The following is a 115,343-nucleotide window of genomic DNA, read 5'->3' as shown; positions in this document are numbered from 1 at the left end:
CGCCTTTTGTGATTGGTGCGAAGTCACCAATGTTTGAAATTGCAAAAAAATTAAAACTTAAGTCAATCGACCGGTTTACACCCGCAGGAATCACCTTGAAACGTACGGATCACTGGGAAAACCGTGAGCAAGCCTATGCTTCAATGCGGCATAATTCATTATTTAAACATTTTGATGAAAGGTGTTTCCAGGATTTTTTAGCCTGTGGTTTGCAACAGGATGTTAAACGTGGGGGAGTGACGTTGGCTGTGCCTAAAATAGTTGAAGCGGAAATTTTTAGAACAGTGCCTGCATGGTGGTGGCGTACCCCAAGAAAAGCCCCAGCTGTGCCTGTACATTTAATGAGTGCGCAGAATAGCCCCTTTTACAAGCAAGGTTTTCCGCAAGCGATGCAAAAGATTTATCGGATTAATTATAGTTTAATGCAAGGCGGACATATGTTTCCATTGGAACAGCCCGAAAAAACAGCTGAACTGGTTAAATCCATTATTGCTCAGCAGAAAAGCATTTAAACAATATTTAAGGATTTAATGAATTAGGGGTAAGTCCTTAAATATTTAAGCATCATCGAATTTGTGCTACATCCAGATGACGTGCACCTTCTAAAATCATGCGAATCATAATCATGGTTTGTTCTGCAATTTCTTTGCGTTCAGTCATGGGCATATCAATTACTGTCGCACCCATATTGAATACCAATTGAGTAATGGCTTTGGCCACAATGTCAGGATGAAATAATTTACTGTGATTAAGACGTTCCAAACGAATCAGATCATCTTTTAATTCTTGTTGAAAATAATTTAACTGGCGCTCGACTGCCAATTTATAGGAAGCAGAACCGGTATAGGCTTCACGAAGTAATAAGCTTAAATTTCCTTCATCTGCATCTAACTGTTCAATGAAGACTTCTACTGAACTGCGAATAATACTGCTTTGTTTGGACGCTTTTAGGCGTGCCTGATGCAAAATTTGACGTAATACATTCCCTGAACGATCAATCAATTCAATTGCAAGTTCATCTATATCTTTGAAATGTCTGTAAAAGCTGTTAGGTGCAATTCCCGCTTCACGGGCAACTTCACGCAGGCTTAAGGATGAAATACTTTTTTGAGGACCAATTAAATTAAGTGCAGCTTGAAACAGTTCTTCTTTAGTAATTGTTGCTTTTCGACCAACCGTACGGACTATAACTAGCTCATGAGCAAGACCTTGTGTAGCAGTTATGACATCAACATTTTTTTTGATTGAAGACTGATTCATATTTTTCAAAGGATTAGAGATACTCAGCCATTATAGCGGTTGCTAGCTCACTTGGGAAATGAATAGAAACAATACGAATATATATACAAATATATATACATGTGTATAATAATTAAAATTCAATCGCGTGGTGCTTACTGTGCATGTGTTAGAAAAAACCAAATCTCCCTTGGTTTCTCTTGCTGAAACGGTTATTGATCAGCATGCAGCAAACTTTTGGCTGCAAAAATTTAACTCGCTTTGGTCAGTTAACCAGGCGTTAGGCAAAATTGTTCAAAAAGAAAATTCTGCTCAAAATATGGTGAGTCTCACCATTCAGTTCAATCGTCATTTTGAGGTTGGACAAGCTGGGCAGCATCATCCGATCTTTGTAGAAGTTGATGGCATTCGCTATGAACGCAGCTATAGTTTGACGCAACTTGATTCACAACGTGTTTTGTTGACGGTGAAAAAAGTCGATCAAGGTAAAGTCAGCTCTTGGTTGGTTGAACAGTCGAAAGTCGGCGATATCCTTGAATTTGGACAGCCTTATGGCGATATGCTGTTATCTGAACAGGCTCAAGCGATAGTCTTGCTTGCTGCGGGTAGTGGTATTACACCAATGCTAAGTTTACTCGAAGCACTGTCTAAAACAGATCGCATAATTCAAGCACCTATTCAGTTGTTGTATTGGGTTAGAGAATATGCAGATGTCGCTTTCAAAGCACGTTTTGAACAGCTTGCTGCACAATATCCAAATTTCTCATTTCAGGTTTTTTATACCCAAGAAGCCGATGCCGGTGAGCGTCTAAATCAGGCGCATGCTGCATTAGTAGAAAATATTGAAAATAGCGTGGTGTATGCGTGTGGTCCATCTGGATTTGTCGCGCAGGCTGAACAGTTATTTGCACATGCGCAAAGTTTTAAAAGTGAAGCTTTCAGCATGACACCTGTCGAAAATTCTGAAACTGGCTTTGTGAATGTAACCTTATTGAAGTCGAAAAAAGTGCTTGCTATTCCAAAGGGCCAGTCAATTTTAGCCAGCCTTGAACAGCAGAACATAAAACCTGCCCATGGTTGCCGTATGGGGATCTGTAATAAATGTGTCTGCAATAAAGTTGAAGGTTCAACCAAGAACTTGGTGAATGGCGGACAAAATTCAGAACCCGGTAATGTATTAAAAATTTGTATCAATTCAGCACAGTCTGATCTTGTTATTGATTTATAAGTGAGTCAAATATAATGAATATGCCCGTAAAAATAGAATATTTTAAAAATCCTAAAAATGGTGAACTTACTCAATCTCAGTTAGATGGACTGGCACGTGAGTTGGATGCCATTAAACAAGAAGTGTTAAATGATATTGGTGAAAAGGACGCGAAATATATTCGCCGTGTTTATTCAACCATTCGTTATTCATCAATCGCGGGTCGTGCCTGTTTGTTTGCAGGTTGGTTTCCGCCAGCCTGGCTTTTAGGTACAGCTTTACTTGGTTTTTCTAAAATTATGGAAAACATGGAACTCGGTCATAATGTCATGCATGGTCAATATGACTGGATGAATGATCCAAAATTCCATGGTCCAAGTTATGAGTGGGATATTGTTGGTACAGCGGATAACTGGCGTCAAACCCATAACTATAAACATCATACCTATACCAATATTAAGGGTATGGATGATGATATCGGTTATGGATTGCTTCGACTTTTCCCGGAACAACGTTGGAAATCCGGCTATCTTTTACAACCGATTTATGCAATTCCATTTTGCTTATTGTTTCAATGGGGCGTAGCGATTCAAAATCTTGAAATTGGTAAAGTCTTGAAAGGGCGCAAAACAAAAGAACAATTGAAACAAGAATGGCGTCCGATGCAGCGCAAAATCACTAAACAATTGTTTAAAGATTATGTGTTCTTTCCACTTATTGCTGGTCCGGCAGCTTTACCTGTTTTAGCTGGTAACCTGGTAGCGAATGGTATGCGTAATATTTGGACTTTTAGTATTATTTTCTGTGGTCACTTCACTAAAGATGTCGAAGTCTTCCCGAAATCTGTACTTCAAAATGAAAGTCGCGGGCATTGGTATATGCGTCAGATCCGTGGTTCATCGAATTTAACCGGTTCAGAAGCCTTTCATATTTTAACCGGCCACTTGAGTCATCAAATCGAACATCATTTATATCCTGATGTCCCGGCACGTCGTTATCGTAAAATGGCGCCGAAAGTGCAAGCGGTATGTGAAAAATATGGCTTAAATTATAATAATGCCAGCCTTATCAAGCAGTATGGCAGCGTAATTAAACGTATTGCTAAATACGCTTTTCCATTCAAGAAATAAATAAAAGCGGATATAAAAAACCACTTCAATTGAAGTGGTTTTTTAATGATGGATATGTGCACGTAAGGTTTTAATTAAATTCATGTAATTACCTTTTTTTGCAGTCCTTAGCACATTCTCAATTTCTTGCTCACTCCACTGCTGTTTGCTGGCATGTCCGGTAAACAAGGCTAACAAGGCCATTGGATTTTCGCCAAAGCGTATCTGTAGGCCATTTAATAATTTTGGTGGGTTAAATAAATTCATGAAATAAATACCCTGATTTATGAATTATCATTTGTTTATAAGAATAAATTATCTTAAAAAAATCAGAGTTGTTATTTTGTTAAACTATGTTTTATATTGCAAAAACATTGCTTTAGTTTTACTTTTTATTAAATTTTCTTCATCTTATTGACTCGCAAGATAATCTACATGAGTTAAAAAATTTATATTTTTTAAATTGCAATTTGAATATTTGTAGGTAATTGAGGGAGGGTTTTATCTACGCCGACCATATAGCGATGATCAGCTAGCTCCAACATTTCTCTATCTTCAATGCTATTTCCATAGGCATAAATTACAGAATAGTAGTGTAAAGAATACTTCTCTAAAATACGCTGCCTTTTTTGTTCCGAACTACAATCTGGAGTCGTGTATTTTCCAGTATATGTATTATTTATTTGTTCAGTCTGGGTGCAAATTAAATTAATACTCAATAAGCTACAAATAGGTTGCAGATAAACATCAACTGATGCAGAAACCAGTACAACTTCATCGCCTAAAGCTTGGTGCTGTTTAAGTTGTTTCAGCAAGGACGGATTTAACTGGGATAATAAATTATTGGCATATTCTTGAGCAATTTGCTGTAATTCTAAAGCATCTGCATTGCTGAACATTGCGCGAAATAATTTAGATCGCATGGCATGTGCGGGGTAAGCATTTAAATAATAGGCCTGAATCCAAGGCAGGATTTTAATGCCTTGTTTAATGATATGGCGTCTAGATAAAGCATAGAAGATAAACCCCGTGAAACTGTCTTTTTTACACAGGGTTCCATCAAAATCGAAGAGCGCTAAATTTTTATTCTTTTTGCTCGTTGCATACATGATTGATATCTTCCATTTACGCGTGTGGCAAACCAGTTGGTATTATATTCACGGCTTAGTTTAGGACCAGAAATGACTACTTCAGGCATAATCGCATACATAGGATCTTTGCCTGTTTTTTCATGGTAAAGCTTGGTTACAGCACGATAGGTCGCAGTATCTTCAAAACTTTTATTTTTCTCTTTTTTCAAGTCAGAACGAATTTGTCGTGGTGTGACTAATATATTGTTGGCTGCAAAAACACTGGTCAATTCGCGTTCAGACTGGCTAGCAGCAGAACGGATTGAACCCTCTTTAGTGTAAAGCAATAAGTCACCATCCAAGTCTAGCTCAGCTACTGTTAAATCATTCAGCATGCTTTGAAAGGCTGCATTGCGACTTGAATACATGCCCGAGTTATAATCTGCAAAACGATATATGGCTTTGTCGTAATCGGCAGGATACATCATTAAACGGTGAATCCCGTAATACAAACCACCATATTGACTATATAAGTCGGTACGTAATTCGGCACTATTGCCACCTTGACGTTTATGATCTTTAGCATAACCAATATGAACTTGCATTGAGCCCAATGTCGTAATTGGATTTAATTTTTCACTAATATCCTGTCCAACTAGTTTAGCAGCACCTGTTAGTGCGCTGACATGATAATGCTTTGACATATAGGAAAAAATTTCACGATATAATTCATCTAATTCTCGTTCGGTTTTTACCCGACGCATTTGGCTTAAATAGTTATCTTCAGGGCTTGGCTGATTTTTTAAGACTTCCTGGAAATAGCCTGCAACTGTTCCGCCAATCGCATCACCTAATTTATCTTTAAATTTTTCATCTAAACGGTCTTGAACTTCTTTGACTGCTTTTTGACCTAAACCGGGAACTTGCGGATCTGCGACAAAGTTAGACTCTTGATCGACGACCGCCACAATACTGCAAATATTTTCCTTGGTTTGAGGAATGTCGAGCTGGTCTGTAATACTGTAAATATCTTTGGCCCATGAACTGCGATCATTGACACGTGTTGGAATAAGACGCTTGATTTGATCTTCTTCTAAAGTTGGTTCGTTATTTTTTGACCACCAGGAATTATCTCCACATGCCACTAAACTAAGAGACAAAGCCAGGATACTCAAGGATTTAACAGGAGAAGAAAGAAAATGAGTTTTTTTCATAATGATGAAAACATATTCCAAAAGGATGAGCCAATACAGCAGATGCAGTATACTATGCCGGTCGAAAAAGTGATGAATTTATATGTATATTGGTCCATATCAGCTGTCAAATAATTTAATTGTTGCTCCGATGGCAGGTGTTACGGATCGTCCATTTCGGACGTTATGTAAGTATTTTGGCGCAGGACATGCCGTTAGTGAAATGATGACCTCAGACCAGACCTTACGCATGAGTAAGAAAAGTTTGTACCGTGCCAATTTTGATGGTGAACTTGCGCCGATATCTGCACAAATTGCAGGTTCCGACCCATTCGATCTTGCCGAAGCGGCACGTTATCAAGTCGCGAATGGCGCACAGATTGTTGATATCAATATGGGCTGTCCCGCTAAAAAAGTCTGTAATAAACTGGCAGGCTCTGCATTATTAAAAGATGAAGATCTGGTTGCACGTATATTAGATACGGTGGTGGCTGCTGTGGATGTACCAGTGACTTTAAAAACCCGTTTAGGTTACTTAAATGGTCATGAAAATATTATGCGGGTTGCCAAACGTGCCGAAGAAGCGGGTATAGCCGCATTGGCATTGCATGGTCGGACCCGCGAAGATATGTATTTGAATACTGCACGCTATAGTTTGATCAAAGAAGTCAAACAGATGTTGAATATTCCCGTGATTGCCAATGGTGATATCGATAGTCCTGAAAAAGCCAAATATGTACTCGATTACACGGGTGCAGATGCCTTGATGATTGGACGTGCTGCACAAGGTCGTCCCTGGATTTTCCGTGAAATTTCCCACTATTTAGCCACTGGAAAACATTTAGCTGCACCGAATATTCAGGAAGTGAAAGAGGTACTGTTAGGACATTTATCTGAACTGTATGAGTTTTATGGAGAATATTCGGGTTGCCGGATTTCACGTAAACATATTGCTTGGTATACCAAAGGCTTGCGTTCAAGTAATGAGTTTCGTCAGAACATGTATAAAGTTGAAAGTACGGCTGAACAGTTCAATGTAGTTGAAGACTATTTTAATCAGTTACTCGCTCAAGGTGAAATTATGAGTGATGTACAAATTGAACAGGTCAATCTGCTGCAACCCTGATGTAATCAATACTGATAGAAAAAAATCAAGGTATTGTTGTGAAGACAGTACCTTTTTTTCTTTTGTGTCATGTTCTCTCAACATATCGGTTACATGAAATATCTTCTTATACATAGCACAGCACTTTATTCACTGAAACTGGACAGGACTTGAACATTATTTACCTAAACTTTCTCTATGCTAAAACACTACATAGCAAGATGTAATTCCTATCTTGTCCAAGTAATTTTGTTTAAGCAGTTTTTTCAAATAACAAATAAGATCGAGGGAGAGGAAGAATGACCAATACCAATCGACCAGTTTCAGATATTAGTCCTGCAGCTTCAACAGAACGGTCTTCAGAACGCAGTGATTCACTCAATAATGATTTAATAAAATCGAGTCCATCTACCGATGCGAGTGCGCGTCCTGACTTGAATTCACCAGCGACTGAAAGCCATCGCGTACCAGATATGGCAGAAGCGGGTGATCATTTGGCTGCAACCAGTGCAGGTACTGTAGGTGGCGCAGCTCTCGGGGCGACACTAGGTATGGTCGGTGGCCCCCCAGGTGCAGTGGTTGGCGGTCTTGTTGGAGGTATTGTTGGTGGACTTGCTGGTAATGACATCGCACAAAAGGCTAATCCTGAAGAGGAAGATACTTACTGGCGTGAGCAACATAAAGACAGACCTTATTTTCATGAAACACGTACCATACATCACGATTTAGATTATGATCGGGATTATCGTGGCGCATATGAGGTCGGATATAAAAATCGTCCTCTATTTGATAGCGATACCCATTTTGAACAGGTAGAGCCAGAGTTACAAAGTCAATGGGAAGGTAGTAAAGGTCAATCCCGTCTGAATTGGGAACAGGCAAAATTTGCCGCTAAGGATGCATGGCTACGTGCTCATCGCTAATCTTTTGCTCATACCTTGCTAAATTAAAAACCTCTCTTTTTGAGAGGTTTTTTTATGACTTTTTAATAAGTTTAGGGTAGAGGTCTAGTGTTGGATCATCTCTAAAACCAGCTGATTAATTAAATCGGCAGCTTCAATTTCTCGAATTTGTGCCACATTGGTTCCTGCCCAAAATGCACCAAAACCATATTCGCCTTGTGCTGTTGCTGCGGCATTCAGTTGTTTACCTAGATCATAGCAGTAGGGATAGGTCGCAACAGCAGGTCGTTCAGGACGATCTACTTGAGTATGCCAGTGATTAATTAAACCACGGGCAGGACGACCTGAAATACTTGCGCTGATTTGGGTGATCGGTTTACTAAACAGGGCTTTTCGATATGTAGCATTCGCATTGGAACTTTTACATTGTACAAAGGCTGTGCCTAGCTGAACGGCTGCTGCACCTAATTTCATTAATAACTGGGCTTGTTGTCCATTCATAATGCCACCCGCTGCGACAATAGGCAGGCTACAGTATTGTTTAAGTAGTTGAACCAAATCTGGTGTTTTAACCGCACTGTCAAATGTATCGTTGAAGATACCGCGATGTCCACCTGCCTCAATGCCTTGAGCAATAATGATATCAATACCTGCAGCTTCAATTTTCAAGGCTTCAGCCAGATTGGTGGCAGAAACCATAGTGATAATACCGGCAGCTTTTAAAGCCTGAATCTGATGAGGATGTGGAATACCAAAATGAAAACTGACCGCTTTAGGCTTGGTTTCCAAAACCAGGTTTAAATAGTCGTCATTATCTAAAAAGCTGGGATAAATACATTTTAATTCTGTTGGGGGAGCAGCATGATACTTTTCAAATTGAGGCGCTAAATATTCAACCCATTGCTGTGCAATCTCGTGGTCTAATTCTAAACTTTGATGGCAGAAAAAATTTACCTGAAAAGGTTGATGGGTCAATGCTTGAGTTTCTAAAATTTGTTGACGTGCGGCTTCAACAGAACTTGCCCCCAAACCGAGTGAACCCAAAGCTCCCTGATTAGAGACTTCTGCAGCCAATTTTGGGGTAGAAACACCCGCCATCGGGGCAAGGAAAATAGGATGTTTAATCTCGAGTTGTTGTAATAAAGTCATATTCGGTTCCTCCTCATCCGTATTACTTTGCCCAAGCCCTGAAAATTAAGCAAATAATATTCGTTATTTCCTGGTGAAATAAACAAGGATTCTTAGTTCCTGAATTAAAAATAAAACGTCATCCCTTGTCGCATCCAAGATCAGTGAACAACTCGTTATAAAATTTAAATTTATAATGTGTTTTTATCGTCAAATGTTGCCTGCTCATGTCTGAACGTATCCGTGAAAAACTGCAAATTTTAGCCGATGCTGCCAAGTATGATGTGTCGTGTTCTTCAAGTGGCAGTAATCGTAAAAACAAAGATAAAGGTTTGGGTAATACCGGTTCCGGAATTTGTCATAGCTATACCGAAGATGGTCGTTGTGTATCCTTACTAAAAATTTTATTTTCCAATGTCTGTATTTTTGACTGCTCTTATTGTGTATCGCGGCGCTCTAACGATGTAAAACGAGCCGCATTTACCGTACAGGAAGTGGTCGATTTGACCATGAATTTTTATCGCCGCAATTATATTGAAGGCTTGTTTTTAAGTTCCGGTATTTTTAAATCAGCAGATTACACTATGGAACGTATGCTGCAGGTGGTGAAAAAATTACGCCTGGAAGAGAATTTTAACGGTTATATCCACTTAAAAACCATTCCCGGCGCATCACAGGAAATCATTACCGAAGCGGGTCTGTATGTAGACCGGATGAGTATTAATCTTGAGATGCCGACTGAAGCAGGCTTGCAAAAGTTTGCTCCCGAGAAAAACCATGCAGAAGTACAAAAAGATTTAGCTATTGTGCGCGACCGTTTAATTCAATTGAAAGATGAACGCAAGCTTATACGCTCCGTTCCCAAGTTTGTTCCAGCAGGGCAAACTACACAAATGGTTGTGGGAGCATATAGTGAAACGGATCAGGATATTATTTTAATGGCAGATCGTCATTACAAGGAATTTAATCTGAAACGTGTGTATTACTCCGGTTATATCCCGATTAATGAACAGGAAAAATCTTTGCCGGCGATTGGTTCTGCACCGCCTTTACTCAGAGAAAACCGTTTATACCAAAGTGACTGGTTAATGCGTTTTTATGGTTTTGATGCGACAGAACTGGTCGATGAAAAGCATCCGAATCTGGATTTAGATGTTGATCCCAAGCTGAGTTGGGCCTTGCGTCATCCGGAGCAATTCCCGGTCGATTTGAACAGCGCGGATTATCGAATGATTTTACGTGTACCGGGTATTGGAGTGCGTTCTGCTAAAAAAGTTGTACAGGCGCGTCGCTTTGGTAAAATTCATATTGATCAACTCAAACGTATTGGGGTGGCATATAACCGGGCGCAACATTTTATTCGTTGTGCAGATACCCCTAAATTTATTAAAGAACAATTACCGAGCCAGATTCGTCATCAGATTTTACAGTCGGGACAGTCAAAATATACTCAACAACTCTCCTCACAATTAGGCTTTGGTTTCTGATGGCGACCTATGGCTTCGATGGCAGTATGACTGGCTTGCTCAGTTGTGTATTTCGCGCATTTCAATTTAAAGATTTTCAAGTCAGGATCACCAGCGACGAGCATGCCCAGAATGGACTATTTAATGATTTTATTCAGGTCGCTTCAAATGATGAGCAGGCGCAGCGTGTCTGGCAAGGATTAAAGAAAAAAATATCGACTCAGAGTCAGCGCAATTTTTACTATACTTTTCTATCCGAAAATCAAACTGCTTATCAGCACTTATTTAATTATTGCCTGTATATCTTTCAGCATAAATATAAGGTCGATGAAAATTATGGACATCCTGATGTTTTGGCCTTATCACAGTGGACCAAACAGGTCGGGCGTGAAAAGCATCGTATGGAAGCCTTTGTGCGTTTTAAGAAATGTCAGGATGGTTTGTTTTTAAGTCTGGTTCGACCAGATTTTAACGTTCTGCCATTGATTGAACGACATTTTAAAGCGCGTTATCAGGATCAGACCTGGCTAATTTATGATGAAAAGCGTAAGTATGGGATTTATTATGATTTGCAGCAGGTGCATCAAGTTGAAATGAATGCCAATCAAGTCGATTCCAAGCTCGCCACTGGTTTTAGTCAATCCTTTACCGTAGAACTGGATGAGCAAGAATGGCTGTATGACCAGCTGTGGAAAGACTATTTTCATAGTGTGAACATCCAAGCACGACAAAATATGAAATTGCATATTCAATATGTACCGAAACGGTATTGGCGCTATATGAATGAAAAGTCAATTTAACTGGATATTTCAGGCATAATGTTGTGTTGTATAATGCGACTACTGGGCAAGTAATGATGAAGCCGTTAATTCTTACGATATTGATTTCAACTATATTACTTTCAGCTTGTTCAAGCTCTGAACAGTATAAAACACAGATTGATCCTCAACAATACAAAGTTCAAGATGCGGCAAGCTTGCAGCAGCGCTTTGAGACTTTAAATCAACAGTTATCTAAGAATTATCAGGCATTTAAAAAAACCAATAATATTGCCTTTTCAGATCAGTCGGTATTGGATGCTAATCAACTCAAGACATTAGATCAGAATGCAGTGAGCCGAACTTCATTAAAACCAGTTAAACAAGCCTATTGTGAAATGATGAATGGATATTTTGCAGAGATGTATCATTTGGGCAATCAAAACCTGAGTTTAATTGGGCAAGTCCAATTACCTAATATGCAAGCTAAAGACTTGGAAAAAAGTTTTGCAAATGCCGACCAGTTTTATGATTTTATTTTAAATCGTTATACCACATATCGTCAGGCTCAGGAAATTATGGGCTATGGTTGTAATTTGAAAGCAGCTTTAAACTAAATCCTAAAAAAATAGAATGTATTAAAAAGCCCATCACTTGATGGGCTTTTTAATTTCAGCATTTTAAAATTAACAACCGGTTAGTTTTTCAGGTTGTGGACGTTCACTGGGAAAGAAAATTGGGCGAAGTTTGACGCCAATGCTGTTACCGATAAAGGCGAAAATCAGCCATAACCAGCCATGTAAACTGCCGGATGCAATACCACTGAAGTAAGCCCCAATGTTACAGCCATAGGCCAAACGTGCCCCATAGCCTAATAGTAAACCGCCAACTACAGCAGCAATCAGTGAGCGTTTTGGAATGTTCAAATTAGGCGCGAATTTACCGGCCAGACTGGCTGCCAATAATGCTCCTAGCATAATGCCGAAGTTCATCATGGAGGTAATATCGAACCATAATGATTCCGACAAAGCTTTGGCATTACCCGGTTGTTGCCAATAGGCCCAAGAAGCCACATCTACACCAATTAAACTTGCAGATTTAGCTGCCCAAACTGCAAGGGCAGAAGTGACACCCCAAGGACGACCGGCTAAAGCTAAGGTAGCAAAGTTGAGCAAGGTTAAAATAATCCCACCCCAGACCAACGGCCATGGACCACGTAGGAAACGTTTGAAACCTTGAGTTTCAGTAATCGGTTCGACTTCAAGTGAACCATGACGTTTTTTCTCAAAATACATGGTGGCAAATGCAATCACAGCAAACAGGATAAAACTGACGATTAGCGCAGGAATAACGCCCAAGCTTGAAACTATAGAAATGGGTTCAAGGTGAGGCAGGTTAAACCACCAATCCAAATGTGTCGTTGCAATTAAAGACCCGAGGCAGAAGAAAATCAGCGTTACGATCATGCGGGCACTACCGCCACCCACCGTATACAGCGTACCGGAAGCACAGCCACCACCCAATTGCATGCCTATACCAAAGATAAATGCACCAATCATTACGGACATGGAAACCGGGCTGATATTACCTTTAACCGGATTGCCAAACAGTTCACCTGCGCCCAAGGCCGGGAAAAACAGCAATACCGCAAGACCTAACATGATCATTTGGGCACGCAAGCCGCGACCACGACGTTCTTTAATAAAAACACGCCAGCTAGAAGTAAAACCAAAGGATGCATGATATAGCGTCATGCCCAAAGCCCCACCAACGAGGAACAACAAGGCTTGATTCAGCCCGACTACTTGATAGGCACCGAGTGTACCCACCAGCAATAGAAAAAGAGCAACCCAAATCGATAAATTTGATCGATTGGATTTTGCAGCGATAACAGACATGGGAGAATAAAAACTGACTAAATTAATCAGGATATTTTAATTGATTCTTCACCCTTAATATTATGAAAAAGGATAGATTATGGGATATTTAATTGAGAATAACTGATTTTATATATCAGTAAAACAAATTGATTAAACGGGTTGCCCATTAAAGAGTGAGCCAAAACAGACAGCGAAAACTGTAGCAATAATTCCCCAAATTGTGATAAGCAAACTTCCCTTAACTTTAGATGAATTTGCAAAATGAACGGATAATGTTTCTAATGTAGTCAAGGATAATAATACCCCCAATCATTAGTACTGTAGACACATAATGTTCCGGGCTAATCAAGATTGATAACATCGGGAATAATGCACCGAGTGAAAAAGCTAGGGCAGAGGAACCCGCAGCTTATAAAGGATTTGTAGCTGTATTTGCATGAATGCCGATTTCATCTCGAGCATGGGTCTGCAAAGCGTCTTGTGCTGTTAATTGTCAGGCAGTTTCATAAGCAAGTTCAGGCTTTAAGCCTCATAATATAGATTTAGGTCAGTTCTTTTAGTGATGAGAATATGACATGTCACATGCTCTTAAAAGTATTGGTACTTCAACCCGATAAGAAGTAGAAAGTTAAAAGTAAGATTGTTAAAAAATAAAAAAGCTCCTAAAAAGGAGCTTTTTTATTCACTCAATTAAATTATTGTTGGGCTTTTTCTTTAACGTGAGCAGCACCATCTTCTACAGCACCGGCAGTTGCTGCAGTCGCATCTTTTGCAGCTTCTTTGGCATTTTCTGCAGCATTTTCGGCACGGTTAGCAGCAGTATTTGCGGCTTCTGCAGTGGCATCAGCTGCATTATCCATCGCTGTTGCAGTATCATTCGCTGCTTCAGAGGCCGTATTAGAAATATCATGCCCTGCTTGATTAGCAGCACCTTCTAAATGTTCACCAGTCGTTGCACCTGTTTCAGGTGCCTTGTCTTTGTTACAACCAACTAAAGCAACAGTAGCAGCAAGACCTAAAGCAACAAGTAATTTATTCATTTTCATCTGTCCTTCTAATTGTTTTACCCATAAGAAAAGATGGGATAAAGCGAATATAATCGAAAAATCTTTTAAATAACGCTCGAAAATTGTTAATTAAATGTAACGTTTGGTGAAAAAAAATGAGTGAAAAAAAAGGCTTATATTTATGAATAGATATAAGCCCATGTTCATTTTATACAGATTTAATCATTGGGATTAAGCCATTATTGTCCTGAACGGATAATGTAATCAAAAGCAGACAGGGATGCTTTGGCGCCTTCACCCGTTGCAATGATGATCTGCTTGTACGGTACTGTAGTACAGTCACCGGCAGCAAAGACACCCTTCACGTTGGTTTCGTTACGATCGTTAATCATGATCTCGCCACGATTGCTCAGCTCAACTTTTGACGCTTTCAGGAAATCCGTATTCGGCAACAAACCGATCTGCACAAAGATCCCGGCCAACTCTACCGTGTGTTCAACATCGGTGGCACGGTCTTTGTATTTCAGTGCAGTCACCTGTGAACCGTCACCGACCACTTCAGTCGACAAGGCATTCTTGATCACGGTGGTATTTGGCAAGCTGTTGAGCTTGTCCTGCAATACCTGATCGGCACGCAGTTTGGTATCGAACTCAACCAGTGTTACATGCTCGACAATCCCGGCCAGGTCAATCGCCGCTTCCACACCCGAGTTGCCCCCACCAATCACCGCAACACGTTTGCCTTTGAATAATGGACCGTCACAGTGCGGACAATACGCTACACCGCGGGTTTTATATTCCTGCTCACCTGGAACATTCATCTCTCTCCAGCGGGCACCGGTCGACAGGATGATGGTTTTCGATTCCAGCTTGGCACCATTTTCCAGCGTCACTTCAACCAGACCGTTGGCGGTTTCATCAGCACCTTTAATAGCTGCTACTTTTTGCAGGTTCATGATGTCGACATCATAAGCACGTACATGCGCTTCCATTTCAGCGGCAAACTTCGGACCTTGGGTTTTCTGTACCGAGGTATAGTTTTCAATGTCCATGGTATCCATCACCTGACCACCAAAACGTTCCGCCACGATCCCGGTCTGGATGCCTTTACGGGCTGCATAGATTGCAGCAGTGTTGCCCGCAGGTCCGCCGCCAATCACCAACACATCAAAGGCGCCTTTGGCATTGAGTTTTTCTGCATCTTTGGCTGATGAACCCGAATCCAGTTTGGCCACGATTTCTTCCAGGGTCATACGACCCTGACCAATATGCTCGCCATTCTGGAACAGCATCGGAACGGCCATGATTTTGCGCTGTTCCACTTCTTCCTGGAAGAAAGCTCCGTCAATCATGGTTGCTGTTGCGCCCGGATTGTAAATCGCAATCAGGTTCAGGGCTTGCACCACGTCCGGACAGTTATGGCAGCTTAAGGAAACAAATACGTCAAAATCATCAGTTAAATTTAAACCCTTGATCTGTGCCAGTACGTCATCCGATACTTTCGGAGCATAACCTGACACTTGCAGCAAAGCTAAAATTAAAGAGGTAAATTCATGTCCCATCGGTAAGCCGGCAAAATTGACCCGTGGCTGTTCACCGACTTTGGCAATCCCGAAGCTTGGTGCACGTGAGTTTGTACCATCAAAACGGGCGGTAACCTGATCAGACAGCGCCGCAACTTCCGTGACCAGTTCTTTAATTTTGTCTGACTTGTCAGAACCGTTCAAAGTAGCCACAATTTCAATCGGGCTTTCCAGACGTTGAAGAAGTGTTTTTAACTGAGCTGAAGTATTTTGGTCTAACATGGCTAACGTCTCCAAGGGAGTAAATGTTTATTTAATAAGGCTATACTAAAACAAATGATGAAATAGGTAAAACGATTCATTTTGATATTTATGATCGGATAAATAGATTTTAGATTCGTTTAGATGGATAAGTATTCGATGTTAAGGATGGGGGTTAATTAGAATATTCACATATTTATTTGGTATTTAAAGGAAAGAATTAAATTTGTGTCAGATCAATAGGAATTTTGATTATGATAAGGATGATTTTTTTAATAGGTAAGGGTAGATGAAGCTTAAATCTGGAATTTATCAACATTATAAAGGCAATTTATATCAGGTTTTTCATGTGGTAACGCATAGTGAAACACATGAAAAGCTTGTAGTCTATCAATGCTTATATGACGATTATTCTATGTGGGTGCGTCCTTTAGAGATGTTTCAGGAAACAGTCACTCTCGCTAACGGTGAAGTGTTGCCCAGATTTAAATTGATTCAAGAAACTGCTTAGATATAGATTTTTGTCATAGATCAGTTAGACTCAAAATAACTGTAATGGATAGGGACATCTGATATGAGCATGGATTTGGCTTTTCAAACACGGATGCATGAGTTGTATCAAGGTTTTATCAAATTTGATGCCTTACAACATGACCGTATTCAGCGTTATAGAAATATTGAACCTGATTCTGCATTATTTTTAGCGATGCAGATTCGTATCCAGCAATCGAAATCAATTCTAGAAATCGGAACCTCTACAGGTTATTCGACTTTATGGTTGGCAAATGCAGCGCAAACTACACAAGGTCATGTAACCACACTTGAAATAGATCTATCACGCACTGCTCAGGCGCAACAATATGCGCAAGAATTAGCCTTGGATCAGGTAATTGATTTTTGGGTAGGAGATGCGCAAAAGTTTCTTGAAAAATGTACCCATCAATATGATTTCATTCTGTTAGATGCTGAGCGCGATGCGTATGTCGATTACTGGGCTTATCTGCAAAATATGATTCATCCGCAAGGCGGCGTTCTAATTGTCGACAATGTTATCTCTCATGCAGCAGAAGTGAAAACTTTTATCGAACTGGTTAAAAATGATGGACGTTTCCTCACCCTGACCCTATCAAAAGGAGCGGGTTTGTTTATAATTTGCTATAAATAAAATAATAATACAAAACTGGTTAAATCATAAATCAGGGAAATTGCCCTGATTTATCGTATTTGATTTATTGAATTGAAATACGGGTAAAATGCACATCGTATTCCAAGTATTTATGTACAAAAGCGGTTTTATCATTACAGCGCAGTAAATTATTATAAATGAATTCCGGCACAGGATGATAAAGCTCTCCAGATCCATTGCTATAAAAAATTTTTAAATAGCGTGAAGATGCATTGTATTTATAAGAAGTGACGACAAGCATTGTTCCCATAAGCGCCCCTCATTTTGTAGGGATATAAAGTAGCACGCATTGACTACATCCTTTGAAACTATGATAAAAAGAACAAGGCATGTATAGCAGAATTGTAATATTTCTAATCATTGAATACGGTTATATCAATACTCGGGATGCTTGGAATCTATTGTTACGCAATTTTAATTGAGCTGTAGAATTGAATACTGAATGTTTCATATAATCCATAAAAAACCACGCTAAAAAGCGTGGTTTTTTGAATCAGTTTAATCTAATAAAAATTAGATTTTACCTACTAGGTCGATTGAAGGAGCTAAAGTAGCATCGCCTTCTTTCCATTTAGCTGGGCAAACTTCGCCTGGGTGAGCGTGAACGTATTGAGCTGCTTTAACTTTACGAAGAAGTTCTGAAGCATCACGGCCAACACCACCAGCATTGATTTCAACGATTTGGATTTTACCTTCTGGATCGATAACGAAAGTACCACGATCTGCAAGGCCGTCAGCTTCGATTAATACGTCGAAGTTTTTAGCAAGTGTCCAGTTCGCATCACCTACCATTACATATTGGATTTTTTTGATTTCTTCTGAAGAATCATGCCAAGCTTTGTGAGTAAAGTGAGTGTCAGTAGAAACTGAATAGATTTCAACACCTAATTTTTGGAATTCAGCATAGTTGTCTGCAAGGTCGCCAAGTTCAGTTGGGCAAACAAAAGTGAAGTCAGCTGGGTAGAAGAATACTACAGACCATTTGCCTTTAAGATCAGCTTCAGTTACTTCAATAAATTGACCATTTTGGAATGCAGTTGCTTTAAATGGTTTAACTTCTGTATTAATTAAGCTCATCATTGTCTCCATGATTGAGGTTTATATTTGATATCCAAAAGAATAGCGAATTTTTTGTTATTGATGAAACAGTATTTTTATATAATTGAAATCGGAAAAACCGAATTAACAAAGATAAGGCTCACTATTTCACCAAATCTGATTTATCCATCTATTCAGTCCTATAAACATGAGGACTAAATGACAAAAGATCAGTTTTTCAGCTTGCCTAAGAAGATGAAGGTGCAAGGACTAAAATTCAAGGGCAAATTTTTTTTAATTCAACTTATTTTTCTGGAATAAATTATTGGCGTGCTAAGTTATCATCATAAAATGAAGTATTTGAATATCTTTAAAGAATATAAACAGTCGATTTAGCTTTACTTGTAATCTATTTTCCATAGTTTTGAATATTCTTTACATCAAACATTATGAATAAACATTTGCTTGTCTTTCTCTCGAGAGCGTTACAGCGTAAAATATTCAGTTCAATTTTTCGTTTTGGGATAGATTATCTGTGTTAAGTCATTTAAATGTAGATCAATGGGTCATGGCACGTGACCGTCATCGTTTAAATCGGCTACGCAAAGGTAAAGATGCCAGTGAGGCGCAATATCAAGAATTATTAGAAAAATCGAATCATAAAGTTCGTGAGCGCCTGTCCCGTGTACCGAACATCAAACTGAATCAAGACCTGCCGGTTACCCAATATAAAGACAAGTTGATTAAAGCAATTCAACAGCATCAAGTGATTATTGTGGCAGGTGAAACTGGTTCGGGTAAAACTACCCAGTTACCGCAAATTGCCATGCTTGCCGGGCGTGGTTTAACCGGCATGATAGGGCATACCCAACCTCGTCGACTGGCTGCGCGTAGCGTGTCGCAGCGTATTGCTGAAGAAGTCAGTGAAAAACTGGGTGAATCAATCGGGTTTAAAATTCGTTTTAATGAACAGGGTTCACAAGACTCCATTGTCCGTTTAATGACCGATGGTATTTTGCTGGCTGAATTGTCCAATGACCGATTCCTCACCAAATACGACACGATTATTATTGATGAAGCGCATGAACGTTCACTCAATATCGACTTTATCATGGGTTATCTCAAACAGCTTTTGCCTAAGCGTCGTGATTTAAAAGTCATCATTACTTCAGCAACCCTAGATGTGAACCGCTTTAGCAGTTATTTTTTTGATGCCCCGGTTTTTGAAGTTGAAGGACGTAGTTTCCCGGTAGAGCTGCGTTATCGTCCGATTTCAGAAATGACGATTGGCGGCAGTGATGACGATGAGTTTGATGACTTTGAAGAGAACCTGCCACGTGCAGTGGTTCAGGCGGTCAACGAGTGTTTTCAGGATGCTCAGGATAAAGGTCATCCCGAACATGCCGATATCCTGATTTTTGCCAGTACCGAACAGGAAATTCGCGAACTGCAAGAAACTTTGCAAAAGCATGGTCCGCGTCATACCGAAATTTTACCTTTATATGCACGCTTGGCTTTAGCTGAACAGCAAAGGATTTTTAATCCGGGCGGCAGTGGGCGACGCATTATCATTGCCACCAACGTGGCCGAAACTGCCTTAACGGTTCCCAATATCCGCTATGTGATTGATAGCGGTTTTGCCCGTATTTCACGCTACAGTTATCGTTCTCGTGTACAGCGTTTACCGATTGAAGCTGTGTCGCAAGCGGCAGCGAATCAGCGTAAAGGGCGTTGTGGCCGTATTGCGCCGGGTGTGTGCATTCGACTGTATTCTGAAGAAGATTTTCTCAGCCGTCCTGAATTTACCGAACCTGAAATCAAGCGTACCAATTTAGCCTCTGTGATTTTACAGATGCAGAGTCTGAATCTGGGCGAGCTGGAAAGTTTCGATTTTATTGAGCCGCCAGATCATCGCTTGGTGAATGATGGCCGCAAGCTGCTGATTGAGCTTGGGGCAATGCATGAGAAAAACTCTCCTAAAGCTGAGGAAGAAAAATTATCCTCAAAATCTAGTACTTCTAAAAAATTGGGAACACAAGGCGGATTAACCAAAATCGGTCAGCAAATGGCGAAGATGCCGATTGACCCGCGTTTGGCCCGCATGATTTTGGGTGGCGCGCATTTTGGTGTGCTGAATGAAGTGCTGATTATTGTGGCTGCGCTGGCAGTACAAGACCCACGTGAACGTCCGGCCGATAAACAGACCCAAGCCGACCAGAAACATGCCTTATTCAAGGAGGCTGATTCTGACTTCCTGTTCTACATCAAGTTATGGGAAACCTTGCAAAATAATCGTGCGTCTATGAACGAAAATAAACGTCGTAATTTTGCACGTCAGCACTTTTTAAGCTGGTTGCGTTTGCGTGAGTGGAAAAAAACTCATGAACAATTGACTGAATTGGCTCAAGGGTTAAAGCTTTCCTTTAATGATAAAAAAGCCAGTTATGAAAATCTGCACCGTGCTTTGTTGACCGGTTTGCTTTCGTTTATTGCTAACAAAACCGATGAACGTAATGTGTTTATGGCAGTGCGCCAACAAAAAGCCCGTATTTTTCCCGCTTCGACCTTGCATAAGAGCAATACGCCTTGGGTCATGGCCTTTGAGATGGTAGAAACCTCTCAGGTGTATTTGCGTACGCTCGCCAAAATTGAACCTGAATGGATTCTGCTTGCAGCGCCCGATTTGCTCAAGCATCACTATTTTGAGCCACACTGGTCGAAAAAAGCCGGCATCGTCAATTGTTATGACCAGATTTCATTGTTTGGTTTGATTATTGAGCCTAAACGTTTGATGGATTATGAAAAAGTCGATCAGCCGGCAGCGCACGAAATTTTTCTGCGAGATGCCTTAACTACGGGGCATTTAGGTATTACACCACCATTCTTGAAGCATAACTTGCTTAAGCTTGAAGAAGTCGAACGGGTGGAAGATAAACTGCGTCGTCGGGATCTGGTGGTGGACGAAGAAACCATCTATCAGTTCTATGCGTCCAAAGTCCCTGAAGAGGTCGCCAGCCGTCGAACCTTTGAAGACTGGCGTGCCACGGTTGAACCGCAAAATCCACGCTATTTATTTGTCGATAATGATGCGTTGTGGATGAATGATCGTCCCACCACGCAGCAATTTCCTGACTATCTGCACAACGGTTCTTTACGTCTGGCTGCGAGCTATCGCTTTGACCCGAGCCATGATGAAGATGGTGCAACGGTTAAAATTCCGGTACAGGCCTTGCCGCAGGTGGATGAAAATATCTGGTCATGGGGGATTCCGGGCTGGCGTCAGGATTTGATTGAAGCATTGTTAAAATCACTGCCTAAAGATAAGCGTCGTAACCTGGTTCCGATTCCGGATACTGCGCGTAAGCTAATGAGCGGGATAGATGCGGTACATTTACGTGAGCACATTTTCAATTATTTGGCTTTTCAGTTACGTGGTGAACAAATCACCGCAAAAGATTTCTCCTTTGATCGGGTTGATCAGTATTTGATGCCGTTCATTAAAGTCATTGACGAAAAAGGCCGGGTGCTTGAAAAAGGCCGCGATCTGGCTGAACTTAAAGCACGTTGTCGTACCGAAACGCATAGTCCAGTGAAGCAACTTAAAGGTGAGTTTAAAACCTTCCCGGACAATTTTACTTTTGAAGCATCGCAAAAAGTGACAGGGGTGATTGTTAAGCAATATCAAGCCTTGGTTCCGACCAAAGCATTTGCAGAACTGGATGCAAAAGATGAATCTGGTGTGGTCATTCAAACCTTTAATGATCAGGCTGAAGCTATTCGCCAGCATCGTGAAGGGGTGATTCGCCTGGTTTACATGCAGTTGGGTGATTTGGTTCGTCAACTGAAAAAACAGATTTCAAAACCACTGGCTTTGGCCTATTCACCACTCGGTGACAAAGCTCAATTAGAACAAATGTTAGTGTATGCGACACTTCAGATGACAATAAGTGAACTTCCTGTCAATGCTGAAGAGTTTCAAAACTTGCTTTTAAATGTAAAAAAATCTTTCCTAACGAATGGACAAGAGGCATTATTAGTACTAAGTGATATTTATATCCAGTGGCAGGATATTCGTCGGAAATTGTTGGTTTTAGACGATTCTCTTTTTGGGAAAAATATCGATGACATTGAAGATCAGCTTGATTTAATGAATCTTTCCAACTGTGTGTATGTGAAATCTGCGGACATCTGGCAGGAATTTCCCCGTTATTTGAAGGCATTAGTTTTGCGTTTGGAGCGCTTGCCCAATAACTTACAAAGGGACAATTCTGCCATCGATCAAGTTGATCCATGGATGGAAAGATTATTTAAGTTTAAAAATGATGCTCGCCTGAAAGAACTGTACTTCATGATTGAAGAATTTCGCATTTCTTTGTTCTCCCAGCCAATGAAAACAAAGATGCCGATTTCTCCAACCCGATTGCAAAAAGTATGGAATCAATTAGGCATCAGTTAACATAGCGGGATATTAGCAGGAGTTTTACATGGGCATTCGTATTACAGGTACTGGCCTTTATCACCCAGAAGAAGCTATTAGTAATGAAGAATTGGTTGCAAGTTTAAATGCTTATGTGGAACAGTTTAACCACGACAATGCTGAAAAAATCGCAGCGGGTGAAATTGAAGAACGTCTTGGTTCAAATGCTGAATTTATTGAAAAAGCATCGGGTGTTAAAAGTCGTTATGTGGCTGAAAAGTCAGGTATCCTAGATCCAAAACGTCTATATCCACGTTTACGTGAACGCAGCAACGATGAACTTTCCATTCAGGCAGAATGGGGCGTTACAGCAGCCAAACAGGCGATGGAAAATGCCGGTGTTACAGCCGAAGATATCGATGTTGTGATTCTTTCATGTTCTAACATTCAGCGTGCTTATCCTGCTGTAGCCATTGAAATTCAAACGGCTTTAGGCATTGAAGGTTATGCCTATGACATGAATGTCGCCTGTTCTGCTGCGACATTTGGACTAAAACAGGCGGCTGATGCCATCAAATGTGGCGCACGCCGTGTACTGCTGGTGAATGTAGAAATTACTTCCGGTCATACTGATTTCCGATCACGTGACTGCCACTTCATTTTTGGTGATGTCGCAACAGCCTCTATTATTGAAGAAACTACCACTAAAACCGGTTTTGAAATTCTAGATACGCATTTATTCACCCAATTTTCAAACAACATTCGCAATAATTTTGGTTACTTGAACCGTAGTGAAGATGCAGTTGTAGATGACAAACTTTTTCAGCAAGATGGTCGTAAAGTCTTTAAAGAAGTTTGTCCACTGGTTGCGAAAATCATTACCAAGCAACTTGAGAACAATCAGATTGCACCGACCAATGTGAAGCGTTTCTGGTTACACCAAGCTAATGCCAGCATGAATGATCTGATCTTGAAATACGTGGTTGGTAAAGATGCTGACCGTGCACTTGTGCCTATTATTCTTGATGAATTTGCCAATACGTCTTCTGCAGGTGTAATTATTGCGTTACACCGTACTGCACATGAAGTAAATGACGGCGAATACGGTGTACTTTGCTCATTCGGTGCAGGTTATTCTGTCGGTTCAATTCTAGTACAAAAACACGTTGTTGCATAAGGAACACTATATTGCAGGTTGAGCATAATGCAAAATGGATCAAATGCCTAAGTGCATTGTCCAAACAGTATTTTACACCCAGCTTCTTCGGTGCTGAACATATTGATGCATCCAAACCTGCAATGTATGTCGGTAATCACACCCTGTATGGAATATTTGATTCACCCATCCTGATTGATTACCTCTATAACAAGCATAAGGTGGCTGTGGTCAGTATTGCTGATCATGGTCATTTTTATTTGCCAGGTTGGCGCACCCTGTTTAAAAAATTTGGTGCGGTCGATGGTAAAAAAGAATATATCCGTGCTGCGATGCAACAGGGTTATTCAATTCTGGTCTTTCCTGGCGGAGGGCGAGAAGTCCTAAAAAGAAAAGGTGAGGCTTATCAGCTGATCTGGAAGCAGCGTTATGGTTTCTTAAAACTGGCGCAAGAGTTTAACTACGAGATTGTTCCATTTGCAGCTTTGGGTGGGGATGAAGTTTTTGAACTCGGTTTTGATGCTAATTTGATTATTGAAAGTCAATGGTTTCAAAAGCTTTTGAAAGTACCTCAACTGGATAAATTACTCCGACATGGCGATGTGATTCCTTCCTTGCCTAAAAATATTATCCCGAAACGATTACCTTTTTATTTTCAATTTATGCCGCGACAAAATTTAATGCATATTAAAGATACTGAACAATTGAAAGATTTTCGCGATCAGATTCAGCAACAAATTTATGCCGGTTTAGAACATTTAAAACAACAACGTGAAGTTAAGAAAGTTTGATTAAACTCTTAAGTCAGCATAGAGAGTAGCTTTACTATATTATTAGGTACATCTCAGGATGGTTGTTTAATTTGAGGCGAGTATGAAACAGGATCGTTTAGTACCGCAGTATCCATTGATTGCGAAACAGTTACTCAGAATTTCTAAAAGTCTAAATGAAATTTTTCAAGATCAGCTCAATATTGTCGGTGATCTGAATGTGCAAAATATGTTTCGTATTGATCAAGAGCGGCATGTCGTAAAAATAGCCAATGGTTTGTTTCAACTCGAATTTCATTCGCCCGCCTCAGATCTGAAAAAAATCTTGCAGTGTGATTTTACTTATTTGGGGCAACATGCAGAATTAGTTGAAGAATTTATTCTGCATGATCTATATTTTTTAACGGGTGATTTAAAGCTCCAACATTCATTATTTTTACGCCAAAAAGCCCAGCAACTTCGGCAACTGTTACTCGATCAGGCTTATTTATGGGTCAATGGAGCAGAACGGGTCAGTGCCTATTTAAAATGTCTGTGTGTAGATGAAGCTGAAATTATCGATCAGCTGATGATGAATGCAAAGATTTATCACTCGAAAGTGCTGACCAATTATGTCATGAAAAAAATGGCTTTGCCTGAAACTGTTGTACAAATGCTGCAACAGGTTTGCTCGATTCAAATTGTATGTGGTGAGGAGTTTTTACCGATCCAGCCCTTGATGGAATGTCTGGATGAATTCTGTTTTAGTGCGCAGCAGTTTTTACCTGCCGCCATGTATCGAATTATGGCATTGTCATTTGAAGAGCGCTTTAATTTAAATGAGTTGATGGAACATCAAGATGATATCCAGCTGTTATATCGTCATGCACAAGAAAAAGCACACTTATTAGGCTTCGTACGGTTAATGCGCCGTGAACTTTGGCAGCGTGATGATTTATTGTCAAAGCATAATTTTCTTTATGCGACCTCTACAGTTTGGCAAAAGAAAGTCGCAAAACAGCCAATATTTGACTATCCTCGTGCGGTGAACTGGTTGTTTAAACAATCGGGTGAGGTGGTGGATTGGCTCAGTCGCCATATTCAACACAGCAGTGTCAGGGTAGCGGTGACAGCTTTAAGTTTTGTGGATACCAGTCAAGTTCATCCGCAGGTCATTTTAGCTACCTTGCAGTATTTTCAGCATTCTTCAGCACGTATGTTCATTTATAGCTGTCACTATTTTGCGATGCAAGAAGCTTGGTTTGAGCATAAAAACAATCTTACTCTAATGCTTAAAGGTCAGAGACAAGCCTTGGATGATCATCGTATTGCAATCAGTCCTTCTATTTTGTACTTGGATGAATGGATGGAGCTCATGCGTAATGTTGTGAGAGGGAACCAGCAAATCGTAAAAAGGGTCTATTTACGTTTAAGTTGGGTAATACAAGCTTATATGTTGTATCTACAGAAAATAACGCACGCCTTACCTGAAGACTTAATGTTATATATCCGCCCTGAGACCCATCAAAATCGTGATTTTTATATAGTATTACAACGCTATAAAATGCAGCCGGATAAGTTTCGGCAAATCTTTTATTTACGTGAGCGACATGTAAAAGTGTCAGTTTTTGATTCCTATGTGCGGGATTATTTGGTTGATTATTTTAGCGACAATAAAATGGTGCTCAAAAGTACCACATGGATGGGGCTGTTTCATCAAGCGATTCATTGGCATGATCACATCCAGAAACAGGAAATTATTGCGCAGTTAAAGAAAAGTTATGTCGAAGTTGTATGGCAACCGCTGATGGTTGAGAAAAAGATTCAGTTCGCAGGTTGGAGTTTTGAAGAGTTGGCAGACTTAGATCGAATTATTGAAGAATCAACATGGTGTCATCACTGCCTAGCTGTCAGCTATGCACAGCGAATTATTGATGGAGAATATGTGGCTTTTCATATGACATCTGAAACAGGTATGCATCATATGACTTTAGGTTGTCACTTACAGGGCGGGCAATTGGTCTATGACCAGTTGGAATATTCACATAATCGAAAAGCTGAATATTTTTTTGTGAATGTCGCTTTACAATTTATCTCCTGGTTAAATACACAGTTAATATCGTTTAAGTGACAGTTACTGTCGTTAAACTTTTTTCTGTGCTTAACTTTTAGGGAAAAAATCGTTAGGCTATAGCCGTTAATTTACGGTTATAGGTCTTATGAAACAAGAAACTGCACTCAAGCTTTTAAAAGCGGGCGAAAATGTCTTTTTAACAGGTTCGGCTGGTGCAGGGAAAACCTATACTCTCAATCAGTACATCAATTATTTAAAAGTCCGTAAAGTACCGGTGGCCATTACTGCATCGACTGGTATTGCTGCAACACATATGAACGGCATGACTATTCATACCTGGGCCGGGATTGGGATCAAGGATTTTTTATCCGATGCCGATCTAAAGAACATGAAAGAGCGTAAATATTTAAAAGAGCATTTAGAAAATGCCCAAGTGCTGATTATTGATGAAATTTCAATGTTGCATGCCAAGCAGTTGAATCTGGTCAATCAAGTTCTCAAATATTTTAAAGAAAGTGATGAAGCCTTTGGTGGCATTCAGGTCATTGTCGCAGGTGACTTCTTTCAGTTGCCGCCAGTGGGTAAAAATGATGAACGTAATCGTGATAAATTCTGCTTTATGTCAGATGCCTGGGTTGAAGCAAAATTTCGGGTCTGTTATTTAACAGAGCAACATCGTCAAGGCAATGATTATTTAAATGACATTTTAAATGCAATTCGTAGTCAAAGCATTACATCTGACCATTTAAAAGCTTTAGAACAAACCCACCAGCAGGATATTGGTGAAACCTATACCCGTTTGTATACCCATAATATGGATGTAGATGCGATCAACTTTAAGCATTTAAATGCCATTGAAGCGGATGAGCGACAGTTTGAAGCGGTATGTGATGGTAATGACAAACTGATTGAAACTTTAAAGTCATCCGTGCGTGCACCTGAAAATCTCACCTTAAAGAAAAATGCCAAAGTGATGTTTGTGAAGAACAACTTTGACATGGGCTATATCAACGGCAGTTTGGGCGAAGTGATTGGCTTTGAAGAAGATGATGATCATGGCATTTTACCTAAAGTAAAACTCACCGATGGCACAGTGCTGATTGTTGCACCTGAAACCTGGTCGGTAGATAACGATGCCGGTAAAACCATTGCCAGTTTTCAGCAAATTCCACTGCGTTTGGCTTGGGCCATTACCATTCATAAGTCTCAGGGCATGACCTTAGAAGCGGCTGAAATCAATCTGGCGCATACTTTTGAGAAAGGTCAGGGCTATGTCGCGATATCACGGTTAAAAGCTTTAAGTGGCTTAAAATTGCTCGGAATTAATGAGCAGGCTCTGGAGCTGGATAGTTTGGCGATTAAAGCTGATCGACGTTTTCAGGAGTTATCCAGTGAAGCAGAAAATCACTTTGAGTCGATTGATTTGGCACCGCAACATAAAGCCTTTATTCGTCATTGTGGCGGAACATTAAATGAAACTGAAATTCAGCGCAATGAAAAGAAAATTGCAAAAAGTGGCGGTAAAACCAATTATGCCACTGCTACCCTAGATGAAACGCGTGAGCTGTTTGTTGAAGGTTATGAAATTCAGAATATTGCGGTTGAACGTGGATTAACCCCGGCTACGATTATTAATCATTTGGCTAAATTGCATAAAGAGCAGGGTCTGGATATTTCTGTGGCTCATCCCGGTGAAGAGGTTGTTGAACAAGTGCGGAAAATTTATAAACGTTTAATGAAACGTCAAAGTCCTGAACATTTTAGTGAAGATGGTGTCATTAAGCTGCGTCCAATTGTGGAGGCAACTACACCGCGTATGGGGTATGATCAGGTACGCTTGGCATTACTTTTTGTTGAATAATTTTCAATGCTTTAATAAGAAAAGGACATCATTTGATGTCCTTTTTATTTAAATCAGTGCTGCTATATAAATGTTTATGACTTTATAAAGATTTAGATTTTGGCTCAGCGGTCATCATGCCCATACCTGCAATCCATTCCTGAATCGGTTCATAATAATGCACCTCCGAATCATATTCACCACTTGCAGCAAGTGCAGCAAAAGCAGCAATCCAGGCACGAATTTCCTGACCACCCCGTCCGCCATCGTGACGAATTTCTTCATTGCTCATATTGGCTAAATAATCAAAATCTGCATTTTTAAAGCGCTGCAACAAGTCTTTATCCCATTCCGGATTCAGTGGTAGCGCGGCTGATAAGTCACCATCTGCCAGACGTTGTCCGACTGCAATGACTTTGGATTGGCGATTATCACGTGCTTCTGGGGTTGGATTGCGGCCCGCAATTAAGAATTCCTGAACTTCCGGGGGGGCTGTGCTAATTTGAGGTGTTGGTGGATCATGTGATAAACCACCGGAACCAATAATTAAAATGCGCTCATCTAAAGTTTTAAGATATTCACCGATTACTTTACCCAGTTGGATTACACGTTTGGTCCGTGGCATCGGTGCAGCAGCGCCATTAATAAATACTGGAATGACGGGATAACGATCGAGCTGACCTTCACAGAGTAAATCTAACGGTTGGGTAAAACCATGATCGGCTTGCATGCGGTATGAATAGGAAACATCAACATCATGTTCTAAACAGTGTTCAATTAAACCTAAGGCTTTATCTTCTGGAACATTTAATGGGGCAGGTCCGTAATTCCAGTCACCCGCCGCAGTTGCACGTACACCGACACAGAAACTTGGCATCAGGTCATAAAAAAAGCCATTAAAATGGTCTGGACCAAAGACCACAATCAACGTGGGATCATAAGCTTTAACTTGTTCAGCCAGTTTTTGAAATGTTTGACGTGCAGCTGCTTCTATTGCTGGGGGAGGAGATGCAAAATCTAGTAAAGGCGTGTGCGAGACACAAATGAGTTTTATGGGCATTATTTTCGCTCAAATCTGCATTGATCAATGATTTGAGCTTAAATATAAACGGATAAGTAAATACAATATTTATCTTTGATCAAGCCATAGTAAAAATATTCAGAATAAACAGAGGTAGTTAGATCATTTATTTTAAAATATTGAAATATATTGTTTTATTTTATTGGTGATGAGCTTTGGAGAAAGGGTATTGAAAAGATCATAGTCAGTTTAGTTTTAATTCTCAAATCGCTAAGACCAAAGTTCTAAAAATGTCCAGCTTCCAAAGCTCGTATGAGTAAGATTATTTAACATTAAATTTAAGGCATTATAAAAGTAATACTTTGAGTTGGAAAAAGAATTTGCTATGTTGTTTCTGAATAAGAACAATTTGAATAGGTTTTAAAATAGAAGACCGGATGATTTTTTAAATTATTCAAGAAAATTAAAAAAATAAAAAGGAAGAATTTATGAAACAGTATCAGAGAGCAGCCTTAGCTTTAGTAGTGGCAAAACTAGAGTTTGGCAACACTAAATCCAATATTTATGATTATAACGAAAGCCTATATCCTCAAATTAGCGGAAATGTTAACGCACAGGAAGCTAAACTTTTTGATTATCAGAGATCGGTAATTTTTGAAGGACGACATACCGGCCGAGAGTTTAATTTATATGATTATGGTCATAGTGAATTTATCAGTTTAAAAAAGAAAGGAATAAAAAAGTACGAAGGTTATCATTATGGAAATTCAAGTTATTTCGAGATTACGATTTCGGGTTCTACCATAAATTTTTATGACTTTAGTACTGCACAATATTATCGCTTTTCTTAACAGATAATTTATTTTATTTCATATAAAAATAACCCCTAAAAAGGGGCTATCTTTGCTGTGAAATAGTTACCTGCAATTAATTAAGCAGCTTCAGTCAACTCTTCATGAACTTCTTTCGCTATTTTCATGCATGCAGCCATGCTGTTTTTGTTTCAGTTCACTTAAGTGTTTTTAAACCAAAGTCTGGATTACCTATAAGCGTTCAGCAGGGATGGTTTATAAAGTTTCATTAATCACTAAGTATGTTGTCGAACTTTGAATATCAGAGATACTCAGGACTAATCGCATTTACATAGCTCCTGTTCATGGCAGACTTTAAGAAGCGGTAGACCAGAATGTGAGGTTTCAAGGGGGACGATATCTGTATCCATAGTTGTGATTTATGACAAGTGGTCTTGAATGTCTCAGTAAAGTAAGTTTTTGCTTAGGCAGAAAATTCGACTTGAGTAAATGCATCTTTCCAGTAATTTTTCATGAGCAAATTTAAATTTATGTTTTACTTCAATATGTAGATAGCCAAGAATGTGACAAAGCAAGACTCATGATTTTTTCCTACACAGAAATTATTTTGGTTAAAACACCATCGAATAAAAGTTAACATGAAGAAAAATAATTAATTTTAAGGTATGATGAATTATATTCATTATTTCTTGGATTTTATCTGAGTGTTTGTGGTTAAGCAAAATTATTTTTATAAGTTTTCTGCACGTATATTAAAGCTAGTCTATCTTGCACTCGGATAAGTTTCATTTTTTATATTCATAATATTTTCAATAGAGTTGAAAATATTATGAATATCGTTTTTATAGGTTCGTCTGATTCTTGCCACTCGAAGCATAGCATCCCGTGTTGCATTCAGGCAGTGCTTACTTTCTTTATTGTCCTTCGCACTTCCAGCATAGCTGTAAGTCTTGCGCAAGGGCAAAACGATGTTTTGCTGGATCCTTGCTCATGTTAGAAATTCGTCATTTAAAAACTTTAACTGCCTTACGTGAGCATGGCTCATTGGTGGCTGCAGCCAATGATTTGTGTTTAACACCGTCAGCAATTTCTCATCAACTTAAAGAACTAGATCATTGGTATGGGGTAGAAGTGGTAAATCGCCGCAGTCGTCCAGTGACTTTTTCTAATGTTGGACAGCGTTTGCTGAAATTGGCGGATGATGTATTGCCACAAATTCAAATTGCCCAAACAGACATTACTCGTATTGTACATGGTCAGACCGGGCGTATTATTTTCTCATCTGAATGTCATAGTTGTTTTGACTGGTTAATGCCTTTACTTAATCAGTACCGTCATTTATATCCAGATGTAGACCTGGATTTTGCTTCAGGTTTTGAAGCCAATCCGCATGAGCTTTTGCAAAATGCAGAATTTGATCTATTAATTACCGCTGACCCGATTGCGTTAAAAGGGATTGAATATTTCCCGATTTTTGAATATGAATCACGTCTGGTTTTATCCAATACTCATCCACTCGTACGTGCAGAACGTATCACTGTGCAAGAATTGGCTGAGGAAACACTGATTACTTATCCGGTAGACAAGCATCGTTTAGATATCATGGCGAAACTGTTTATTCCTGCAAATATTCAACCGAAACAGATACGGACTACAGATTTGACCCAGATGTTGATTCAATTGGTGGCCAGTGGTCGTGGGATTGCTGCATTACCAGATTGGGTTGTAAATGAATATGAACAAAAGGGCTGGGTCTCATCACGCCGTTTAGATTGTGTCTCTGCTAGTGGTTTGCGCCGTACTTTATATGCAGGCTATAGGACCGAAGAAAAAGAGAAAAGTTATTTTGAAGGTTTCTTAAAGCAATTGGCTAAATTTTCTCAAAAACGGAATCAGTATTATATGAATTGATCTGTACTTGAATACTTTAGCTGGGCATATTCAATACGTTTGTATATTGCGTATGCCTTAAATTGATTATTTACGGCTCAATACATCTGCAATCAGATTGGTGCGCGTAAGAATAAAGATAAATATCGAGAGAAAGATTGCCATAATGGCTAAATATCGAGTCCATGAATATTTGGAACCTTTTCCTTCCCAAACTTGTAACTGCACGCTTTGAAACTGAAAGTTGCTGCGCTCGGTAATTTCAGCATGGGTGGCAAAACTTGAGTCTGATGTATCTTGTGTAGCATCAACAGAAAATGGATCCGAAGCCAGTACCAGTAAGACAGGCTCGTTGGCTTTATAATTATGAGTATCATCTTCACGGAAAGCTTCTGGGTGATAGCCATTTCCGCTCATTCTTTCAGTTCCTCCAATAAAGCGTAATTCTACTTCACCATCTGCAATAGCATAGCCACGTGCTACCATAACAAAACGGTAAGGGTTATTGGCTGCTGTTGCTTCATAGCCGATTGAGAGTTTGGGGCGTTTATCTATATCGGGTTTAGGCATTGTGGTGTTGTTGAGTGCCTCAATTTCTTCAAGGGTGAGGTCATAGCTACCTATGAGTTGTTGTCCATACTCACCAGGTTTAGGTTCATGAGAAACTTTAGCGCAAGCAGTAAGAACCAGTATTAATCCCCCAAACAATAAGACCTGCGTTTTTTGTAAAATATTTATATTTTTTAAGAGTTCCATAATTATTCCTTTTATTAGTGCATATTAGGTTTAAAAAATAACAAGCGAGTCATGCTGTTTGAAGAATAGACGCAATGCTGCACTTTGTTGTTGTAGTGTTGGACGACTTAACATCACCTCAAGACTACGTATAATGACGTCACAGCTTTTTGGATTTTCCCCAGCAATATCATGCAATAACCAAATATCATCACCAAACTCAGAACGAAGGTCTCTAGAAATTTCGGACCATTGGCTTTTAGCGAAATTTTCATCATAAGGCACAGATGCTTGTTTGTGCTTCAGTACTGCTGTGATTGCCAGTATGGTTTTTTGCTGTGTGGATTCAGAAATGGCATTCTGAACTTGAGCAATATCTTTATTATGGCCAGGTGAGGTAATTAGAGCACATGCTTTATTGCGCCGGGCATCACGCAGTTGCTGAACATAAGCTTCAGACCATTGCACAAGTACAGTATCGGGTAGTTTAAAAGGAATCAGAGGATCGATATTGTGATGTAAGATTGAAGAAACAAGAGACTTAAAGTTTTGATCATCCATGCTATTGTTAGGTAGTTTAATTAATTCACTGTAAGCAACCGAATCACCAGTTTCAAAAGCCCGCAGGATTTTGAACTGTTGTAATATTTCTTGTCTGTGCTGAATTGGACTATCACTGTATTGATATTTATTTTGTTCCTGTTTGGCTTGATATTGATTGATTCCCCAAAACAATAGGCAAAAGCCAATAACGGTCATAGTGATGAATTTCATAATGATTATAAGTGTGCTGTTTTTATAAGTGAATAATATAATATTGTTTGAAATTTAAACACATGTTTTATAGGAAATTTTCGCTTAATTCATTATATTATTCACTATGCAAAGCACAGATCGATCAGACCATAGAGCTATCCTTTCTTCATATTTTGGCAATCAGAAAATAGAAAAATTAATCACGTGCCTTAAAACAGCTAAAACCAGTACCCTGACACGGAGTTAGCCTATCCAGTTTCTTCTAAAATTATTAGCACTTTTTCTTTAAATCTCCTGCATTTTTTTTTGGTCGCTTATGTCTAAATCTAAAAGACCTTCGCAAGAACTGATGTCAGTCATTTAGCCACAAATGGCTATTTTGAAGCTTGGACTTGATCTGAATGCAGTTATGACATTGGTGGCTGAGCAAGCTCAAAGCATTACCCAAGCCAAAGGAGACTGTGGTTAAGTTGGCTGAAGACGGGGTATGGTGTGCTATGCTGTATCGGGTGGTGCTTCACAGTTTCCGGGCTTGCAGCGGAAACTGCAAAATAGTTTATCTGACTTATGGATTGCGCAAAATGTAACCTTTTATTGTCAAGATAGTGAGGTAGAGATGCTTTTAAAGTCGGTGAGTTACAGATTTTAAGCTTGATCTTAGAGTTGATCGCAGCTGCGATGTAGCATGTAACACAGTTTGGTGCGCAGGAACTTTATAAACTGGCGACTCAAGATAATCTCACTGATTCAGCTAATCAGGCTCACTTTTTCAAGAATGTCCAATAAACAGGGTCAATATACCGGCGGCAATTAAAGGACCTACAGGAACACCACGCAATACAGCAACACCTGCAACCGTACCAATCAGTAAACCTGCAACTACATCAGGTTGATTGCTCATCAGCTTAACCCCGCGCCCACCTAACCAGGCCACTAAAACACCAATCGCAATAGCCAATAATGATTTCCAGCTCATAAAGGATTTTAAAATCGCCTCTCCCGGAATTTTTCCACTAGCAATAGGCGTTAAAACACCAATGGTTAAAATAATAATGCCAATATTTAAACCGTGTTGTTGCAAATAAGGAAAAAATTCACTCAGCGGGGTAATGCGAAAAACAATTAAAACACCGGCAGCAATCGTGACTGCACTATTATGACTAAAGATACCGCAAGCCAATAAAGCCAGAAGGACGATCAGATTTAAATCTAAATTGGACATTACTTTCAGGGAGATTGAAAAAAATAAGCTCTATTGTATCGGGTTTTGCGCTTAGATTTACTTTAAAGCCTAGGAACAATAAAATTAGTCTGTAATTCAGTATAGAATGCGCTTTTTATGTTAGTGAAAAGGTTAGGTTTATGTTTTTGGAAAAGATGTTGCAATCGCAAGGTTTTGGTTCGCGTAAACATTGCCAGCAGCTCATTAAAAATGGAGCGATTGCCGTCCAAGGTGAAGTTATCACCAATGCAAAACATAAACTGAATTTAAAGAATTTAAGTTTTTCCGTCTATGGCGAAAGCTTTGATTATCGTGAAAAGGTTTATATCGCTTTAAATAAACCTCAAAATTACGAATGTTCACATCAGGCCACTCATCATTTTAGTGTGTTTGATCTTTTTGATGATGCTTTGATAAACCGTGGTTTGCAATGTGTAGGACGTTTAGATCAAGATACCAGTGGGCTTTTATTGCTCACGGATGATGGACAATTTTTACAAGCACTAACCCATCCAAAAAAACATGTAGCTAAAATCTATCGAATGCAAACCGCCGATCCTGTGACAGAGCAACAAATTCAGCAATTACGGCAAGGTGTGGAATTACGTAAAGAATCAGGTGTTTTTGCAGCGACAGAGGTGATTCAACATGCAGAAAATGAATTACAGTTGACTATTCATCAAGGTGTTTATCATCAGGTGAAACGGATGTTGGCAGCGGTGGGAAATAAAGTTGAACGACTGCATCGTCAGCAGATTGGTGCTTTGGCACTTCCTGAATTAGAACAAGGGAAGTGGATTTATTTAACTGATCAGCAAGTAGAGCTGGCCAAAACACGTATGTCTATTTAAGGAAGCAATGATAAGTTTGAAATTCATCATCTTTCACAAAACCCATTTTTTCATATAGTTGATGTGATTGGTAATTGGTTTTTTGCGTTTCTAAGCTAATGCGTAGTGCATTTTCATGACGTGCAAATAAAATGGCTGTATCAATCAGTTGTTTGGCAGAGCCCTGACGTCGAAAGGTCGGGGTCACATAAACATCATCTAAAATATAATAGATGGAACACGCTACTGAAGAAAAACCTAAGTAAAGTAAAACGAAACCTGTAAAGACATCGTCTTTAATGTGAATAAAAATCACACTTTCCTGATTTTCAAAGCGTTGTTTTAAGAATTGATAAGATAAGTTTAGGTTGGAAGAAGCACCATAAAATTGGCGATATTCATCGAATAAAACTGAAAGTGGATGTAAATCTTCTAGAGTTGCACGTCTTACGATCATTCTATACTCCATGCTTTGATTGCTTTGCATGAAGCATAACTAATTTTTTATATTCGTTTTTTTAAAATTTGTTTGTAAATGCGACAGTGTTAAGTTTTGTCACTTTCACCCAATATGGCATTTAGTTCTTCAAACAGGTCTAAATGGTCATCATCTAAAATAATTTCTTCGTCAGCCTCCACGGATTGGTTTGCTTCACCGTCTAACGTACTTTCTTGCTTTAATTTACGGATTTTATACAGTTGTTCAATGTTAATATTTTGATTTTCAATAGAAAATGGAATTGATTTGGTTATCACGACTTGTTTAAAAAATAGTCGAATTGCTTGTGCTGGCGTAATCCCCAATTGTTTAAACACTGCAAAAGCATGTTTTTTTTCTTGGGAGTCAAGTCTTATTTGATAAACTTCTGTTTTTCTCATGATTTTTAAATACATCTAATTACTTAACTTTTCAGCATTTATTTTAATCAAATCTAGTGCGATTTCAATATTCATACACTATATTTACGAAAATAATTTGTAATGACAAGAATATTACAATGCCAATTCAAATTTAGATGAAAATTCCATCTCTTGATTCGTGATTGGGTCATTGAAGCGAATATGTTTGGCTAAAAGCTGGAGTGGGGTTGAAAAATCATTCTCTCTTTTGTGCTGTACCGCAGGATAAAAGGGATCATTTTTTATCGCAATGCCCAAACTGCTTAAGTGAACACGTAATTGATGTTGCTTACCGGTGATCGGTTTAAGTTCATATTTCGCCCATGCAGAATCATGTTCGATTAAATCAATTTCCGTTTCGCTATTTATTGTACCTTCAACCACTTGCATGGTGTAAAAGGGTTCGCCTTTTTCCATTCGATAACGGGTATAGCAGGGAAATGTTATATCGGCGTGAAAAGGTGCAATCGCATGGTAGGTTTTTTTAACTTGGCGTTGTGCAAACATATCTTGATAGATTGCTCGAGTAGACACCTGTTTAGAGAATAAAACTACACCAGCAGTTTCACGATCGAGCCGATGAATAGGGGTTAAAAATTCATTACCCGTTTGTTTTTTTAACCGCACTAACAGGGTTTCTTGAACATATTGTCCGGTGGGACTAATGGTTAAAAAATGCGGTTTATCGATAACTAGTAAATTTTCATTTTCAAATAAAATTTCATGTTCAAAAGGTACATGTATTTCATGGGCTAAAAAACGATAATAAAACACGTGGCTATTTTCAATATAGGGTGCATTACAGGTTAAGACATTACCCGAAGCATCATAAATTAATCCGTCAGCAAAACGTTGTTCCCATTCAGATCCATCAATATGTGGAAACTGTTGACATAAATATTCAGACACACTATTGGGTGTTAGAGCCGTTTTGGGAAGGAACACTTTACTTGCGCTTACACCCGCAATCATAGGCGGAATAAATTCAGTGTGAGTCATATGATTTGTCGTGGATTAATCAGTCGTGTATAGAAATCAAAGCTATCTACAATGAAATGTAGGAAAAGTTACACATTTAGAAGTGCGAGCATGGGCAATAAAGCAGTGCGATGCTATCATAATTGTTCTTTGGAATCATGTCGTGAGTAATATGCAGTATTCATTTAATTTGGCCTTAAACAATGAAGACGATACCCAAAATCTAGCACAGGTTTTGGCGCAGCATTTTAGCATGGGCGTGGTTTATTTAATTGGTGATTTAGGCGCAGGAAAAACGACACTAACACGTTATTTTTTGCATAGTTTAGGGCATCAAGGTGCGGTAAAAAGTCCGACCTATACCTTGGTTGAACCCTATAATATTAATGGTAAAGACATTTTCCATTTCGATTTATACCGTTTAAATGATCCTTATGAACTGGAACTGATGGGTATTCGCGATTATCTGGAAACACCGAATGCGCTATTTTTATTTGAATGGCCTTCAAAAGGTGGCGATGAAATTCCACCCGCTGACCTGATTATTAATATTGAAAAGTCTGAAGACGAGCTGACGCGTACAGCAAGTTTAAGTTTTGGATCAGCAGCATTAAACCAAGCATTAGAGAGCCATTTTAACAATGCGTAATGATTTAAGCGAACGTCGTATTCATACCCTTAATCCTGCACTGGCGAATCAAATTGCGGCAGGCGAGGTGATTGAACGTCCAGCGTCGGTAGTGAAAGAATTATTAGAAAATTCAATTGATGCGGGTGCGACTGAACTTATTGTTCGTGTCGAACAAGGGGGTAGTACCCTAATTGAAATCATTGACAATGGCCATGGGGTTCATCCAGATGATTTAGCCTTGGCCATCATGCGTCATGCCACCAGTAAAATTCAAACGGCGGATGATTTACAAGCCATTGTCAGTTTGGGTTTCCGCGGTGAAGCACTGGCCTCTATTGCTGCCGTTTCCCGTTTAACCCTGACCAGCAGCCAGAATGATAAAGGTATCGGTTATCAGGTGGAAGTAAATGGTACCGCTTTTGATCATCAGGAAATTCAGGCGGTAGCGACTCAAAAAGGCACCCATATCCGGATACAGGATCTGTTTTTTAATGTGCCAGCTCGTCGCAAGTTCTTAAAAAAACAGGGGACTGAATTTGGGCATATTGAAGAAATTGTCCGCCGTCTAGCGTTAACCCATTTTGATATCCGTTTTGTTCTGGAGCATAACAATAATATTCGTTTGAACTTGCCGGTTGCAGATAGTGGCAAACTCCGTTTTCAGCGTGTTCAGCAGTTATTAGGTCGCCAATTTACTGAAAATGCCTATTGGATGGATGCAGATAGCATCAGCATGCGTCTATCTGGCTGGCTCGGGCATCCATCCGATGCACGTTCACAAGCAGATTTGCAGTATGTCTACGTGAATGGACGTATTGTGAAAGATAAAACCATTTCACATGCCTTGCGTATGGCTTACGACGGGATTTTACATGGTCATCAACATGCGGCATATTTATTGTTTCTAGAAATTGATCCTGAAAATGTTGATGTCAATGTACATCCAACCAAACATGAAATTCGCTTTCTAAATCAACGTGAAGTGCATGAATTTGTGCGTCATTTTGCCAAAGAAACCCTGTCTCAGTTTCAAACGGCAAGTGCTGACTTAGCGCAGGCCATGAAAACGCAGGATGAAACTACTCAGAATCCTCCAACGCAACATCCGCGTTATCAGGAACAGTTTCAATTACATCGCGCTATGAAGACTCTGCAACCTGCCATGTCAGTTGAGTCATCTACTGAATTATTAACTGATTTTAACGCTAGCAGTCCACAAACTGTTCAATATTCATCTCAGTCTTCACAAAGTCGCTATGCGGGATCACAGCAACTGAATAATGCCTTGCAAAGCTATTTAGCTCCATTACGTGAATCAACATCATCAACTGCCAATGCAGAGTTAAATCACTTTGAACAAAGTACAGCAGTTCATGTGGATGAGCATCCGTTGGGTATTGCGATTGCACAATTGCATGGGATTTATATTCTTGCGCAGAACACTGAAGGCTTAATTATTGTAGATATGCATGCCGCACATGAGCGGATTGTATTGCAACAAATGAAAGCCGCTTGGGATAAACCCGAATTCTGGACTTCACAGCAATTACTGATTCCCAAAGTCATTAGTATCAGTCGTATGCAAGCCATGCGGGTGGATGATCTGAAAGATCAGCTCGCACGTTTAGGTCTGGAAATTGACCAATATGGCGATGAACAGGTGATTGTACGTGGGGTGCCTGCCATTTTGCATAAGGCCGATTTTGAATCTTTAGTACCTGAATTGCTAAATGATTTAGATCCAAGTGATAAAGCCCAAGGCTTGTTGCAAAAGCGTGATCAAATTTTGGCGGGAATGGCGTGTCATGGTGCAGTTCGTGCGCATCGTATACTCAGTCTTTCTGAAATGAATGCTTTACTGCGTCAAATGGAACAAACTGAATTTGCCAGTCAGTGTAATCATGGACGTCCAACCTGGCGTACATTTCCACTTTCACAATTAGATAAACTTTTTGCTCGAGGAGAGTAGGTGTACATGTCAAATCAATTGCCGGTCATCAATTTAATGGGACCAACTGCAAGTGGTAAAACCGCTTTGGCATGTGAACTTTATGAGCAAGGCCGTTTTGAGCTGATCTCCGTCGATTCTGCGCTGGTTTATAAAGATATGGATATTGGGACAGCCAAACCGACCAAAGAGGAACAGGCACGCTATCCGCATCATCTGATTGATATTATTACCCCTTTGGAAGTGTATTCGGCAGCTAATTTTGTCGAAGATGCCTATGCATTGATTGATGATATTCATGCGCGTGGTAAAACCCCGATCTTGGTGGGTGGAACCATGCTTTACTTTAAGGCATTGCTAGAAGGCTTATCTAGCAATTTACCCAGTGCAGATCACACTATTCGAGCTGAAATCCAAGCGCAAGCAGAGCAGCAGGGCTGGGAGGCAGTTTACGCAGAATTGTGTGGAGTAGATCCATTGGCTGGCCAGAAATTTAAAAGCAGTGATAAGCAAAGAATCATTCGTGCATTAGAAGTATTTAAGCTCACGGGACAGCCGATTACAAAACTACAAGCTGAACAACCTAAAAATGTACCATATCGTTACACTTTTCATAATCATGCTTTGTTGCCTGATCGTGTAGAATTGCATAAACGTATAGAGATGCGACTTAAAACTATGTGGGATATCGGATTTTTACATGAAGTAAAAGGTCTGATTGGAAAATACGATTTAAATGATAATTTACCCTCAATGCGCTCTGTCGGTTATCGTCAAACTTTAGAATTCCTGCAAAAAAGTGATCAAAGTAACGAAAAACGGCAAGAAATGGAGGATAAGTCTTTGTTTGCGACACGACAACTTGCAAAACGTCAATATACTTGGTTAAGATCTTTGCAAGAGTCGCATAATTTTAAAACATATTTGACGATAACGCAGGCTCAAGAAGACTTGCGAAACTGTTACGGATAAAGCAAAATTTAGTAACTATCTTTTTATAATTTTTATTGAAAAATAGAGATAGTTTTTTGCGCTGATTTTTAAATTTTTTTGGAGTTATAACATGTCTAAAGGTCAAACTTTACAAGATCCATTCTTGAACTCTCTCCGTAAGGAACGCATTCCTGTTTCTATCTTCCTTGTTAACGGTATTAAATTACAAGGTCATATTGAATCTTTTGACCAATATGTCGTTTTATTAAAAAATACTGTAAGCCAAATGGTTTACAAACATGCGATTTCTACAGTGGTTCCTGCGCGTAATCCACGTCCTGCAGGTGCTCCTGCAGGTGCTCAAGGTGCTCCAGGTAGTTTTGGTGCTCAAGGCGGTCAAGGTGGCTTCGGCGGTCAAACTGGCGGTTTCGGTGGTCAAAGTGGTGGCTTTGGTGCTCAAGGTGGCTTCGGTGGTCAAGGTGGTGGCTTCGGTGGTCAAGGTGGCTTCGGTGGTCAAACTGGCGGCTTCGGTGGTCAAGGTGGCTTCGGCGGTCAAGGTGGCTTCGGTGGTCAAGGCGGCTTCGGTGGTCAATCAAACCCTGGGTTTGAAGGCGAAACAAAATTTGAAGATTCTCAAGATGACGAAAATAATAATCGTTAATTGTTAATTCTTAAAAACCTCTCCTCGTGAGAGGTTTTTTTTATTTAAATATTTATGGTTTTAAAGTTAATTTGTGCATATATGCTTGTGTAAAATTCAATCGGTAAAATAATATTTGAGTAATTTGTTTTTAGAAAGATTTTCTTAACTTTATGGCTAAATCCCACTCAATAATTAAGAAGGTTTATTTTTGCCCTCCAAGTAATAAATTGTTGAGATATTTAGTTTTAAATAAAAAATATTGATTCAGAATGGCTATTCATTCATTAAATTTTTTCAAACATATAATTGTATTGCTAATATGAAAAGTCAAAATATCTTAAAGAAGATCAATGGAGACAATCCAAAAAATTATTTGCCACTAGATGTAAATAGCAACCAATTGAAATCAATTGTGAATGAAGTTCCAACCCATAAATTTCCAAGTTTTCTCATAAGACAGACAAAAGTGGAACAATGAAAATTTTGTTGCTCTTTTATATTTTCATCTGACTCCACTGGTAAATTATAAACGAAACCTAAATGAATTCGCACAATTTTGATGTAAAGACGGCTTAAATATTTATGCAATAAAAAAACCAGTTACTTATGGCAACTGGTTTTTTTAACTCTAACTTAATTAAGTTTATTTATTCTTTTTACGATCTAGATTTGGGTCTTTAATCTCGACAAAAGCATTACTACGAATTTCACGTAACCAGCTATCTAACTCTGCATCAAACTGACGTTCACCCAGAATTTGACGTGCCATACGTTCTTGATATTCACGCGTCATATCTTTTTGGCGAGTATCTGTCACCTGAAGAATATGCCAGCCGAATTGGGACTGAAATGGGGCACTGGTTTGACCTACAGGTGTCTTTTTCATTTGAGCTTCAAATTCAGGCACCATAACTCCCGGGTTTACCCAACCTAAGCTACCCCCATCGCGAGCAGAGCCTGGGTCATTAGAGAAGGTTGATGCAAGTACTGCAAAGTCTTCACCAGCTTTTAAGCGATTATAAATACTGTCAATTTGTTGCTTTGCATTTTCAGGACTGACGACTTCAGAGGGTTGAATCAAAATATGACGTACCTGATATTGAGGCACGATGGCTTTTTGCTCTGCGCCTTTACGCTCTAACAATTTTAGAACATGTATACCATCTTGAACCTTAATCAAGTCTGTAGTTTGCCCAACCTGTAGCGGGCTTACGCGTGCTGCAAGCTCACCTGGGATCTCTGACAGATTACGAAAGCCCATATTTGCACTTTCGACTTTTACGCCATTGGCTGTGAATTTTTTATCAATTGCACCAATATCATTGCTGTCTTTTAACGCAGCCTTTACTTGTTCTGCAACTTTTTCAATATTTTTATCACCCGAAATACGAACATGCAGGACATGAACTTGCTGGCCTAATACTGCTTGACCTTGCGGAGTTTTTAAAAAATTTTCCACATCTTGGTCACTAATTTTAATGCGTGACATCACGATTTGCTGACGTAAACGATTAATCGCTAAATCTTCTGCAATACGGTTACGTAGCGATTCATAAGTGCCAGGGGCAATAGCATCCAGTTTCTGCTGAAATGCTTCCAAGCTTTTACTACCCGATTGATTGGCTGCTTTAAGGACTGCTTCATTCAGCTCTTTTTCATTTGGCTTAATGTTATAGCGTTTGACTTGCTCAAGTTGGGCCTGGCGAATAATCAGTTGGTCAAGTGCCTGTTGTTGCAAATATTGTGCTGGTGGAACTGATTTTTTTTGAGCTTCTAATTGATATTTTATTTCCGCAATACTTTGATCTAAATCACTTTTTAAAATGGCGCTATTATCTACCAAAGCAATAACTTCGTCTGTTGATTGTGCGAATGTAGCCATTGATGAAGAAAGGGCTAAAGCAAGAGCAGTAGCTCTGAAAAAATGTTTTAACTGTATTGTCTTCATTAACGTTCTGTCCAAGATTGATTAATTTTATTAAAACCTAGAATACGATTTTCTAGTAATGATGAAAGCTTTTTGTTGAAACCGCCTAAACCTTTCAGGCTGACTTCAGCCATAATAGCGCGTTTTGCATTTACGCCTTCCGCATTTACATCATCTAGGTCATTATAATAAGAGCGTCCATACACCGAAATGCCCCAGCAACATGCTTCATAATTTACACCCAATAGGTATTCACGCGCGACGTTGTTGTCTATGTCGTATTGAGCATGTCCCATAATACGCCAGTTGTTAGATACAGGCTGAATGAAAGATGCAACAACTTGGTCATATTGCTTTTGTCGGTTTGGAATATCTTTACGATAGAAGTAACCGACGTTATACAGATTACCTTGATCGCCCGTGTAATACAGCTGCAAGTCACGTTGAGCATTATCGCCATTTGACATCCAAGCCGAATTTGCACCAATACTAAAATTCTGGGAAAGCTGGCTCGATACACTGAGAACAGGACCGGTATGACGTTCAGTATCAAACTCATCAGATTGATTATCGAGTTTTACCCGACGATCCTCGAAGTAAAAGCTTTGTCCGATACTGGTTTTTAAGCGTTCCAGACCAATTTCATCAAATAGGCTATAACTTAGACCTAAAGATAAAAAATTGTTGTCTTCTAAACGGTCATGACCATAAAAGCGACGCGGGCTGAACAATTGATCATAATTGATTGATGCAGTTGCCGAGTCAAAATTTGGGTAACCCTCTTGGTTTTTATACGGTGCATAGGCGTAAAATGCACGTGGAGTAAGGGTTTGCAGGTACTTCCCGTCTTTTTCAAAGGTCAGACCAGTATCTAAAGTAAATTGCGGCACAGTTACCGATTGATTCTCGCTTGAAGAATTGGTGTTCTGGTTGGCATTAATGGTGTCTTGATCGTAGAAAGTGTTGACGTTACGAATCGATACTTCAGGAATAACAAATGACCATGGGTTACGGTAGTTATAACGAACAGCAAAGTCATTATAAATACGGGTGCCGCTTGGTTCAAAGGAGCCTGGATTGGCTGTATTAGAAAGATTAATATCTTTTTTAAAATAAGCGGTATCGTTATTGAATTCGTATTGCAAACCCAGCGGGTTACCTGTTTTATAATTTACCAGGAACTGAGGTAAACGGGCATAAGGGCGGTCTTCATCAGAAACTGTCTTATCCAGTGTCTGGAAGTCTTCAACTTTTAACTGGGCTTTTAAGCCGGGAATACCATTTTTATAGTTCAGCTCCCAGGCACGGCGTAAGTTTAAATCGGTCTTAGAGTTAGGGTTGTTATTTAAATCAGCGAAATAGTCTTTATCCGAGGCATAGTTATAATCTAGATTGGTAGAAAACTGCTCGTTAATTTGCCATTGATGTAATAGGTGTAAGTCTTTACGGGCTTGACCATCGTATTTGTCATCTGAAGCTAAATAACCACCCCAGATCATACCTGTGCCGAAGTTTTCAGTTAAATAACGGAATTCACCTTCAAGCATTGCCCCACGATCAGCAATATATCGCGGAGTAACGGTAGCATCATAATTTGGTGCCAGATTTAAATATACTGGAACAGCAAGTTCTACACCACCATCGTTAGTAAAGCCGAAACTTGGTGTCAAAATACCCGTTGTACGACGGTCATCAATCGGAAAATTAAAATAAGGAACGGCTAAGACGGGAACATCTTTAACATATAGCTTGGTTCCACGCGTTTCACCACGACCGGTTTCCTGATTTAAAGTAATTTTATCTGCTTGAATTTTCCAGGTTGGCGTTTCATCCGGCGGGCAGGTGCTGTAGGTGGCATTGTTCATCACCACAACACTTTCAGAAGTACGGGCAATTTTTTCTGCATGCCCATGTGCATGTTGTTCTTCTGAAATATAAAAGCTGTTTTTTAAATCACCTTGCTGGGTTTTTAAGTTGTAATTGATTTGGTCACTTTGTGCGAGTAAACCCGCTTGGGCCATTTGTACACGGCCTTCAGCATTGGCAAAAGTTTGAGTCTGATCAATGGTGATTTTATCGGCACGAATTTGACGGCCTTGTTGATCAATCAGTACGTTGCCTTGAAGCACAGAGTCACCATTAGGGTCGTAATGACCATAATCGGCAGTGACCACTGACGTGGCGTCGGAAGCATCAACGGCTTTGGTTTCAGGGCCAATCGGGGTAACCCAGGCACCTTGGCAATAGGCGGAACTTAAATATTTTCCCTGACGTTGCTGAGCTTCAGGTGATGATTTGTCAACATAATATTGTTCAAAAAATTGTTGCCCCGGATAAGCTTCCTGAATGCTGTCCTTCATTTTCTGATTGTCGACAGTCGAAGCTGGAGGTGTGGACTCAGCATAGCTTGAAATCGAGCTGCCACATAGAAGGGTCAAGATAGCAGTCGCTAAAGGATTAAATTTAAACTGATGCTTCATTTGTCTCATTAACCAAGTATGCTTAATCGCAATTAATTATTCTCGCATCATAGAGAAAAAGTTTATAAGTGGCTACACTTAGTACTTTAAAAACTCAGCCTGTTTTAGAATTTATCGCAAATGAAAACACAACGTGAACAAATCATATATACATGGATTACATCTGTACTTGATTCAGATCAATTTGAAATTAATTTTTTGCCAGGCGATGCAAGTTTCCGTCGTTATGCACGAATCAAGTTGAATAATAAAACATTTATGCTCATGGATGCACCACCAGAAAAAGAAGATTGTGTGCCTTTTGTGACGATTGACCAGTTTTTCGATAGTCATGGCGTTCGTGTTCCGCATATTGTCGCTAAAGACTTGCAGCAAGGCCTTTTATTGCTAGAAGATTTTGGTGATATTTTGCTCTCAACCTTGCTTAACGATGCCACGGTTGATGCCTATTACGCACAAAGCTTTAAACAGTTGATCGAATTGCAGGCAATTGATGGCACAGAAAATTTCCCGGCTTATTCCTATGAAAAACTCATTTCTGAAATGGAATTGCTCACAGACTGGATGTTGCCTTCATTAAATATTCAACCGACTCAAGATGAGCAGGCATTAATTAAACGTACCTTCGCAATTTTGGCCAATGCAGCACTGGCGCAACCGCAAGTGATTGTGCATCGCGATTTTCACAGTCGTAATCTGATGAAAATTGAAGGAGAGACTGATCTTGGAGTAATTGATTTCCAGGATGCCGTGATTGGTGCCGATACTTACGATTTAATCTCGATTACCCGTGATGCTTATGTACAGTGGAACGCAGATCAGGTTTATCAATGGTTTAAAGTTTTCTATGATTTACTGCCTGCAGAAGCAAAACAAAATCGTGATTTTGCACAGTTTAAACGTGATGCAGACATGATGGCGATTCAGCGTCATATTAAAATTTTGGGCATTTTTGTGCGTTTATTTGAGCGTGATGGAAAAACAGGTTACTTGAAAGATTTACCGCGTGTGATGTGGTATTTACTGGAAGAAAGTAAAGATTATGTAGAGCTGCAACCTTTTATGCAGTTTATCCAGACTAAAGTGATGCCGAAATTTGAAGCTAAATACGGTGCATATGAGGTTGCTGCCTAATGAAAGCTATGATTTTAGCGGCAGGTCAGGGTACTCGTATGCGCCCTTTAACCCTTTATAAACCTAAGCCTTTATTGGAAGTGGGTGGTAAGGCCCTGATTGTTTGGCATATCGAAAAATTAAAACAAATGGGGGTGACGGAAATTGTTATCAATTCTGCCTGGTTGGCCGATGTCCTGATTGGTATCTTAGGAGATGGTTCGCAATTTGGCGTTAAAATTTTGTGGACACGTGAAGATCAAGGTTTGGAAACCGCGGGCGGTATTATTAATGCCTTGCCATTATTAGGCACTGAACCCTTCATTTTAGTGAATGGGGATGTGTGGACCACTTTTGATTTTGCTCATTTATTGCATATCCCGCTTGAACAAGACCTTGCCCATTTGGTTTTCGTGACCAATCCAGTGCAACATCCAAAGGGTGATTTTACCTTATCAAATGGTCGTGCTTATACCTTTGAGCAAGAACAGACAGGTGAGGCACTGACTTATAGTGGGATCGCTGTAATTCATCCAAAAATGTTTGATGGATTAGAAGCAGGTAAAAGACCGCTTGCGCCGCTGTTGAAACAGGCCATGCAAAATGGAAAGATTTCCGCCGAAAAAATGCAGGCAGCCTGGGTAGATGTTGGCACACCTGAACGATTAAGTGATCTGGATCTACAGATTCGTCAGGGGATGTACGTTTAAGTGCATAATCGCTAAGCGTTGGCTACTGTTCCACGCAATAGAAATCGGTATACTTCAGTTTAATTTTATTGAGTTGGCTTGTTTATGCATCCTTTTTTTCAAGAGTTAAAGCAAGATAGTCAAAAGCTTGGCTTAGATTTGAGTGAAGAAGCATTAAATCTATTGCTGAAATATCAAGATGCACTTGTGCTGTGGAACAAAGCCTATAATCTAACGGCTATTCGTGATCCGAAAGAAATGTTGGTCAAACATTTACTGGATAGCTTGAGTATTTTAAAAGATTTGCCACCTGGACGTCTGCTGGATATTGGTACTGGTGGGGGTATGCCGGGCTTAATCATTGCATTATGTCAGCCAGAACGTGAATGTGTTTTACTCGACTCAAATGGCAAAAAAATTCGTTTCTTGAAACAGTTTATTGCAGACTTAAAACTAAAAAATGTGATTGCAGTCCAAACTCGTGTCGAAAATGAAGACAGTATTAATGACTTGGGTCAATTTGATGTGATTACCAGTCGTGCTTTCGCGTCACTGACTGACTTTATAAATGCCTCAAAACCCTATATGCATCACGATAGTATTATCGCGTCGATGAAAGGTTTGATTCCTCATGAGGAAGTTGAAGCATTCAAAACTGAATTCAGTTGTGACATTATTGCGTTAAAAGTCCCACGTTTGGACGAACAACGTCATCTGCTTTTATTAAAACGTATTTAATTATTTTTGAAGGGTTGGGGTTACCATGGCACAAATTATTGCGATTGCGAACCAAAAAGGTGGTGTAGGCAAAACCACAACCGCAGTAAATTTGGCAGCATCGTTAGCTGTGTTAAAGAAGCGCGTTTTACTTGTGGATATGGATTCACAAGGGAATGCCACGATGGGGTCTGGTATCCAAAAAAATGATCTTCTGTATTCGGTAACCGATGTTTTATTGGGTGAAGTTCCCATTGAAACAGCAATTAGCAAAGCGGAAGTCGGTTATAAAGTTTTAGGTGCAAACCGTGATTTGGCTGGGGTAGAGCTTGCGATTGCAGAACAGGATGGTCGTGAATTTATTTTGCGTGAAGCATTAAAAGAAATAGAGCATTCTTTTGATTATATTATTGTCGACTGCGCCCCAAGCTTAAGCCTGATTACCGTAAATGCTTTGGCAGCAGTTGATAGTGTACTTATTCCGATGCAATGTGAATATTATGCACTGGAAGGCTTGGCAGATTTAACTCAAACCATTGACCGTATTCAGCAGGCACTCAATCCGGATTTGCAGATTACAGGTGTCTTGCGCACCATGTACGATGCACGGAATGCGTTGACGCGTGATGTATCAGAAGAACTTGAGCAATATTTTGGCAAGAAGCTGTATGACACCGTGATTCCGCGTAATGTTCGCTTGGCTGAGGCACCTGCGCATGGTCTGCCGATTATTTATTTTGAGAAAAATTCAAAAGGTGCAGTTGCTTACTTAAATTTAGCGGCTGAAGTGTTAAAGAAAAGTAAAGTAAAAAAAGGAATTAAAGCATGACCACAAAAAAACGCGGATTAGCTAAAGGTCGTGGTTTGGATGCCTTGCTTGGATCAATCCAGAAAGAAAAATTACAGATGGAAGCTCAAGGTTTAGATCATGGGCAATTAAAGCAGATTGATGTTCATTTGCTGAAACGTGGTGAATATCAACCGCGTCGTTTTATCCATGAACCCGATCTTCAAGAACTCGCTGCTTCTATTGAAAAACATGGGGTAATGCAACCCATTGTTATTCGTCCAATCGAGGATGAAAAATTCCCCTATGAAATTATTGCCGGTGAACGACGTTGGCGTGCTGCACAACTTGCAGGATTAACTGAAATTCCGGCAATTGTCCGTGACTTGACCGATCAGGTTGCCATTGCATTAGCCTTAATTGAAAACATTCAACGTCAAGACTTGAATCCAATTGATCAAGCCATGGCATTGCAACGTTTTCATGAAGAATTTGGTTTAAGTCATCAGGAGATTGCCGATACAGTCGGTAAGGCCCGTACGACAGTAAGTAATTTATTGCGTCTTTTGACTTTGGCTGAATCGGTCAAAGATTTCATGCAGCAAGGTCTGCTTGATATGGGGCATGCGCGCGCCATCTTAACTTTAAAAGCCAAAGATCAGCTGAAAGTTGCAGAGCATGTGATTGAAAAAAGTCTATCCGTGCGTCAAACCGAGCAACTGGTACGTGAGTTAAACACGCCTAAACAAGAAAAAGCCAAAGAGGATATTGCTCCCGATATCCAGCAGTTGACTCAGCGTTTAGCAGAACGTTTTAGTGCAGATGTAAAAATCGATCATAATAAGCAAGGCAAAGGAAAACTTGTTATTCAATATCATTCACTGGATGAATTAGATGGTATTTTGAATATTTGTTTCGCAGAATAATTTTTTATTGGTTTTCTTGGGGAAAAAAACATGTGGGAATTAGTCAAGGCAGGTGGGTGGCTTATGCTGCCCTTGGTCTTATGTTCGATTTTTACAGTAGCAATTACCATTGAGCGCTTTATTCGGTTAAAAAAATCGATGATTTTGCCCAAAGCATTGTTGCTGAATCACACTCAGACTGCCGATGCTGTCATACAACAATTACAGCAGGACAACGTATTGCAAAGTAGTACATTAGGACGCATCTTTACTGCTGGATATCAAAGTAAAAATAAAAATGAGCAGTATGCTCGCGCGCAGATGGAAACGACAGCCTCTCAAGAAATTGGCTATTTGGAAAAGAATATTAATTTTTTGGGCACACTTAGTGCAGTTGCGCCACTATTAGGCTTGTTGGGTACAGTTCTGGGGATTATTGAATCATTTTTGGTAATTGATTTGGGCACCAACAGCAACCCGACATTAATGATTCCGGGTATCTCAAAAGCATTGATCACAACTGCAGCAGGGATGTTTATTGCTATTCCTGCATTATTTGCTTATCGTTATTTTCAGCGTCTGGTGCAAGAGTATATTGCTGAACTTGAGCAACAATCGACCTTATTTCATGCAGCACTTTTCTATCAAAATTCTACAGATAAAGAACAAGATATGAGAAAAGCAGGTTAGGGTGGAAAATGAAATTCAAACGCGCACAAGTTGAAGATATTCATATTAATTTGACACCCATGATCGACTGCTTGCTGTTTATCTTGGTTTTTTTACTGCTATCCACTACATTTAACCAGTTTAGCCGTATGAATTTAACCTTGCCAGATGCGCAAGGTGTTCCGCCTAAGCAATATGATCATAAAGTTGAAGTAGTGGTTGATGCTTCAGGGCATTATTCAATTAACGGCCAATCGATTGACAGTAAAGATATTGCAGATTTAAATACTGCAATTAAACAGATTTCTAATGATCGCCGTGATTTAATGTTCGTGATTGCCGCGGATGCTAAAGCAACGCATCAGGATGTTATTCGGGTGATGGATGTCGCAGGTCAACTGGGTTTTGTTAATATCAACATTAGTACTAAAGTTCCGTCTAGAGGTTATTAGTGAAGCAAGATTTTAAAGTCTATCTACGTCTTTTGGGCTATTTGAAGCCTTTTTGGGGTGTGGCGATATTAGTTTTTATCGGTTTTGCAATTAGTGCAGCAACAGAAGTATCTATTGCAAAATTATTAGAAAAAATCATTACTGCAATCCAAAACAGAGATCAAGGCTTTACTTCTATATTTCCGTTCCTGGTTATTTTGCTGATGTTTTTCCGCGGAGTAGGTTCCTTTATTGGGGGCTATTTCACGGCAGTAATCTCGCGGAATTTAGTTTTTAATATCCGGCAGGAGGTTTTCGCTAAATTACTTAGACTTCCGTCTCAGTATTATTTAGATAATACCAGCGGACATATTACGGCTAAAATTATGTACAACGTGGAGCAGCTAACCGCTGCTTCATCTGAATCTCTGAAAACTATTGTGCAACAAGGTTTGATTACGATTGGATTGCTAGGCTATTTGTTATATAGCAATTGGCGACTCACCCTGATTATTCTGATTTTTGCTCCATTGATGGGTTTTTTGGTCCGTCAAGCATCAAAACGTATGCGTAAATTGTCTTTACAAGTTCAGGACACCATGGGTGATGTTAACCATGTGGTGCAAGAAACTGTAAATGGCAATTTAGTGGTCAAGGGTTTTGGTGGACAAGAGTATGAACAAACCCGTTTTAAAGATCATTCGCTTGAAAACTTAAAACGTGGTCTGAAAATGGTAGTGGTACAACAGCTCAATAGCCCTGTTGTACAATTTATTATGTCGATTGCTATGGGGCTTATTATCTGGATTGCATTACGACCAGAAATTTTGCGTGATACCAGTGCCGGTGAGTTTGTTGCTTACATCACAGCAGCGGGTATGTTAAGCAAACCAATCAAAGCATTAACCGATGTAAATGAAAAATTACAACGCGGTATGGCAGCAGCACATTCAGTTTTTGAATTACTCGATTTACCTGAAGAAAAAAATACAGGAACTTTAGCTCCTGCACTTAAAGGTAACATTCAATTCCAAAACGTGAATTTAATTTATTCCGATGGTCATCAAGCGATTCATGATTTTAACTTGAATGTTAAAGCCGGTGAAACGGTTGCATTGGTGGGGCGTTCAGGTGCAGGAAAAACATCTTTAGTGAATCTGCTGGTACGTTTTCAGGAAGCAAGTTCAGGCCATATTTATTTAGATCAGCATGATATTCAAGCGCTAGATATGAATACCTTGCGTACCCAAATTGCAATGGTGAATCAGCAAGTGGTGCTATTTAATCGAACTGTTCGTGAAAATATTGCCTATGGCCAGCTCGAAGGTGCATCCGATGAAGATATTATTGCAGCCGCTAAAGCTGCGTATGCGCATGATTTTATTATGGCTTTACCGCAAGGCTATGATACGCCATTAGGTGCACAAGGTTTGAACTTGTCAGGTGGACAACGTCAGCGTATTGCTATTGCGCGTGCTATTTTGAAAAATGCGCCCATCTTGATTCTTGATGAAGCGACTAGTGCCCTCGACAACGAATCAGAATATTATATTCAGCGTGCATTTGATACAGCAATGCAAGATCGCACCACCATTGTGATTGCGCATCGTTTATCGACCATTGAAAATGCTGACCTTATTGTGGTGATGGATAAAGGTACAATTGTTGAAAAAGGTACGCATGCGGAATTGATTGCCAAGCATGGCGCTTATTACCAATTACATCAGCGTAATTTTGAGGAAAATTGATTTATGTCAATTGCACAATTGATTCAGGATGCTTGGAATAAACAGGCCAAGTGGTTAATTGTGCTTAGACCTTTCTCATGGATCTATCGTGGTGGTTTTTTACTGAATAAGAAACTTTACCAACTGGGGATTAAAACCAGCTATCAAGCCCCAATCCCGGTGATGGTAATTGGCAATATTACCGTTGGGGGTAGTGGTAAAACGCCACTACTGATTCAGCTGGTAAATTATCTACAAAGTCAAAATGTTCGGGTGGGTGTGGTTAGCCGTGGTTATGGTGGAAAAGGTCCTTTTCCAGCCTATGTCGATTTGGAATCTATGCCAGAAATTGTCGGTGATGAACCCTGTTTGATTGTCCAGTCCACTGGGGTTCCCATGGTCGTAGGTTCAAACCGACAGCGCAGTATTGAATATTTGTTATCCAAGCATGATCTGGACTTAATTATTAGTGATGATGGTTTACAACATTTTGCTTTAGCGCGTCAGATTGAATGGATTGTGCTGGATCGGAATCGTGGCTTGGGTAATCAAAAGCTATTGCCTGAAGGGTATTTACGCGAGCCTCCAAACCGTTTAAACACAGGCACAGTTATTGAGCATGCCGCAGCGCCTACATCTGCTTTAAATATGCATTTAGAAGTGGCATCCCCATATTTGCTCAATGCTGAAGATAGTCCGTCCTTTAATCCCTCTGATAATTTTTATGCCGTGGTCGGGATTGGTTTTCCGCAGCGGTTTTATGAAACTTTAGCGTCTATTGGTATCCATCAATTTCAATGTCATGAATTTCCTGATCATTATGATTATGAAATTACTGATCTTCAATTTGAAGATACAAGTCCAATCATTACCACTGAAAAAGATGCAGTAAAACTTTTGCCTTTGCTAAAACAAAATCCAGATTTTAAACGGGAAATTTGGGTGGTTCCTGTTGAGGCTGTACTTTCGTCAGGCTGTTATGAAGTTTTACATCAGCAATTGCAGCAATTGGGTATTCAAATTTCTTAAGGTTGGTTGTTTATGAAACATATTGTTATTCCTGCCCGTTTTGCAAGTTCACGTTTACCGGGTAAGCCATTACTGGAAATTCATGGTCGTGCCATGATTTTACGGGTGGTGGACCAGGCAAAAAAAGTCGCGGGTTTTGATGATTTATGTGTTGCAACCGATGATGAGCGGATTGCTGAGGTTTGCCGTGCAGAAGGTGTGGATGTGGTGCTGACCAGTGCTGATCACCCATCAGGCACAGATCGTTTAAGCGAGGTTGCTCGAATTAAAGGCTGGGCGAGTGAAGACATTATTGTCAATGTACAAGGTGATGAACCCTTGCTTCCGGCACAATTGGTGCAACAGGTTGCCCAATTGTTGGAATCACAACCTGAATCTTCTATGTCTACCTTGTGTGAGCCGATTCATAGTCTAGACGAATTTAATCGTGACAGTATTGTTAAAGTAGTGATGTCTAAATACAGCCAGGCTTTGTATTTCAGTCGTGCGACAATTCCGTATGATCGTGATGGTGCGAAGCAGGACCTTCAAGAATTACATCAGCAAGCTTACCGGCATTTGGGTTTATATGCATATCGGGTGAATTTGCTGCAAGAATATGTCTCTTGGGAGATGGGTGTGCTGGAAAAACTGGAAAGCCTGGAACAATTGCGGGTGCTTGAAAATGGTCATCGTATTGCGATTGCGGTTGCAGAAGCTAATTTGCCACCTGGGGTGGATACGCAAGCGGATTTAGATCGTCTTAATGAAATGGATGTTTCCTGCTTTGAGTAAGAGTTGGGATGAGGTTGGGCTTTAATTCAATGCAAAATGATGTAGTTGCACAAGTTTATCCTTGGCAAAAAACCGTTTGGGATACGCTGACAGGGCGTTTCCCGAAAATTGCACATGGCTTGCTTTTTTATGGCAAAAAAGGCTGTGGTAAAGAAGCCTTTGCGCAATATTTTTTGGCCTGGGTGTTGTGTTCTAATCGCCATGCAAACAATGCACCTTGTGGGGAATGTGGTAGTTGCTTGTGGCTGAAATCAGATACCCATCCGAACTATGTGCACATCAGTACAGATGAAGAAAATAAAAAGCAAAACGCCAAAATTAAAATCGAAAAAATTCGTGACTTATTGCCCTTTGTACAACAAACGGTAGATGGTTGGAGGGTGATTGTGATTGAGCCGGCAGAAGCTTTAAATATGGCTTCTGCGAATGCATTATTAAAAACGCTGGAAGAACCCGGAGATCGTGTTGTCATTATTTTACTGGCCGATCATTATCTGAAACTTCCCGCGACTATTCGTAGCCGCTTACAACATTTCGCTTTGGATCGGATGTCGGAAGTTCAAGCAGATGAGTATTTGTCTCAGCAGTTACCTGATTTGAATCAAACACAAAAACAACTATTGCTGAATCTGTCCAATCAAATGCCTTTGCAGGCCATGCAATTGGCACAAGCCGAATGGCTAAACAAACGACAAGAATTTGTAAACGATTGGCTGAAATTGGTCAGTCAAAAAAATATGCCGATGGCAATTGCGACCAAGTGGAACAAAGCCCTCAGTTTTAGTGACTTTACGCACATGTTTGAATACTTGTTGTCCGATTTAATTTGTGTCAAGCTCAATCAGCAGGTTAAAAATCCAGATTTGGATTTAAGTGAATTATCAGAAAAATATTCATTGGAATTTTTATTTACCATTTATTCCGATTTGCAACAATCTAAACAGTTTATCGAGCAAAACGTACAAGCTAATTTGGTACTTGATCAATTGTGTATAAAACTAATGAACATCTAAATATTTAAAGGGGAAGATGATGCAACCACGTATGGGCGGTATTATTCAGGCGAATATCCCAGATAAAGACACCTTATATGCCAGTTATATGCCTTTTGTTGCCGGTGGTGGATTATTTATTCCGACTACACAGCCGGTAAAACTTGGGGAAGAAGTGTTTGTACTTGCAACCTTGCCTGAACAGTCACAAAAAATTCCTTTAACCGGTAAAGTCATCTGGATTTCACAAAAGCAGAACGGCATCAAGTTACAAGGCTTTGGTATGCAACTGAGTGGTGAAAAAGGTGTTTATTACAAATCAGAAGCCGAAAAGTTGCTTGTAGGTATTAAGTCTGAAGGGCGAACTAGTTACACTATGTAGCTGTTTAAACGATTTAGGATCTCACCGTGTTTGTAGATACTCACTGCCATTTAACCTTGCTGGATTTAACACCTTATGGTGGTGATTTAGATCTGGCATTAGCACAGGCGCGTGAAGCGGGTGTATCCAAGTTCATGAGTATCTCGGTTAATCTGGATGACCATATCGAGCTTACTACAATTGCCGCACGTCATACTGATGTCGGATACAGTGTCGGAGTTCATCCCTGTGAAGATCCTGAGACCATGGCGCGTGCGACCACAGACTATTTAATTGAACTGGCTCAGCCTGAAAAAGTGTGGGCGATTGGTGAGACAGGTCTGGATTATTTTCATAGTACTGATTTCATTGCTGAACAAAAACAATGTTTTGCCCGTCATATTCATGCCTCTCAGGCAGTCAAAAAACCTGTAGTAGTGCATACCCGCTCAGCCAAGCATGATACGGTGGATATCATTCGCGCTGAAAAGTCGACTCATGGCATTCTGCACTGTTTTACCGAAGATTGGGAAACTGCAAAGGCGGTGCTGGATTGTGGTTATTACGTGTCATTTTCTGGAATTGTTTCTTTTAAAAATGCGCAAGATTTACGTGATGTTGCGAAGCAAGTTCCATTGGATCGCGTACTGATTGAGACAGATAGTCCTTACTTGGCACCAATGCCCTATAGAGGAAAGTCTAATGAACCAAAATACGTTCCCTATGTAGCCAAAGCCTTAAGTGATGTATATGATAAGTCAGTTGAGGAAATTGCTTTCATTACCATGCAAAATTTTGAAAACCTTCTCAATTTAAAGTAAATAATTCGAATTGATACAAGCGCATAAAGAGAGTTACAGGGTGAAGATGGATCGTCAGGCTCAGTTTCGAGCGAGAGAAGCGTTAATTTTTCAGGTTGCAGAGCAACTGTTATTAGAAAATGGCGAATCAGGGATGACGCTTGATGCGTTGGCAGCAGAACTCGATCTAGCGAAAGGGACTCTATATAAACATTTCCAAAGTAAAGATGAACTCTATATGCTTCTTATTATTCGTAATGAGAAGATGTTGCTTGAGATGATTAGAGATGTGGAAAAAGCTTTTCCAGAGCATTTGGCTTTCTTTATGTTGCATCATTTACATCATCCGGAACGTACAGTGCTGTTCCATCAAATTGAAGAACGTCTTTCTACTACAGGTGTAGGAATTCATCATTTATTCAGCGAGCTGTATCAGGTGAGAAAACAGCGCTTACGGATTATTTTTCGTATGACTGAAAGCTATCTGGAAAGCATTCAAAGTAGCATGTCGGTGCGTGATTATTTGGCCTCTATTTGGGCTTTAACCCATGGTGCAGCAGCAATCCTGAATTCTAGTTTTTATCAGCGTTATTTGGGTTCACGCGATACATTGCGTGTAGCTTATATTGACCAGGCATTGGCGATGCCAAAACAAATCCGTTCTACGGAACAATTTGCCTAAAGGTCTGCCATGAAGCATACAGCATCATCAATTCGCGGTTTTACCCTTATAGAGTTGATGGTGGTAATTGTGATTATGGCAATCATGGCATCTTTAATTCTTACCAATATTAACGGGGTAGATCAGCGTAAAGCCATGCAGGCACGTGAAGTGTTTATTATGGATTTACGCAGAATTAATCGTGAGGCGAATGATCAGGCACGCATTTTTGCCCTTGATGTTCAAACTGCAACAGATATATCGCCATTTCATTATAGTGTGGTTGAATATCTAGTTCCATCTCTTCAAGCTACACAAAATTCAGTCCTCAATCAAAATAAAAAATGGCAAGACTATTCAGAATTTGAAAAGCGTGCTTTGCCCGATCATGTTTCCTTCAATGTACAATCTCTCGATCATCGCTATGAAAATGCCAATAATGATGATTTGCTGAATGCAAATGCACCAAAGTTACTTTGGCTAGGCAATGGTGAAGCGAAACCGGTACGGATTCAATTTTATTTCGAGCAACGTCCGATTGGTGAAGAAATCGAGATTGATCATTTAGGTAAAATCAATGAAAGCTAGATACTTTAAGTATAGCTCTTCGTCGTCTTGCGCAGCGGTGAAACAGCGTTTCACTTATCGCTACTCCTCAAGCACAGCTTTCGGACTTTCTTGCGAGGTAATACCTCTGAGGTCGAGTATTACTCGACTTAATCGTGTGTACTCAGAAGATGGTTCTTCCTCTTGCGCTCGGACGAAACGTTGTTTTGTTAATCCTCGCTCAGGTTTTACCCTATTGGAAGTGATGGTGGCTTTAGCCATTTTCGCGACAGCAGCAATCGCTTTCACCAAAGTGGCGATGCAATACACTCAGGCAACTTCGAATGCCATTTTAAGAACCAAAGCGCAGTTTGTTGCTTTAAATGAAGTTGCCGTGATGGAAATTAACCAAGAGTGGTTGCAAGGAACACAATCCAAACAGATTACGCAGCAGGGGGAAACCTGGCAAATTGATAAATCTGCACAATCGACGATTAGTCCGAATGTGCAGCGTATTGAAGTGCAGGTGAGTTTGTTTAATGCTGAATCAGGTAAAGTTGAGTCGGGCATTACCAATTTGGTTTTCTTTAACTATAAGGCCAAAGTTTGATGCAATCGAAAAATAAAAAAAAACCAACTCTAGACTCTCCCAAAGGTTGCTGGTCTTGCGCTCGGACGAAACGTTGTTTCGTTAATCCTCGCTCAGGATTTACCTTGGTTGAATTATTGGTGGCGATTGCCATATTTGCAGTGCTTTCGGCATTAGGCTGGAAAGTTTTTGATTATCTAGTCAAGGTCAAAGAGCGTAATACTGAACATGAAGTGAATTTGGGACAGTTGCAAGAAGCCTATCAACAAATTTTGCGTGATACGGTTCAGGCCGTGCCACTAAGCGCGAATATCAATAAAAATATTCAGCCTGCTTTAGTTTTGCAAAATGGGCGCTTTAATTTTAGTAAAACAGGGGTGACTGATCCTTTACAACAAGGTATTTCCGCGGATGAACGTGTGGAGTATCAGTATCGTGCAGATGAAAAAAAACTGTATCGTTTAAAATATCGTAATTTAAACAGTAGCGGACGCGATCAACCTGAATCCAGCGTGTTGTTAAGCGATGTAGGTCAGTTTGAAATTGTGGTGCTGAATCCGAATGAGTCAAGCTCATGGCCGGAGGGCCAAGTGGATTTAAATGATGCTACGCAAAAACAGATACTACCCAAAGGGGTTAAAATTAAATTAATAGTGAAAGATGTTGCTTATGAATGGATTTTTAGTTTGTTAAATACCGACTACTTAAAACCGCAGAACAATAATCAAAATAACAATTCAAATAATCCAACATAACCAAGCTTAAAGAGATTGAACATGAAGCAGCAACAGGGTATTGCCTTAATTACGATCTTGGTCATGGTCGCATTAGCAACAATTCTTGCTGCAACTATTGCCAAACGTCAGGCCAATACTGCTGAAAATACGGCATATTTGATGCGTCAAAATCAATCTTTACTGTATGCCAAAAGTGCAGAAGCCTTTTTTTCAGAGCTGTTGGTGGATGATGCGAAAAATGCAGGAGATATTGATCATCTGCAAGAAAATTGGGCCAAACCGATGCCAGCTTTTCCAGTGGAAGATGGCTTTGTATCGGGAACTTTGCAGGATGAATCAGGTAAATTTAATTTAAATAGCTTGGTCAATAATGACGGTGCAGCGAATCCTCAGGCAAAAGTTTGGTTTGAAAAGCTGTTAATCCGTGTGGGTTTGCCAGAAAAATTGAGCGAGGCAGTGATTGATTGGCAAGATGCTGATGATGAAACCATTGGTGCGATGGGGGCAGAGGCCAGCTACTATCAAGGTTTGCCACAAGGTTATTTACCGTCAAACAGTAAATTTCATAGTGTTGAAGAACTTAAATTAGTCCGTGGCTTTGAAGGTCAAAAATATCTGCAAATTGCGGATTATGTCAGTGCTGCACCTACATCCGATACTAAGGTCAATATAAATACCGCGCCAGCGATGGTACTTGCGAGTCTTGATCCCAAGTTGGATGTCAATGCGGTTGAACAGGTCTTGCAGCAACGCCAGGCAAAGTTAGAGCATTTTTCAAATATTAGTGATCTTTGGGCAATTGAGCCTTTCACCCAGGTTAATGCTGATGTCCGAAATGAAGTGAATAATTTGCTGGGTGTACAATCCAGCTATTTCAAAGCCAAGATTGAAGTGCTGTTAAGCGAGCGTAAACGTCAGTTCAGTAGTGATTTGGTGCGTAAAGATAAAACGGTATATGTAGCGTATCGCAGTATGGCACCATTTTAAGGATATAAGCCAACACGCTGAAATATAAGGTATCTAATTCTTTGTTTTGCTAAGATATGTTTTGTCAATAGTGTTGAACAGTAAAAGTAATGTCCAGTCTTTCACTTTTGCTTTATAATCAAATTCAATTCACATATTTTTGATTACATCACGGCACATGTTAATTCGTAAGTTATTTAAGTTTGAAAATGCTCATATTGTGCGAAATTGCACATCGGATCGCTGTAAGCGTTCGATTCATGGTCATAGTTATAAAATTGAATTATTGCTTAAAGCTTCGAAGCTTGATCATGGTCAAATGGTGTACGACTTCGGGTTGTTGAAGGGCGTAATCAAGGACATCTTTGACAGTTTTGATCATGCCATTTGTTTTTGGCAGCATGATGATGCTGAATATATTGAAGCTTGCAAAAAATTTAGTGCACGTTGGGTAGCTTTACCCGTTTCTCCTTCGGCAGAACAATTTTCACGTATTTTCTTCTACTTGGCGCAACAGGTGCTTGCGTCTACTGAAACCCAAAACGGGGAAGGTGATGTAGAAGTTTACTCTGTAATAGTGCATGAAACAGATACAGGTTATGCACAAAGTTTTGTAGAAGATATTGAAAATGAGCAAATGGGTGTGCTGAGTCTTGAACAAATTGTGTTCTCTGAACAAGTTCAAATTGAATGGACCGACCCGAATATGTATGAAAAATTACAACAAGGAATTAAATTCCAAAACCCGAGTGTTGATCTTCAGGTACATATCTAAAGATCATTGAATTACGTGATAGGTTTTCAAAAAAGGATTAGGAAGCAGTTATGTCTTTAACGGAACAACAGCAAGCTCAACTAAATAAAATTCAGTTAGATGCGAGTTGGAAAGGGGTTTTAAGTGATTTTTTGCTTAGCCCAAAAATGGATGAGTTAAGGCAGTTTCTGATTGCTGAAAAACACGCAGATAAAGTGATCTATCCCCCGAGTTCGCTAATTTTTAATGCCTTAAATACAACCCCATTACATCATGTGAAAGTCGTTATTTTAGGTCAAGATCCTTATCATGGACCAAATCAGGCGCATGGATTAAGCTTTTCTGTGCAAAAGGGACTTGCATTACCGCCTTCTTTACGTAATATCTTTCATGAGTTGAATACCGATCTGGGTGTTCCTGTTTCGAAACACGGTGATTTAACACGTTGGGCGGAACAAGGGGTTTTATTGCTGAATGCAGTTTTAACTGTTGAAGCAGGTCAGCCAACTTCGCATCAAAAACAGGGGTGGGAAGATTTCACCGATCATGTTATTGATGTATTAAATGAGCAGTGTGAGCATATTGTTTTTATCCTGTGGGGGGCATATGCGCAACGTAAAGGTCAGCGGATCGACCCGAATAAACACCTTATTTTAAAAGCTGCACATCCTTCACCACTTGCAGCAAACCGCGGTGGTTTTTTTGGCTGTAAAGTATTTTCAAAAGCAAATAATTACCTGAAACAAAATGGCATTGAGCCGATAAATTGGCAGCTGGACGCATGACAAAATCTCCTGAATTAAAAAACTATCATTCTGATCTTATTGTAGAAGAAGCAAGAAATGGCTGGCGCATTGTTCGTCTGAACCGTCCGAAATCTCTGCATGCTTTGGATGAGTCTATCGTTACCGCACTATTGGAAGTGTTCCAAGATTTTCACCATGATGAGGCTGTTAAAGCCATTTGGTTGGATTCAACCACGCCGAAAGCATTCTGTGCGGGTGGAGATGTGCGTAAACTTCGTCAATTGGTAATAAATGATGAAGTTGAGATAGCAAATAAATTCTTTGAACAAGAATATGCATTAGATTTATTGCTGCATAACTATGCTAAGCCTGTTCTGGTTTGGGGTGAAGGTTATGTGATGGGTGGGGGGCTTGGTTTATTCATGGCTGCACCCTTCCGTTTGGTCACGCCTTATTCACGTTTAGCCATGCCTGAAATTAACATTGGTTTGTATCCGGATGTTGGTGGTACTCGTTTCTTGGCGGATCGCGGAGCTATTGGTCTATTTACCGGTCTAACTGGTTCGATTATGACCGCAGCAGGAGCCTATGGTATTGGTTGGGCGACCCATATTTGTGATGCTCAGCGTGATAACGTACTTGAAAAAGTAATCAGTATTAATTGGGGGCACTACCCGGCCGGTGATTTTCGCGCCATTGATGACACGTTAAATGGGATGCACCGTCCAGTGGGTCCAGGGCCATTGCAAAACTCACTAGATGTGATTCACAGTGTTTGTCGTGGCGTAAACTTCGAACACGATTATGAATCTATTATTGGGCTGAGTGATGCGCGTAGTGACTGGTTGCGTCAAGCCAGTGAGAACTTGCAGAAAGGTTCACCTACAACCGCAGCTTTAACTTGGCTATTGTGGCAGTGGGGTAAGCAGGTTCATTCATGGAATGAAGTATTTGAACTTGAAACTCAAATTTCTGACTGGAAAATTCGTCATGCCGATTTCGTAGAAGGGGTGCGTGCACGTTTGGTGGATAAAGACTTATCTCCAGAATGGAAAAAAGGAACGGACTTTTCACTGAAAGCAATTTTGGCTGATTGTCCACCTGTGACCAAAAATGAAAGCTGGAATAATTTGTTGAAACACTATGGTGTGATCGGTTAACAATGACGGATGCAACACCATTGTCAGACGAGTACTGGATGCAGTTTGCCTACCAGCAAGCTGCTATTGCAGCTTCAAAACAGGAGATTCCTGTCGGTGCGATTATTGTCAGTCAAAATCAAATTATTGGTGCAGGCTATAATACGCCCATTTCTTTAAATGACCCCACTGCCCATGCTGAAGTTCAGGCATTGCGCCAAGCTTGTGCTCATCTGCAGAATTACCGACTTCCAGAAGACTCGGTTCTGTATGTCACTTTAGAGCCTTGTACCATGTGTGTCGGGGCTTTGATTCATGCACGAATCTCCAAAGTAGTGTTTGGTGCAACTGAACCAAAAGCAGGTTCACTGATTAGTGCGAGAAAGTTATTTGAAACAGGTTATTATAATCATCAGTTTGACATTGAGGCTGGATGTTTGAATGAGCAATGTTCCAAGCAACTCAGTGATTTTTTTAAGATGCGCCGTGAGCAAAAACGACTGCAGAGATTACAAGAAAAATCCCTAAATGATCAGAATCATTAATTCAAATCATGTAAAATAAAATGACAATAAGTATTGTCAATTAAAATTTAGGATAAGTCATGAATTCCATTCAGATAAAAAAAGAATTTAACGCACCCATCGGTCAGGTTTTTGATTTGTTATCAAAACATTCAACTTATAATATAGCCTTTGCACCGATTCAGGTAGAACGAATTAAAGACTCTGCAGATCCTGAACGTCCAGATGGTATTGGTTCAGTACGCCGTATGGGTTTTGGCCCCATAAAACCGCTGCAAGAACAAATTACCTTGCTGGAACCTAATGCGCGCATCGAATATCAGATTATTAAAAATCCTTTAGTGAAACATCATTTAGGGATTATTGAGTTTGAAGCAAAAGATGCTGACAAAACTTTAGTAACTTACACTATTGAATTGCAGGCACGCGCACCCTTTGTGAGTAAATTAATCCTTGCACAGCTTAAATCTGCGATTAAACTAGGTTTTTCGAAACTCGCTAAAACTGTATAGCATAAAGTGGAAAATTAATGACAGTTCAAATTATTACTATCGATGGTCCAAGTGGTTCTGGAAAGGGCACACTTGCGGCTAAACTGGCAGCGCACTATCAATTTCATTTACTGGATTCTGGTGCTTTATATCGTTTGCTGGGGCTGTCATTACATCAACAAGAATTGTTGGGTTGTCTGGATTCAGCGCTTGAGCAGGGCATAAAAATTGCAACAAATTTAGACATAAAATTTGTTACAACTGCAGCCAGTATTCAGGTTCAACTTGAGGGTGAAGATGTGACTCAAACCATTCGTACAGAACGGGTGGGTGAATTTGCTTCAAAAGTTGCTGCAATTCCTGAACTTAGAGTGGCACTTTTTGAACGTCAGCGTGCTTTTGCACAGGAACCGGGCTTGGTTGCAGATGGTCGTGACATGGCGACTTCTATTTTTCCGGAAGCCCAAGCCAAGATTTACCTGACTGCTTCGGCTGAATCCCGAGCGGCACGACGTGTAAAGCAGTTGCAGGGTATGGGGCTAGATGTTAAAATAAGCGACATTTTAGCTAATATACAAGCTCGAGACAAACGGGATATGGAGCGCACGGTCGCTCCACTCAAGCCAGCAGCAGATGCTTATATCATCGATAGTTCAGAATTGGGCATAGATGAGGTATTCAAGTTGATGACCAATTTTGTCGAAAAGCAATTAGCCATTTAAAGAATTTTCAGCCAAAGCATAGCTAGATCAGTTTATTACGGACTATGTGGAAGCTTTATTAAACCGGCCTTGTCTGATCCAAGACCGCTGACTTTATCAGGTATATCATGACCGAATCTTTTGCAGCCCTCTTTGAAGAAAGCGAATTAAACCTCAACGTTGAAAAGGGTGCTGTCATCCAAGGCGTTGTCGTAAGCATCGACTCTGACTGGGTAACAGTTGACACTGGCCTTAAATCAGAAGGTATTGTTGACCGCGCTGAATTCTTAAACGACCAACGTGAACTTGAAGTTCAAGTTGGTGATACTGTTGATGTTGTTGTTGAAGCTCTTGACAACGGTATGGGTCAAACAGTTTTATCACGTGAAAAAGCAAAACGTGCTGAAACTTGGACTAAACTTGAAAAAATCTTTGAAGACGGCGAAATCGTTACTGGTGTTATCTCTGGTAAAGTTAAAGGCGGTTTCACAGTGGACATCGGTCCAGTACGTGCGTTCTTACCAGGTTCTTTGGTAGACACTCGTCCTATCCGTGACACAACTCACCTTGAAGGTAAAGAGTTAGAATTCAAAGTAATCAAACTTGATGCTAAACGTAATAACGTTGTTGTATCTCGTCGTGCTGTGATGGAAGCTGAATCTTCAGCTGACCGTGAAGCTCTTCTTGCTCAGCTTGAAGAAGGCCAAACAGTTACTGGTACGATTAAAAATCTTACTGATTACGGCGCATTCGTTGACCTTGGCGGTATTGATGGTCTTCTTCACATCACTGATATGGCTTGGAAACGCATCAAGCATCCTTCAGAAGTTGTGGAAGTGGGTCAAGAAGTTACTGTTAAAGTACTTAAATTTGACCGTGAACGTAACCGCGTATCTTTAGGCCTTAAACAATTAGGCGAAGATCCATGGTTAGCGATCATGAACCGTTACCCTAAAGGTTCAATCGTTAAAGCGCGCGTAACTAACCTGACTGATTACGGTTGTTTCGCTGAAATCGCTGAAGGCGTTGAAGGTTTAGTACACGTTTCAGAAATGGATCACACTAACAAAAACATCCACCCATCTAAAGTTGTTCAGATTGGCGACGAAGTTGATGTTATGGTTCTTGAAGTTGATGAAGAACGTCGTCGTATTTCTCTTGGTATTAAACAAACTCGTGCTAACCCATGGGAAGAGTTTGCTAAAGACCACGACAAAGGCGAAAAAGTATCAGGTACGATTAAATCAATCACTGATTTCGGTATCTTCATCGGTTTACCAGGTGGTATCGACGGTCTAGTTCACTTGTCTGATATTTCTTGGAACGAACAAGGCGAAGAAGCGATTCGTCGTTACAAGAAAGGTGACACTGTTGAAGCGGTTATCTTGTCTGTAGATGCTGAAGGCAACCGTATCAGCCTTGGTATCAAACAAATGAACAATGATCCGTTCAATGATTTCTTGGCAACTAACGAACGCGGTGCTTTGGTTAAAGGTACTGTGACCGCTGTTGACGCTAAAGGCGCAACTGTTAAGTTAGCTGACGAAGTTGAAGCGTCTCTTAAAGCTTCTGAAATCAACCGCGATCGCGTTGAAGATGCAACTAAATTCTTGGAAGTTGGTCAAGAAGTTGAAGCTAAAATCATCAACGTAGATCGTAAATCACGCTCTATCAACTTGTCTATCAAAGCGAAAGACGAAGCTGAAGAGAAAGAAGCAGTTGCTAACTTGAAAACAGCAACAACTTCTACAGAAAATGGTCCTAAGACTATTGGTGATTTGATCAAAGCTCAAATGGGCAACTAAGTAGGCGTTAAAATGTATTGTTAATGTAAATTAATTAATACTTTTTACACAAATACTGTAAACGGTAGCGTAGTATTAACTTATTGCGCTACCGTTTTGTATTTAAACACGTTATTATCGGATCATCTACAAAGTAGCTTGATAATTAAAGAGGTCGCAGATGACTACGGAAGCACTGAATAAGTCTGACTTAATAGAGCGAATTTCCCTTAAAAATCCACACTTAGCAGAACCTTTGGTCGAAGAAGCTGTTAAAATTATGATTGATCAAATGATAGCTGCTCTATCATCAGATAATCGTATTGAGATTCGTGGTTTTGGTAGTTTTGCTTTGCATCACCGTGATCCACGTGTGGGGCGTAATCCTAAAACAGGAAAGTCTGTTGAAGTGGCTGCAAAAGCAGTTCCTCACTTTAAACCGGGTAAGGCGTTGCGTGATGCAGTAAACGAATCTGCTCAGTAAGAAAAATTCCAAAAGGGGTATCTATGCGTTACGTATTGGTCGCTTTGCTTATTGTACTGTTTGGCTATTCACTGGCTTTAGTTTTACAAAATGGTACTGAACTAAGTGTAGATCTGCTATTTACTCAAGTTCCTGCTATGCGTTTAGGCTTATTGTTATTACTTACTTTGGCTTTGGGTGTGGTGTTGGGTTTATTGTTAGGTGTGCAAATCTTCCGAGTATTTCAAAATAGTTGGGAAATTAAACGATTGCGTAAAGACATTGAATATCTCCGGAAAGAGCAAATTCAAACTGCCCAATTGGCTGCTGCTGAAGCTGCAGCTCATACTAGGCATGAAAAAACTGTATTAGATATTACCAACGAAAATAAAAGCCCATTATAATGGGCTTTCTTTTTGTCTGACCGAAGGTAAATTCTCTTGAGTATCATTGTTGCACTGGATGCTAAAAGCCAATATGACGCGTTAACCATTGCAGAGCAATTAGACCCTGCTTTATGTCGAGTAAAAGTTGGTAAAGAGTTATTTACCCATGAAGGTCCAAGTGTAGTTAAGGCACTGCACGAAAAAGGCTTTGAGGTTTTCTTGGATTTAAAATTCCATGATATTCCAAATACGACTGCACAAGCCGTATGCGCAGCAGCAGATCTTGGTGTGTGGATGGTGAACGTACACGCATCAGGTGGTCGTAAGATGATGGAGACCTGTGTAGAGCGTTTAAAAGTGGGTAATTATAATACTCAACTTATTGCTGTGACTGTGTTGACTTCAATGGGTCGTGAGGACTTAAAAGATATCGGTTTGGATATTGAACCATCTGAACAAGTAAAACGTCTTGCTAAGCTTACTCAAGACAGTGGTCTGGATGGTGTGGTCTGTTCAGCTCAAGAAGCAAAGATGCTCCGTGAGACATTAGGTCAGGATTTTGCTTTAGTGACACCGGGTATTCGCCCAGCGGGTTCTAATGCAGATGATCAAAAACGTATTGTGACACCAAAACAGGCGATGCTGGATGGTTCAACGCATTTGGTGATTGGTCGCCCAATTACTCAATCAGAAAACCCAAGTCAAACCTTGCGTGATATTTTGGCGACGTTGTAATTCTGCCAATACGATAAAAAGCCTTTCAAGTGAAAGGCTTTTTTATACATTAAAAAAGTGAAAATAACAATTAAAGGAAAAATGATGACTACATCTGAACATTCACCAGAAATAGTACAGAATGACATGATTTAAAATGTTCAACAGCTTCAACAACAAGAACAGCAGCAACAGCAGACAGGTTCGGTAGATTGGACATCAGGGGTTGATGTTATTGGTCTAGCATCTGATGTAATTAGTCTTGCTTCGGATGTCATTGAAACGATGCATTGGGTAATATTGATTTGAGTTTGTAGGTGCTTAATTAATATACAATCTTCCTAAATCTCCCTTTCATAAAGGAGGAATTTCTCCTTCCTGTGCAAGTTTTAAAGTAATGCTTTGAAACACAGCGTAAGAAGAGGGAAGGAGTTTTAAATCGCCGCCAATACACTGACCACTACAGGTGCCAATACTGATAAAATAAAACCACTGACCATAGCGTGTGGGATAAACTCCTTGCCACAGGCTTGTTTGACCATAGGTAGAGTGACATCCATAGCAGTTGCTGCAGCGGATGAAATGGCTGACCGAGGATAGCGCCAGCCAATGCTATACATCAAGAGAATCGCAATAATTTCTCTGAATAAATCATTCATCAGTGCAATGCTACCAAGCTTGGCATTTTTTAATTCAGTTACCACAATACCTGTCATGGAATAAAAACCATAACCCTGTGACAGCATAATCAGGTCTTTGAGGCTAATGTCTTTCACAATTGCTGCGGTAAAAAAGGCACCTGCTAATGAACCAACAATACAACCTATGGGTACAAGCATAATTCTCCAGTTCAGCCATGAACGGTCGAGCGGAGAATAGGCTAAATCCAAACCAATCAAGAACATGAAGATGAGCAGTAAATTCCATGTACTCACATGCAAGCTATAATCAAAATGATTAAAAATTTCGGCCAGTCCGTAACCTAATGCGAGTGCAATAAAAGCATAACTAATATTAAGCAGCGATTTAACCAATAGTGCTGCGGATACTTTACCTCGTGTGGGTTGATAGCCAATACTTTTAAACAAGATATAGCAGCAGAGAAAAGCACCCAGTGATGTTGCAATCGAGAGGATGAGTGCATGAGATAAAATCTGTAGGGGGCTGCTTATACTGTGTAATGTTTGAGAAAATTCAATCGCGATGGCAATGAGTAGAATATAAGTAAAATAAGGTAGAACTTTAAAAGCTAAGCTTTCTAGCCATTTCGGAAGTTTACGGGCAAGAACGAAGCCAAAGAATAAACAGATAAGAAGTTGGATGATCAACCAAAGCGATTGCATACAAAAAGTCGGCAGGTGAAAAGACACCTGCTTATTATGACCATTAAGTATTTAGGCTGCACGACTTCCAGGTGTTTTATTTAGCAACCGGTAATCTGCGGGATTAAGTTTTTTGGTTTTTAACCAATATTTCCAGGTATAGGTGGGCCAAAGCGCAAAGTTTTTACCTCCATCTTGCTGATACCAACTGACACATCCAGATTGCCATATAGTTCCATTAAGAAGGCTTTGTACCTCTACATTAAATTGATTTTGCACTTGATCTTTCACTACAATGGCATGGCTATGGGGCTGTTTGACTAACTGAATCATTTGTAAGATGTAATTGACCTGTGACTCAATCATAAAGATGACAGAGTTGTGCGCCAAAACTGTATTGGGTCCTAAAAGTTGGAATAAATTTGGAAAATGTTTGGTGCAAATCCCATAAAAACTTTCTGCGCCCTCATGCCAAGCTTCTCGTAAATCGAGTCCATTTTCTCCGGTGCATTTAAATGATTTTAAATAAATTCGGGGATCAGTGATAAAGCCCGTACCGTAAATCAGACAATCAATCTGACGTTCTTTACCATCTTTGCTAATAATACTGTTAGGAGTTAGTTCTTGAATGTCATCGGTAACGAGTTCGACGTTGCGTCTATTGAAGGTTGGATAGTACTTATTAGAAACTAAAATACGCTTACAGCCCATAATATAATCAGGCGTGAGCTTTTGAACCAGGTTTTTATCTTTCACTTGGTATTTAATATAGGCTTCTGCGAGTTTTTGGGTGTATTTCATCACGGTTGGTTTAACTATGGGAATTACACGCGATTCATTTGACCAATAGAGACGTGTGCGGTGCAGTTTTCTAAACCAATCAAACTTATCAAACAGCTTTTTTTCCAAACTTGAATAATTACGTTCATCTCGTGGAATGACCCAGGCTGCGGTACGTTGAAACACATACAGTTGCTTTACTTTGGAGACAATTTCAGGAATATATTGAATGGCGCTACCACCCGTACCGAGGGATGCAACATTTTTATTGCTGAGGTCATATTGATGATCCCATTGCGATGAATGAAAAACTTTACCCTGAAACTTTTCAATACCCTTGATGTGTGGAATTTGCGGAACATGTAAAGGGCCAGATGCGAAAACAACAAATTGAGCCATCAGGATTGTGTCATTATTTAATGTCAGCTTCCAGTCACAACTTTGTTGATTGTATTCAGCAGCCATAACCTCGCAGTTAAAATGGCAGTATTTTTTCAAATCATAACCGCTCATTAAGCTTTGAATATAGGCAAAAATTTCAGGTGCTTCGGCATAGCGCTTCGACCAATCACTTTTGGGGGCAAAAGAAAGTGAATACATATGGGATTGCACATCACAGGCTGCACCCGGGTATTGATTCTCACGCCAAGTCCCACCAATATCATTGGCCTTTTCTAAAATGACAAAATCTTGAATATTATTTTGTAATAAACGAATAGCCATCGCCAAGCCGCCAAATCCTGCTCCAATAACGGCAACTTGAGTTTGTTGTGGTAGTTGTCTGCTTTGAGTCGCATCACACATTTTTTATTTGCCTTATAGGTCTATTTTTATATAGCTTAAATGAATAGGTAAATCCGCAACATGATAGGTATGACAAAAAAATTGATAGATTCGGCAATTTGCAAAAGTGAAATTTTATAGTAAAAACTGTCATATTCTTTTAATTTGACAATGTTATGAAACGATCAATTCTTGGCTTGATGTATTTAATTCAAGGCATGCGTAAAGCTGGGGTTGCAGTCGATCAAAAACTTCAAAGTATTGGTCTGCGTGCTGACGCATTGGATCCAAGTTCAATTATTCATCCAAGTTTGGAGTGGGACGTCTTAAAAGTCATCGGGCAAGATGTTGCGCCCGAAAAAGGATTATTTATTGGGCAGCATTATGCACTTGCTGGTTATGGCCCTTTACTGATGCTGTTGGTGACCAGTGATAATGTACGTATAGCTTTAGAGCAAGGTATTTTGTATCAATCTTTAACTCATTTAACTGGGGCTTTAAGCTTGAAATATACAGAGCATAAAGTTGCTTTGTGTTATGAGCCGCATGATTTAAATAGTGATCTGGGTTTACTGCGGGCGCAATGTGAAATTTCAGGGACCTATAAATTTATTCAAGATCTTTATAAAATGATGGGATTGAGCATTCCTCAAATTCATATTGATTTGCCATTTTCACAACCAGAAAATCAAGAGTCCTTAAAAAACTATTATGATTACTACGGTCTAGAGTTAGGGTTTGGTTCGAAGTGTGCAGAATTCTGGTTCGATAATGCCGTACTGAATGTTCCGATTCCATCCGCAGATAAAATGACTTTTAAAATCTATGAAAGTAAATGTATAGCGGAGTTAGAACGCTTAAAAGTGGATCAACAAATACCTTCATTGGTGCAACGTGTACAAGATTATTTAGAGTTACAGCAAGGTGTAATGCCAACCATGGCAGAAACAGCGCAAGCGCTGCAAATTCCAGAGCGAACTTTGCGCCATCAATTGCAACAATTACAAAGCAGCTATAAGCAAATACGTGAACAACTGATTAAAGACAAAGCACTAAGGCTGATAGAGTATAAAGAATATTCTATTGAAATGATTGCAGAGTTACTGGGCTATTCCGAGCCAGCGGCTTTTAATCATGCCTTTAAAAGATGGTTTGGATATAGTCCACGCCAGTACTTTAAATAGCCTAAGTTTATTAATGCCAAAGTGTTATATATTCCATCCCAAACTTCGCTATACTTTGAATAGCCTAAAATAGTATCCAATCATATGTCAGACTTAAATTCTAAGCACAGCACCGCCTTTATTCCTTTGTCACCTGCAGAACGTTATGCGCAAGCGATCTCTTCTGGTCAGTTCATGCCGGATGATGCACAGGCACAAGCTGTCCATGAGTTAGATCGTGTTTGGCAAGAACTGCTGCAGCGTTTTAAGGCATCAAAAAAAGCTTTCCGTCGCTTCCGTCGTCAAACTTCTCCTAAAGGTGTCTATATGTGGGGTGGTGTAGGGCGTGGAAAAACCTGGTTGATGGATCAGTTTTTCGATTCGATTCCTTTTCGTCGCAAAATGCGCATGCATTTCCATCATTTTATGCAGCATGTGCATCGTGAATTAAACAAATTATCAGGACAGCGTAATCCACTTGAGTTGGTGGCTGATCAAATATACCAACAAGCCGTGGTGATTTGTTTTGATGAATTCTTTGTATCTAATGTTACAGATGCGATGATTCTAAGTGAATTGTTCCAAAAATTATTTGATCGCGGGATTACCCTGGTTGCAACATCGAACATTGCCCCAGACGGTCTGTATAAAAATGGGATTCACCGTGACCGTTTCATCCCCACCATTGAGATGGTGAAAAAGAACTGTGCAATTTTAAATGTCGATGCGGGGGTAGATTATCGTTTACGAGTACTTAAACAGGCGCAATTGTTTAAATCTCCACTGACGCATGATCATAAAAACTGGATCGCCCAGCGTTTTACTGCTTTGACTCAAACTCAAAAAATTTCTCAAGAACCGATTATTATTAATAATCGTATTGTGGAAACAGTTGGGCATACTGAAGACGTTTTATGGTGCGAATTTTCAGAATTGTGTTTCAAACCACGCAGTCCGGCAGACTTTATTGAAATCGCCAATATCTACAACACCGTGCTGGTGAGTAACGTTCCGCATTTAACAGACTACTTGTCGGAAGGCGCACGTCGTTTTATTTATCTGGTCGATGAGTTTTATGATCGTGGCGTAAAACTGTTATTAACCTCTGAAGATTCAATTATTGAAATTTATCAAGGTGAAAAATTGGCCTTTGAAATTGAACGTACGCGTTCACGTTTGCTGGAAATGCAGTCCGATGAGTATCTGAATGCGGAGCATAAGCTTATACAAAATATAGAATCACCAACAAATTAAAAGCAGGCGCCAGAAATGGCGCTTTTTTATTACTAAAAAAATGTGTATTTTGTCGACATTTAGCCCTAGTCATTGTTTAAACTTTACTCTATAACTATACCAACGTCGGGTTTAAGTACTGTTTTTATCCATAAATCTGCACTTAAGTCTAATTTCGACATTTCAAAAACTTTATAAACTATAAAAAGGTATTCAAGTTGATGATGACACTGCATTTGTGAGCTATATTTTATTTAGTAATATGTATATTTATTTTATAAAAAATGATCACTATTTAGCAATGTGATAGTACTATTCAGCTAGATTTAAATCGGTATACTAGAATCTCTTGTTATAAAAAGTAGCAATATCAGGAAAGACAATGACTGCACGTATTCAAAAAGGCAAGTTAGCGATTGCTAAAGAACTTTACGATTTCATCGAAAATGAAGCATTACCAGGTTCTGGTTTAGACAGCGAAACATACTGGAAAAACTTTGAGCAAGTCGTTGTTGATCTTAGTCCCAAGAATAAGGCGCTTTTAGCTAAGCGTGAAGATCTTCAGGCTAAAATTGATGAATGGCACCGTAACAACAAATTTGAATTAGAAGCTTACAAAGCTTTCCTTACAGAAATTGGCTACTTATTACCAGAAGTAGAAGATTTCAAGATCAGCACAGAAAATGTCGACGAAGAAATCGCGCTTTTGGCTGGTCCACAACTTGTAGTACCTGTACGTAATGCACGTTATTGCTTGAACGCGGCAAATGCGCGTTGGGGTTCTTTATACGATGCACTTTATGGTTTCGACGTGATCCCTGAAGAAGATGGCGCGGAAAAAGGTAAGGGCTATAACCCGGTACGTGGTGAAAAAGTAATTGCATTCGCGAAAAATTTCTTAAATGAAACTTTCCCGCTGGCAAATGGTTCGCATGCAGATGCAACAAAATACACAGTTGAACATAATGCACTTGTTGTGACTTTAAAAGATGGTTCTACAACCACTTTAGCGCATCCAGCACAATTCGTGGGATATAACGGTGAAGCTGCTGCACCGAATGAAATCGTATTTAAAAATAATGGATTGCATGTAATTGTTGAAATTGATGCAACCAGTCCGATTGGACAAACAGATGCCGCTGGCGTTAAAGACTTAGTGCTTGAAGCAGCTGTAACCACTATCCAAGATTTAGAAGATTCGATTGCTGCAGTGGATGCAGAAGAAAAAGTAGAAGGCTACCGTAACTGGTTGGGTCTAATGCGTGGCACTTTAGAAGAGTCAATCGCAAAAAATGGTAAAACCGTTACCCGTTCGTTGAATAAAGATCGCACCCATAAAAACCTGATTGGTGGAGTGACCTCTATTCACGGTCGTTCACTCATGTTACTTCGTAATGTGGGTCATCTAATGACCAATCCAGCCATTCTTGTCGATGGTGCGGAAATTTATGAAGGCATCATGGATGCGTTGGTTACACCATTGTTGTCTTTTGCAGACATCAAAGGTGAAAACGAAATCAAGAACTCGCGTAAAGGTTCGATGTATATCGTTAAACCAAAAATGCATGGTCCTGAAGAAGTTGCTTTTGCGGTTGAACTGTTTGAACGTGCTGAGCAAGCATTAGGTTTACCGGCTAAAACACTCAAAATCGGTATCATGGATGAAGAGCGTCGTACCTCTGTAAACTTGAAAAACTGTATCGCTCAAGCGAAAGACCGTACCATCTTCATTAACACGGGCTTCATGGATCGTACCGGTGATGAAATTCATACTTTCATGGAAGCTGGTCCTTTCGTTCGTAAAGGCGAAGTGAAATCTCAAATCTGGTTCCCGGCTTATGAGAACCGCAACGTGATGGTTGGCTTGAAAGCAGGCTTACGTGGTAAAGCACAAATTGGTAAAGGCATGTGGCCAAAACCGGATATGCTGCTTGACATGTACAAAACCAAAACTGAACATCCAGAAGCAGGTGCAAGCTGTGCATGGGTTCCATCACCTGCAGGTGCGGTCATTCACGCGATTCATTATCACCAAATTAATGTAGCAAGCCGTCAGCAAGACTTATTGGCGACTGAAGCATTACCTTTAGATGATTTGTTAACTCCGCCTTTAGCGAAAGACACTAATTGGTCTGAAGAAGAGAAAACCAAAGAACTTGAAAATAACTGTCAGGGTATTTTAGGTTACGTGGTTCGTTGGGTTGATTTGGGTGTCGGTTGTTCTAAAGTTCTCGATATCAACAACGTTGGTTTGATGGAAGACCGTGCAACTTTACGTATTTCTTCGCAACACGTTGCAAACTGGTTACGTCACGGTGTCGTAACGCGTGCGCAAGTTGAAGAAGTAATGCAGCGTATGGCGAAAATTGTGGATGAGCAAAATGCCAATGATCCGCTCTACACGCCAATGTCGAATGACTTTGAAAACAATATTGCATTTCAAGCCGCTTCTGACTTGATCTTTAAAGGTGGGGAACAGCCATCAGGTTATACAGAGCCGCTATTACATGCTGCTCGTTTAAAACTTAAAGGTTATACAGGTGACTAATCCTGTGAGCTGAATAAAAAGCCTCCTTGTGAGGCTTTTTTTGTATATGATCCACACATAATAATGGAGTATAAATCATGTATTTTTGGCGTACCGATCTACTCATTGAAGACTTAAAACAAAATCGTGTCACTTACGCCGACTTTAAGAATTATTATTTGGTCAGCAGTATTTTAATTTTGTTAAGCTTTTTCGCTTTAAGTCAGGCTGAAACTGAAGATCTAAAAATAAGTTTAGCATCGTTAATCATTAATATAGGTTTGTTAATCACTTGGATTAATGCCATATTTATGGCTAATGGCGGTGAAAACGGCCACGCATTTTTAAATCGTTTTATTGCGCTTTATTTACCTATTACCATTAAAATCACTGTCTTTGCAATTGTGGCGATGATTTGTTTTGAACTTATTTTTAATATTTTTAAAATTCGGTTTAATGAAGCTCAACTGGCACATATTGATGCGATTAAAAGTGCTGGAGTGGACATGGCCACTTCATTTTTAATTTACTGGCGTATCTGTGTGGCCATCAAAAAAGTAAACAGTTAATTTTGATTAGCGAATAATTAAACCTAGCTTCAAAATATATCTTACACAGTGGTTTTTTCGGTTATAGGGCAGGTCAACCAGGTAAATCCTTTAGAGGAAGTTTGAGTAGGGCGTCTTAATGCAGGTGATTTCGGAAGAATTAGGCTACAAATTGGCTAACGAATTCTAGCAAGCTAATGCAGTCAGAATGATACAGTTAAGGATATAATGGAGCCAGTTTTAATTTAATACCTATGCTATGTGCGCAAACTTCAAACCACTAACGCTTAAACAATTACAGGATTTAAATCTCCCAGAAATTCCTTTTGAATATTCGGAAGAGGTTTATCCGGGTTATGACTTGCCTTTATTGTTCAAATCAGCGCAGGGTCCGGAGTGGCGTAAAGTAATGTTTGGTCTGGTACCGAAATGGGCAGAAGATAACACGATTGCAAGTAAAACCTATAATGCCCGCAATGAGACCTTGTTTCAAAAACCTACTTTTAATAATGCATTGACGAAATATAAATTTGGTGTCATTCCAGTGACTGAGTTTTACGAGTCCAAATATTTTGATTATAAAGCACAGCGTTGGGGAGTGCGTCGGAAAGATGGTCAAGCTGTTTTTATTGCCGCACTTTACGAAATTTGTAAGATCGGGGACGAAGTGATTCGTTCAGCTACCATGATTACGATGGACGCAATTGACCATCCCATGATGAAAGAATTTCATGAACCTGGAAATATTAAACGCTCAGTGATTGTTATTCCTCACGAGCGTTTAAATGAATGGCTGAGTTGGAAGTCTCCAGATATCCGATCATTTGTTGAAGGGTTTCCTGTAAGTGAATTTGAATGTTCACATGTACCTAAAGTAAAAATCGAGAAAATAACTCCTCAACTGAATTTTTTTGATTAAATTTAAATTAACGTGCTAAATTTTTGAAAATATGCTTAAGGCTTTCCATCATTTTTTCAATTTGTAAGGGGGTTAAGCCATCAAAAGATTGTTCCAAAACCACATGGGTAAGGTCATTAATCTTTTGGGTCATTTGTTGCCCTTTGTCCGTTAACACCACACGAGTAATGCGGGCATCATCTTCACAAGAATAGGTTTCTACTAATCCTTCATCTTTTAAGCGATAAACAATTTTAGTCGTTGTTGACATCTTGGATACGACCATTCCTGATAAATCAGATACGCTGGCATGGGGTTTTGATTTTAAACAGAGCAAAATTCGTCGACGAGAATTATCTAAACCATATTTTTTTAAGGCATGATCGATGTTCTGTACATGTTGAGCATGTACTTGAGTAACCCAATAATATGGGAAATTATCTAAACTAAAATCTTCCACACACGGTAAAAATTTACTATATTTTTTTGTCATGAGGGTTATCCTTTTTTTAATTGTTGTAATTGTATTTTATTATTGTAACGGTATTTTTTAAATTTTTTGACTAAAACTGCCTGTCAAAAGATGTTTTAGTTAAAGTAAAGAGCGTTACTCCCCCTTAAGTTTTTTAGATTAAAATTAAATTAATGCGCTAAATTTTTGAAAATATGCTTAAGGCTTTCCATCATTTTTTCAATTTGTAATGGGGTTAAGCCTTCAAAAGACTGCTCCAAAACCACATTAGTCAAATCGTTAATTTTTTGGGTCATTTGTTGCCCTTTATCCGTTAATACCACACGAGTAATTCGGGCATCATCTTCACAAGAATAGGTTTCTACTAATCCTTCATCTTTTAAACGATAAACAATTTTAGTCGTTGTTGACATCTTGGACACGACCATTTCAGATAAATCAGATACACTTGCATGCGGTTTGAATTTTAGAGACAGCAAAATTCGTCGACGAGAATTATCTAAACCATATTTTTTTAAGACGTGATCGACATTTTGGACGTATTGAGCATGTACTTGGGTAATCCAATAATATGGAAAATTATCTAAACTAAAATTTTCCATAGAAGGTAAAAATTTACTGAATTTTTTTGTCATGGTAAAAGCTCCCCTAATTCATTGTTGTAATTGTAATTTTTTGTTGAAGAACATTTTATTCCAAAGCCATTTAGATTCGCAATACATATTGAATTATTTTTATTGCTAATTAATATATATTAAGTTTTTCCTAATGCAATGGAAACTTATATTTATAGATTTCCTTATACGAATCAAAATTAAGCATCATCGTCTAGAAGGGCCAGGTTGTAACCATCTTTATCTTGATGAAAGTCTACACATGCCCACGACCTTAACTTGGTGCGGATCAAATGATGAATTTAAACGACGATCTCCATCTTCATCGTTAGTATTAGCAATGGTTTTCGACGTTTCATTGAAGGTTAGTGCTTTCACATTGACCATAGCAAATAATCCAGTAATTTTTTTGATGGGATTAGAGGCTTGCGCATCTAAGTTTAGCGATCAATTATTGAGTCTAAAAAATCTTGGCTGTATGTCATTTTAGTGAAAAAAATAGCTTTGAAAACGAATCTTTTTAACAAAAAATTTCTGATGCTTAGACTATAAATTGAACATAATAATATATATATTAAGTAATATATTGTAATAAAATTCATAAAAACAAGAGCTTATATTGTCATGTTTTGCATTTTTTAAATTTTATGTGGTTATAAATTTTGAGTCTGGCAGTAGATCTAAATCAAAAAATCAGACGAATAGATGAAATAAGTCACAAAAGTGAGTATGTGTTTTATACAGACTGGTATTTTTATGATTAAAAATATAAAAATTTAATTACAAATTTTGTAGATTGTGCATAATTAATTTATCTATTGTTGAACAGGGCATATTTATGGATCCGTCGCCGTGCAGATCTACGTTTATTTTTAACCAAAGTCATGGACTCGGAGATATAAACTAATGGAGTTTTTATTAGATCCGGGAATTTGGGTGGGTTTACTTACCCTGATTGTATTAGAAATTATCTTAGGTATTGATAACCTTGTCTTTATTGCCATTTTGGCAGAAAAACTTCCTCCAGAACAACGTGATAAAGCACGTGTATTGGGTCTTTCCCTCGCTTTATTCATGCGCTTGGGCTTATTGTTTGCCATCTCTTGGTTAGTCACTTTGACCAAACCGCTTATTACCGTTTTTGACTGGACTTTCTCGGGTCGAGATCTTATTCTTTTATTTGGTGGTTTGTTCCTACTGTATAAAGCAGTAAGCGAATTGCACGAAAGAATGGAAGGGAAACCTGAAGTTAAAATTACAACGAATGTTGTTTATGCAAGTTTTACAGCAGTTGTAGCACAAATTGTAGTGTTAGATGCCGTATTCTCTTTAGATTCAGTCATTACCGCCATTGGTATGGTCGACAACATTTATGTGATGATGGTAGCGATGATTATGGCTATGGCCGTAATGTTACTAGCTTCCAAACCATTAACTGATTTTGTAAATCGTCATCCGACCGTAATTATTCTTTGTCTAAGCTTCTTACTATTAATTGGTATTAGTTTGATTGCCGAAGGTTTCGGTTTCCATATTCCAAAAGGCTATATCTACTCAGGTATTGGCGTTGCGATTGTGATTGAAGCTTTCAATCAGTTTACTCAGCGTAATACTACAAAGCACGAATCAAAGATTCCATTACGCCACCGTACTGCAGATTCCATCTTGAAATTGATGGGCGGAAAAATGGAAACGGTCACTGATAGTGCTCAGCACTTTGAAGCTCAAGAAGCTTTTGCCGATGAAGAACGTTATATGATTGGCGGGGTATTAACCCTAGCAGAAAGGTCTGTTGCTTCAATCATGACCCCACGAAATCAAATTTCTTGGGTAAATATTGATGATTCGCCTGAACAAATTCGTGAACAGGTGCTTGCTGTACCGCATAGCTTATTTCCGGTTTGTCGTGGCAGCTTGGATAAGGTCTTGAGTGTGGTTCGTGCCAAAGAGCTTCTAGATGTACTAGAAGATGAAGAACAACTTAAAGCTTTAATCAAACGCCATCGCCCGATCTATATTTTTGAAAAAATGAAAGTAATCGATGCGATTAATACCTTACGTACTTCTAAAGGCTCACTGGTTTTAGTCAGTGATGAATTTGGTAATGTACAAGGTTTGATTTCTCCGCTAGATGTGTTTGAAGCCATTGCCGGAGAATTTCCCGATGCGGACGAACAGCTCGATTTAGTCAAAATTGATGAGCATACTTGGAGAGCATCCGGCATGCTGGATGTGTATCAGCTCGAATTAGAGTTGGGCATGCTGGATTTAGTTGAAGAGGATGCAGGGTATATCAGTCTTGCTGGTCTAATTCTAGATAAAACTCAAGGAGAAGTGAGTTTAGGTACTCAGTTGGAGTATCAGGGGGTACACTTCGAGGTGACGGAACTGGATGATAATCGAATTAAATCTGTTTCAATTGTACGTCACTAGAAGGTAATTGAAGATACTCGAAAGAGATCATCAATCTCTTTGCAGTTTGCTTTTAACCGCTTTAATAACCCAACAGACAGGTGCTGTTGGGTTTTTTTATCATCTTAATTTATCTTTGCATAAATCTAAAACAAGTTGAATTATGAGGTGATACTATCCTTGGAAAATAAACCAATTTTTGTATTAAGCCTCCAAGTGGATATTTTGTCAGCTTATCCTAAAAGCCATAGAGGACTCAGTACTGCCAGGGCTGTTTCAAGCAATTATTGAATCCGACAGACTCCTTTATAGTTTGTAGCTAAAATCATCCAGCCTAAAATTTATATGCATTTTGCCCCTGATCGCAAATTTCCCCCGTAAAGGAAACTATCTCAGGAATATTTATACATTTTAGATCTGATTCAACAGCGTAAAAGTGATGTACAAAAGAGTAAATATTCTTATACATCCAAGTGTAATAACCAAACAACTCCAGCAGACATTCGTTGCTTAAGGAATAACTGAACCCCACATATTAATTTTTTCATGCAGTATGTGTCTGATTATTTTAATGGTATAGGCTTGACGTGTGTTTATAAACTGGATTTAAAAACGATTTTGGAAATCATATTGAGTTTATTTTTAAGCCGGAAAGTGTATTAAATTTTATTCTCTAAAGACTGGCTGAATCTTCTACTTTAAATTTCTCAATTTTTATTTTCTATAAAGGAAGTATAGGCAAAGTGCTCATCACGCTTAAAATTAACAGCTTTTGAGTTTCTATAGCTCAGGCTGATATCGCCATAGTTAGTTTTGATAGTTTTATAATAATCTCGACATTTTCCTTATAGTTCAATAAAAGCACATCCAATCATTTGGATGTGTACATTGAAGTGATTTAAATAAGGAAATGTGATGTCAAATCAGCCTTTTGATACGGATGTTGTAGTGATTGGGACAGGTCCAGCAGGTGCAACGACAGCTTTAGCTTTAGCCACTTATGGGATTTCTGTACGTTTTTATACCCAGTTTAATGGCTTGGCAAATTCTCCACGTGCGCATATTACCAATCAGCGTGCAGTTGAAGTATTGCGTGAATTTGATTTAGAAGAAGAAGCCAAAAGCAGAGCGACCCCATGGCAACATATGGGGGAGAGTATGATCACCACCAGTTTGATTGGCGAAGAAATTGCCCGTATTCAGGCGTGGGGAACAGGGGATTTACGTCATGGTGATTATGTAAAAGGAAGTCCTTCGCCTTTATTCGATTTGGTGCAACCAGAAATGGAAGCACTACTGGTCAAACATGCAGTCGCGCGTGGTGCAAATCTATTTTACAACACCGAATATTTAGATCATGAACAAGATGATGAGGGTGTTACGGTCTGGTTCTTAGACCGATTGGAAAATCGCAAATATTCTGTACGTGCAAAGTATCTGGTGGGTATGGATGGAGCTCGATCTAAAATTGTTGAGAAAATCGGTCTTCCGATTGAAGGTCAGATGGCACGTGCGGGTACAACCTATGTACGTTTTAAAGCAGATTTAACTAAATATGTGCAACATCGTCCGAGTATTTTGCATTGGATTGTCAATCCTGCCGCAGGTTTTGGCGAAATTGGTATGGGCTTGTTGCGCGCCATTTCTCCGTGGAATGACTGGATTGCAGGTTGGGGCTTCGATATTGCTCAAGGCGAACCGCAATATACCCAAGAACAAATCATCCAGCGTATTCATACCTTTATTGGTACAGATGATGTAGATATTGAAGTTCAGAATGTATCGGCATGGTATGTAAATCAGGCGTTTGCCAAGCATTATTCTGTAGGTCGTGTGTTCTGTGGTGGAGATGCCGTACATCGTCATCCGCCATCAAGTGGTTTGGGCTCAAATACCTGCATTCAAGATGCATTTAACTTGGCATGGAAACTGGCTTTTGTGATTAAAGATTGGGCGAAGGTAGATTTATTAAGCTCTTATAGTGATGAACGCGTACCGGTGGGACAGCAAATTGTGGCACGTGCCAACCAGTCTCGGATGGATTATAAGCATCTCAAAGATGTTTTTGGTTTTGATCAAGGGATAGCCACCACACAACAATTGTTAGATCGACTGAATGCACCGACAGCAGATGCTGCTGAATTACGTACTCAGTTAAATCATGCCTTAGACATTAAAAACTTTGAGTTTAATGCACAAGGGGTGGAACTGAATCAGCGTTATCAGTCGGCTGCCGTAGTTTTAGATGATGAATGTGATGAACAATGGCACGCTGATCCGCAATTATATTTACAGGCAACGTCACGTCCTGGAGCGAAAATCCCACATTGCTGGTTAATTAATGCCAAGAATGGCCAGAAGGTTTCAACACTGGATATTGTGGGAAATGGTAAATTAACTTTGGTGACTGGTTTATCTGGTACTGCATGGAAAAAGGCAGCTGATCAATTAGACCTGCCTTATTTAAATGTGGTGACCATTGGGCAAGAAGTGAAAGATGTTTACGGTATTTGGCAAAAAACCTGTGAAATTGCTGAAGCAGGCATGTTGCTGGTTCGACCGGATGGGTATGTGGCATGGCGTCATCAGCAAGCATTGTATGATGACAGAGTCGCCCTCCAGAAATTAACGCATGTGCTCGAACAAATGCAGTATCAAATTTCTTAATTCGGGTTTTAAAAGTTATTTTTAAACTTGCTGTTTTTGAACAGATTGCTGAATGATTCTTGCGGTAAGTTGCAAAACCGGATTTTCAGCATCTGTTCGATAACTGGCATATAGCGGTAAAGTCGGCAAGTCCTGTTTCAGTTCAACCGACTGTACATTCGAGTTGAGCAATTGCCGTGCGTATTCAGGAATAAAGCTCCAACCCAAACCCATATTGATAAGATTAATATGCTGTAAAGCATTAGTGACTTGGTATTTATATTGCAGTTTTAAATTTTCTTTTTCAGTGAATTCATGAATTCGCTGATAGAAAACTGGAGAAAACAGTTGGTCACAGACAATAAAGTCGTCATTTTGAATTTGCCTTAAGTCTTGAATCTTACGCTTGGCAATATAGTTTTGATGAGCAACACATAATAATTTTTCTTCAAACAGCATGGTGCTGCTATAAACCGGATCATCCATACACACGCGACTAAAGATTAAATCCAGTTCGGAATTTTTCAACGCCTGAACCTGTTCGCTACAGGATAAACTTCTAATTTTAAGATCGACTTGTGGAAATTGAGCACGAACCCGCTGAATGATTTGAGGAATAATGGTCATTTCCGCAACATGCAATACGCCAATAAACAGCTGTTGCTGACCTTGATTGGCGATTTGACGGGCATGAGCGACGGCAAGCTCCGCGTATTTAATCGATTCCAAGGCATATTTTAAAAAACCTTGACCCTCTAAAGTCAGAGCAATTTTGCGTGCACTGCGGTCAATCAGTTGTACACCTACTTCTTCCTCTAAATCTTTAATTTGCTGACTGAGGGAAGGTTGAACGGTACAGAGTTTTTGCGCAGCTCGGGTAAAATTGAGTTCTTCAGCCAGAGCCACAAAGTAACGTAAATGCCTAAGTTCCATTGAGTATTTTCCTGCTGAAAAACGGTTTTACCAGGCAGCCCCAAACTAAAATCCATATGGAATCATCAATACGGATAAAAGTATGGCTTAGATTTATAGTATTTTGATATCCGCATATTGTTGAATTAAATCTGGATTTAGACTGTGAATATAATCCATGAATGCAACATTAAACTGACCAACCGTTTGCGCTCTTTCAAAGGCCAATTTTCCTGCAATCGCAAAATGCGTGTGTGCAGTAATAGTGGCAATCATTGGTGTGGTTACCGCACAGTAAGCAGCGATTAAAGCACCGAGTGCACAGCCAGTCGCGGTGACTTTTGGCTGTAAATAAGAGCCACCATTGACCTGAATCACGGCATCAAGTTCTTTGCTTAAAATAAAATCCGATTCACCTGAAATGGCAATACACTCAGCATGTGCTAACAGGGCTTTGGCCTGGCTATACACATCTGCGCTATCCAGTGTGCTATCGACACCTTTGGAGAGCACCTGATTGCCTGCAAGGGTACTGATTTCTGAAGCATTACCCCGAATAACCGTTGGATGGTTTTGTAATAACTCATCCACCATATCCGAGCGCCATTTTAAAATGGGACCATAACCCACTGGATCGAGTACCCAGGGTGTATCAGTGCGCTGCGCCGTTTGTGCAGAAATTTGCATGGCCTGCATTTGTTCATTGGTCGGTGTACCCAGATTAATGCTCAGTGCAGCGGAAATACTGGTAAAACTTTCGGCTTCGAATGGATTATCAATCATGGCAGGTGACGCACCGGCAGCCAGCAAAACATTGGCTGTATAATTCGCTGCAACACTATTGGTAATACATTGCACCAAAGGCTGCTCCTTTTGCAGCTGTGTCCATGCTTCAACAATATGCTCGATCAATGTTGAAGTTTGATCCATGGGATTATTCCTTAAATTATATAGAGGGTTGGTGAGACTAGACATCTTGATCACCGTTTATTGGGTGAAATAGTGGTCTTGATGCTTACAGGTGCGACAGCATAAGGTCACATAATTTTCAGCATCATAATCAACAGTAAGCTCATTAGAACCACAATACATACAGCGTTTTTGTGAATAGAAGCTTAAGCGTGGTTCAATCTTTTTCCAGATTCGCCAAATCGGCTGAAAAAAAATACTTTCATCATAACCCAGAAAGCGGAGAAACAGGATTTCGCTCATCTTGCTAAAAGGAATATTGTGAGGACGTGGCAGGGTTGATGTTTCCCATTTTTCTGATACGGCACGTTCACGATATTGCTGTAAGGTTTTCTTTAACAAGTTGGTGTTAATAAAGTTTTCATTACGGATATGCAAAGCTTTTTGTTGATATAAATATTCCAAAGCAGTTTGTACCAGATAATAGATTTGGCCCACAGCCAAAGAATCCATTAAGCGATAACAAAAGGTTTGAAAACTGTTGTTTCCTGCAATTTGGATGCCCCAAGTGCGGCAATAAAACTGGGCAAACTGAATAATTTCCTGATAGAGCACTAGATAAAGCACATTTTTCACTTCATCTGCATTTTTAAAAGGCACCCCCATGGTTAAATTTTCATAAAACCAGTTTCGAAGTTGCTGGGTAATGCTAAATAGACTCGGTTCAGAATAACCATCCAAACGCACATTGACATAGTAATGATGTGCCTCAACGGCAAAATCCTTGGCAATCAGGATTTGTTCTTTTACCAGTTGCTTGACGAGATAGTTTTGAAATAAATAATTCGGGGTAATCGAATTGTATTTAATACTTTCCCAATCAATATATTCATGATGCGTGGTGTGTTCCTGAACCTGATTGTCCAAAATACTGAGTAAAAACAATTTATTTAGAAAACTGATCTGATCCAGTCGGTATTCAACCGTATCTTTATTTTTTGATTTGATTTTGCGTTGCTCTTGCAGACGCGTTTCGGTGAGCATCTTTTTTCGATTGACTAGACATTTGTCACAATGACAGTTGGTGCGTCCATCTTGAAAGACACGATGCTGGCAGTGACTACATTCATGAAAATTAAGCGCTTGATCGTACTGTTCTGCTTCAATCCAGAACATGGATGCCTGACACAAAGGGCATGATGTACTTTCATCTAACTGTTTTTGCAGAATCTGAAGGAGCATGGAAAAAGTCAATCACAAGTCTGGTTAATCATTCAAACGATTATACACATCTCTTTTATTGTAACGTGATTGAATCGTGCTGAATGAACAATAAATGCGAGCAGGAAAAGATAAGCGGATTTACTTTAAAAAAATAGCCTAAGTATTTCTTGTGGATTGATGTGGAGATAGAAAATCAGATCTTCCATCTCCACAAAAAGAGAAGCTAGTGAGGGGGATTAAAATTCTTTAAATTAATACGAAGCAGGGCAAGGCAATGAGTCATCTTCCTCACCTAATTGCTTTGCATTGATTAAAGCCTGAACCTTTTTAGATGGAATCTTTTTGCTGCCTAATGCATCGTAATTATTCAAAATTGCGCAAATATCGGGCGATTGCATGGGAATACCTTCGCAGCTCATAAACATCGCAATCACCTTATGATCGATTCCGGCAGCGTCGAGAGTTTGCATGGTCTTGATATTTTCCACACGGACAATATGGTCTTTTAAATACATGGGACACCTCTTCTAATTTTGAATTAATTTTATAGTGCGCTTTGTGCAAATAGATGCAAGCAAGAAACGTGCTCAAAATGTATTCATCTTGAAAATGTCTGTCACTTGGAGTTAAGACAGGTTATAAGCCAGATCAATCTTGCTCAAATAATATAAAGAGATATCAAAATCCAGTTATTTTCTATTTACATTATTGAAAGATATTGGCGTTATGGCGCATCATTTTTAACTGTACGTATGAGAACTAAGCAACTGAACGATTAATTGTAGCAATGCTCAGACAATGAATTGAAAATGACCGTCCACGTGCCCATATATAACTCAAATCAATCGCACAGACAGATTGTGAAAGTTGTCGTATGATCGAAGTATTTCACAACAACAAAGTCTTGGCTTAAGAACGACAGGATTAGGACATTATATGAATATCGCGGCGAACCCAGTGGTTGAAGCAGACCAAACTGTTTATTTAAAAGACTATCAAAAACCCTCTTTTTTGGTTGATTCAATCAATCTGGATATTCAGGTTCATACGGATCGTACCGATGTCAACGCAACATTGGTGATGAAGCGCCAGACCGCAGGGGATTTGGTACTGCTGGGTCGTGATCTGGAATTAAAATCTATTACTTTAAACGGCAAGCCACTGACTGAAGCAGAGTATACACTTGATGCTGAACAGTTGGTGATTACCGATGCACCCAATGAAGTCATTCTTGAAACTGCCGTGGTGATTCATCCTGAAAGTAACACGCAACTTGAAGGTTTGTACCAAGCTGGCAATGATTTATTCGTCACCCAAAATGAACCTGAAGGTTTCCGCAAAATCACGTTCTATCCAGACCGTCCGGATGTCCTGTCTGTGTTTACCACACGTGTAGAAGCCGATAAAAAATTCCCGGTACTTTTAGCCAATGGTAATTTGATGGAAGCGGGTGAAGCGGGCGAAGGTCGTCACTATACCATTTGGCAAGACCCAACCAAGAAACCAAGCTATTTGTTTGCCTGCGTGATTGGTGATTTGGCGGTACTCAAAGATTCTTATGTGACTTCGGAAGGCCGTAACGTCGCACTTGAAATTTATGCTGTCGAAAAAGATATTCCAAAATGTCACATTGCAATGGAAGCGCTTAAACATTCTATGCAATGGGATGAAGAGCATTATGGTCGTCCGTATGACCTGGACAACTACATGATTGTGGCAACCAGCGCATTCAACATGGGTGCAATGGAAAATAAAGGCTTAAACATTTTCAATACTTCATGTGTACTGGCAGATGAAGAATTCACCACTGATGCTGCAATCATGCGGGTACAGTCTGTGATTGCGCATGAATACTTCCATAACTGGACTGGCAACCGGATTACTTGCCGTGACTGGTTTCAATTGTGCTTAAAAGAAGGCTTAACCGTATTCCGTGATCAGTCTTTCTCGGAAGATTTACAGTCCGCTGCAGTACAACGTATTGATGATGTAGCGGTATTAAAAGCTCACCAATTCCCTGAAGATTCAGGTCCGTTATCGCATCCGCCACGTCCAGACCACTTTGTCGAAATTAATAACTTCTATACAGCAACTGTGTACGAAAAAGGTGCGGAAATTAATCGCATGATGGCGACTTTGCTTGGCAAAGAAAAATTCCGTCAAGGCACGGACGAATACTTCCGCCGTCATGACGGTCAGGCTGTGACCGTTGAAGATTGGGTTTCAGCATTGACTGCAGGTTCTGGTGTCGATTTATCGGCATTCCTGATTTGGTACAACCAACCAGGCACACCTAAACTGGAAGCCAAAGGCGAGTACGATTCTGCAAAACAAACCTATCGTTTAAGCTTCAAACAATCGTTAAAAGATCATCATAAATATCCAAACCTGAAAGCTGTGCCAATTCCTGTTGCTTTGGCACTTTTTGATGCAGAAACAGGTGAGCAATATACGCTGCAATCTGAATCACTATTTGAAAATGGCGTGAAAGATGGCATGTATTTATTTGATCAGAGCGAGGCAACCATTGAATTTAGTGGTGTAACCGCAAAACCTGTGGTTTCATTGCTACGTAATTTCTCAGCTCCGGTCAATCTTGAATTCAACTATTCAGATCAAGAGCTAGCTTTCTTGATGCAATATGAAACCAATGGTTTTAACCAGTGGCAGGCCACTCAAACCTTACTGGAACGTATTTTACTGGAAGGCCATGAATCTGATATTTATATTCAAGCCATGAAAAATACTTTGCCTGAGGTCATTCAAAAAGATCCACTGTTGGCTTCACGTTTGTTTGATGTACCGACCGAAGGTTATTTGGGTAGCCGTATCGATGCTGATTATCGTCCTGCTAAAATCCAGGAACAGCGTAATGCTTTGCTAGACACCTTGGCCCGTGAATTGGGTGGATTCTGTAAAGAGACTTACTTGGAGTTAGATCCAGATAATCAAAGTGAATTCTCTCAAGCGATGGGAGTTCGTGCACTCAGAAACATCATGCTGAGTATGATTGCACGTCAAGGTGATGCCTCTGCCTTCGATCTGGCTTATGAGCAGTATCATACAGGCAACATGTCTGAACGTTTGGGTGCGCTTAAAGTCTTGGTTTGGAATGATGCACCACAGGCTCAAGAAGTGTTGGCAGACTTCTATAACCGCTTTGAGGATGAAGCTTTGTCTTTAGATCAATGGTTTATGGTTCAAGCAGCACATCCGAAAGCAACTGCGGAAACCATCAAGTATTTAACCTCTCATCCGGATTATGATTTGGGTACACCAAACCGTATCCGTTCAGTGAGTGGGGGTTTGAATGCCAACCCAGTCAATACCTGGAGTTTTGGTGTTCACCACTATATTGATCTGGCTAAATATCTGGATGAGAAAAACCCGATTGTCGGTTCACGTTTACTACAAGTACTTTCTCGCTGGTACACCTTGGCAGAACCACAACGTACAGAAGTCAAAGCTGCACTGGAAGCTTTAAAACCCCAAGTGAAATCGAAAAATGTAGTAGAAACTTTAAATAGTATGTTGAGTATATAACCCTCATATTATTGAATAACTGAAAAAGCCTTTTCTTGATTAGAACCGAGAAAAGGCTTTTTATTTTAGAATGTGGTTTTACGGCAGAATAAATGATCAGGCATTTAGAATCACTGAATTACAAAGATAAAGGAATCAGACATATTCTTTATGGAACGATTATTTTTAAAGTGTCGATTAAATCACATTTATAGCGTAAAATGACGCTATTAAAGCTCATCTCAAGATGAGCTTTAATTATTTAGGCAGATTGCCATTAGATTAAGCCTATCATTCTATTAAGTAGACTGGAGATTGATTTTGTTAGTTAAAATTGAAGATGGTTTTTATTTAAACTCCCAACATATTATTGCTATTCGAGTTTCAAAAAGTACCAGTGATGGACATTTTGTTGCGATAATTGAATATACACCGAATAATATTCAGGCAATGGGAACCTATCAAAAAACTTTTGACAGCAAAATTGAGGCCGAAATTTATTTACAAACCTTGCATCAACACATTTCCAAATAAATTCTTTATCCATTATTTAAGGAGTGGTGTAAAAGGATTAAGAATTTTTTCGGTAGGTTTAGAAATAAAAAGCTAAATAAAGGCTTACTGAGCATTAGAAGGGAATCTATTATTTTATAGTGAAACACGCACTATAAAATGAATAAGGCAAGACTATGATTAAAACAATATTTACTTTAACTTTTGGCTAAAAAGTCCCTAAATCTAGGGACTTTTTTATGGTTAAACTTTTATAATCAGCACCGGAATAGGCGATTGGGTTAATACTGCTTGCGCCACACTTCCCAGCACTAATTTTTTGAATCCTGTACGACCATGCGAACCCATAATAATTAAATCCGCGCCGACTTCATCAGCCACATGAATAATTCCTTCAGCAGGCGAGACACCGCGAATAATTTTAGTATCTACATCAATGTTATCTCGAATAAAAGATTGCTTGATCTCAGCCAAGCGCAACTGCGCATTTTTTTCAGCCTGTATAAAGTAATCTGTAATCGCAGGTGCGACTTTATAAAAGTCCACACCGACAAATGGATCTACAGCAATCACACTGGTAATCGTGACTTGGCAATGAAGTGCTTGGGCTAAAGATAATGCTTGTTCAACCGCTGCATAAGAAATAGGAGATTCATCTACTGGAACTAAAATATGTTTATAAGTCATGAAATTATCCTTATGAATATAGCTGATTTGGAAATTTTTTAATTGTGACCGTCAATCATTATGATAAATTAGAGGCGCATTTAAATAGCCAAATAAACCCTACATCAACTGCAGGATTTATTGATCAATAGTTATTCTTTAACAATTAAAACAGGAAGTTTTGTTCCTTTTAAAACGTCTTGAGCAAAGCTCCCCAGCAAGAACTTTTGAAAACCTTTACGGCCATGTGAACCCATAACAATCAAATCAATTTTTAATTTTTCTGCAGTTTCAATAATTCCTTCTTCAGAGACATTGCCTTTAACGACCTGAATGTTGGCAGTAACCCCATTTTCGCTGGCAATGGCTTGAGCTTGTTTCAATGACTTTTGAGCATTGGCATAGGCTTGTACGAAATATTCTTTCATAATGGGAGATGGATAGTAAAAGTCTGCTTCAGAAAACGGGTCTTCAGTAACTAAACTGATTAATGTTAATTGACCGCCAAAAGCTTGGGCAATCTGAGCTGCTTTCTGCACTGCAGACAATGAGATAGTGGAACCGTCAACTGGGACTAAAATATTTTGGTAAGACATAAGACTTGTTCCTGTAAGTTTATTATGTAGCTATTAATTATAGATAGCACATTGTCTTTAAATGATCAATTTAGTCTGTGAAAAATGATTTAAAAATCATTAAATTATTTAAATATCATAGATATAAGTGTGTTCTGTTTTGCATTTAAATCTGAGCAGGAAACTCAACATTTGCATAAACGTTTCTAAATATTTAAACAGATATTAAAATGCCCAAATATATTACCGTCTCCAACGAATTGCAGGCGAAATAAGTTTAATAAGGGAAGCCTGTGGATTCAAAATTTTTCGGTTTAAGTCTGTGTTTAATTGCTGCTCTACACAGTAGTGGTTGTCAGAATATACAAAGTAATACCAAGGTGATTGCGAGTGTTTTTAATGCTTCCACTACTTTGCAAAAAAAAATGATCGATAAATATGCACCACAAGAGATTTTGGTGCAGAAAAATATAATGTATATGCAGCAACCCTCATTAACTTTAGATGTGTATCAGCCCAAAAATGTAATGCAACTGCAGCCACGCCCAACCGTAGTTTGGATTCATGGGGGTGGATGGATTTCAGGTTCTAAAGAACACGCGCGAGGTTACTTTAAACTTCTGGCTCATCAAGGCTATAACGTGGTTTCAGTGCAATATCAATTTGCCCCCCAAGTGATTTATCCAAATCAGCTGCTACAAATTAATCAGGCTTTAAAATTCATAACCGAGCATGCGCAGGAATATCATATTAATGCCAATCAATTATATTTGGCAGGGGATTCCGCAGGTGCGAATTTAGTCAGTCATTATGCAGCTTTAATCAGTCATCCAGATTTTGCGCGGCAGTCTAATATTACGCCATTGATTAAACGTGCCCAGATTAAAGGCCTGATTTTACATTGCGGTATTTATGATATGAATGCTTTTATTAATACTGCACCAGATGAATTGAAATTAATCGAGTGGGGCGTATTTAACCTGGTTCAAGCCTATACAGGCAATAAAAAAGATGATGCAGAATTTTTAAAAGGTATATCTCCAATTCAATATTTAACAGCGAATTATCCACCCGTATTGATTAGTGGCGGGAATAAAGACTTTTTAACCGACACACAATCTGTACCCTTTGTAAAAGCTTTAATGAATCAGAACATACCTGTTACCGAAGTATTTTATCCAAACTCCAAAGAATTCTTAGTACATGAATATCAATTCATAATGAGTAAAAAAGCCAGTCAGCAGACATTTCAACAGACTATTCAATTTATTCAAAAATATAGTCCTTCAGTTTTTAAATAAGACTTACTGTTATTTTATTTGAAAAATTTTATTAAAATACATGAGCTACTCTTTTGATGAGTATATTTTTAGGAGGCGGATATGAATCCTGTTTTTATTGCCTATGCTTTACTTGCCTTAGCAATTATTTCAGAAGTGACAGGCTCAACTTTTTTGGTGAAATCTGAAGGTTTTACTAAATTGGGTCCAAGCCTTTTAGTTTTTATCTTTTATGTCGTTTCATTTTATTTATTGTCTCAGGTGATTAAAACTATTCCTTTAGGCATTGCTTATGCTATATGGGGAGGAGTCGGTATTATTTTGACCGCTTTAATTGGTTTTTTCATATTCCGGCAAAGTCTGGATGGGCCTGCTGTGATTGGAATAGCCATGATTGTCGGTGGTGTAATCGTGATGAATGTCTTTTCTAAATCAGTAGGACATTAATTTTAAAAAATGACTTCATTTAAAAAAATGACTTTATTTAAAAAGTGATCAGGCGATTAAATACTGAAATTTGTAGGAAAAATACCAGTAGATAAAATAACTTATATCCCAATTTAGGGATATAAGTCGTAAAAACCTAAGTTATTTGGATGAAGGCTGTGCCCTAAACTTCAATATGATTGACACTGCAAAACCAAATAGTAATCCCCAGAACGCGGAACCAATCCCGAAGAACTGTATTCCTGAAGCACTGAATAAGAAGGTCATTAAAGCAGCCTCTCGTTCACTAACATCTTGAAAGGCAATGGCAATGTTGTGACTGATAGTGCCAAATAAAGCAATTCCCGCAAGAGCCACAATAAAAATGTGTGGAAATGACATAAGTAAGCTAGTCAGTGTTGCCGCAAAAATACCCATCACAATATAAAAAAAGCCACAGCTTATTCCTGCAATATAGCGTTTCTGAGGATCTGGATGCACTTGATCATCTAAACTGACTGCAGCACTAATGGCAGCAATATTGACACTATAGCAACCAAAAGGCGCAAACAGTGTTTGAGCGATCCCGGTCCAGCCAATAAGCTGGTTGACATGCGGTTGGTAGCCATAGCTTTTGATCATGGCAATTCCCGGCAAATATTGAGATGCCATGTTAATCACAAATAAAGGCAGAGCTAACCCAAAAAGAGCTGACCAGGTGAATTCAGGCATCATCCATACAGGTTTGGCGAGGCTCCATTGTAAAACTGGGGTATGAAACTGCATAAACAGGGGACAAAGGATTAACCCGGCAATGACCGTAATCACGATGCTATAACGTGGTGACAGTCGTTTAGATAGAATGTAAACGGCCAAAAGTGAAAGAATAAAGCCCCAATCATTTTGCATGCTTGCAAAAAGTGCAATGCCAAATTTGAGCAATACCCCCGCAAGCATGGCACTGGTTAGGCTTTGCGGAATATAAGATAAAACTTTTTGAAAGATACCTAAAAAGCCTAAAATTGCGGTGAGTAGCCCGCAGATAAAAAATGCACCAATCGCTTCATATAAGCTGTAGCCACTACCTGTTGCTAAAATGAGTGCAAGTCCTGCAGTAGACCAGGAGGTCGCAACAGGATATTTAAACTTCCACGATAAAATTAAGCCCGATATTCCAATTCCTAAGCCTAGTGCCCAAAACCAGGAGGTGATCTGTTCTGGTGTCGCACCTATTATTTGCGCAGCTTGAATCACTAAAACTGCAGAAACACTGATACCAATCAGAAAGGTAATGAAACCTGCAAATACAGCAGGAATAGAAAAGTCTTGAAGAAATTTTTGCATAAATCCTTTGCAATGATCATTTTTAATGGTTGAAAAGCGTAATAATCATACGCCTTTCATTTTTAAGCGCAAAGGCATAATTGAAATAATAAATAGCATTGTTACAGGTTTAATTATTTAACAGCAATCGAAATTTATAAAGTCGTTGTTGCAAGCTTAAGCCCGAAACCGCAAAATAAAATTCCCACAGCCGCTACACATGATGCGGTCACTTTATAACGCTGAGTAAAATAGGTGGCGAGTTTTGCACCTGAAAATATCAGCACAGTTAAATAACTCATACTAATGATCTGTAATACGACCGCAAGTGCAGTAAATGTAATTGCAGGGTATGGATAAGCAGGATCTACAAACTGAACAAAGAAGGACAAATAAAATAGAATCGCTTTAGGATTTAAAATACTAATGGTGAGTGCAGTTTTAAATGGCTGCAATTGCCCAATGTTTTTTTCAGCGACTGCAATTTCTTTCTGTGAGTGAACGGTATTCCAGGTGTGATAGGCTGCTATCAGCAATTTGATGCCCAAATAGCTGAGATAAAATGCACCAATAATTTTTAGTAAGATAAATAACCACGGGAAAGCATGCAGTAATGAAGCTGCTCCAAGTGCGGTGAGTAAAATTAAAACAATATCACCGGTATAAACACCGAATGCACTTTTATAACCGGCTTTAATGCCAAAACGTGAAGCAATAGACATCACGTATAAAGAATTGGGTCCCGGCAACAGCACAATTAAGGTTGTACCAATAATATAAGTAGGAAGATCGGTTATGCCGAACACAATAAATATACTCTTAAACAATCAAAAAGCCGACTTGTTCACTATAACAAAATCGGCTTTTTGATGATGCAATATTCGTATTTTAAGCTTGTATTTCAGCATCTAAGCCAAAAGATTGGCGAAGTAATGTACTTAATTGATCACGCGCTTTAATAAAGCCGTCAATTCCACTCTGTAAAAGCTGCGAAGACATCAAGTCATGTTCAAGTTGTTGCTTGAAGGTATCTTTGGTTAAAGCCGTAACAATACGCTGACAATGGGCTTGTGCATGATTGTTTGAAAGCTGGGCAACAACTTCACGCTGATCCTGTTCAAGTTCTGCCAAAAGATTGGGCGAAACCGTAAGCAGGTCACAACCGGCTAATCCGAGAACTTGATCAACACTTCGGAAGCTTGCGCCCATAATTTCAGTTTTAATACAGTGCTGTTTGTAGAAATGGTAAATCTGCTTTACTGAAAGTACACCCGGATCTTTATCAATAGGGTAATGATCTACATTTTCTGCTTTCTTGTACCAGTCTAAAATACGACCGACAAAAGGTGAAATCAGCGTTACATTGGCTTCTGCACAGGCTTGGGCTTGATGTAAACCAAATAATAAAGTCAGGTTACAGTGAATGCCTTCGGCTTCTAAAATTTTAGCTGCCTGAATGCCTTCCCAAGTCGAAGCAATTTTAATCAAGATACGATTTTGGTCAATGCCATAGGCTTTATAGAGTGCAAGTAGTTCTTTGGCTTTAGCGACAGTTTCATCGGTGTCATAAGATAAAGACGCATCAACCTCAGTCGAGACACGACCTTCAATCAGCTTAAGAATTTCAACTCCAAACTTGACCGTAAGTATATCAATCGTACGTTCAACTAAAAGATCACCGTTATAACCCTCAGATCTTGCTTGTTCAAATGCATCTTCAATCAGCTGCTTGTTTTCAGGCTGATTTGCAGCCGCTGTAATCAGAGAAGGATTGGTGGTTGCATCCAGTGGACGGAATTTTTCAATAGCGGAAAGGTCACTACTATCGGCAACAAGGGTGGTTAAGCTTTTTAATTGGTTTAAGGCAGATTGAGTCATTAGTTTAGTTCTTAAAGTTATTTCCCTGCATTTGTTATATCACAATCTGCTTTTAACCCAAGTAAAAAGCCTGTATAAGGCCTGTCTATTTTGTGTTTTTCCGCGAATTTCGGATGTGATTAATCAAAAAATGAGCAGCGGCACCCAGCTGACTTTCTCGACTCCACACCAAATCGACAAAATATTCAAATTTAGGACTAAAATCTAAAAAGTTAAGAATTTTAAGTTGCTGAGTGATGTGTGGATTTTGATTAAGCATTTCCAGAGGTAACACCCCCCAGCCCAAACCCTGCATAATCATGGCGCAGGCAGAATGATTGTTGTCTGTGCGCCAGTATTTTTTTGAAAATAACAGTTCAGGCTTAATGCTCCGGTCACGGCTGGCCACCACAATTTGCCGGCTTTGCAAAATTTGCTCATAGCTGACCTGTTTAAATGCAGCAATAGGCGAGCTAGTGGCAGCTACCGGCACCAATGCTTCACGTTTAAGTTCGACAAACTGTTCACGACTTTCCAATTGTTCACGTTCAAACATTAGTGCCAATTGTGCCGTCTGATTGAACAGCATTTTTAACGCATCCTCTTGCGGTGCTGAAAAAACATTGATTTGCAGTTCCGGAAATTGTTTTTCAATCAGTGAAATATAGTCTGTCCAGTGAGTGTGTAACAGTTCGGTTACTACCACAATATTTAAAGAGGATTCCAAGCCCTCACTTAAAGCAAAAGCATGCTGTTTCCATTGATTGATTTCAATGAGTAACTGCTCGGTTTTTTCATACAAGGTAAGCGCCTGAGGCGTGGGAACCGGCTCACGCCCAATACGTTGAAATAGAGATAAATTTAGATCTATCTCTAAATTGGCAATCGACATACTGACCGCAGAGGGGACTTTTCCCAACTTTCTTGCAGCAGCAGAAAATGAACCAGTTTCGATGACAGTCTTAAAAATAATCAGTTGGTCTTGGTTAATATTCATCTATCAAAACTTTTGAAAGAATCTAATTCGATTAATCAATAATACCAAAATAAAATACTCTTACCTCCAATAAATGAGTATTGAAATGTTGATTTCCAAAAGAAGGATCGTTCATGCACTGAGCTATGAGATCATCCTGTTGGTCATCATTGCGATTGCCTTGAGTTTTATTTTTGATATGCCGATGGAAGTGACTGGAATACTGGGAATTGTTATGGCAGTAACGTCGGTGTTTTGGAATATGATCTTTAACCATTTCTTTGAAAAGTTTGAAGTCAAGCATCATTTGAAAAGAACGGTGCGTGTACGTATTCTACATGCGATTGGTTTTGAAGGAGGCTTGATGTTGGCCACCATTCCAATGGTGGCTTATGCTCTAGAAATGAGCATCGGACGGGCTATTCTGCTCGATTTAAGTATGACCCTGTGTATTTTGGTGTATACCTTTATTTTCCAATGGTGTTTTGACGCTATTGAAGATCATTTAAGACTCAATCGGACTAATCAGCAATTTATAGAGAATTAATTATTGCTATATAAGTGAATAATTATTTTTAATAACATACATTCAAAAAATAATTGTTATCAGTCTAGGTGAGTAGAGTGAAATGTTTTATATACAACATTGTACATACCTTAACTTAAAACTGACATTTTGAAGCATATAAGCGGTCTCATCTCCTCTATATTAAATCTTGCACTGCTTAAATATGAGAAAGGTGCATAATTTTTCTTAAAAGTTATATTAAACTTAATTTTAAAAGCATGATAAAAGGATAATACGAAGATGAATGATAATTTTGATCGTGACGTTGTAAAAAACCTTCCTAAAGATGCTCGAGATGATTTGAATGCAGATCCAATTACAGGTGAACCTGGCGCACATCCGGTTGGAACTGGTGTAGGTGCAGCAGGAGGTGCAGTGGCTGGGGCAGCAGTTGGAGCCGTAGGTGGCCCAGTTGGCGCAATAGTCGGAGGTGCTGTGGGAGCAGTGGTCGGCGGCCTAGCAGGTAAAGGGGCCGCGGAAGCAGTCAATCCTACCGAAGAAGAAGCCTATTGGAGAGAGACGGCGCATACCACACCTTACTATGCAGAAACGCTTACAACCTATTCAGATTTAGATTATGAGCGAGATTATGAAAATGCTTATCGCATTGGTTATGAAGCCCGTCCTCAATATGACTCAAGTACGCGTTTTGAAGATGTGGAAAGTGATTTGAAACTTAAATGGGATCATGTCAAAGGGTTGTCTCGTTTAACCTGGAATGAAGCAAGAATTGCAGTTAAGGAAGCTTGGGAACGTGCTACACGCTAAGCTTTCAATGCTAGTTTAATTTATAAAAATAAGAAGCCCCCGGAAGTTAAACTTCCGGGGGCTTCTTATTTAAAAAGATATAGCGAGCTTATTTTTCAATAATTGCTGTTACACCTTGGCCACCAGCTGCACAGATCGAAACAAGCACGCGACCTGAACCTTTTTGATTAATCAGTTTTGCTGCGGTGGCAATAATACGGCCGCCAGTCGCTGCAAATGGGTGGCCTGCTGCTAAAGATGAGCCTTTTACGTTGAGTTTAGAGCGGTCGATTGAACCGAGTGGTGCATCCAAGCCTAAACGTTCTTTACAGAATTTTGGATCTTCCCACGCTTTCAATGTAGAAAGTACTTGAGATGCAAAAGCTTCGTGAATTTCGTAGTAGTCGAAATCTTGTAAAGTGATACCGGCACGTTCAAGCATACGTGGAACTGCATATGCAGGTGCCATCAATAAGCCTTCTTTTTTCTCAACGAAATCTACAGCAGCAGTTTCTTGGAACGTTAAGTAAGCAAGAACTTCGTGACCGTTGGCTTTCGCCCATTCCTCAGAAGCTAAAAGTACGCAAGATGCACCGTCAGTCAGCGGAGTAGAGTTACCCGCAGTCATGGTACGTGCATCGCCTTTACCAAAAGCAGGCTTTAATTTTGCCAGTTTTTCTACAGATGAGTCCGCACGCAAGTTATTGTCACGTTCTAAACCTAAGAATGGTGTAATCAGGTCGTCGAAGAAACCTTCTTCGTAGGCAGCCGCCATTTTTTGATGTGAAGATGCAGCAAGTTCATCTTGCGCTTCACGAGCAATACCCCATTCAAGTGCTGTAATTGCTTGATGATCACCCATAGAAAGACCAGTACGGGGTTCACCATTTTTAGGTGCATCCATTAAATCTTTAAGATTGATTTTAGTTAACGCTTTTAAACGGTCTTTAGCTGTTTTTGCAATGTTCAATTCAAGTAAAGCTTTACGTAAACCGTCACCGAACGCAATTGGTGCATCAGATGTGGTATCTACACCGCCTGCAACACCGACTTCAATTTGACCCAAGGCAATTTTGTTTGCAACAAGGAATGCTGCTTGCAAGCCAGTACCACATGCTTGCTGTATATCGTAAGCAGGTGTTTCGGGAGCAAGTTCAGTGTTTAACACACATTCACGAGTCATGTTAAAGTCACGGCTATGTTTTAAAACTGCGCCTGCAACCACTTCGCCCAGGCGTTGACCTTGGAGGTTAAAACGCTCAACCAGACCATTTAAGGCAGCTGTAAACATATCTGAGTTAGAGGCAGTGAAATAAGCGCCGTTTGAACGAGCGAAAGGAATACGGTTACCACCGATAATTGCAACGCGGCGAACAGTGTTTTGACTCATGGTTTTATCCTGTTGAACAGCAGTTTGAGTTGTAGATTGTGATTTTTTGGGAGTTGAAGCAATACTTTTACTACGTGGTGATGTTGAACGAGGACGAGCTGCTTTCATCTCATCGGTTGCTGACTTTATGGCAGTACCAGAACTTTTAGTTGTACGCGCAGTACTTTTTGATGTATTTGACACAGTTTCCGTCGCAGAATTTTCAACTGTTGGATTTTCTTGAGTTGTCTTGCTCATAAGGCTTTTCCAAGCATTTTAAAGTATTCTTGGCACGTACATTAACACAATCTAAAAATAGCCGTATTGACTACAATGACATTGCACAAAGCATTCCGGTCAAGACATCCATTGTTTAACTCAAGTATGATTCTATAGAAACTGATGGATGTATTGAAATATAAGACTCTAAACATCATATTGAAGTTAAAAGAATATCTTCAAATCCATCAAAAATTAATTTGTATGAGAGATAATAAACATGACTGACCAATACCAAACATTCGCGAAATCTCCTATTGGTAAATTTGTCATCAAAAATTTAGGTTTGCCATCACCGATTTCCCTAGACCGTTTTGAGTCAGCCACTCCGGTCGTTAGGGGGGCAGTTTTATTTGGTGCTGCATCATCTTCAACTTTATCGGGTTCAATTGCGCAAGTTCTTGCAAATATTCACGCCAATAGCTATGCAGGCAACAATACTGAATTACAACAAGCTGCAGCAAAAACAGGTTTAAGCCTGAGTGCGTTCAATGAAGGCGACAAAGAATCTAAGTTTAAGGCTGTGATTTTTGATGCATCGGGTATTCAAAACTCTGAACAACTACATGAACTTTATGACTTCTTTAATCCGATTGCACGCCAAATTCAGACTTCTGGTCGTGTAGTGGTTGTCGGTATTACCCCTGAAACTGCAAAAACAGTAAAACAGGCGATTGCACAACGTGCGCTTGAAGGTTTTGTAAAATCTGTTGGTAAAGAATTTAAAAAAGGTATTGCTGCGCAGCTGGTCTATGTCGATGAAGGCGCTGAAGCCAATCTTGAGTCTACAGTTCGTTTTGCCTTATCTCCACGTTCAGCGTATGTGTCTGGTCAAGTGATTCGTGTTTCTAAAGCTGAAACTGTAGATATCGATTGGGCAAAACCGCTGGCAGGTAAAACGGCTGTGGTGACGGGTGCGAGTCGTGGGATTGGTGAAGCAATTGCACATGTATTATCTCGTGATGGTGCACATGTGATTTGTCTAGACGTTCCACAACAGCAGGCTGACCTTGATCGTGTTGCCGGTGAAATTGGTGGTTCGACTTTAGCCATTGATATTACAGCTAATGACGCTGGGGAAAAAATCAAAGCTGCGGCTGTAGCTCAAGGTGGTTTAGATATCATCGTACATAATGCCGGCATTACCCGTGACAAAACTTTGGCAAACATGAAGCCAGAGTTATGGGATCTGGTGATCAACATTAATTTATCTGCAATTGAGCGTGTCAATGATTACCTTCTTGAAAATGAAGGTTTTAATGCCAATGGTCGTATTGTTTGCGTATCTTCAATTTCAGGTATCGCGGGTAATTTGGGTCAAACCAACTATGCAGCATCTAAGGCAGGTGTCATTGGTGTAGTGAAATTCACTGCACCTATGTTGAAAAATGGTATAACCATTAACGCCGTTGCGCCTGGTTTTATCGAAACGCAAATGACTGCTGCAATTCCATTTGCCATTCGTGAAGCAGGTCGCCGCATGAACTCGATGAGCCAAGGCGGCTTACCTGTCGATGTTGCTGAAACGATTGCATTATTTGCATCTTCTGCTTCTACAGGTTTAAATGGCAACGTGGTTCGTGTGTGTGGTCAAAGCTTGTTGGGTGCTTAATTTGCAAATAAAACTCCTTCTCCCTTTGGGAGAAGGTTGGGATGAGGGCTAAAAAAGTTTTAATATTCGATTAATACCTCTCCCTTACGAAGCAGTGCTTCTCATCTCCTAAAAGGAAGAGGAAGTTGCATTTAAAGATATAAGAATTTTATAAAGGTCCAGAATGAATACTCGCCATTTTAGTCAACTTCCAAAACCTTATTTAGCCTATCCGAAAGTGATTCAAGGCCTAATTTTTAAAAAGCCGAAGGGTGAAAAAGTACTACCGCAAGTTGAATATGTGGTGGATTCATTCAAGGTCGATCAGAAACATCTTAAAGTCTACAACGAAGTCTGTGGCTTTAAGAATAACGGTTATATTCCCGCGATTTATTTAGCGGTACTTTCTCAAAGCCTGCAAATGCACATGATGACGCAAGAAGCGTTTCCATTTGCGATTTTAGGTTTGGTGCATATTCGCAATCAGATTAAGCAAACCCGTAAAGTTGGGGTAAATGAACAGCTAATGTTATCTTGCAAGTTTGGTGAAGTACAAGCACATGACAAAGGGAGTCAGTTTGACTTTATTACCACTGCAAAAGTGGGCAATGAAGTGGTAATGCAAGGGATAACCACTTATTTGGCGCGCCAAAAAACCAATGGCAAAGTTACTGCTAAAGTGACTGAATCGAAAGCACCTGCGTATGAAATGCAAGCAGAGTGGAATGTGTCGGAAAATACCGGTCGTCGTTATGCCTTAACTTCGGGCGACTTTAACCTGATTCATATTCATGCCATTACCGCAAAAGCTTTCGGTTTTAAACAGGCGATTGCCCATGGCATGTGGAGTAAAGCCAAAGCATTAGCAAGCTTAACGCTTCCAGACAGCTATGAAGCAGATGTATGGTTTAAGTTGCCGATGTACTTGCCCTCTAAAGTTGAGTTTTTAACTGCTAATGAAGGTAAGGATATCGAATTCCTGATCCGAAATAGCAAGAACCAAAAACCGCATGTGTCGGGTCGTATAAAAGCCTTATAAGACCAAGGCCTGAGTCATTGCTGATTTAGGCTTTTTTATTTTAAGCTTCGAGTAAATAAAAAATAACGACTGGTTTAGGGAAAGCACAGTTTAATGAACAAAATAAAAGAATATATCTTTGCCAATACAGAAAATTATCAGGGACAGACTGATGAGCGTTTTCAAGATCTCGCTAAACAATTTAGCCGTATGCAGGATGCACGGACAGATTTAGGTGGGGCAGCCCTAGTCGTTTATTTCCAGGGGCAAAAAGTCGTTGATATTTACACAGGTAAAAAATCAGCAACTGAAAACTGGCAATCCGATACTCTGTCAGTGTGCTATTCCACGGGTAAAGGTGTACTTTCGACACTGGCTCATATTTTAGTGAGTGAGGGTTTTCTAGATTACGACACGCCTGTTGCACAGTATTGGCCTGACTTTGCACAGAATGGTAAAGCGAAAATCACTTTAAGACATATACTGAGCCATCAAAGTGGTTTATATGACATTCGCAATCAGATTGAAACGGCATTGGAAATGGCGGACTGGTCACATATGCTGGAAGTGATTGCAAAAGCAAAACCACATTTTGAAATAGCTACGGATGCGGCTTATCAAGCCTTAACTTTTGGCTGGCTGGTAGGTGGTGTGCTTGAAAAAGCGACAGGAAAATCTTTGTCAGATTTAATGCTGCAGTATCTTGTTCAGCCACTGCAACTAGATGGAGCGTACTTTGGCGTTACTGAATTTGAATTGGCTCGGGTTGCAAGACCATTGGCAAAATTGAAAACACAACCAAAGCCTTCAGGGCAAGCAAAACCGAAACCAAAGAAAGCTTCACTATTTGACAAAATAGTTGAGTGGTCAGGACAAAACCCACAAGACTTCCAGGATGCCATGATTCCCAAGGGAATGAAAAAGTTCAGCTTCTTTAGTGATGAAGGTTTAAAAGCCGTAATTCCCGCTGCAAATGGAGTTTTTACTGCAGATAGTCTGGCAAAAATTTATGCCATGCTGGCGAATGCAGGTGAATGGAAGGGTCAGCAATTGATTCGGCCAGATATCTTTAAAAATTTAAGTACAATTCAATACACTCAGCGCGACCGTATTATGCCGCTACCGATGTATTGGCGTTTAGGCTATCACCGGGTTTTAACTCTAGGGAAATCATCCAAAGGGTTTGGACATATGGGGTTTAATGGTTCTGGTGCATGGTGTGACCGTGAACGTAATCTAAGTTTCGCCTATACCCATAATTTTGCTACAGGTTCGATCACGGGGGATTATCGTCTGTGGGGTTTAACCCAAGAAACTTTACGTTGTGCAGATGCAGCATTAAAAGGGCGTAAGGGATGGTTTTAAACGGCATATTATTTAAAAATGTTAGCGTGCAGAGTTGGAAGGCATAATTCGGTAAAAAGTGTGATATTTTCCCAAGTCCAGAATCTCCCATTCAGTTGTCGTGATGAAAAAGCCGCTTCTTATTCCCTTAATTGCATCTTCTGTCTTGTTGGGTTGTCAGGACTCTAAGCAAACGAGTAGCGAAAGTAGCCAGCAAGTTGATCAGGTTGCCGAGCAGAAAGTTACGGTTGCGAAATGGGTGGGTAAGTATCAAGGAACGACACCATGCATGGGCTGTATTTCACGTTGTGAGGAATGCCCGGGTATGGCTGTAGATTTAGTGCTCAACCAGAACCAGACTTATACTTTAAAACGTGAAAGTTTAAGTGGCCATAATGAGATCGAAACGATTAAAGGCCATTTCCGATTTAGTAATTCTGATCAGACTAAACTTGAATTAGTGCAGGTCAAGACTCGCAATTTAATCTATGTGGATTTAGATCATCAACTGCTTGAAATATTGCAGGATCAGACAGGGAATATTTATAATGCTGAAGATGATTTTATTTTAGAAAAGAATGGATAGCTGATTTCTTTAGATTCTCGCAATATCTGAAAAATAGTTCTGCTTATCTCATATTTGATTGAACGCTTTTGCAGATTGTTCATTCACTCTTGACCAAAAAAACAGTATGCTTAGACCTGTAAAAAGGAGCATACATGTATCAAGTACTTGCGCGTAAATATCGCCCACGTAATTTTATTGAATTGGTTGGGCAAAACCATGTGTCACGAGCGCTCACCAGTGCCTTAGAACGTGGTCGTTTACACCATGCGTATTTATTTACTGGCACACGCGGGGTCGGTAAAACCACGATAGCGCGTATTTTGGCAAAGTGCTTGAACTGTGAAACGGGTGTAACTTATACGCCGTGTGAAGTGTGTGCAACTTGCACCGCGGTCAATGAAGGCCGTTTTATCGATTTGATTGAAATTGATGCGGCATCACGGACTAAAGTTGAAGATACACGTGAACTGCTGGATAACGTTCCATATGCACCAACACAAGGTCGTTTTAAAGTTTACCTGATCGATGAAGTGCATATGCTGTCTACGCACTCATTCAATGCGTTACTGAAAACACTAGAAGAGCCGCCTGAACACGTCAAATTCCTTTTTGCAACAACCGATCCACAAAAGCTTCCAATTACTGTCATTTCTCGCTGTTTACAGTTTACTTTGCGTCCATTGGCTGTGGATGAAATTACTGAACATTTGACGCATATTTTACATAAAGAAGAAATTCAGGCAGAACAGGATGCAATCTGGCAAATTGCTGAGTCTGCACAGGGATCACTCCGTGATGCACTGTCTTTAACCGATCAAGCGATTGCTTATGGTCAGGGCGCAATCCAGCATCAAGATGTTAAAGAAATGTTGGGTTTGATTGACCGAACCATTATTTATGATCTGATTTTAGCCATCCATCAAAATCAAAAGCAGCGTGTCAGTGAATTGTTGATGCAATTTAGGCAGCAGGCTTTAGATGTTTCGCTGGTTTTAGATCAGTTGATTTCAACTTTGCATGAACTGGCTTTACTGCAATATTTACCAGATTTAAGCCTGAAATATAGTGCTGAAATTAATAAAAAAATCATGCAATTATCGCAGCTCATTTCAGCGCAAGATTTACAATTGTATTATCAAGTGGCATGTAAAGGTCGTGCCGATCTGCAACTTGCAGTGACACAAGAACAAGGCTTTGAAATGTGCGTATTGCGCCTACTCGCGTTCCGTCCATTGCAACCGAATGAAGTCTTGGTATCTGCACCAGAGGTTCAGCAACCAGCAGCACAAATTGCTGTTCAAGCATCTGTACAAAATATGCAGCCGCAAGGTGATGAATATCAAGCACCAGCAGAGCCAGTTGCAGAAATTCAGTCACAATTAAGTTCACAGAATCCAGAACCATCTTCGGATGATTTTCTGGACGAACCAATGCTTGAGCTTGCTGAGCCGAATTCTCCGATAAGTCCAGATCAAATTGTCTTTGATCCAACCTCAGAAGATGCCCTGTTTGACTTAGATGAATCAAATGATGATATCAATATCCTGCCAGATAGCGCTGATCAGCTAGAAGCGAGCAGCGATGATTTCTTATTTGATGAAATTGCACCCTTAAATGATGTTTTCGATACTGAAACTGCAAAGTCTCAAGATAATATTGCTGTGGTGGATCAAGCGGAAGATGTATTCTTAAGCCCAGAACAGATGCCGATTGAGTCTGTACACGTTGAAGTTGCACCAGTTAAAGTTATCGAGAAGCCGGTTCTTGAATTAGAACCACCGAGTCTGGAAGAAACTCAAGTCGCGGTTAAAACTGTATCCACACAAGATTCAGGGTTAATGCCACAAGAGATTTTAAGACTAAGCCCTCAACAGCTTGAAGGGGATTGGACGGTAGATAAGTGGGAGTATTGGTTTAGAAATAGTACATTATCACCCGCGGTACAGGAATTGGCGCAACAGGGGGTAATGACCGGTCAGATTGATGGCGAATCGTTATTTCATATTCCACCACAATATGAACAGTTGTTAAATCAGTTACGACATGCGTTAGAGCAAGCTTTGAAAACTGAATGGCCGAATACCCACTTTCAGGTCAAATATGCTGAAGTTGAAACAACGACGCCTTATAACATGCAGAATGAACGGAAACAGAGAGCGTATGCACGTGCTTCAGAGCTACTGCATGCAGAAGCGGCGGTGAAGGATATTCTGCAAAACTTTGATGCTGAAATACAGAATATTCAGCTTAAATAAGTTTATTCATTGATACAGTATTGAGATAAAGCATCCCGCATTTCACTTGGAATCGGGGTGCTTTTTCGTGTCTGGCGATCAACAAAGACATGTACGAAATGACCTTGTGCAGAGGCGATATCATGCAGTGGTTTAAAAATTGCCAGATCGTATTGCATGGATGAATTGCCAAGTTTGGAAATGACCACGCCCACTTCAATAATTTCAGGATATGAAAGTTCTTGAAAAAAACTGCAGGCTGAGTCGACGACCAATCCAATTACTGGGGAAGACCGAATATCAAAGCCTGCTTTTTCAATCAGTAAAGCATTGGCTGCGGTATCAAAATAACTGTAATAGGTGACATTGTTGACGTGACCATAGATATCGTTATCTGACCAGCGCGTTTGAATGGGCAAGAAGTATGAGAAATCAGCGCGTTGTTTTGGTATTTGCTTCATTGTAATTTTATTTTCTATCGGTCATTTATGTTCAGTTGTACTGTTAAAAATAAATGAGTGCAAGTCGTTAAAAGTAAGGTCATTTACACGGAAGTAAATGACTCTGTGATATTGTTTTATATTAGATAATTTACATAAATCAAAAAATGTTCAATATTGGATTCTTTAAAACCAGCACTGCCTCAGTTTTTTGATTCAATTTCTATGTCTTTGCCTAGGCATTACCTCTACTTTTGAAAGGTCAAAATGAGGACTTAAAATATATTTTGAGTCCGCAAGAAAAACCTTTGGTTTCCCATGCACGACCTCCTTGTCGTGATGGGGAACGTGTGGCATCCATGCCACACTCATGAATACAATAGCTGTTAAAATTTATTTTTAATTTTGGCATTATGAGCAATTTATCGTAATTGAAAAAATGACTTATGAAAGAAGTCTATTGGTAAGAGTTTTTGATTGTAATAAAAAATCGCTTAAAAATGATATGAAGATAAATAAAATACAAACTAAGCATAAACAGCTTCATAAATTTGTCGGGTATCCTGCAACTGGAGTTCACGCGGATTATTTTGTAAAAGCCGAGTTTGCAACATGGCATCATTGGCTAATTGCTCAAGCTTGGTTTCTGGAACATTTAAATCTTTCAATTTTAAAATCAAACCGCTTTTATCAAGGTGATTTTGCATATGATCAATAAATAAGTCACATAAACCATCTGTACTGCCGGTACTTTTTGGATCTATCCAGCACATCAATTCAGCATAGAGTTGCTTTGCATTAGGGGCGTTAAACTTTAAAACTTCGGTTAAGACCAAGGCATTGCTATGCCCATGCGAGATATGAAAATGTCCACCTAGAGGATAAGCCAGCGCATGTACCGCAGCGACTGGAGCATTGGCAAAGGCTTGACCGGCAAGCATTGAGCCGACCAGCATATTTTGACGTGCCGCTAAATTCTGTCCATCAGCCAAGACCAGGCTTAAGTTGTCATTGAGTAAGCGTAATGCCTGTTTGGCTAACATGTCTGCATAAGGATTCTTTTTTATTTTTGATGTATAGGCCTCAATCGCATGCACCATCGCGTCTATACCTGTTGCCGCCGTAATTTGTGCGGGCAAGTTTTGGGTAAAGGTCGCATCTAAAATAGCAACATCGGCAAATAAAACCGGACAAACAATCCCGGTTTTTGTAGTTTCACCGGTGGTAACGATAGAAATAGGAGTGACTTCAGAACCAGTACCTGCAGTAGTTGGAACTAAAAATAAAGGTAGTCTTGGGATTTTAGCATTATTGATACTGTATAAATCTTGCAAAGTGTGCTGTTGTTCGGGATGTGCCAAAACAGCAATCACTTTTGCGACATCTAATGAACTGCCGCCACCAAAACCTAACACGATATCTGCCTTTTCATTTTTCGCGAATTGAACTGCATCTAAAACAATATGTTCGGGTGGGTCCGCTTGAACGCTAGAATAAATCACATAATCAAGTTGAATGGTTTCTAAAATTTCAATAATCGGTAAGTGTAATTGTTGCTGAATCATACCTGCATCGGTCACCAATAACAGCTTTTTATAGGGTTGCTGTTGGAGTAATTGCTTTAAGTCATAGATTGAACCGAGCCCTGAAATAATATTCGAGACAGTCTGAAATTGAAAATGGCTCATCTATTGCATCCTTTTTTATATCAAATTCAAGATTATTGTTTTAGCGTTCTATAGGATTCATCCCATAAATAACTTAACATAAGACATCTGAAAATAAAGTAGTTATTGAGGTTGTTATGTCATCCAAAACGCCATATAAGGTGTTATGTGTGTGTTTAGGAAATATTTGTCGCTCTCCCACAGCAGAAGTTGTGCTTAGACATTTTTGTGATGAACATTCGCTCAATATTGTGATTGATTCAGCCGGAACCAGTAACTACCATCCCGGAAAAGCACCTGATGAACGTAGTCAGAAGCATGCGTTAAATCGTGGCTATGATTTATCAGCCTTACGTGCACACCAATTAAAGCCCCAGGATTTCATTGAATTTGATCTGATTCTGGCAATGGATCATGAAAATTTAATTAATATTCAAGCACTTTTAGTACAAGTACATAGTGAGTATGGTGCAAGTCAAATTCGGGCAAAAATTGTATTGATGAGTGAACATGATCAAACTTATCTCAAGCAAGCTTTGCCAGACCCATATTATGGCGGGGTAGAGGGTTTTGAGCGGGTACTCGATCAGTGTGAATCGAGTAGTCGGGCGTGGGTCAATATTTTTAGACAACAGTTCAAACAACAGATCGATGTGAAATAAAGGTTTAAGCACATGAATATTCAAACTCAAATTCAACTTAAGCCTTTTAATACCTTAAGTCTTGATGCGATTGCATCCCATTATATTAAAGTTCAATCTCAACAAGAATTGGTGGATGCGTTAAATTATGCCAGGCAGCAACAGTTAAACGCCCTGATTCTGTCTGGTGGCAGTAATATGTTATTACCTGAACATATTCATGCGCTCGTGCTTCATATGGATATTCAGGGAATTGAATCTATTGCTGAAGATGAACACAGCAAGACTATTCGAGTGGGTGCAGGACAAATCTGGCATGACTTTGTGCTATGGACGACAGAAAATCGTTTATACGGATTACAAAATCTGGCCCTCATTCCAGGTTTAGTCGGTGCATCTCCAGTTCAAAATATCGGGGCTTATGGGGTTGAAGCCGGTGAATTTATTGAATCGGTTCAGGTTTATGACCGCCAATTAGAGCAATTCAGCCTTATTCTTGCTTCGGACTGTGATTTTTCATATCGGCATAGTATTTTTAAAGATGATCCGAATCGTTTTGTGATTACTCATGTGACTTTTAAATTGCTTAAGCACGCACATTTGATGTTGAATTATGGTGATCTGAAGCATGCCGTAGGCGATCAACAGACTGCTGAAAACTTGCAAAAACAAGTGATTCAAATCCGTCAAAGCAAATTGCCAGATCCAAAAGAATATCCAAATGTAGGAAGTTTCTTTAAAAATCCGATTGTTTCACAACAGCTTTATGACCATTTAGCACTATCATTTCCGAATTTACCCCATTACCCTCAAGTTCAAGGTGGCGTTAAAATTGCAGCAGGTTGGTTGATTGATCAGTCGGGTTGGAAAGGGAAGCAATTAGGTATGGTGGGGATGTTTCATAAACAAGCCTTGGTTTTAGTAAATTATGATCAGGCGACTTTGGCGGATGTGAAAGCAACTTATCATGCCGTACAACGGGATGTTCAGCAAAAATTTAACATTTTATTGGAACCTGAACCGGTATTGTTTGATGAGACAGGTTTAATTCGCTCACATTTGGAATAAGAAAATTATGGTGAAATCGCATTGGATGGTTCGATTGGTACAAATAGCATCAGTGTTATTTGTTCTTTTCGGCTGTTTCATGGTTTTGATTTATTCGCCATTTTATTCAGGCTGGGTTGTGAAAGCCTTGAATAGTTTTGTTCCTGTTGAAGTCAATCAGGTGGCTGCGAAAAGTCAACAAATGGCTGCATTGAGCGAACATGAAAATTTGGAGCCAGGCTCTAGATTATGGATTGCTCGACAGGCCTATTTAAAGTTAATGGAAGAAGCGATCCAAAGCCATAATTCGCAGAATTTGACTGTAATTCAAGCGCGATATAAAGCCTTGCAACACATGATTGAGGAGGCGCAACAACAAGAAAATGAACAAGAGGAAAAGCCGCGTATTCCATTGCTTGCAAAATCGGTGAATGATGAGATAGGACATGAAGATCCTACTCAAGCAGTTAAAGATTTATTGGACTTAAATAGTACTGAAAATAAAGCGTTAATGGAGAAATATGTAGAATTTCTTCTCACGCATAAAATTAAACAGGAACAAGTCGCGAAACAACCTGTCGATGAAACCATTTACCAGGATATTGCATTAATTCACGAACAGAATGAACAACCTCTACTGCAAGGTTCAAAGCCTTATGCCATTGTGGTCTTGGGTGGCGGCCTCACTCTGGATAAAAACGGTAAAGACATTGTGGTGAACGAATATACACGACTGCGTTTAGAGAAAACCTTAGCCATCGAAAAACAATATCAACTTCCGATTGTACTGAGTGGTGTAGAAGCCCCATATATGCAGCGTTGGTTGAAAGAACATGATGTAGACGCGAAATTACTGGAAGACCGAAGCATGAATACCTGCGAAAATTCGCGGTTTAGCTCGCTATTATTGCAAAAAAAGGGTGGAGCACCACGGGTGATATTAATTACCGACCGTTATCATATGCCGCGTACACGTCGTTTATTTGCATTAAATGGTATCGAAACGGTACCTGTTGAAGCACCTATGCCGACACATCTGACACACTGGCGTCCAAGCAAACAAAATTATGATCATAGCCGCCGTGCTAATTATGAAATGTTAGCCACGATTCGTGATGTCTGGTTTGGTTCCACTGATTGTCGGGAGGTGCCTTAATGCCAGATATCCCATTTTTAAATCCAACTATTTTAAAACAGTTGGATTTGCCGGTGCCGAGTAGAGAAACAACACCCCAACTGCTTGAAGCCTTAGACCTGAGTAAGCCTTATCAACCTTCAGTAGAGATTCAGGCTTATCGTAAGTTATATGGTTTGCATTTACTGGATTGTGAGCATTGGCAAGGCTATGTGCAAATGCCTTTGTTTAAATTACATGTACAAGCATTCCAACCCAATTTAGCCAATCTTGCTTTTAATAAAATACGCGGAACAGTGTTTTTATTGCATGGCTATCTGGAACACAGCGGTATTTATCAGCCGATTATTCGCGAATTACTGGAACAGGGTTTTAGTGTCATCACCTATGATTTGCCTGGTCATGGTTTAAGTAATGGTTCGCCTGCAAACATTAAGAACTTTGATCATTATCAGCAGGTTTTACATGCTGTTTATCACTATGTTAAAAATGCCAGTCAATTACCCAAACCATGGTTGGGTATTGGCCAGAGTACCGGTGGTGCTATTTTACTGCATCATCTATTAGAGTTTGCGGAGCGCCGTGAAAATCCCTATGTGGAGCGTGTCCTATTACTTTCTCCACTGATTCGACCTGCAAAATCAGCATGGTGGCATAATTCTGTGGGTTTAGGCATTATTCGACGAATCAAGCGTCAAGTGCCACGTCATTTTAGACGCAATAACCACAATCCAGAGTTTCTACGCTTTGTGCGTTTAAAAGATCCTTTACAGCCACGTATGATGGGCATGGACTGGATTTTGGCCATGTCCAAATGGATGCAGGAAATGGAGGCACGTCCAGCATGCCGTATCCCGGTATGGTTGGCTCAAGGTGCCCAAGATCAGACTGTGGACTGGCGTTATAACATTGAGTTTATTCGTCGCAAGTTCCGTTTGCAGACCTTGTTGATGCTTGAAGAGGGTTCGCATCAGTTAATTAATGAACGCGCGGATATTCGTGCAGCATTGACTGGACTCATTCCGGCATTTTTACATGCACAAAGTTCAAATGGCTATTATTAGATTTCATCACAATCAGTGAATCAAAAAATGTCGTATGAGCAAAGATAAGTCAGTTAAATAATGAGCTGACTTTTTCTTTTTTAATTCCCCATAGTGTTTGATACACGGACATGTCATTCGCAATCTGAGCAAAAAAACAGTGTTTTGTTTGTAGTGCAAGGCAAAGCAGAACAGAGGTATCTTAACTCAACTGTTTTTGCAAAAAAAGTTATTTTAAGTGCGGAAATTGAACAGATTTTGCAGTGAGGTACGCTACAGCACAAGATGCTTTGTTTAAGAAATCAAAATATATTTTGAGGCTTCTCATTTAGCGAATGGAAAACAGTGTTTCCCAAGGAACAAATGAGCTTCAGACATTTGATTCAAAAATAGTAACACTTCTTCGTGAATGACCAAAATACTAAAGAGTTGATTGAAAATCTTATAACGACTAATCGAGATTAGTCGTTATAAGCTCTTTTTTGCTAAATACCAGCATATCTATCACTCAAAGCCGGGTTAAAATTTCTCTGCATGGGCTAAATTCCACATTCGAAAGTAAAAATTTTCATCATCTTTATCTTCACAGCTGAGCAACTCACCTTCTTTTAACCAAAAGTGTAATTGTGCATAATTCTTGATTTCGCGGTCATTAATGCGCTGCGCGAGATGGTGAGCCTTAATATCCGCTGGGTGTTTGAGTCCAGCCGCAGCAATCATTTCAGACAAAGCCAGCATAGTATTTTTATGAAAATTTAGTACACGTACGGCTTTGGTGGGAACATGCAGGGCTTTTTGTCGCTCTTTGTCCTGAGTTGTAACACCAACCGGACATTGATTGGTATGACAACTTTGCGCTTGAATGCAGCCGACCGCGAACATAAATCCACGTGCTGAATTCACCCAGTCTGCACCAATTGCCATAGTACTGGAAATATCAAAAGCACTGATAATTTTACCACTCGCCCCGACTTTAATTTGATTACGCAAACCAGCGCCCACCAAAGTATTGTGTACAAACAGCAAGCCTTCTCGCAAAGGCGTACCTACATGATCAATCAGTTCAATCGGGGCTGCGCCTGTGCCACCTTCAGAACCATCTACCACAATAAAGTCGGGCACAATTTTAGTTTCCAGCATGGCTTTAACAATACTCATAAATTGCCAGGGCTGACCAATACACAGCTTAAAACCAACCGGTTTACCACCAGATAGCTCGCGCAGTTGTTGAATGAAATACATCATTTCAATCGGCGTATTAAAGGCTGAATGTTTAGAAGGAGAGACACAGTCATGCTCACGACTGATACCACGAATTTGGGCAATTTCTTCTGAAATCTTGCTTTTAGGTAAAATACCGCCATGTCCGGGTTTTGCCCCTTGCGATAATTTAATTTCAATCATTTTGACTTGCGGTAGCAGGGCTTGCCGGGTAAATTTTTCAGGATCAAAGTGTCCATCTAAAGTACGACAGCCAAAATAAGCACTGCCCAGTTCCCAGACAATATCGCCACCGTTCTCCAGATGATAAGGGCTAATACTGCCTTCACCTGTATCATGAGAAAAGTTCCCCATTTTCGCGCCCAAATTTAAAGCTCGAATTGCATTGGCACTCATGCTGCCAAAACTCATGGCGGAAATATTCATAATGGAAGCACTATAAGGCTGCTGACATTGATGATTACCAATCTGAATCCGAAAACTATCTGGATGGGCAGGCTTGCATGGCGTAATTGAATGGGTGATAAAACGATAATCTTGTTGATAGACATTAATAATGGACCCGAAGGGCTTATCGGCATTTTCATTCTTTGAGCGTTGATATACCAGGCTGCGTTGCATTCGTGAAAATGGCAGGGCAT

Annotated in this window: 109 protein-coding genes and 1 pseudogene (2 of these 110 running past the window's edge); 72 read left to right on the top strand and 38 right to left on the bottom strand. The window is 39.7% G+C overall.

Going from position 1 to position 115,343, the window contains the following annotated elements:
- Positions 1-512, top strand: partial view of an alpha/beta fold hydrolase gene (locus AC3CAU_RS02490; RefSeq protein ID WP_447053267.1) — the 3' portion only. Its footprint begins 316 nt before the window's first position; only the last 512 of its 828 coding nucleotides appear in the window; its start codon lies beyond the left edge, outside the window; the stop codon is at positions 510-512.
- 52 nt (positions 513-564) lie between these two features.
- On the opposite strand, the gene fabR is transcribed toward AC3CAU_RS02490, so the two are convergent.
- Positions 565-1,260: an HTH-type transcriptional repressor FabR gene (gene fabR / locus AC3CAU_RS02485; protein WP_131215687.1), complete on the bottom strand. Its 696-nt coding sequence runs from the start codon at positions 1,258-1,260 to the stop codon at positions 565-567.
- A gap of 139 nt (positions 1,261-1,399) precedes the next feature.
- On the opposite strand from fabR, the gene AC3CAU_RS02480 reads away from it, so the two are divergent.
- Positions 1,400-2,467: a ferredoxin reductase gene (locus AC3CAU_RS02480; protein ID WP_131215686.1), complete on the top strand. Its 1,068-nt coding sequence runs from the start codon at positions 1,400-1,402 to the stop codon at positions 2,465-2,467.
- 14 nt (positions 2,468-2,481) lie between these two features.
- Positions 2,482-3,576, top strand: a complete 1,095-nt coding sequence (locus AC3CAU_RS02475; RefSeq protein ID WP_131215684.1) for a fatty acid desaturase family protein — start codon at positions 2,482-2,484, stop codon at positions 3,574-3,576.
- A gap of 42 nt (positions 3,577-3,618) precedes the next feature.
- Here the strand turns inward: AC3CAU_RS02475 and AC3CAU_RS02470 are convergent, their stop codons facing one another.
- The 3 genes from AC3CAU_RS02470 to AC3CAU_RS02460 form a co-directional block, all read right to left on the bottom strand.
- The gene (locus AC3CAU_RS02470; RefSeq protein ID WP_131215682.1) at positions 3,619-3,822 is read right to left on the bottom strand and encodes a hypothetical protein; all 204 of its coding nucleotides are present in this window, start codon (positions 3,820-3,822) and stop codon (positions 3,619-3,621) included.
- 191 nt (positions 3,823-4,013) lie between these two features.
- A complete protein-coding gene (locus AC3CAU_RS02465) occupies positions 4,014-4,664 on the bottom strand; it encodes an HAD-IB family hydrolase (RefSeq protein WP_424620663.1) in 651 nt (216 codons plus the stop codon).
- Positions 4,631-5,839 carry a DUF1615 family protein gene (locus AC3CAU_RS02460; RefSeq protein WP_447053266.1) on the bottom strand — a complete coding sequence of 403 codons (1,209 nt, stop codon included), beginning with the start codon at positions 5,837-5,839 and terminating at the stop codon, positions 4,631-4,633. The genes AC3CAU_RS02465 and AC3CAU_RS02460 overlap by 34 nt, the downstream gene beginning before the upstream one ends.
- Before the next feature lie 82 nt (positions 5,840-5,921).
- On the opposite strand from AC3CAU_RS02460, the gene dusB reads away from it, so the two are divergent.
- Together dusB and AC3CAU_RS02450 are read left to right on the top strand one after the other, a co-directional pair.
- Complete coding sequence (dusB, locus tag AC3CAU_RS02455) at positions 5,922-6,944, top strand: tRNA dihydrouridine synthase DusB (RefSeq protein WP_447053265.1); 1,023 nt, start codon at positions 5,922-5,924, stop codon at positions 6,942-6,944.
- Between the two features lie 278 nt (positions 6,945-7,222).
- Positions 7,223-7,846, top strand: coding sequence for a hypothetical protein (locus AC3CAU_RS02450; RefSeq protein ID WP_424620659.1), 624 nt, complete (start codon positions 7,223-7,225; stop codon positions 7,844-7,846).
- A gap of 84 nt (positions 7,847-7,930) precedes the next feature.
- On the opposite strand, the gene AC3CAU_RS02445 is transcribed toward AC3CAU_RS02450, so the two are convergent.
- Positions 7,931-8,974, bottom strand: a complete 1,044-nt coding sequence (locus tag AC3CAU_RS02445; RefSeq protein ID WP_447053264.1) for an NAD(P)H-dependent flavin oxidoreductase — start codon at positions 8,972-8,974, stop codon at positions 7,931-7,933.
- A gap of 206 nt (positions 8,975-9,180) precedes the next feature.
- Here AC3CAU_RS02445 and AC3CAU_RS02440 point away from each other — a divergent pair, with 206 nt between their 5' ends.
- The 3 genes from AC3CAU_RS02440 to AC3CAU_RS02430 are packed head-to-tail and all read left to right on the top strand — an operon-like array spanning position 9,181 to position 11,794.
- Positions 9,181-10,440, top strand: a complete 1,260-nt coding sequence (locus AC3CAU_RS02440) for a putative DNA modification/repair radical SAM protein (protein ID WP_424620655.1) — start codon at positions 9,181-9,183, stop codon at positions 10,438-10,440.
- On the top strand, positions 10,440-11,219 hold the full coding sequence (locus tag AC3CAU_RS02435) for a TIGR03915 family putative DNA repair protein (protein ID WP_131215669.1): 780 nt from the start codon (positions 10,440-10,442) through the stop codon (positions 11,217-11,219). The genes AC3CAU_RS02440 and AC3CAU_RS02435 overlap by 1 nt, the downstream gene beginning before the upstream one ends.
- A gap of 53 nt (positions 11,220-11,272) precedes the next feature.
- Entirely contained in the window at positions 11,273-11,794 is a 522-nt protein-coding gene (locus AC3CAU_RS02430) for a putative periplasmic lipoprotein (protein WP_424620653.1), read from the top strand.
- Positions 11,795-11,863: 69 nt separating this feature from the next.
- On the opposite strand, the gene AC3CAU_RS02425 is transcribed toward AC3CAU_RS02430, so the two are convergent.
- From AC3CAU_RS02425 to ahpF, 4 genes and pseudogenes are all read right to left on the bottom strand, one after another.
- Positions 11,864-13,075: a YeeE/YedE family protein gene (locus tag AC3CAU_RS02425; RefSeq protein ID WP_447053263.1), complete on the bottom strand. Its 1,212-nt coding sequence runs from the start codon at positions 13,073-13,075 to the stop codon at positions 11,864-11,866.
- A 132-nt stretch (positions 13,076-13,207) separates the two neighbouring features.
- Positions 13,208-13,586 (bottom strand): annotated as a pseudogene (locus tag AC3CAU_RS02420) (VIT1/CCC1 transporter family protein); the annotation flags it as partial.
- A gap of 166 nt (positions 13,587-13,752) precedes the next feature.
- Positions 13,753-14,097 (bottom strand): hypothetical protein, encoded by a 345-nt coding sequence (locus AC3CAU_RS02415; RefSeq protein WP_131215665.1) that lies wholly within the window; start codon positions 14,095-14,097, stop codon positions 13,753-13,755.
- A gap of 206 nt (positions 14,098-14,303) precedes the next feature.
- Positions 14,304-15,869: an alkyl hydroperoxide reductase subunit F gene (ahpF, locus tag AC3CAU_RS02410; protein ID WP_447053262.1), complete on the bottom strand. Its 1,566-nt coding sequence runs from the start codon at positions 15,867-15,869 to the stop codon at positions 14,304-14,306.
- A gap of 268 nt (positions 15,870-16,137) precedes the next feature.
- Here ahpF and AC3CAU_RS02405 point away from each other — a divergent pair, with 268 nt between their 5' ends.
- Together AC3CAU_RS02405 and AC3CAU_RS02400 are read left to right on the top strand one after the other, a co-directional pair.
- Positions 16,138-16,359: a DUF1653 domain-containing protein gene (locus AC3CAU_RS02405; RefSeq protein WP_424621371.1), complete on the top strand. Its 222-nt coding sequence runs from the start codon at positions 16,138-16,140 to the stop codon at positions 16,357-16,359.
- A 63-nt stretch (positions 16,360-16,422) separates the two neighbouring features.
- Positions 16,423-17,013: an O-methyltransferase gene (locus AC3CAU_RS02400; protein WP_131215916.1), complete on the top strand. Its 591-nt coding sequence runs from the start codon at positions 16,423-16,425 to the stop codon at positions 17,011-17,013.
- Positions 17,014-17,077: 64 nt separating this feature from the next.
- On the opposite strand, the gene AC3CAU_RS02395 is transcribed toward AC3CAU_RS02400, so the two are convergent.
- Together AC3CAU_RS02395 and ahpC are read right to left on the bottom strand one after the other, a co-directional pair.
- Positions 17,078-17,284 carry a KTSC domain-containing protein gene (locus AC3CAU_RS02395; protein ID WP_131215918.1) on the bottom strand — a complete coding sequence of 69 codons (207 nt, stop codon included), beginning with the start codon at positions 17,282-17,284 and terminating at the stop codon, positions 17,078-17,080.
- Between the two features lie 263 nt (positions 17,285-17,547).
- Entirely contained in the window at positions 17,548-18,111 is a 564-nt protein-coding gene (gene ahpC / locus AC3CAU_RS02390; RefSeq protein ID WP_131215921.1) for an alkyl hydroperoxide reductase subunit C, read from the bottom strand.
- Between the two features lie 529 nt (positions 18,112-18,640).
- On the opposite strand from ahpC, the gene hrpA reads away from it, so the two are divergent.
- The 5 genes from hrpA to AC3CAU_RS02365 all read left to right on the top strand — a co-directional run bounded on the left by hrpA (position 18,641) and on the right by AC3CAU_RS02365 (position 28,329).
- Entirely contained in the window at positions 18,641-22,528 is a 3,888-nt protein-coding gene (gene hrpA / locus AC3CAU_RS02385) for an ATP-dependent RNA helicase HrpA (protein WP_447054320.1), read from the top strand.
- A 28-nt stretch (positions 22,529-22,556) separates the two neighbouring features.
- Entirely contained in the window at positions 22,557-23,666 is a 1,110-nt protein-coding gene (locus AC3CAU_RS02380) for a beta-ketoacyl-ACP synthase III (RefSeq protein ID WP_447053261.1), read from the top strand.
- 11 nt (positions 23,667-23,677) lie between these two features.
- The gene (locus AC3CAU_RS02375; protein WP_447053260.1) at positions 23,678-24,436 is read left to right on the top strand and encodes a lysophospholipid acyltransferase family protein; all 759 of its coding nucleotides are present in this window, start codon (positions 23,678-23,680) and stop codon (positions 24,434-24,436) included.
- Positions 24,437-24,518: 82 nt separating this feature from the next.
- The gene (locus AC3CAU_RS02370; RefSeq protein ID WP_447053259.1) at positions 24,519-26,525 is read left to right on the top strand and encodes a hypothetical protein; all 2,007 of its coding nucleotides are present in this window, start codon (positions 24,519-24,521) and stop codon (positions 26,523-26,525) included.
- Positions 26,526-26,613: 88 nt separating this feature from the next.
- Entirely contained in the window at positions 26,614-28,329 is a 1,716-nt protein-coding gene (locus AC3CAU_RS02365; protein ID WP_447053258.1) for an AAA family ATPase, read from the top strand.
- Between the two features lie 82 nt (positions 28,330-28,411).
- On the opposite strand, the gene AC3CAU_RS02360 is transcribed toward AC3CAU_RS02365, so the two are convergent.
- Positions 28,412-29,368: a 3-carboxyethylcatechol 2,3-dioxygenase gene (locus AC3CAU_RS02360; protein WP_447053257.1), complete on the bottom strand. Its 957-nt coding sequence runs from the start codon at positions 29,366-29,368 to the stop codon at positions 28,412-28,414.
- A 449-nt stretch (positions 29,369-29,817) separates the two neighbouring features.
- On the opposite strand from AC3CAU_RS02360, the gene AC3CAU_RS02355 reads away from it, so the two are divergent.
- Together AC3CAU_RS02355 and AC3CAU_RS02350 are read left to right on the top strand one after the other, a co-directional pair.
- Positions 29,818-30,180, top strand: a complete 363-nt coding sequence (locus AC3CAU_RS02355) for a hypothetical protein (protein ID WP_131215933.1) — start codon at positions 29,818-29,820, stop codon at positions 30,178-30,180.
- A gap of 951 nt (positions 30,181-31,131) precedes the next feature.
- The gene (locus AC3CAU_RS02350) at positions 31,132-32,052 is read left to right on the top strand and encodes a LysR family transcriptional regulator (protein ID WP_131215935.1); all 921 of its coding nucleotides are present in this window, start codon (positions 31,132-31,134) and stop codon (positions 32,050-32,052) included.
- A 66-nt stretch (positions 32,053-32,118) separates the two neighbouring features.
- On the opposite strand, the gene AC3CAU_RS02345 is transcribed toward AC3CAU_RS02350, so the two are convergent.
- From AC3CAU_RS02345 to AC3CAU_RS02335, 3 genes are all read right to left on the bottom strand, one after another.
- The gene (locus tag AC3CAU_RS02345) at positions 32,119-32,787 is read right to left on the bottom strand and encodes a hypothetical protein (protein ID WP_171459140.1); all 669 of its coding nucleotides are present in this window, start codon (positions 32,785-32,787) and stop codon (positions 32,119-32,121) included.
- 30 nt (positions 32,788-32,817) lie between these two features.
- Positions 32,818-33,525 carry a hypothetical protein gene (locus tag AC3CAU_RS02340; protein WP_131215937.1) on the bottom strand — a complete coding sequence of 236 codons (708 nt, stop codon included), beginning with the start codon at positions 33,523-33,525 and terminating at the stop codon, positions 32,818-32,820.
- Between the two features lie 766 nt (positions 33,526-34,291).
- Entirely contained in the window at positions 34,292-34,744 is a 453-nt protein-coding gene (locus tag AC3CAU_RS02335; RefSeq protein ID WP_131215939.1) for a DUF441 domain-containing protein, read from the bottom strand.
- Between the two features lie 140 nt (positions 34,745-34,884).
- Here AC3CAU_RS02335 and AC3CAU_RS02330 point away from each other — a divergent pair, with 140 nt between their 5' ends.
- Positions 34,885-35,595 (top strand): pseudouridine synthase, encoded by a 711-nt coding sequence (locus AC3CAU_RS02330; protein WP_447053256.1) that lies wholly within the window; start codon positions 34,885-34,887, stop codon positions 35,593-35,595.
- Here AC3CAU_RS02330 and AC3CAU_RS02325 read toward each other — a convergent pair.
- The 3 genes from AC3CAU_RS02325 to AC3CAU_RS02315 all read right to left on the bottom strand — a co-directional run bounded on the left by AC3CAU_RS02325 (position 35,588) and on the right by AC3CAU_RS02315 (position 37,473).
- Positions 35,588-36,031, bottom strand: coding sequence for a GNAT family N-acetyltransferase (locus AC3CAU_RS02325; RefSeq protein WP_131215943.1), 444 nt, complete (start codon positions 36,029-36,031; stop codon positions 35,588-35,590). The two genes, AC3CAU_RS02330 and AC3CAU_RS02325, sit on opposite strands and share 8 nt — an antisense overlap.
- An 89-nt stretch (positions 36,032-36,120) precedes the next feature.
- A complete protein-coding gene (locus AC3CAU_RS02320; RefSeq protein ID WP_424620483.1) occupies positions 36,121-36,453 on the bottom strand; it encodes a type II toxin-antitoxin system RelB/DinJ family antitoxin in 333 nt (110 codons plus the stop codon).
- A gap of 114 nt (positions 36,454-36,567) precedes the next feature.
- Positions 36,568-37,473 carry a pseudouridine synthase gene (locus tag AC3CAU_RS02315; RefSeq protein ID WP_424620481.1) on the bottom strand — a complete coding sequence of 302 codons (906 nt, stop codon included), beginning with the start codon at positions 37,471-37,473 and terminating at the stop codon, positions 36,568-36,570.
- 151 nt (positions 37,474-37,624) lie between these two features.
- Here AC3CAU_RS02315 and tsaE point away from each other — a divergent pair, with 151 nt between their 5' ends.
- The 4 genes from tsaE to hfq all read left to right on the top strand — a co-directional run bounded on the left by tsaE (position 37,625) and on the right by hfq (position 41,625).
- Positions 37,625-38,101, top strand: a complete 477-nt coding sequence (tsaE, locus tag AC3CAU_RS02310) for a tRNA (adenosine(37)-N6)-threonylcarbamoyltransferase complex ATPase subunit type 1 TsaE (protein ID WP_447054319.1) — start codon at positions 37,625-37,627, stop codon at positions 38,099-38,101.
- Positions 38,094-40,052: a DNA mismatch repair endonuclease MutL gene (mutL, locus tag AC3CAU_RS02305; RefSeq protein ID WP_447053255.1), complete on the top strand. Its 1,959-nt coding sequence runs from the start codon at positions 38,094-38,096 to the stop codon at positions 40,050-40,052. Before tsaE ends, mutL begins: the two co-directional genes overlap by 8 nt.
- Positions 40,053-40,058: 6 nt before the next feature.
- The gene (gene miaA, locus AC3CAU_RS02300) at positions 40,059-41,003 is read left to right on the top strand and encodes a tRNA (adenosine(37)-N6)-dimethylallyltransferase MiaA (RefSeq protein ID WP_447053254.1); all 945 of its coding nucleotides are present in this window, start codon (positions 40,059-40,061) and stop codon (positions 41,001-41,003) included.
- Between the two features lie 91 nt (positions 41,004-41,094).
- Positions 41,095-41,625, top strand: a complete 531-nt coding sequence (gene hfq / locus AC3CAU_RS02295; protein ID WP_424620477.1) for an RNA chaperone Hfq — start codon at positions 41,095-41,097, stop codon at positions 41,623-41,625.
- Positions 41,626-42,250: 625 nt separating this feature from the next.
- Here hfq and AC3CAU_RS02290 read toward each other — a convergent pair.
- Both AC3CAU_RS02290 and AC3CAU_RS02285 read right to left on the bottom strand, forming a co-directional pair.
- Entirely contained in the window at positions 42,251-43,555 is a 1,305-nt protein-coding gene (locus AC3CAU_RS02290; protein WP_447053253.1) for a peptidylprolyl isomerase, read from the bottom strand.
- On the bottom strand, positions 43,555-46,014 hold the full coding sequence (locus AC3CAU_RS02285; RefSeq protein ID WP_447053252.1) for an LPS-assembly protein LptD: 2,460 nt from the start codon (positions 46,012-46,014) through the stop codon (positions 43,555-43,557). The genes AC3CAU_RS02290 and AC3CAU_RS02285 overlap by 1 nt, the downstream gene beginning before the upstream one ends.
- Before the next feature lie 120 nt (positions 46,015-46,134).
- On the opposite strand from AC3CAU_RS02285, the gene AC3CAU_RS02280 reads away from it, so the two are divergent.
- The 28 genes from AC3CAU_RS02280 (at position 46,135) to pyrF (ending at position 68,230) form a co-directional block, all read left to right on the top strand.
- Entirely contained in the window at positions 46,135-47,148 is a 1,014-nt protein-coding gene (locus AC3CAU_RS02280) for an aminoglycoside phosphotransferase family protein (RefSeq protein ID WP_447053251.1), read from the top strand.
- Positions 47,148-47,837: an N-acetylmuramate alpha-1-phosphate uridylyltransferase MurU gene (murU, locus tag AC3CAU_RS02275; protein ID WP_131216233.1), complete on the top strand. Its 690-nt coding sequence runs from the start codon at positions 47,148-47,150 to the stop codon at positions 47,835-47,837. The genes AC3CAU_RS02280 and murU overlap by 1 nt, the downstream gene beginning before the upstream one ends.
- A gap of 84 nt (positions 47,838-47,921) precedes the next feature.
- Positions 47,922-48,554, top strand: coding sequence for a 16S rRNA (guanine(527)-N(7))-methyltransferase RsmG (rsmG, locus tag AC3CAU_RS02270; RefSeq protein WP_131216232.1), 633 nt, complete (start codon positions 47,922-47,924; stop codon positions 48,552-48,554).
- 25 nt (positions 48,555-48,579) lie between these two features.
- Positions 48,580-49,362 (top strand): ParA family protein, encoded by a 783-nt coding sequence (locus tag AC3CAU_RS02265; protein WP_131216231.1) that lies wholly within the window; start codon positions 48,580-48,582, stop codon positions 49,360-49,362.
- Positions 49,359-50,246 (top strand): ParB/RepB/Spo0J family partition protein, encoded by an 888-nt coding sequence (locus tag AC3CAU_RS02260; protein WP_131216230.1) that lies wholly within the window; start codon positions 49,359-49,361, stop codon positions 50,244-50,246. The genes AC3CAU_RS02265 and AC3CAU_RS02260 overlap by 4 nt, the downstream gene beginning before the upstream one ends.
- A 30-nt stretch (positions 50,247-50,276) precedes the next feature.
- Positions 50,277-50,915 carry a MotA/TolQ/ExbB proton channel family protein gene (locus AC3CAU_RS02255; RefSeq protein WP_131216229.1) on the top strand — a complete coding sequence of 213 codons (639 nt, stop codon included), beginning with the start codon at positions 50,277-50,279 and terminating at the stop codon, positions 50,913-50,915.
- Between the two features lie 8 nt (positions 50,916-50,923).
- Entirely contained in the window at positions 50,924-51,346 is a 423-nt protein-coding gene (locus AC3CAU_RS02250) for an ExbD/TolR family protein (protein ID WP_447053250.1), read from the top strand.
- Positions 51,346-53,073 (top strand): lipid A export permease/ATP-binding protein MsbA, encoded by a 1,728-nt coding sequence (gene msbA / locus AC3CAU_RS02245; protein ID WP_447053249.1) that lies wholly within the window; start codon positions 51,346-51,348, stop codon positions 53,071-53,073. Before AC3CAU_RS02250 ends, msbA begins: the two co-directional genes overlap by 1 nt.
- A 3-nt stretch (positions 53,074-53,076) precedes the next feature.
- Positions 53,077-54,081 carry a tetraacyldisaccharide 4'-kinase gene (gene lpxK, locus AC3CAU_RS02240; protein ID WP_131216226.1) on the top strand — a complete coding sequence of 335 codons (1,005 nt, stop codon included), beginning with the start codon at positions 53,077-53,079 and terminating at the stop codon, positions 54,079-54,081.
- A 12-nt stretch (positions 54,082-54,093) separates the two neighbouring features.
- Positions 54,094-54,855, top strand: coding sequence for a 3-deoxy-manno-octulosonate cytidylyltransferase (kdsB, locus tag AC3CAU_RS02235; protein ID WP_447053248.1), 762 nt, complete (start codon positions 54,094-54,096; stop codon positions 54,853-54,855).
- 29 nt (positions 54,856-54,884) lie between these two features.
- On the top strand, positions 54,885-55,868 hold the full coding sequence (locus AC3CAU_RS02230) for a DNA polymerase III subunit delta' (protein ID WP_447053247.1): 984 nt from the start codon (positions 54,885-54,887) through the stop codon (positions 55,866-55,868).
- Positions 55,869-55,887: 19 nt separating this feature from the next.
- Positions 55,888-56,229 (top strand): PilZ domain-containing protein, encoded by a 342-nt coding sequence (locus AC3CAU_RS02225; RefSeq protein ID WP_424622017.1) that lies wholly within the window; start codon positions 55,888-55,890, stop codon positions 56,227-56,229.
- 26 nt (positions 56,230-56,255) lie between these two features.
- On the top strand, positions 56,256-57,029 hold the full coding sequence (locus AC3CAU_RS02220; protein WP_131216222.1) for a TatD family hydrolase: 774 nt from the start codon (positions 56,256-56,258) through the stop codon (positions 57,027-57,029).
- A 46-nt stretch (positions 57,030-57,075) separates the two neighbouring features.
- Entirely contained in the window at positions 57,076-57,690 is a 615-nt protein-coding gene (locus AC3CAU_RS02215; RefSeq protein ID WP_131216221.1) for a TetR/AcrR family transcriptional regulator, read from the top strand.
- A 9-nt stretch (positions 57,691-57,699) separates the two neighbouring features.
- A complete protein-coding gene (locus AC3CAU_RS02210) occupies positions 57,700-58,257 on the top strand; it encodes a pilus assembly FimT family protein (protein ID WP_447053246.1) in 558 nt (185 codons plus the stop codon).
- Between the two features lie 136 nt (positions 58,258-58,393).
- The gene (gspI, locus tag AC3CAU_RS02205; RefSeq protein ID WP_488368412.1) at positions 58,394-58,825 is read left to right on the top strand and encodes a type II secretion system minor pseudopilin GspI; all 432 of its coding nucleotides are present in this window, start codon (positions 58,394-58,396) and stop codon (positions 58,823-58,825) included.
- Positions 58,825-59,559: a type II secretion system minor pseudopilin GspJ gene (gspJ, locus tag AC3CAU_RS02200; RefSeq protein ID WP_447053245.1), complete on the top strand. Its 735-nt coding sequence runs from the start codon at positions 58,825-58,827 to the stop codon at positions 59,557-59,559. Before gspI ends, gspJ begins: the two co-directional genes overlap by 1 nt.
- 21 nt (positions 59,560-59,580) lie before the next feature.
- The gene (gspK, locus tag AC3CAU_RS02195) at positions 59,581-60,528 is read left to right on the top strand and encodes a type II secretion system minor pseudopilin GspK (protein ID WP_447053244.1); all 948 of its coding nucleotides are present in this window, start codon (positions 59,581-59,583) and stop codon (positions 60,526-60,528) included.
- A gap of 157 nt (positions 60,529-60,685) precedes the next feature.
- On the top strand, positions 60,686-61,282 hold the full coding sequence (locus AC3CAU_RS02190) for a 6-pyruvoyl trahydropterin synthase family protein (RefSeq protein WP_447053243.1): 597 nt from the start codon (positions 60,686-60,688) through the stop codon (positions 61,280-61,282).
- Positions 61,283-61,332: 50 nt separating this feature from the next.
- Complete coding sequence (ung, locus tag AC3CAU_RS02185; protein ID WP_447053242.1) at positions 61,333-62,046, top strand: uracil-DNA glycosylase; 714 nt, start codon at positions 61,333-61,335, stop codon at positions 62,044-62,046.
- A complete protein-coding gene (locus AC3CAU_RS02180; protein WP_447053241.1) occupies positions 62,043-63,167 on the top strand; it encodes an enoyl-CoA hydratase/isomerase family protein in 1,125 nt (374 codons plus the stop codon). The genes ung and AC3CAU_RS02180 overlap by 4 nt, the downstream gene beginning before the upstream one ends.
- A 2-nt stretch (positions 63,168-63,169) precedes the next feature.
- The gene (gene tadA / locus AC3CAU_RS02175; protein WP_447053240.1) at positions 63,170-63,691 is read left to right on the top strand and encodes a tRNA adenosine(34) deaminase TadA; all 522 of its coding nucleotides are present in this window, start codon (positions 63,170-63,172) and stop codon (positions 63,689-63,691) included.
- Between the two features lie 59 nt (positions 63,692-63,750).
- Positions 63,751-64,182, top strand: a complete 432-nt coding sequence (locus tag AC3CAU_RS02170; RefSeq protein WP_447053239.1) for an SRPBCC family protein — start codon at positions 63,751-63,753, stop codon at positions 64,180-64,182.
- Between the two features lie 17 nt (positions 64,183-64,199).
- Positions 64,200-64,883, top strand: a complete 684-nt coding sequence (cmk, locus tag AC3CAU_RS02165; RefSeq protein WP_447053238.1) for a (d)CMP kinase — start codon at positions 64,200-64,202, stop codon at positions 64,881-64,883.
- Positions 64,884-64,990: 107 nt separating this feature from the next.
- The gene (gene rpsA / locus AC3CAU_RS02160; protein ID WP_131216210.1) at positions 64,991-66,667 is read left to right on the top strand and encodes a 30S ribosomal protein S1; all 1,677 of its coding nucleotides are present in this window, start codon (positions 64,991-64,993) and stop codon (positions 66,665-66,667) included.
- 160 nt (positions 66,668-66,827) lie between these two features.
- Positions 66,828-67,130, top strand: coding sequence for an integration host factor subunit beta (locus tag AC3CAU_RS02155; RefSeq protein WP_067726064.1), 303 nt, complete (start codon positions 66,828-66,830; stop codon positions 67,128-67,130).
- Between the two features lie 23 nt (positions 67,131-67,153).
- Positions 67,154-67,513 (top strand): lipopolysaccharide assembly protein LapA domain-containing protein, encoded by a 360-nt coding sequence (locus AC3CAU_RS02150; RefSeq protein WP_131216209.1) that lies wholly within the window; start codon positions 67,154-67,156, stop codon positions 67,511-67,513.
- A 36-nt stretch (positions 67,514-67,549) separates the two neighbouring features.
- Positions 67,550-68,230 (top strand): orotidine-5'-phosphate decarboxylase, encoded by a 681-nt coding sequence (pyrF, locus tag AC3CAU_RS02145; protein ID WP_447053237.1) that lies wholly within the window; start codon positions 67,550-67,552, stop codon positions 68,228-68,230.
- Between the two features lie 413 nt (positions 68,231-68,643).
- On the opposite strand, the gene AC3CAU_RS02140 is transcribed toward pyrF, so the two are convergent.
- Together AC3CAU_RS02140 and AC3CAU_RS02135 are read right to left on the bottom strand one after the other, a co-directional pair.
- Positions 68,644-69,552, bottom strand: coding sequence for a LysO family transporter (locus AC3CAU_RS02140; RefSeq protein ID WP_447053236.1), 909 nt, complete (start codon positions 69,550-69,552; stop codon positions 68,644-68,646).
- A 51-nt stretch (positions 69,553-69,603) separates the two neighbouring features.
- On the bottom strand, positions 69,604-71,115 hold the full coding sequence (locus tag AC3CAU_RS02135) for a flavin-containing monooxygenase (RefSeq protein WP_447053235.1): 1,512 nt from the start codon (positions 71,113-71,115) through the stop codon (positions 69,604-69,606).
- Between the two features lie 155 nt (positions 71,116-71,270).
- Here AC3CAU_RS02135 and AC3CAU_RS02130 point away from each other — a divergent pair, with 155 nt between their 5' ends.
- The 5 genes from AC3CAU_RS02130 (at position 71,271) to AC3CAU_RS02110 (ending at position 77,484) form a co-directional block, all read left to right on the top strand.
- Complete coding sequence (locus AC3CAU_RS02130) at positions 71,271-72,278, top strand: AraC family transcriptional regulator (protein ID WP_447053234.1); 1,008 nt, start codon at positions 71,271-71,273, stop codon at positions 72,276-72,278.
- Positions 72,279-72,362: 84 nt separating this feature from the next.
- Entirely contained in the window at positions 72,363-73,511 is a 1,149-nt protein-coding gene (gene zapE / locus AC3CAU_RS02125; RefSeq protein ID WP_131216203.1) for a cell division protein ZapE, read from the top strand.
- A gap of 361 nt (positions 73,512-73,872) precedes the next feature.
- Positions 73,873-76,038: a malate synthase G gene (locus AC3CAU_RS02120; protein ID WP_447053233.1), complete on the top strand. Its 2,166-nt coding sequence runs from the start codon at positions 73,873-73,875 to the stop codon at positions 76,036-76,038.
- 77 nt (positions 76,039-76,115) lie between these two features.
- Positions 76,116-76,586, top strand: coding sequence for a hypothetical protein (locus AC3CAU_RS02115; protein ID WP_131216201.1), 471 nt, complete (start codon positions 76,116-76,118; stop codon positions 76,584-76,586).
- 238 nt (positions 76,587-76,824) lie between these two features.
- Complete coding sequence (locus AC3CAU_RS02110) at positions 76,825-77,484, top strand: SOS response-associated peptidase (protein ID WP_131216200.1); 660 nt, start codon at positions 76,825-76,827, stop codon at positions 77,482-77,484.
- 7 nt (positions 77,485-77,491) lie between these two features.
- On the opposite strand, the gene AC3CAU_RS02105 is transcribed toward AC3CAU_RS02110, so the two are convergent.
- Positions 77,492-77,956 (bottom strand): MarR family winged helix-turn-helix transcriptional regulator, encoded by a 465-nt coding sequence (locus AC3CAU_RS02105; protein WP_131216199.1) that lies wholly within the window; start codon positions 77,954-77,956, stop codon positions 77,492-77,494.
- A gap of 149 nt (positions 77,957-78,105) precedes the next feature.
- Positions 78,106-78,570 (bottom strand): MarR family winged helix-turn-helix transcriptional regulator, encoded by a 465-nt coding sequence (locus AC3CAU_RS02100; protein ID WP_131216198.1) that lies wholly within the window; start codon positions 78,568-78,570, stop codon positions 78,106-78,108.
- 885 nt (positions 78,571-79,455) lie between these two features.
- Here AC3CAU_RS02100 and AC3CAU_RS02095 point away from each other — a divergent pair.
- Together AC3CAU_RS02095 and AC3CAU_RS02090 are read left to right on the top strand one after the other, a co-directional pair.
- Positions 79,456-80,982 carry a TerC family protein gene (locus AC3CAU_RS02095; RefSeq protein ID WP_447053232.1) on the top strand — a complete coding sequence of 509 codons (1,527 nt, stop codon included), beginning with the start codon at positions 79,456-79,458 and terminating at the stop codon, positions 80,980-80,982.
- An 894-nt stretch (positions 80,983-81,876) separates the two neighbouring features.
- The gene (locus AC3CAU_RS02090; RefSeq protein ID WP_447053231.1) at positions 81,877-83,628 is read left to right on the top strand and encodes an FAD-dependent monooxygenase; all 1,752 of its coding nucleotides are present in this window, start codon (positions 81,877-81,879) and stop codon (positions 83,626-83,628) included.
- Between the two features lie 21 nt (positions 83,629-83,649).
- On the opposite strand, the gene AC3CAU_RS02085 is transcribed toward AC3CAU_RS02090, so the two are convergent.
- From AC3CAU_RS02085 to AC3CAU_RS02070, 4 genes are all read right to left on the bottom strand, one after another.
- Positions 83,650-84,540, bottom strand: a complete 891-nt coding sequence (locus tag AC3CAU_RS02085; RefSeq protein ID WP_447053230.1) for a LysR substrate-binding domain-containing protein — start codon at positions 84,538-84,540, stop codon at positions 83,650-83,652.
- Positions 84,541-84,633: 93 nt separating this feature from the next.
- Positions 84,634-85,449, bottom strand: a complete 816-nt coding sequence (gene thiM / locus AC3CAU_RS02080) for a hydroxyethylthiazole kinase (protein ID WP_447053229.1) — start codon at positions 85,447-85,449, stop codon at positions 84,634-84,636.
- Between the two features lie 57 nt (positions 85,450-85,506).
- Entirely contained in the window at positions 85,507-86,670 is a 1,164-nt protein-coding gene (locus tag AC3CAU_RS02075) for a hypothetical protein (RefSeq protein WP_447053228.1), read from the bottom strand.
- A 233-nt stretch (positions 86,671-86,903) separates the two neighbouring features.
- Entirely contained in the window at positions 86,904-87,167 is a 264-nt protein-coding gene (locus tag AC3CAU_RS02070; protein WP_447053227.1) for a hypothetical protein, read from the bottom strand.
- Between the two features lie 421 nt (positions 87,168-87,588).
- Between AC3CAU_RS02070 and pepN the strand changes: the two genes are divergently transcribed.
- Positions 87,589-90,195, top strand: coding sequence for an aminopeptidase N (gene pepN / locus AC3CAU_RS02065; protein ID WP_447053226.1), 2,607 nt, complete (start codon positions 87,589-87,591; stop codon positions 90,193-90,195).
- A 300-nt stretch (positions 90,196-90,495) separates the two neighbouring features.
- A complete protein-coding gene (locus AC3CAU_RS02060) occupies positions 90,496-90,708 on the top strand; it encodes a hypothetical protein (protein WP_447053225.1) in 213 nt (70 codons plus the stop codon).
- A 222-nt stretch (positions 90,709-90,930) separates the two neighbouring features.
- On the opposite strand, the gene AC3CAU_RS02055 is transcribed toward AC3CAU_RS02060, so the two are convergent.
- Positions 90,931-91,374 (bottom strand): universal stress protein, encoded by a 444-nt coding sequence (locus AC3CAU_RS02055; RefSeq protein WP_447053224.1) that lies wholly within the window; start codon positions 91,372-91,374, stop codon positions 90,931-90,933.
- Positions 91,375-91,505: 131 nt separating this feature from the next.
- Positions 91,506-91,949: a universal stress protein gene (locus tag AC3CAU_RS02050; protein WP_447053223.1), complete on the bottom strand. Its 444-nt coding sequence runs from the start codon at positions 91,947-91,949 to the stop codon at positions 91,506-91,508.
- A gap of 272 nt (positions 91,950-92,221) precedes the next feature.
- Here AC3CAU_RS02050 and AC3CAU_RS02045 point away from each other — a divergent pair, with 272 nt between their 5' ends.
- Both AC3CAU_RS02045 and AC3CAU_RS02040 read left to right on the top strand, forming a co-directional pair.
- Positions 92,222-93,229, top strand: a complete 1,008-nt coding sequence (locus tag AC3CAU_RS02045) for an alpha/beta hydrolase (RefSeq protein WP_131216187.1) — start codon at positions 92,222-92,224, stop codon at positions 93,227-93,229.
- An 81-nt stretch (positions 93,230-93,310) separates the two neighbouring features.
- Positions 93,311-93,655, top strand: coding sequence for a DMT family transporter (locus AC3CAU_RS02040; protein WP_131216186.1), 345 nt, complete (start codon positions 93,311-93,313; stop codon positions 93,653-93,655).
- Between the two features lie 141 nt (positions 93,656-93,796).
- Here the strand turns inward: AC3CAU_RS02040 and AC3CAU_RS02035 are convergent, their stop codons facing one another.
- The 4 genes from AC3CAU_RS02035 to aceR form a co-directional block, all read right to left on the bottom strand.
- On the bottom strand, positions 93,797-94,978 hold the full coding sequence (locus AC3CAU_RS02035) for a benzoate/H(+) symporter BenE family transporter (protein WP_131216185.1): 1,182 nt from the start codon (positions 94,976-94,978) through the stop codon (positions 93,797-93,799).
- Between the two features lie 134 nt (positions 94,979-95,112).
- On the bottom strand, positions 95,113-95,763 hold the full coding sequence (leuE, locus tag AC3CAU_RS02030) for a leucine efflux protein LeuE (protein WP_447053222.1): 651 nt from the start codon (positions 95,761-95,763) through the stop codon (positions 95,113-95,115).
- An 82-nt stretch (positions 95,764-95,845) separates the two neighbouring features.
- Complete coding sequence (gene tal / locus AC3CAU_RS02025) at positions 95,846-96,835, bottom strand: transaldolase (protein ID WP_131216183.1); 990 nt, start codon at positions 96,833-96,835, stop codon at positions 95,846-95,848.
- 85 nt (positions 96,836-96,920) lie between these two features.
- Positions 96,921-97,811: an HTH-type transcriptional regulator AceR gene (gene aceR, locus AC3CAU_RS02020; protein ID WP_447053221.1), complete on the bottom strand. Its 891-nt coding sequence runs from the start codon at positions 97,809-97,811 to the stop codon at positions 96,921-96,923.
- Positions 97,812-97,896: 85 nt separating this feature from the next.
- On the opposite strand from aceR, the gene aceI reads away from it, so the two are divergent.
- Both aceI and AC3CAU_RS02010 read left to right on the top strand, forming a co-directional pair.
- Positions 97,897-98,337, top strand: coding sequence for a chlorhexidine efflux PACE transporter AceI (gene aceI, locus AC3CAU_RS02015; protein ID WP_131216181.1), 441 nt, complete (start codon positions 97,897-97,899; stop codon positions 98,335-98,337).
- 261 nt (positions 98,338-98,598) lie between these two features.
- Entirely contained in the window at positions 98,599-99,126 is a 528-nt protein-coding gene (locus AC3CAU_RS02010) for a hypothetical protein (RefSeq protein ID WP_447053220.1), read from the top strand.
- Positions 99,127-99,214: 88 nt separating this feature from the next.
- Here AC3CAU_RS02010 and AC3CAU_RS02005 read toward each other — a convergent pair whose 3' ends face one another.
- Entirely contained in the window at positions 99,215-100,732 is a 1,518-nt protein-coding gene (locus AC3CAU_RS02005) for an acetyl-CoA C-acetyltransferase (RefSeq protein ID WP_447053219.1), read from the bottom strand.
- Between the two features lie 241 nt (positions 100,733-100,973).
- On the opposite strand from AC3CAU_RS02005, the gene AC3CAU_RS02000 reads away from it, so the two are divergent.
- From AC3CAU_RS02000 to dnaX, 5 genes are all read left to right on the top strand, one after another.
- Positions 100,974-102,365 carry a 3-oxoacyl-ACP reductase gene (locus tag AC3CAU_RS02000; protein WP_131216178.1) on the top strand — a complete coding sequence of 464 codons (1,392 nt, stop codon included), beginning with the start codon at positions 100,974-100,976 and terminating at the stop codon, positions 102,363-102,365.
- Between the two features lie 163 nt (positions 102,366-102,528).
- Positions 102,529-103,383 carry a MaoC family dehydratase gene (locus tag AC3CAU_RS01995; protein WP_131216177.1) on the top strand — a complete coding sequence of 285 codons (855 nt, stop codon included), beginning with the start codon at positions 102,529-102,531 and terminating at the stop codon, positions 103,381-103,383.
- 93 nt (positions 103,384-103,476) lie between these two features.
- On the top strand, positions 103,477-104,727 hold the full coding sequence (locus AC3CAU_RS01990; RefSeq protein ID WP_447053218.1) for a serine hydrolase domain-containing protein: 1,251 nt from the start codon (positions 103,477-103,479) through the stop codon (positions 104,725-104,727).
- Between the two features lie 103 nt (positions 104,728-104,830).
- Complete coding sequence (locus tag AC3CAU_RS01985) at positions 104,831-105,292, top strand: copper resistance protein NlpE N-terminal domain-containing protein (RefSeq protein WP_131216175.1); 462 nt, start codon at positions 104,831-104,833, stop codon at positions 105,290-105,292.
- A 134-nt stretch (positions 105,293-105,426) separates the two neighbouring features.
- Positions 105,427-107,529, top strand: coding sequence for a DNA polymerase III subunit gamma/tau (dnaX, locus tag AC3CAU_RS01980; protein WP_131216174.1), 2,103 nt, complete (start codon positions 105,427-105,429; stop codon positions 107,527-107,529).
- A 2-nt stretch (positions 107,530-107,531) separates the two neighbouring features.
- Here the strand turns inward: dnaX and AC3CAU_RS01975 are convergent, their stop codons facing one another.
- Positions 107,532-107,969, bottom strand: a complete 438-nt coding sequence (locus tag AC3CAU_RS01975) for an acyl-CoA thioesterase (RefSeq protein WP_447053217.1) — start codon at positions 107,967-107,969, stop codon at positions 107,532-107,534.
- Between the two features lie 506 nt (positions 107,970-108,475).
- Positions 108,476-109,636 (bottom strand): iron-containing alcohol dehydrogenase, encoded by a 1,161-nt coding sequence (locus tag AC3CAU_RS01970; protein WP_447053216.1) that lies wholly within the window; start codon positions 109,634-109,636, stop codon positions 108,476-108,478.
- Between the two features lie 116 nt (positions 109,637-109,752).
- On the opposite strand from AC3CAU_RS01970, the gene AC3CAU_RS01965 reads away from it, so the two are divergent.
- The 4 genes from AC3CAU_RS01965 to AC3CAU_RS01950 are packed head-to-tail and all read left to right on the top strand — an operon-like array spanning position 109,753 to position 113,502.
- Positions 109,753-110,277, top strand: a complete 525-nt coding sequence (locus AC3CAU_RS01965; RefSeq protein WP_447053215.1) for a low molecular weight protein-tyrosine-phosphatase — start codon at positions 109,753-109,755, stop codon at positions 110,275-110,277.
- Between the two features lie 12 nt (positions 110,278-110,289).
- Entirely contained in the window at positions 110,290-111,324 is a 1,035-nt protein-coding gene (gene murB, locus AC3CAU_RS01960) for a UDP-N-acetylmuramate dehydrogenase (RefSeq protein ID WP_447053214.1), read from the top strand.
- Positions 111,325-111,331: 7 nt separating this feature from the next.
- Entirely contained in the window at positions 111,332-112,459 is a 1,128-nt protein-coding gene (locus AC3CAU_RS01955; RefSeq protein WP_447053213.1) for a YdcF family protein, read from the top strand.
- A complete protein-coding gene (locus AC3CAU_RS01950) occupies positions 112,459-113,502 on the top strand; it encodes an alpha/beta hydrolase (protein WP_447053212.1) in 1,044 nt (347 codons plus the stop codon). The genes AC3CAU_RS01955 and AC3CAU_RS01950 overlap by 1 nt, the downstream gene beginning before the upstream one ends.
- A gap of 498 nt (positions 113,503-114,000) precedes the next feature.
- Here AC3CAU_RS01950 and AC3CAU_RS01945 read toward each other — a convergent pair whose 3' ends face one another.
- Positions 114,001-115,343, bottom strand: partial view of an FMN-binding glutamate synthase family protein gene (locus tag AC3CAU_RS01945; RefSeq protein ID WP_131216167.1) — the 3' portion only. Its footprint extends 328 nt past the window's final position; 1,343 of the gene's 1,671 nt are visible here — the last part of the coding sequence; the start codon falls outside the window, past its right edge; its stop codon occupies positions 114,001-114,003.

Source organism: Acinetobacter sp. GG23, assembly GCF_057766365.1.
Note: the sequence above shows the minus strand (reverse complement) of the source record. Positions and strands in the feature narration are given on the sequence as shown.

What these genes read in the sequence shown, in the direction of transcription:
- AC3CAU_RS01985 (WP_131216175.1), top strand. Translation starts at nt 104,831, where the DNA reads ATGAAAAAGCCGCTTCTTATTCCCTTAATTGCATCTTCTGTCTTGTTG.
- AC3CAU_RS02315 (WP_424620481.1), bottom strand. Translation starts at nt 37,473, where the DNA reads ATGACTCACACTGAATTTATTCCGCCTATGATTGCGGGTGTAAGCGCA.
- AC3CAU_RS02225 (WP_424622017.1), top strand. Translation starts at nt 55,888, where the DNA reads ATGCAACCACGTATGGGCGGTATTATTCAGGCGAATATCCCAGATAAA.
- murU (WP_131216233.1), top strand. Translation starts at nt 47,148, where the DNA reads ATGAAAGCTATGATTTTAGCGGCAGGTCAGGGTACTCGTATGCGCCCT.
- ung (WP_447053242.1), top strand. Translation starts at nt 61,333, where the DNA reads ATGTCTTTAACGGAACAACAGCAAGCTCAACTAAATAAAATTCAGTTA.
- dnaX (WP_131216174.1), top strand. Translation starts at nt 105,427, where the DNA reads ATGTATCAAGTACTTGCGCGTAAATATCGCCCACGTAATTTTATTGAA.
- AC3CAU_RS02365 (WP_447053258.1), top strand. Translation starts at nt 26,614, where the DNA reads ATGAAACAAGAAACTGCACTCAAGCTTTTAAAAGCGGGCGAAAATGTC.
- AC3CAU_RS02430 (WP_424620653.1), top strand. Translation starts at nt 11,273, where the DNA reads ATGATGAAGCCGTTAATTCTTACGATATTGATTTCAACTATATTACTT.
- AC3CAU_RS02170 (WP_447053239.1), top strand. Translation starts at nt 63,751, where the DNA reads ATGAATTCCATTCAGATAAAAAAAGAATTTAACGCACCCATCGGTCAG.
- thiM (WP_447053229.1), bottom strand. Translation starts at nt 85,449, where the DNA reads ATGGATCAAACTTCAACATTGATCGAGCATATTGTTGAAGCATGGACA.
- AC3CAU_RS02070 (WP_447053227.1), bottom strand. Translation starts at nt 87,167, where the DNA reads ATGTATTTAAAAGACCATATTGTCCGTGTGGAAAATATCAAGACCATG.
- AC3CAU_RS02435 (WP_131215669.1), top strand. Translation starts at nt 10,440, where the DNA reads ATGGCGACCTATGGCTTCGATGGCAGTATGACTGGCTTGCTCAGTTGT.
- AC3CAU_RS02475 (WP_131215684.1), top strand. Translation starts at nt 2,482, where the DNA reads ATGAATATGCCCGTAAAAATAGAATATTTTAAAAATCCTAAAAATGGT.
- hfq (WP_424620477.1), top strand. Translation starts at nt 41,095, where the DNA reads ATGTCTAAAGGTCAAACTTTACAAGATCCATTCTTGAACTCTCTCCGT.
- AC3CAU_RS02320 (WP_424620483.1), bottom strand. Translation starts at nt 36,453, where the DNA reads ATGAGAAAAACAGAAGTTTATCAAATAAGACTTGACTCCCAAGAAAAA.
- dusB (WP_447053265.1), top strand. Translation starts at nt 5,922, where the DNA reads ATGTATATTGGTCCATATCAGCTGTCAAATAATTTAATTGTTGCTCCG.
- AC3CAU_RS02120 (WP_447053233.1), top strand. Translation starts at nt 73,873, where the DNA reads ATGACTGCACGTATTCAAAAAGGCAAGTTAGCGATTGCTAAAGAACTT.
- AC3CAU_RS02460 (WP_447053266.1), bottom strand. Translation starts at nt 5,839, where the DNA reads ATGAAAAAAACTCATTTTCTTTCTTCTCCTGTTAAATCCTTGAGTATC.
- AC3CAU_RS02040 (WP_131216186.1), top strand. Translation starts at nt 93,311, where the DNA reads ATGAATCCTGTTTTTATTGCCTATGCTTTACTTGCCTTAGCAATTATT.
- AC3CAU_RS01970 (WP_447053216.1), bottom strand. Translation starts at nt 109,636, where the DNA reads ATGAGCCATTTTCAATTTCAGACTGTCTCGAATATTATTTCAGGGCTC.
- AC3CAU_RS02100 (WP_131216198.1), bottom strand. Translation starts at nt 78,570, where the DNA reads ATGACAAAAAAATTCAGTAAATTTTTACCTTCTATGGAAAATTTTAGT.
- gspJ (WP_447053245.1), top strand. Translation starts at nt 58,825, where the DNA reads ATGCAATCGAAAAATAAAAAAAAACCAACTCTAGACTCTCCCAAAGGT.
- AC3CAU_RS02285 (WP_447053252.1), bottom strand. Translation starts at nt 46,014, where the DNA reads ATGAAGCATCAGTTTAAATTTAATCCTTTAGCGACTGCTATCTTGACC.
- AC3CAU_RS02470 (WP_131215682.1), bottom strand. Translation starts at nt 3,822, where the DNA reads ATGAATTTATTTAACCCACCAAAATTATTAAATGGCCTACAGATACGC.
- AC3CAU_RS02085 (WP_447053230.1), bottom strand. Translation starts at nt 84,540, where the DNA reads ATGGAACTTAGGCATTTACGTTACTTTGTGGCTCTGGCTGAAGAACTC.
- AC3CAU_RS02445 (WP_447053264.1), bottom strand. Translation starts at nt 8,974, where the DNA reads ATGACTTTATTACAACAACTCGAGATTAAACATCCTATTTTCCTTGCC.
- AC3CAU_RS02400 (WP_131215916.1), top strand. Translation starts at nt 16,423, where the DNA reads ATGAGCATGGATTTGGCTTTTCAAACACGGATGCATGAGTTGTATCAA.
- AC3CAU_RS02350 (WP_131215935.1), top strand. Translation starts at nt 31,132, where the DNA reads ATGTTAGAAATTCGTCATTTAAAAACTTTAACTGCCTTACGTGAGCAT.
- pepN (WP_447053226.1), top strand. Translation starts at nt 87,589, where the DNA reads ATGAATATCGCGGCGAACCCAGTGGTTGAAGCAGACCAAACTGTTTAT.
- tsaE (WP_447054319.1), top strand. Translation starts at nt 37,625, where the DNA reads ATGCAGTATTCATTTAATTTGGCCTTAAACAATGAAGACGATACCCAA.
- cmk (WP_447053238.1), top strand. Translation starts at nt 64,200, where the DNA reads ATGACAGTTCAAATTATTACTATCGATGGTCCAAGTGGTTCTGGAAAG.
- AC3CAU_RS02090 (WP_447053231.1), top strand. Translation starts at nt 81,877, where the DNA reads ATGTCAAATCAGCCTTTTGATACGGATGTTGTAGTGATTGGGACAGGT.
- AC3CAU_RS02140 (WP_447053236.1), bottom strand. Translation starts at nt 69,552, where the DNA reads ATGCAATCGCTTTGGTTGATCATCCAACTTCTTATCTGTTTATTCTTT.
- AC3CAU_RS02105 (WP_131216199.1), bottom strand. Translation starts at nt 77,956, where the DNA reads ATGACAAAAAAATATAGTAAATTTTTACCGTGTGTGGAAGATTTTAGT.
- AC3CAU_RS02110 (WP_131216200.1), top strand. Translation starts at nt 76,825, where the DNA reads ATGTGCGCAAACTTCAAACCACTAACGCTTAAACAATTACAGGATTTA.
- tadA (WP_447053240.1), top strand. Translation starts at nt 63,170, where the DNA reads ATGACGGATGCAACACCATTGTCAGACGAGTACTGGATGCAGTTTGCC.
- mutL (WP_447053255.1), top strand. Translation starts at nt 38,094, where the DNA reads ATGCGTAATGATTTAAGCGAACGTCGTATTCATACCCTTAATCCTGCA.
- ahpC (WP_131215921.1), bottom strand. Translation starts at nt 18,111, where the DNA reads ATGAGCTTAATTAATACAGAAGTTAAACCATTTAAAGCAACTGCATTC.
- AC3CAU_RS01950 (WP_447053212.1), top strand. Translation starts at nt 112,459, where the DNA reads ATGCCAGATATCCCATTTTTAAATCCAACTATTTTAAAACAGTTGGAT.
- AC3CAU_RS02370 (WP_447053259.1), top strand. Translation starts at nt 24,519, where the DNA reads ATGAAACAGGATCGTTTAGTACCGCAGTATCCATTGATTGCGAAACAG.
- AC3CAU_RS02035 (WP_131216185.1), bottom strand. Translation starts at nt 94,978, where the DNA reads ATGCAAAAATTTCTTCAAGACTTTTCTATTCCTGCTGTATTTGCAGGT.
- kdsB (WP_447053248.1), top strand. Translation starts at nt 54,094, where the DNA reads ATGAAACATATTGTTATTCCTGCCCGTTTTGCAAGTTCACGTTTACCG.
- AC3CAU_RS02130 (WP_447053234.1), top strand. Translation starts at nt 71,271, where the DNA reads ATGAAACGATCAATTCTTGGCTTGATGTATTTAATTCAAGGCATGCGT.
- AC3CAU_RS02250 (WP_447053250.1), top strand. Translation starts at nt 50,924, where the DNA reads ATGAAATTCAAACGCGCACAAGTTGAAGATATTCATATTAATTTGACA.
- AC3CAU_RS02330 (WP_447053256.1), top strand. Translation starts at nt 34,885, where the DNA reads ATGTTTTTGGAAAAGATGTTGCAATCGCAAGGTTTTGGTTCGCGTAAA.
- AC3CAU_RS02180 (WP_447053241.1), top strand. Translation starts at nt 62,043, where the DNA reads ATGACAAAATCTCCTGAATTAAAAAACTATCATTCTGATCTTATTGTA.
- aceR (WP_447053221.1), bottom strand. Translation starts at nt 97,811, where the DNA reads ATGAATATTAACCAAGACCAACTGATTATTTTTAAGACTGTCATCGAA.
- AC3CAU_RS02115 (WP_131216201.1), top strand. Translation starts at nt 76,116, where the DNA reads ATGTATTTTTGGCGTACCGATCTACTCATTGAAGACTTAAAACAAAAT.
- AC3CAU_RS02190 (WP_447053243.1), top strand. Translation starts at nt 60,686, where the DNA reads ATGTTAATTCGTAAGTTATTTAAGTTTGAAAATGCTCATATTGTGCGA.
- AC3CAU_RS01955 (WP_447053213.1), top strand. Translation starts at nt 111,332, where the DNA reads ATGGTGAAATCGCATTGGATGGTTCGATTGGTACAAATAGCATCAGTG.
- AC3CAU_RS02425 (WP_447053263.1), bottom strand. Translation starts at nt 13,075, where the DNA reads ATGTCTGTTATCGCTGCAAAATCCAATCGATCAAATTTATCGATTTGG.
- AC3CAU_RS02095 (WP_447053232.1), top strand. Translation starts at nt 79,456, where the DNA reads ATGGAGTTTTTATTAGATCCGGGAATTTGGGTGGGTTTACTTACCCTG.
- AC3CAU_RS02050 (WP_447053223.1), bottom strand. Translation starts at nt 91,949, where the DNA reads ATGTCTTACCAAAATATTTTAGTCCCAGTTGACGGTTCCACTATCTCA.
- gspK (WP_447053244.1), top strand. Translation starts at nt 59,581, where the DNA reads ATGAAGCAGCAACAGGGTATTGCCTTAATTACGATCTTGGTCATGGTC.
- AC3CAU_RS02440 (WP_424620655.1), top strand. Translation starts at nt 9,181, where the DNA reads ATGTCTGAACGTATCCGTGAAAAACTGCAAATTTTAGCCGATGCTGCC.
- AC3CAU_RS02000 (WP_131216178.1), top strand. Translation starts at nt 100,974, where the DNA reads ATGACTGACCAATACCAAACATTCGCGAAATCTCCTATTGGTAAATTT.
- AC3CAU_RS02380 (WP_447053261.1), top strand. Translation starts at nt 22,557, where the DNA reads ATGGGCATTCGTATTACAGGTACTGGCCTTTATCACCCAGAAGAAGCT.
- AC3CAU_RS01990 (WP_447053218.1), top strand. Translation starts at nt 103,477, where the DNA reads ATGAACAAAATAAAAGAATATATCTTTGCCAATACAGAAAATTATCAG.
- AC3CAU_RS01995 (WP_131216177.1), top strand. Translation starts at nt 102,529, where the DNA reads ATGAATACTCGCCATTTTAGTCAACTTCCAAAACCTTATTTAGCCTAT.
- AC3CAU_RS02135 (WP_447053235.1), bottom strand. Translation starts at nt 71,115, where the DNA reads ATGTGTGATGCGACTCAAAGCAGACAACTACCACAACAAACTCAAGTT.
- AC3CAU_RS02055 (WP_447053224.1), bottom strand. Translation starts at nt 91,374, where the DNA reads ATGACTTATAAACATATTTTAGTTCCAGTAGATGAATCTCCTATTTCT.
- AC3CAU_RS02395 (WP_131215918.1), bottom strand. Translation starts at nt 17,284, where the DNA reads ATGGGAACAATGCTTGTCGTCACTTCTTATAAATACAATGCATCTTCA.
- AC3CAU_RS02325 (WP_131215943.1), bottom strand. Translation starts at nt 36,031, where the DNA reads ATGATCGTAAGACGTGCAACTCTAGAAGATTTACATCCACTTTCAGTT.
- aceI (WP_131216181.1), top strand. Translation starts at nt 97,897, where the DNA reads ATGTTGATTTCCAAAAGAAGGATCGTTCATGCACTGAGCTATGAGATC.
- AC3CAU_RS01965 (WP_447053215.1), top strand. Translation starts at nt 109,753, where the DNA reads ATGTCATCCAAAACGCCATATAAGGTGTTATGTGTGTGTTTAGGAAAT.
- tal (WP_131216183.1), bottom strand. Translation starts at nt 96,835, where the DNA reads ATGACTCAATCTGCCTTAAACCAATTAAAAAGCTTAACCACCCTTGTT.
- AC3CAU_RS02215 (WP_131216221.1), top strand. Translation starts at nt 57,076, where the DNA reads ATGGATCGTCAGGCTCAGTTTCGAGCGAGAGAAGCGTTAATTTTTCAG.
- AC3CAU_RS02290 (WP_447053253.1), bottom strand. Translation starts at nt 43,555, where the DNA reads ATGAAGACAATACAGTTAAAACATTTTTTCAGAGCTACTGCTCTTGCT.
- murB (WP_447053214.1), top strand. Translation starts at nt 110,290, where the DNA reads ATGAATATTCAAACTCAAATTCAACTTAAGCCTTTTAATACCTTAAGT.
- AC3CAU_RS01975 (WP_447053217.1), bottom strand. Translation starts at nt 107,969, where the DNA reads ATGAAGCAAATACCAAAACAACGCGCTGATTTCTCATACTTCTTGCCC.
- rpsA (WP_131216210.1), top strand. Translation starts at nt 64,991, where the DNA reads ATGACCGAATCTTTTGCAGCCCTCTTTGAAGAAAGCGAATTAAACCTC.
- zapE (WP_131216203.1), top strand. Translation starts at nt 72,363, where the DNA reads ATGTCAGACTTAAATTCTAAGCACAGCACCGCCTTTATTCCTTTGTCA.
- AC3CAU_RS02255 (WP_131216229.1), top strand. Translation starts at nt 50,277, where the DNA reads ATGTGGGAATTAGTCAAGGCAGGTGGGTGGCTTATGCTGCCCTTGGTC.
- AC3CAU_RS02075 (WP_447053228.1), bottom strand. Translation starts at nt 86,670, where the DNA reads ATGCTCCTTCAGATTCTGCAAAAACAGTTAGATGAAAGTACATCATGC.
- AC3CAU_RS02280 (WP_447053251.1), top strand. Translation starts at nt 46,135, where the DNA reads ATGAAAACACAACGTGAACAAATCATATATACATGGATTACATCTGTA.
- AC3CAU_RS02155 (WP_067726064.1), top strand. Translation starts at nt 66,828, where the DNA reads ATGACTACGGAAGCACTGAATAAGTCTGACTTAATAGAGCGAATTTCC.
- lpxK (WP_131216226.1), top strand. Translation starts at nt 53,077, where the DNA reads ATGTCAATTGCACAATTGATTCAGGATGCTTGGAATAAACAGGCCAAG.
- AC3CAU_RS02340 (WP_131215937.1), bottom strand. Translation starts at nt 33,525, where the DNA reads ATGACCGTTATTGGCTTTTGCCTATTGTTTTGGGGAATCAATCAATAT.
- AC3CAU_RS02415 (WP_131215665.1), bottom strand. Translation starts at nt 14,097, where the DNA reads ATGAATAAATTACTTGTTGCTTTAGGTCTTGCTGCTACTGTTGCTTTA.
- AC3CAU_RS02405 (WP_424621371.1), top strand. Translation starts at nt 16,138, where the DNA reads ATGAAGCTTAAATCTGGAATTTATCAACATTATAAAGGCAATTTATAT.
- ahpF (WP_447053262.1), bottom strand. Translation starts at nt 15,869, where the DNA reads ATGTTAGACCAAAATACTTCAGCTCAGTTAAAAACACTTCTTCAACGT.
- AC3CAU_RS02450 (WP_424620659.1), top strand. Translation starts at nt 7,223, where the DNA reads ATGACCAATACCAATCGACCAGTTTCAGATATTAGTCCTGCAGCTTCA.
- AC3CAU_RS02210 (WP_447053246.1), top strand. Translation starts at nt 57,700, where the DNA reads ATGAAGCATACAGCATCATCAATTCGCGGTTTTACCCTTATAGAGTTG.
- AC3CAU_RS02260 (WP_131216230.1), top strand. Translation starts at nt 49,359, where the DNA reads ATGACCACAAAAAAACGCGGATTAGCTAAAGGTCGTGGTTTGGATGCC.
- hrpA (WP_447054320.1), top strand. Translation starts at nt 18,641, where the DNA reads ATGGCACGTGACCGTCATCGTTTAAATCGGCTACGCAAAGGTAAAGAT.
- AC3CAU_RS02265 (WP_131216231.1), top strand. Translation starts at nt 48,580, where the DNA reads ATGGCACAAATTATTGCGATTGCGAACCAAAAAGGTGGTGTAGGCAAA.
- rsmG (WP_131216232.1), top strand. Translation starts at nt 47,922, where the DNA reads ATGCATCCTTTTTTTCAAGAGTTAAAGCAAGATAGTCAAAAGCTTGGC.
- AC3CAU_RS02005 (WP_447053219.1), bottom strand. Translation starts at nt 100,732, where the DNA reads ATGAGCAAGACAACTCAAGAAAATCCAACAGTTGAAAATTCTGCGACG.
- miaA (WP_447053254.1), top strand. Translation starts at nt 40,059, where the DNA reads ATGTCAAATCAATTGCCGGTCATCAATTTAATGGGACCAACTGCAAGT.
- AC3CAU_RS02230 (WP_447053247.1), top strand. Translation starts at nt 54,885, where the DNA reads ATGCAAAATGATGTAGTTGCACAAGTTTATCCTTGGCAAAAAACCGTT.
- fabR (WP_131215687.1), bottom strand. Translation starts at nt 1,260, where the DNA reads ATGAATCAGTCTTCAATCAAAAAAAATGTTGATGTCATAACTGCTACA.
- AC3CAU_RS02355 (WP_131215933.1), top strand. Translation starts at nt 29,818, where the DNA reads ATGAAACAGTATCAGAGAGCAGCCTTAGCTTTAGTAGTGGCAAAACTA.
- AC3CAU_RS02010 (WP_447053220.1), top strand. Translation starts at nt 98,599, where the DNA reads ATGAATGATAATTTTGATCGTGACGTTGTAAAAAACCTTCCTAAAGAT.
- AC3CAU_RS02360 (WP_447053257.1), bottom strand. Translation starts at nt 29,368, where the DNA reads ATGCCCATAAAACTCATTTGTGTCTCGCACACGCCTTTACTAGATTTT.
- AC3CAU_RS02345 (WP_171459140.1), bottom strand. Translation starts at nt 32,787, where the DNA reads ATGGAACTCTTAAAAAATATAAATATTTTACAAAAAACGCAGGTCTTA.
- AC3CAU_RS02150 (WP_131216209.1), top strand. Translation starts at nt 67,154, where the DNA reads ATGCGTTACGTATTGGTCGCTTTGCTTATTGTACTGTTTGGCTATTCA.
- AC3CAU_RS02335 (WP_131215939.1), bottom strand. Translation starts at nt 34,744, where the DNA reads ATGTCCAATTTAGATTTAAATCTGATCGTCCTTCTGGCTTTATTGGCT.
- AC3CAU_RS02465 (WP_424620663.1), bottom strand. Translation starts at nt 4,664, where the DNA reads ATGTATGCAACGAGCAAAAAGAATAAAAATTTAGCGCTCTTCGATTTT.